Source organism: Streptomyces sp. NPDC003027 (assembly GCF_053591435.1).
The window spans coordinates 1-107,144 of record NZ_JBSFTU010000024.1 but is presented as its reverse complement, the minus strand read 5'-3'; the positions used below and the strand labels follow the sequence as shown (position 1 = coordinate 107,144).

The following is a 107,144-nucleotide window of genomic DNA, read 5'->3' as shown; positions in this document are numbered from 1 at the left end:
CCCCAGGCCCGCCAGGGCCGAGGGGACGGATCGCAAGGCGGAGGAGGGAGTCAACGCGGAGCGTTGGCGACCGACGACAACGCGGCGAGGCGCGGTGCCAGAGCCGGCGAGCCCGGCATGATCCAAACGAAAGGCCCTAGGGGACTCTAGTGGTCGCACCCGACGGCGAGACGGGACCGCAGCAGGGCCGCCAGGGACGCCGCGAACTCCACCGGCTCCACCGGGAGCGTGGCCGCGGCGTCCGCGCGGCTCCAGGTGGCCAGCCAGGCGTCCTGCGGGCGGCCGATCAGCAGCAGCACCGGCGGGCAGTCGAAGACCTCGTCCTTGATCTGGCGGCAGACGCCCATCCCGCCGGCGGGCACCGCCTCGCCGTCCAGGACGCAGACGTCCACACCGCCCTCCTCGAGGCGCGTGAGCACCGCCGGGAGTGTCGCGCATTCGATGAACTCGACTGGCGGAACGTCGGCCGCCGGCCTGCGGCCCGCGGCGAGCCGCACCTGCTCGCGGGTGTTGGCGTCGTCGCTGTAGACCAGAACCGTGGCGCTCGACCGCATCGTTCCTCCGTGAAGGTCATCAACCGATGCGGCGGATGCTACTCCGTCGCACCCCGCGTCAACACCGGTTCGACACCGGAGGGAAGGCCGGTCCGATGGGCCGTTCGGGCTGGACACACGCCCCTGACACTCCGAACGGCACCCCCCGGAGTGAGGGCGGGATAAGCGACCGACATAATGTCGGTCGTGGCGACAGTAACGACAGTAGAAACCGGGCACGCGCACCCGTCGGTCAATCGGCCGAACCTCACCAGCGTCGGAACCATCATCTGGCTGAGTTCCGAGCTGATGTTCTTCGCGGCCCTCTTCGCGATGTACTTCACCCTGCGATCGGTGACGGGAGCCGCGTACTGGACGGAAAAGGCCTCGGCCTTGAACTTCCCGTTCTCGGCGACCAACACCACGATCCTGGTGCTCTCCTCCCTCACCTGTCAGCTCGGCGTCTTCGCCGCCGAGCGGGGCGATGTGAAGAAGCTCCGGACGTGGTTCATCATCACGTTCGTGATGGGTGCGATCTTCATCGGCGGCCAGGTCTTCGAGTACACCGAGCTGGTCAAGCACGAGGGCCTCTCGCTCTCGTCGGACCCGTACGGCTCCGTGTTCTACCTGACCACCGGCTTCCACGGCCTGCACGTGACGGGCGGTCTCATCGCCTTCCTGCTGGTCCTGGGCCGGACGTACGCCGCCAAGAGATTCACTCATGAGCAGGCAACCGCCGCCATCGTCGTGTCCTACTACTGGCACTTCGTCGATGTCGTCTGGATCGGCCTCTTCGCCACGATCTACATGATCAAGTAATCGGGACGCCATCTCGGCGGACCCGAGACATCCAGCAAGCATCGACGCAGAAGATCCTGACACCGGGGTAATCCGTGAAAAAGCTCTCCGCACGACGACGCCATCCGCTGGCGGCGGTCGTCGTCCTCCTTCTCGCGCTGGCGGCCACTGGGGGGCTGTACGCCGCGTTCGCGCCCGCGGGCACGGCGAAGGCCGATGAAACCGCCCAGTCCCTCGCCATCGAGGAGGGCAAGAAGCTCTACTCCGTCGGCTGCGCCAGCTGCCACGGAACCGGCGGTCAGGGCACCTCTGACGGCCCCTCCCTGGTCGGCGTCGGCTCGGCCTCCGTGGACTTCCAGGTCGGCACGGGCCGCATGCCGGCCCAGCAGCCGGGCGCCCAGGTGCCGAAGAAGAAGGTCATCTACACGCAGGCTGAGATCGATCAGCTCGCGGCGTACGTCGCCTCTCTCGGTGCCGGCCCGATCACGCCGAAGGAAAGCCAGTACAGCCCCGAGGGCGCCGACATCGCCCGTGGTGGCGACCTGTTCCGCTCCAACTGCGCCCAGTGCCACAACTTCACCGGTGAGGGCGGCGCGCTGACGCACGGCAAGTACGCCCCCAGCCTCGAAGGCGTGAGCCCGAAGCACCTGTACGAGGCCATGCAGACCGGCCCGCAGAACATGCCCTCCTTCCCCGACACGACCATGCCGGAGAAGGAGAAGAAGGACATCATCGCGTACGTCCAGGCCGTCAACAGCGAGAAGGCCGACAACCCCGGCGGGCTCTCCCTCGGTGGTCTCGGCCCCGTCAGTGAGGGTCTGTTCGGCTGGATCTTCGGGCTGGGCGGTCTGATCGCAGTTGCCGTCTGGGTCGCGGCCCACACCGCTAAGGCCAAGAAGTCATGAGTACCCAAGAGATTCCAGAAGAGAACCTGCCCACTGAGCAGGCCACCGCGCACGGCGCGGTGAAGGTCGCCGACGACCCGTTCGCCGACCCGGGCCTCCCGCCCCACAAGCCGCGCATCCAGGACATCGACGAGCGGGCCGCCAAGCGGTCCGAGCGTGCGGTCGCCTTCATGTTCACGCTGTCGATGCTGGCCACGGTGGGCTTCATCGCCTCGTACGTGATCTTCCCGGTCGACAAGATCGTGTACATCTGGCCGTTCGGCCGGGTGAGCGCGCTCAACTTCGCGCTGGGTCTGACCCTCGGTGCGGCGCTCTTCTTCATCGGCGCGGGCGCGGTCCACTGGGCCCGCACCCTGATGTCCGACGTCGAGATCGCGGACGAGCGTCACCCGATCCAGGCCTCCCCGGAGACCCGGGCGAAGGTCATGTCCGACTTCGCGGTCGGCGCGGCCGAGTCCGGCATGGGCCGGCGCAAGCTGATCCGCAACACCATGTTCGGCGCGCTGTCGCTCGTACCGCTCTCCGGCCTGGTGCTGCTGCGTGACATGGGTCCGCTGCCCGAGAAGAAGCTCCGGACCACGCTGTGGGCCAGGGGCAAGCAGCTCATCAACATGAACACGCACGAGCCGCTGCGTCCCGAGGACGTCGCGGTCGGTTCGCTGACCTTCGCGATGCCCGAGGGCCTCTCGGAGCACGACCACAACTTCCAGACCGAGATCGCCAAGGCCGCCCTGATGATCGTCCGCATCCAGCCGGAGGACATCAAGGACAAGCGTGAGCTCGAGTGGTCGCACGAGGGCATCGTCGCCTTCTCGAAGATCTGCACCCACGTGGGTTGCCCGATCTCGCTGTACGAGCAGCAGACGCACCACGTGCTCTGCCCGTGCCACCAGTCCACCTTCGACCTGTCCGACGGCGCCCGTGTCATCTTCGGCCCGGCCGGTCACGCCCTGCCGCAGCTGCGGATCGGCGTGAACGACAAGGGCTTCCTCGAGGCGCTCGGCGACTTCGACGAGCCCGTCGGCCCTGCCTTCTGGGAGCGCGGATGAGCACTGTGACCGATAAGCAGAAGAAGGCGCCCGCCGGTGAGCGGGTGGCCGACTGGGCCGACGGCCGCCTGGGGATCTACTCCCTGGCCAAGGCCAACATGCGGAAGATCTTCCCGGACCACTGGTCCTTCATGCTCGGCGAGATCTGCCTCTACAGCTTCATCATCATCATCCTCACGGGTGTGTATCTGACGATGTTCTTCCACCCGTCGATGAACGAGGTGGAGTACCACGGCAGCTACGTCCCGCTGCAGGGTCAGCTGATGTCCGAGGCGTTCAACTCGACCATGCGCATCTCCTTCGATGTGCGCGGTGGTCTGCTCATCCGGCAGATCCACCACTGGGCGGCGCTGATCTTCATCGCCGGCATGTTCGTGCACATGATGCGCGTGTTCTTCACCGGCGCGTTCCGCAAGCCGCGTGAGATCAACTGGCTGTTCGGCTTCCTGCTGTTCTTCCTGGGCATGTTCACCGGCTTCACCGGTTACTCGCTCCCGGACGACCTGCTCTCCGGCACCGGTGTCCGCTTCATGCAGGGCGCGATCCTGTCCGTGCCGGTCGTCGGCACGTACCTGTCGATGTTCCTGTTCGGCGGCGAGTTCCCCGGCGGCGACTTCGTGGCCCGGTTCTACTCGGCCCACGTCCTGCTGCTGCCCGGCATCATGCTCGGCCTCGTGGTGGCCCACCTGATCCTGGTCTTCTACCACAAGCACACGCAGTTCGAGGGCCCCGGCCGTACGAACAACAACGTCGTGGGCATGCCGCTGCTGCCGGTCTACATGGCCAAGGCCGGAGGCTTCTTCTTCCTGGTCTTCGGTGTCATCGCGGTCATCTCGGCGATCGCCTCGATCAACCCGATCTGGGCGCTCGGCCCGTACCGTCCGGACCAGGTGTCCACCGGCGCCCAGCCCGACTGGTACATGGGCTTCGCCGAGGGTCTGATCCGTGTCATGCCGGGTTGGGAGATCAACATGTGGGGCCACACCCTGGTCCTGGGCGTGATGGTCCCGCTGGCGATCTTCCCGCTGATGCTGGCCGTGATCGCGTTCTACCCCTTCATCGAGTCGTGGATCACCGGCGACAAGCGCGAGCACCACATCGCGCAGCGCCCGCGCAACGCTCCGACGCGCACCGCCTTCGGTGTCGCCTGGATCACCGCGTACATGATCATGCTCGTGGGTGGTGGCAACGACATCTTCGCGACCCACTTCCACATGTCGATCAACTCGATCACCTGGTTCGTCCGGATCTTCTTCTTCCTCGGACCGGTCATCGCGTTCATCGTCACCAAGCGGATCTGCCTCGGCCTCCAGCGCCGCGACAAGGACAAGGTGCTGCACGGACGCGAGTCCGGCATCATCAAGCGCCTGCCGCACGGTGAGTTCGTCGAGATCCACGAGCCGCTCAGCCAGGGCGAGCTGTACCGCCTCACGGCGCACGAGCAGCACGAGCCCGCGCAGCTGCCGCCGGCCGTCGACGAGAACGGTGTGGAGCGCAAGGTGAGCCGGATGGAGAAGCTCCGGGTCAAGCTCAACCAGGGCTACTACGGCGAGGACAACCAGATCGCCAAGCCCACCGCCGAGGAGTACAAGGAGATCACCAGCGGCCACGGCCACCACTGATCACCTCTCCCCGGGGCTTCGCCCTGGGGGACCCCCGGAAGGTCGCCACAGCGGGAGCCCCGTCCATTCGATGGACGGGGCTCTTCGCCGTCCCCGGCGGTCGATAGGGTGGGCGTGTATTCGTCTCGTTACGCACATGACCAGGAGCTGCCATGAGCGCTGTGACCCCCGCTGGAGGACAGACCACGGCGGACCGCTCCTGGCCCGCCGTCCTCGACGGGCTGCTGACCGGCCGCGACCAGAGCGCGGAGGACACCGCCTGGGCGATGGACCGGATCCTGCGGGGCGAGGCCACCGACGCGCAGATCGCCGGCTTCGCGGTCGCCCTGCGCGCCAAGGGCGAGACGGTCGAGGAGATCACCGGCCTCGTCCGGACCATGTACGAGCACGCCAACGTCATCGAGGTTCCCGGCCCGTCCGTGGACATCGTCGGCACGGGCGGAGACGGTGCAAAGACCGTCAACATCTCCACCATGTCCGCGATCGTGGTGGCCGGCACCGGCGCCAAGGTCGTGAAGCACGGCAACCGGGCCGCGTCCAGCGCGAGCGGCGCCTCGGACGTCCTGGAGAAGCTCGGCGTCAATCTGGAGCTGACGCCGAAGCGGGTCGCCGAGGTCGCCGAGGAGGCCGGGATCACCTTCTGCTTCGCGGTGAAGTTCCACCCGGCGCTGCGCCATGTGGCCGCGGCCCGCAAGGAGCTCGGCATCCGGACCACCTTCAACTTCCTCGGTCCGCTCACCAACCCCGCCCGCGTCAGGGCCCAGGCGACCGGCGTGGCCGACGCCCGGATGGCCCCGATCATGGCCGGGGTGCTGGCCGAGCGCGGCTCCTCCGCGCTCGTCTTCCGCGGCGACGACGGCCTGGACGAGTTGACGACCACCGCCACCTCGCGGGTGTGGGTGGTCCGGGACGGCGCGGTGCGGGAGGAGGCGTTCGACCCGCGCGACGTCGGCATCGACCTCGTACCCGTGGAGGCGCTGCGCGGCGCCGACGCGTCGTACAACGCCGATGTGGCCCGCCGGCTGCTCGCCGGCGAGACGGGTCCGGTACGGGACGCCGTCCTGCTCAACTCGGCGGCGGCGCTCACGGCGCTCGAGCCGGGCGAGGGCAGTCTGGCGGAGCAACTGCGCGCGGGAATCGCGAAGGCGGCCGAGTCGATCGACTCGGGAGCCGCCCGCAGGGCGCTGGAGCGCTGGATCGCCGCCAGCAACGCGTGAGCGGCCGGTGACGCGTGAGCCCCTGGCATCGCGCGAGAGGACGAGAGGGCCCCGCCGTGGTGGGGCCCTTTTCCGTTCCGGGATCCGGACACGGGTTGCGCCGCGTCGATCACCTGGCATAGCTTCTCTGCCAGGTCATGAGTGACAGCTACGAAGCCCCGGCTTGCTGTCCGGCAACCCTCCGTCCGTGGCGGGGTGCCCCGGGTGAAGACCAGGCCGTAGGCAGCGAGGTCTACGGCAAGCGCGGACCCCTCGAAACCCTTGGGGTCCTGGTCCTCAGGGAGCCTCTTGTGAGCAAGCGAATGCGATAGGGCCTTCCCGCCCCTTCTTCGCGCACCCTCCTTCTTCTCTTCCCCAGCGCTGCCGCGTATCCGCCGGCGCGGGAATTCGCCTGCCTGTACGGGAGTTCGCCATGTCTGTCACCACCGCTGCCGCCGACCTGTCCGTTTGTGCCCCGCTGCCCGTTCTGGGACGGGACGTCACCGTGCCGCTCGTCACCGGGGGCGAGGTCGCCTACGCCGCACTGGACTACGCCGCCAGCGCCCCGGCCCTGCAGCGGGTCTGGGACGACGTCGCCGCCTACGCGCCGTACTACGGCAGCGTGCACCGGGGTGCCGGGTACCTCTCGCAGCTCTCCACCGACCTGTTCGAGAACAGCCGGGTCACCGTCGCCGAGTTCCTCGACTGCCGCCCCGACGACCAGGTGGTCTTCACCCGCTCCACCACCGACTCCCTCAACCTGCTGGCCGCCGCGCTCCCCGCCGGCTGCGAGGTCTTCGTCTTCGAGACCGAGCACCACGCCTCGCTGCTGCCGTGGCGGGACGCCCGGGTCACCTACCTCGACGCGCCGCGCACCCCCGCCCAGGCCGTCGAGACCCTGGAGCGCGCACTCGTCGGCCGCGAGCCTCACGGTCCCGCGCTCGTCTGCGTCACCGGAGCCTCCAACGTCACCGGTGAGCTGTGGCCGGTGCGCGAACTCGCCGCCGCCGCGCACGCCCACGGCGCCCGGATCGTCCTCGACGCCGCCCAGCTCGCTCCCCACCACCCCGTCTCCGTCCGGGAGTCGGACGTGGACTGGGTCGCCTTCTCCGGGCACAAGCTGTACGCCCCCTTCGGCTCGGGCGTCCTCGCCGGCCGCGCCGACTGGCTCCAGGACGCCGAGCCGTACCTGGCCGGCGGAGGCGCCTCCAGGAAGGTCGCCCGCCGCACCGACGGGGGAGTGGACGTCGAGTGGCACACCACCGCCGCCCGCCACGAGGCCGGCTCCCCGAACGTCATCGGCGTCTACTCCATCGCGTCCGCCTGCAAGGCGCTCACCGAGGCGGGCTTCGACTCCCTCGTGGAGCGCGAGCGGCAGCTGATCGCGAAGGTCCGGGAAGGCCTGGCCGAGGTGCCCGAGGTCAAGGTGCTCTCGCTCTTCGGCGACGACGCCCCGCGCGTCGGCGTCATCTCGTTCGTGGTCGAGGGCTGGAACAGCTCGCACTTCGCCGCCGCGCTCTCCGCGGAGTACGGCATCGGCGTCCGCGACGGCCTCTTCTGCGCCCACCCGCTGGTCCGCACGCTGCTGGGCAGCGACCCGCAGGACGTCGGCGAGTGCGGGGCACCGGAGGCGGAGCCGGGCGAGCAGTCGCTCAACGCCATCCGGGTGAGCTTCGGCGCCGGCACGCCCGACGAGCACGTGGAGCGTTTCGTACGAGCCGTCAAGGAGCTGGTCCGGCACGGCGCGCAGTGGAAGTACCGCACCGAGGACGGCCGCTGCGTGCCCGACCGCGGCTGAGCACCCACTCGTACGGGTGAAGGGGCCTCCGAGCGGGGCCCCCTTCACCGTGCCGTCAGGAAGGACGGCAGGGAGTCAGAACCCCAGGCCGGTCAGGACCCAGGCCGGTCAGGACTCCAGGCCGATGGCGAAAGCCGCTTCCAGGTCGTGCTGGGAGTACGTACGGAACGCGACGTGCGTGTCCGTGGCCTCGACGCCGGGGATCTTGCTGATCCGGCCGGGGATCACATCCGCCAGGTCGTCGTGCCGGGGCACCCGGACCATGGCGATCAGGTCGTACGTACCGGTCACCGAGAAGACCTCGCTGACGCTGTCGAGCGCGGCGATGGACTCGGCGATCTCGGGGATCCGGTCCACGCTGGTCTTGATGAGCACGATCGCGGTGATCACGGCTGGCTTTCTCCCTCGGTCGCCGCGGCTGGGCCTTCACTCTAGCCCGCCCGTCTCCCGCCACCACCCTTCCAGGGAAGCGCTGCCCGCACCCCCTTCCGGTGGTAGCGGCCCCAGGCGTAGAGGAAGCCGGCGCAGAAGCCCACCACGTGCGCGAGATAGGCGACACCGGGCCCCGGTCCGGCGGAGCGGGCCGCCAGCCACTGCAGCACGAACCAGAAGATCAGCACGATCCAGGCCGGGAAGCGCAGCGGCAGGAAGAAGAGGAACGGGAACAGGCTGGTCACCCGGGAGCGCGGAAAGAGATGGAGGAACGCCCCGAGCACCCCGGAGATCGCCCCCGAGGCCCCCACCAGCGTCTGCTCGCTGCCGGAGTGGACCATCGCGTACCCGATCAGGGCGACGTAGCCGCAGCAGAGGTAGAACAGCGCGAACGACACCGCGCCCATCCGCTCCTCGGCCATCGCGCCGAAGACGTAGAGGAACAGCATGTTCCCCAGCAGGTGCAGCCAGTTGCCGTGCACGAAGAGCGCGGTCAGCGGGGTGAGCAGCGCGCGCGGGTCGCCGCTCGTCAGCTCGGCCGGGACGACCCCCCAGCGGTGGAAGTACACGCTCTGCGCCGAGAGCAGCGCGTCCCCCGTGCCGTAGACCGGATTGAGGCCCGACACCGGACTGATCAGGAAGGTGAGGCAGCAGACGGCGATCAGGCCGTACGTCACCGCCGGTCCTTTCCGCGCGCCGTGCCACGCATCGAGGGTCGCTCGCCGCCAGTCGATCATGGACAGATCATGGCGTAACGGGGCCCATCCGGGCAGAGTGCCTCGCCGGGACACGGGGTAGCCGCGAGGCCGTAGGGTACGGGCAGTACCTCCGCAGTTCGACGGCGCACCGCGGCTCCCGCACCCCGCACATGAAAGAGGACGGCACGATGACGACGGTTCCCCTGCCGACCGCCGAGACCCGCTGGCGTTGCACACTCTGCGGCAACCTGACCCGGTTCGACGTGACCCGTTCCTCCAAGGTCGTCGAGTACGTCCATCTGGACCTCGCCGGTGAGCCGAAGGTGGAGGAGCGCGAGGTGGTCAGTGAGACCATCGAGTCGGTCCGCTGCCGGTGGTGCAACGCGGTGGACCAGATCGAACTGGTGGACAGGCCGGGCACCGCTTCCTGACGGAGCGGTGCGAACGACAGTGGGGTGACGGATCGTGGAGCAGCCCGCGCACGGTGGTGAGCCGGCCGGCGCGGCAGGTGACGCTGCCGAGACGCTCGACCGCCCGTTGCCGGAAGGCGTACGGCGGCGGGTCGTCGCGCTGGTGTCGGACGCCTTCGGCGGGCTGACCGTCGCCGAGCTGCCCGGACCCCTGCGGCAGTACGCGCGCTTCACCCCGAGCCGGCGGGCCAAGTTCGCCGGCACCGCCATGGCCGCCGCCCTGGAGAACGACCCGGTCTTCCGGCAGCGGATCGGCGAGCGCTTCAAGGAGGCCCAGCCGGAGCTGGCCGGAGCCGTCGAGTCCGGCGCCCCGCCGGCCGCCGCCGATCCCGTCGACGTCGCGGCGGCCGCCTATGTCCTGCGCCCCACGGGCTGGGTCAAGCTGGTCGCGGCCGCGGGCGAGGAGGCCCAGCGGGCGGACGCCGAGCGGGCCGACGAGGCCGGGCGGCGCGAGCTGGAGCGGCTGCGCGAGGAGGTCGCCGCGGCCAAGGAGCGCGGCCGGGGCGAGATCGAGCAGCTGCGCCATGACCTGGAGGCGGCCCGCAAGGAAGCCGAATCGCTTCATCGCAAGCTGCGCAGCGCTCAGAGCGACGTGAAGCGCGGCGAGGCCGCTCTGCGGCGCACCCGGGCGGAGATGGACACCGCCAAGGCGGAGGCCGCGGCCCGGGTCTCGGCCGCCGAGAGCGAGAGCCGCCGGCTCAAGGCCCGGCTCGGCGAGGTCGAGTCCGCTCTGGAGGCCAGCCGCCGGGCCGCCCGCGAGGGGCGCTCGGTGGAGGACATGCGGCTGCGGCTGCTGCTCGACACGGTCCTGGACGCCGCTCAGGGGCTGCGCCGCGAGCTGGCTCTGCCGCCCGCCTCCGTCCACCCCGCGGACACCGTCGACGCCGTGCAGCCCGGCCGGATGTCACCGAAGGACATCGCGGCCCGCGCCCTGTCCGAGACCGACCCGGCGCTGCTCGACCAGCTGCTCGCGCTGCCGCAGGCCCATCTGGTCGTGGACGGCTACAACGTCACCAAGACCGGCTACCCGACCATGCCGCTGGAGAAGCAGCGGCTGCGGCTGCTCGGCGGGCTCTCCGCGCTCGCGGCCCGCTCGGGCGCCGAGATCACCTGTGTCTTCGACGGGGCGGAGCTGGCGGCCCCGGTCCTGCTCGCGCCGCCTCGCGGGGTGCGGGTGCTGTTCTCCAAGCCGGGCGTCACCGCCGACGAGTTGATCCGTCAGCTGGTGCGCGCCGAGCCGCCGGGCCGCCCGGTCGTGGTGGTCTCCACCGACCGCGAGGTCGCCGACGGTGTCGCCAAGTCCGGTGCCCGGCCGGTGGCGTCCGCCTTGTTGCTGAAGCGGCTTTCGCGCACTTCGTGACATCTGTTAACTCCTGGGCTCGATGCCCGAATTCTGAGGGGCGCACGGTCAAGTCCTCATCACTGCCTGTGTGGTGCGAGTAAATAAAGTGCTTCGTGGGTGAGATTTTGCCCATGAGGATTTGAACTGATCACAAGTTGGTCACTAGGGTCAGGCCTCGAACCTTCGCGCGGTTGATCATCCATCGGGGATGACAGCGAAGGAACCGCCTGCCGAGCCCTGGTTGGGCGGCTGAGGAAGAAGGAGCTCGCCTTCGTGGCGTCCCACCGTCGTCCCAAGCAGCCGAGCCGCACCCGCGTGACCGTGCTCACCGCCACCGCCGCGGCCGCTGTCGCGCTCTCCGCCCAGACGGGCGCCCAGGCCGCTCCGAAGCCGAAGATCGACGACGTGAAGTCGAAGGTCGACAAGCTGCACCACGAGGCCGAAGAGGCCACGGAGCAGTACAACCTGGCCGAGGAGCGCCGCGGCAAGCTCCAGAAGGAGATCGGCGCGCTCCAGGACAAGGTGGCCCGAGGTCAGCAGGAGCTCAACGCCCTGCGCGACAACATCGGTTCGGTCGCCAGCGCGCAGTACCGCTCCGGCGGCATCGACCCGGCGATCCAGCTCTTCCTCTCCTCCGACCCGGACACCTACCTCGACAAGGCGTCCGCGATCGACCAGCTCGGCGCCAAGCAGGCCGACGTGCTCCAGTCGATCCAGGCCAAGCAGCGCACCCTCGCCCAGCAGCGCGCCGAGGCGACGACGAAGCTCGCCGACCTCGAGGACGTCCGCAAGACGCTGGGCGAGAAGAAGAAGAAGTTCCAGGGCAAGCTCGCCGAGGCGCAGAAGCTCCTCAACACCCTGACCGCCGCCGAGCGCGCCAAGATGCAGCAGGAGGAGCAGCGCGCCAGCCGGGCCGCGGGCGACCGCGTCGACCTCGGCAACGAGGTCCCGGCCTCGCAGCGCGGTGCCGCCGCCCTCAACGCCGCCGCCACCCAGATCGGCAAGCCGTACGTCTCCGGCGCCGAGGGCCCCAACTCGTACGACTGCTCCGGTCTGACGCAGTGGGCCTACCGCCAGGCCGGCGTCGGCATCAGCCGCACCACCTACACCCAGCAGAACGACGGCGTGAAGATCGGCCGCAGCCAGCTCAAGCCGGGCGACCTGGTCTTCTTCAACGGCCTGTCGCACGTGGGCCTGTACGCGGGCAACGGCACCATCCTGCACGCCCCCAAGCCGGGCGCCTCGGTCCGCTACGAGTCGATGAGCTACATGGGCACCTTCCAGTTCGGTGTCCGCATCTGACGCCTCGGACTCGACTCCCGCGGCCTGACGCCCGAACGGGTGGTTCGCCGCGACCCCAGCTGACGTGACGCCCCGCCGGTGACCTGTGGTCACCGGCGGGGCGTCACTTTGTATGCCCGGCATGCTCGTTGGAAGCCGTCTGATCACCGGCTACTGTCTGCCGCGCCAGTCTGCGTACAGCTGAACGGAGCGCGATACGTGGCGTCCCAACGACGACCCGTCAGGGTCACCGTCCTGACCGCCGCCGCGGCCACCGCGGCGACGGCCCTCGGCGCCGCCCCCGTGAGCGCCGACCCGAGCGGCACCCCGGAGGCCACCAGGGCCACGGTCGACCGGCTCTACGAGGAGGCCGAACGGGCCACCGAGGGCTACAACAAGGCCGACGAGCGGGCGGACACGCTGCGCAGGACGCTCTCCCAGGCGCAGGACAGCGTGGCTCGCGGCCAGGAGCGCGTCAACCGCATGCGGGACGCGCTCGGTTCGGTCGCCGGCGCCCAGTACCGCTCCGGCGGGATCGACCCGGCCCTCGCGCTGCTGCTCTCCGCCGACCCCGACTCGTACCTCGACCGGGCCTCCGTCCTCGACCGCGTCGCCTCCCGGCAGAGCGTGGCGCTGACGCAGCTCCAGGGCGAGCTGCGGAGGCTGGGACAGGAGCGGACGGAGGCGGGGCGGCTGCTCGCCCAGCTGGAGCACAGCCGGTCGCAGGTCGCCCGGCACAAGCGCACGGTCGAGCGGAAGCTCGCCGAGGCCCGGCGGCTGCTGGCCTCCCTCACCGCGGAGGAGCGCGCGTCCTTCGACCGCGCCTCACGGTCGGGCCGCGACCAGGACCTGCCGCCGCTCTCGGACCTCGGCCCGGCCTCCTCGCGGGCCGCGGCCGCCGTCGCCGCCGCCCGCGGCGCGATCGGCCGACCGTACGTCTGGGGCGCCACCGGCCCCTCCGCCTTCGACTGCTCCGGCCTGATGGTCTGGTCGTACCGGCAGGCGGGGATCAGCCTGCCGCGGACCTCCTCGGCGCAGCGGTACGCCGGACGCCAGGTGCCGCTCTCCCAGGCGCAGCCCGGCGACCTGGTGACCTACCGCGACGACGCCAGCCATGTCGGCATCTACGCCGGCGACGGCCAGGTGATCCACGCGCCGTATCCGGGGGCGCGGGTGCGCTACGACCCGGTCGGGATGATGCCGCACGCCACGGTGACCCGGGTCTGACCGTGGGAAGCCGGGTCCGGCCGTGGGGCCGGCCCTACGGCTGCCCGTACGATCGAGGGCGTGGCGGGTCAGGGGTGGGGAGCGGTGCGACGGGGAGTCGTCTGTCTAACGGCCGGCCTCCTGGCCCTCGCGGGGTGCGGCGGGCCCCCGCCCGACTCGGCGCCCCGGGAGATCCAGAGCCTGCTCGACCGCCGGGCGCGGGCGCTGCTCGCCCGCGACGAGGCGGCCTACGCCGTCGGACTCGACACGTCGCTCGCCCCGGCCGCCCTCAAGGAGTTCGACCACCTCGCCGAGGTGCCGCTCGGCTCCTGGGACTACCGGGTGAAGGACGTGGACCGGAGCGGCCGTGACCGGGCGACGGTCCACGCGGAGCTCGGCTACCGGCTCAGCGGCTACGACTCGGGTCCCGTCACGACGGAGCGCGTCCTCGACCTGATCGAGCGGGACGGGCGGTGGTACGTGACCGCGGACCGGCCCGGTGAGGACGCGGCCCAGCAGCTCTGGCAGCAGGGCGAGGTGGAAGCGGTGCGTGGAGCGCGCAGCCTCGTCCTCGGCGTCGGGCAGCCGGAGGAGCGCCTCCGGGCGATCGCGGCGGCGGCGGACCGGGCGGTGCCCGCGGTCTCGGCGGCCTGGCCCTCGCCCTGGGCGGGCCGGGTGGTCGTCCTCGTCCCCGCCTCGCTGGACGCCATGGGCGGTCTCCTCGGGGCGCCCGGGGCCTCCTACCGGGGCATCGCCGCCGTCACGACCGGCGCGATCCGCGGCGGCCCGGACGCGCCCCCCGACCGGGTGATCGTCAACCCCGAGGCGTACGGCGTGCTCGGCGGATTCGGGCAGCAGATCGTCCTCACCCACGAGACCACCCATGTCGCCACCCGCGCCGCGACCTCACCCGCCACTCCGGTCTGGCTCTCCGAGGGCTTCGCCGACTGGGCCGCCTACCGCGGCACCGGCCGTACGGCCGCCGAGGCCGCCCCGGAACTGCGCCGCGCGGTCCGGGCGGGCGACCTCCCGGCCGGGCTCCCCGACGACGAGGCCTTCGGCTTCGGCGGCGACCCGGACGCACTGGCACGGGCCTACGAGGGCGCCTGGCTGGCGTGCGAGCTGATCGCCGAGCGCTGGGGCGAGAAGAGGCTGACCGCGTTCTACCGCGCCGTCGGCGCCCACCCGTCCCGCGAGGGCGCGGTGGAGAAGGCCCTGCACGAGGTGCTCGACACGACGCCGGAGGAGTTCACCGCGGCCTGGCGCGCCCACCTCCGGGCGCGACTGGCCTGAGGCCGGCGGTCAGACGCCGTCCGGGGCCGCCGCGGCCTCCAGCTCCTCGATCGCCTCGGCCAGCCACTGCTTCTCGGCCGTGCCCGTCGCTCGGGCGATGCGGAGCATGCCGCGGCGGAAGAGGTCCGGTTCCCGCTCGGCGCGCACCGGGACGCCGTCCTCGTAGAAGAAGCTGGCCGGGGTGTTCAGGAACGCCTGGCGCCGGCGGAGGACGGCCGCCTGGTCCGCCGGGTCCGGGAGGTGGCCCAGGAAGGCGAGCAGGGTGAAGAAGCGCTGGCCGTCGGTGATCTCGGCCTCCTTGGGGGCCCGCAGCCGGGAGAGCAGTTCGGCGCGGCCTTCCGGCGTCAGTGAGAGCGTCCGCCGAGGTGCCGCGCTCGCGCCCGGTTCCATACGGCTCTCCAGCAGGCCCTGTTTCACCATGCGGGTGATCGCCGGGTAGAGCGCCCCGTCGCTGACCGGGCGGACATGCCCGCTCAGCCCCTGGATCCGGTCCTTCAGCTCGTACCCGTGCAGCGGTCTGTCGTACAGAAAGCCGAGGATCGTCAGCTCCAGCACCCGGCCGCCTCCTTCACGCTTGTCGCGGACCCGTCCGCCATGCTACCTCTTTTCGCGGCACCTCGAATCGAGGTAGCTCGTTTCGAGGAGGAGTACGGATGGGACACCGGCGGTCACTGATACAGCTCGCGTATCCGGTCTACTTCGCACTGCTGGCCTCGGTCGCCGCCGGGATCATCAACATGGTGTGGGTGGCCCGTCTCGGCGGGGCCGCCGTCGCGGCCGTCGCCGTGGCCACCAACGTCGAGAACGTCCTCCTCGGTGTCGTCCTCATGGCCGCCTCCGGCACGACCGTCCTCGTCGCCCGGGCCCGGGGCGCCGGCGACCCGGGCGCCCTGCGGTCCGCCGTCCGCGGCGGCTGGACCCTCGGTGCGCTGCTCGTCCCGCCGGTCGCGATCGGCGGGTATCTGCTGCGCGAACCGCTCGCCCGGCTCGTCCTCGGCGGCGACGACGCCCACGCGCTCGCGCTCGCCACCGCCTACTTCGCGATCTCACTTCCGGGCACGGCCGTCTTCTTCGCCACGCACGTCCTCGACGGGATCCTCAAGGGCGCGGGCGACACCCGCACCCCCATGCGCCTCGCGTTCCTCGCCAACGGGCTGATCCTGGTCCTCGATCCGCCGCTCATCCACGCGTACGGAGTGCCGGGCGCGGCCCTCGCCACCGTCATCGGCCGGAGCGCGGCCCTTGTCGCCGGGCTCGTGGCGCTGGGCCGCGACCCGCACCTTCGCGCGGCGGGCTCGGCCCGGCCCGCCGAAGGCACCGCCGCGGCCCTGCGGCGCACCGCCTCCACCGGACTGCCCATCTCCCTCGACTTCGTGGTCCGGATGGCCGGCGCCCTCGCCCTCGTCGCCGTCGTGGCACGGCTCGGGGTGACCGAGGTCGCCGCGTACGGCATCGCCACCAAGGCCATGTACGTCGCGACGATGGCGTTCTACGCCGTGCGCCAGGCCGCCGCCATCCACACCGCCCATCTGCTCGGGACGGGCCGCGACGAGCGCCGGGCCGTCGGCCGTCAGGCCCTGCTCCTCGGCTGCGTCCTCGGGGCCGCGGCCGCCGGGCTGCTGCTGCTCACCGCCGACCTCGTCATGCGCTCCTTCGGGGCCGCCGCGGACGTCGCGGCGGCCGGCGCCCTCTTCCTGCGCTGCCTGGGCCCGAGCCTCGTCCTCACGGCCGGGTTCATCGCCCTCGCGGGGGTCGTCGAGGGCAGCGGCGGCAGCCCCCGGCTCGCCAGGATCACCATCGCCGGGGTCCTGGCGCAGCTCCCGCTCGCGTACGCCCTGTCCGGCCTGGGTCTGCCCGGGATCTGCCTGGCGATGGCGCTCGCCATGGCGGGGCAGTGCGCGGCACTGGGCCTGCTGCACCGCCGTACACCGCGCCGTCAGGACGCCGACATCGACCTCTCGCGGTCGGGGTCCGCCTGAACCGGCAGCGACGGTACCGCGAGGCGCGGCTCCACCACCGTCTGGCGCCACAGGATCCGGCAGGCGCTGAGCGCCGCCGCGACCAGCAGGCCGTTCCGTACCACCAGCAGCGCGATCCCCAGCGGATCGCTCTCCGTCACGTGCGAGAACCACACGGGGAACTCGAACTGCGTCACCGCCGTGGCCCACACCACGAGATGCGCGGGCCGCCGCATCCGGCTCGCGCGGTAGGCCAGGCACACGGCGGCCAGGCCGACGAGCCAGATCATGTACTGCGGGCTGATCACCCGGCTGGTGGTGGTGAACAGCAGCACTGCCGTGAAGGCCACGTCCGCCGGAGTCGCGGTCGTGAAGGAGCGCGCCCGGATCCGCCACAGCAGCAGCCAGCCGAAAGCGGCCATGGTCAGGACCATCGCGGCCGTGGAGACGGTGGAGACGTACGGGCCGAGGAACTCGATCGAGCCGTAGTTCATCCGCGCCTCGCCCTCCCAGCCGAAGTGCCGCGCCACATGGAAGACCAGCGCGCCCAGCGACTCGACCTCCGTGCCCCGGTCGCGCTGGAAGTTCAGGAACGCCAGCGCGCCCGGCGCCGCGAGCGTGCACAGGAGCAGCAGGCCGGCCGCCGCGCCCGCCGCCGCCGACCAGGAGCGGAACGTCGCACGGCCGCGGGGGGTGCCGACGAGCAGCAGCACCGGCCACACCTTCAGCATCGCCCCGAAGCCGGCCAGCGCCCCCAGCACCCGCGGATGACGCGGGGCGGCGAGCAGGGCGGCGACGGCGACGGCGGTGACCATCAGGTCGTAGCGGGAGTACGCGGTGGGGCCGAGCAGGGGGACGCCGGCGATCCAGATCCAGGCACCGCGCAGCGCACGGCCCGGGCGCCGGCCCGTGTACAGCAGCAGGCCGAAGACGACCGCGTCGCACAGGAAGGCGAGGACGAAGAAGGCCGCGGAGTACCCCAGGAACGGCAGCAGCGCGGGGGAGAGGATCGCCAGCGCGGCACCCGGCGGGTACTGCCAGGTCACATCGGACATCGGGTACGTGCCCGTCCGGAGGACCTCGTACCAGCCCTGGTAGATCTGCTCGATGTCGCTCGTGACGTCGGGGCCGGGGACCGTGACGACCTTGAAGACGCACAGCAGCAGAACCACCCTGGTCAGAGCCCACAGCGCGAGCGGGAGCCGCAGACCGGTGCCGCGCCTCGTGCCGCCGGTCGAGCCGCCCTCGGCGCCGCCGGTCGTGCCACTCTTCCCGCCCGTGCGCGGTGCGCCCAGTACGCCCGTCATTCCTACCTCGTCCTTGTCCTGTCGGTCCGCTGTCGCGGAGGTGGTGCCGGGCGGGGGGCGCGGCCACGGTACATTCGGCCACGATGTACAAGACCTTGATCGTAACGAACGATTTCCCGCCACGACCCGGTGGAATCCAGGCGTTCTTGCACAACATGGCGTTGCGCCTGGATCCCGAGCGGATCGTGGTCTACGCCTCCACGTGGAAGCGCGGCCGTGAGGGGATCGAGGCGACCGCCGCGTTCGACGCGGAGCAGCCTTTCACGGTCGTCCGGGATCGCACCACCATGCTGCTGCCGACCCCTCGGGTCACCGCGCGGGCGACCGCGCTGCTGCGGGAGCACGGCTGCGAGTCCGTCTGGTTCGGGGCCGCGGCACCGCTCGGCCTGATGGCGCCCGCCCTGCGCAGGGCCGGGGCCCGGCGCCTGGTCGCGACGACGCACGGACACGAGGCGGGGTGGGCGCAGCTGCCCGGCTCGCGCGGGCTGCTGCGGCGGATCGGCGAGGGCACCGACACGATCACGTACCTCGGCGAGTACACGCGCTCGCGGATCGCCGCGGCGCTCACCCCCGCGGCGGCCGGGCGGATGACACAGCTCCCGCCGGGCGTGGACGAGAAGACCTTCCACCCCGGCTCGGGCGGCGACGCGGTACGCGCGCGGCTCGGGCTCAGCGACCGGCCCGTGGTCGTCTGCGTCTCCCGGCTCGTCCCCCGCAAGGGCCAGGACACGCTGATCAGGGCGCTGCCGCAGATCCTGCGCCGGGTGCCGGACGCGGTGCTCCTGATCGTCGGGGGCGGCCCGTACGAGAAGGATCTGCGGCGACTCGCGGAGCGCACCGGCGTGGCCGGATCCGTACGGTTCACGGGCGCGGTGGCGTGGGAGGAGCTGCCGGCCCACTACGGAGCCGGCGACGTCTTCGCCATGCCCTGCCGCACGCGCCGGGGCGGACTCGACGTCGAGGGCCTCGGCATCGTCTACCTGGAGGCCTCGGCCACCGGCCTCCCGGTCGTCGCCGGCGACTCCGGCGGCGCCCCGGACGCGGTCCTCGACGGCGAGACCGGCTGGGTCGTGCGCGGCGACGCCCCGCAGGAGTCCGCGGACCGGATCGCGACGCTGCTCCTCGACCCGGAACTCCGCGCCCGCATGGGCGAACGCGGCCGCGCGTGGGTCGAGGAGCGCTGGCGCTGGGACCTGCTCGCGGAGCGGCTCGAAGAGCTGCTCTGAGGCGTCCCGCGCCGAGGGCCCCCGCCGTGACACCGCCCGGCCGTCAGCCGGACTGGCCCTCACCGCCGGATACGACCTGAGCGGGCAGGTAGTCGGTCAGCGCGCAGCCGTCCACCAGGAGCTCCTCCTGCCGGTACCCCTGCGGGATCTTGAAGTCCTTCTCGCAGGTGAAGAGCAGGGTGCCGGACGCCTTGAGCTTCTCCGCGACGCCGTTGTCCGCCGCGACGATCGCGAAGTCCTGCCCGACGAGGAAACGGCCGCCGCCACCCTGGGCCGCGGCCTTCTTGTTCGCCTCCTGGAACTTCTCCATGTCGGTGACGGTCAGCAGGGTGAGGGTGTCGTCGCGGTCGTCGCCGCACACCGCGCGCTCGCCTATGCCCCAGGAGGGGTCCTTGGCCTCCTCGTTCATCGAGCCGTCCCCGGAGGCGGCGCGCAGGTCGCTGCACATCGTGTGCTTGCTGACGATCCGCTCGATCCCCGCCAGGTCACCCGCCTTCGGCAGACCGGCGTCCTCTCCCCAGCTGCTGCTGCAGCCCGAGACCGTGACCGTCGCGGTCAGTGCCGCCCCCAGCACGGCGGTGCGCTTGAGCCGCATGTGATCCCTACTCCTCTTCGTGTTCGGTGTGTTCGGTGCCTCGGGACGCCGCCGGGACCGCGCGAACGCCCCTGGCCGGCCCGTGACACGGGCCGGCCAGGGGCGTTCTGAACGGCCGTCAGGCGCGGTAGATCGCCTCGATCTCGTCGGCGAAGTCCTTCGCCACCACGTTGCGCTTCAGCTTCAGCGACGGCGTGATGTGCCCGGCCTCCTCGGTGAACTGGGAGTTCAGGATCCTGAACTTCCGCACCGACTCCGCCTTCGACACCGCCGCGTTGCCGTCGTCCACCGCCCGCTGGACCTCCGCGAGCAGCTCCGAGTCCTCGCGAAGCGTAGCCGCCGTCGAGCCCGCCGGCTTGCCGTGCTCGGCGGCCCAGCGGCCGAGGAACTCCTCGTCCAGGGTCACCAGCGCGCCCACGAACGGCCGTCCGTCGCCCACCACCATGCACTCCGCGACCAGCGCGTGCGCCCGGATCCGGTCCTCGATGACCGCCGGGGCGACGTTCTTGCCGCCCGCCGTCACCAGGATCTCCTTCTTCCGGCCGGTGATCGCGAGATAGCCGTCCTCGTCGAGCGTGCCGATGTCACCGGTGTGGAACCAGCCGTCGGCCAGCGCCTCGGCCGTCGCCGACTCGTTGTTCCAGTAGCCCGAGAAGATGTGCTCGCCGTGCAGCAGCACCTCGCCGTCGTCGGCGATCCGCACCACCGAGCCCGGCAGCGGCTGCCCGACCGTGCCGATCTTCTGCCGGTCCCACGGGTTGAACGCCGTCGCGGCGCACGACTCCGTCAGGCCGTAGCCCTCCAGGACCGTGAAGCCGATGCCGCGGAAGAAGTGGCCGAGCCGCTCGCCCAGCGGCGCGCCGCCCGAGATGGCGAACTCGCCGCGGCCGCCGAGGACCGCGCGCAGCTTGGAGAAGACCAGCTTGTCGAAGACCTTGTGCTTGATCCGCAGGCCGAGCGACGGGCCCTGCGGTGTGCCGATGGCGCGGCTGTACGCGATCGCCGTGTGCGCGGCCTTGTCGAAGATCTTGCCTTTGCCGTCCGCCTGCGCCTTGGCGCGGGCCGAGTTGTAGACCTTCTCGAAGACCCGCGGCACACCGAGGATCAGCGTCGGACGGAAGGCCGCCAGCTCGTCGGTGAGGTTCTTGATGTCCGGCACGCAGCCCAGCTTGATCGGCGCCATCACGGAGGCGACCTCGACCAGACGTCCGAAGACGTGGGCGGCGGGCAGGAAGAGCAGCACCGAGCACTCGCCCGTACGGAACAGGGGCTTGAGGCGCGCCACCACGTTGCCGCACTCGGCGAAGAACGCGCGGTGCGTCAGCACGCAGCCCTTCGGCCGGCCCGTGGTGCCCGAGGTGTAGACGATCGTCGCCGGGTCGTCCGCGTGCGCGGACGACATCCGCTCGTCGAGCAGTTCGTCGGAGACGTCCGAGCCGGCGGCCGTGAGCCGCGCCACCGCGTCCGCCTCGATCTGCCACACGCCCTTGAGGGCGGGCAGGCCCTCCCGTACCGACTCCACCGACTCCTGGTGGGCCGCGGACTCCACGAGGACCAGCGAGGCGCCCGAGTCGCCGAGGATCCATTGGATCTGCTCCGGCGAACTGGTCTCGTACACCGGCACGGTCACCGCGCCCGCGCTCCAGATCGCGAAATCCAGGAGCACCCATTCGTAACGGGTCCGGGACAGAAGGGCCACCCGGTCGCCCGGCGCGACACCCGCGGCGATCAGACCCTTCGCGGCACCGCGCACCTCGGCGAGGAACTGCCGGGCGGTGACGTCCGTCCAGACGCCGGCCACCTTGCGCCCCATCACGGCGACATCTGGGTGCTGGGACGCGTTGCGGCGGATGAGATCGGTCAGATTGCCGTCCGTGGGGACCTCGTACAGGGCCGGAAGGCTGAACTCGCGCAAGACTGCTGCTCCTCATCGGGCGCCGGCGCCACGGCTCTGTGTGATGCACCGGTGAAGTCCAAGATCGGGCAGGTGCTCAGTGGGGGTGAGCACGACTGGACTGCCCGGACGTTACCCATCAGTACTGGGTTCCCGATAGGGGGTTCAGGTCAGATGTTCCGTGCGTCACACATGCGTGGCGGTGCTTCGCGCACAGTAGTCCACACCTTCCCGGACTCGGAAGTAACCGCAGGTCCGACGCCATAAGGTGGGTCCATGCCACGCACGAGAGTCCATGTGGTCAGTGATGTGCACGGGAACGCCGGTGCCCTCGCCGAGGCGGGGGAGGGGGCGGACGCCCTGGTATGCCTCGGGGACCTGGTGCTCTTCCTCGACTACGCCGACCACAGCCGCGGGATCTTCCCCGACCTCTTCGGCGTCGACAACGCCGACCTGATCGTGGAGCTGCGCACCGCCCGCCGCTTCGACGAGGCCCGTGAACTGGGACGACGGCTCTGGTCCGAGCTGGCGGTCGACCGCGAGACGGCCATCGAGTCCGCGGTCCGCCGCCAGTACGCGGAGATGTTCGCCGCCTTCCCGACCCCGACCTACGCCACCTACGGCAACGTCGACATCCCGCGCCTGTGGCCCGAGTACGCGCGCCCGGGGACGACCGTCCTGGACGGCGAGCGGATCGAGCTCGGCGGCCTCGTCTTCGGCTTCGTGGGCGGCGGCCTGCGCACCCCGATGCGCACCCCGTACGAGATCTCCGACGAGGAGTACGCGGCGAAGGTCGAGGCCCTCGGCGACGTCGACGTGCTCTGCAGCCACATCCCGCCCGACGTGCCGGAGCTGACCTACGACACGGTGGCCCGGCGCTTCGAACGGGGCAGCCGCGCCCTCCTCGACGCCATCCGCCGCACCCGCCCGCGCTACGCCCTCTTCGGGCACGTCCACCAGCCGCTGGCCCGCCGGATGCGGGTCGGTGCGACGGAATGCGTCAACGTCGGCCACTTCGCCGCCACCGGCAGGCCATGGGCCCTGGAGTGGTGAGAGTCCGGTCCCGGGGGCGCGATAGCCTTCGGTCGGCACGTTCGTGCCCCTGACTTCCGCCGGACCGCACAGTGGAGGAGCCACCGCGATGGCCGAACACACCAGCTCGAGCATCACCATCGAGGCGGCACCGGCCGACGTCATGGGTGTGATCGCCGACTTCGCCCGCTACCCCGAGTGGACCGGCGAGGTGAAGGAGGCCGAAGTCCTGGAGAGGGACGCGGCCGGCCGCGCGGAGAAGGTCCGGCTGCTGCTCGACGCGGGCGCGATCAAGGACGACCACACCCTGGCGTACACCTGGACCGGCGACGACGAGGTCTCCTGGACGCTGGTCAAGTCCCAGATGCTGCGCGCCCTGGACGGCTCCTACCGGCTGGCGCCGGCGGCCGGCGGCAAGCACACCGAGGTGACGTACCAGCTGACGGTCGACGTCAAGATCCCGATGCTCGGCATGATCAAGCGCAAGGCGGAGAAGGTCATCATCGACCGCGCGCTGGCGGGCCTGAAGAAGCGCGTGGAATCGGGCGCGTAAGCCCCCGGCCGCCGTCGCCGGCGCCGACCGGGCAGCGCCCGCGGCGGGGGGCGGTAACGTTCCGCCGCATGAGGATCATCCTGGTCACCGGGCCCGGCGGCGCCGGACGTACCACCGTCGCCTCGGCGACCGCCCTCGCCGAGGCCAAGGCCGGACGCCGGGTCCTGCTGGTGTCCGAGCGGCCCGGCGAGGAGCTCGCCGCGGCCGCGCCAGGCACGCTCCGTATCCTCCGGCCCGACCCCGCCGCCGACTTCCGCCGTGAGTTCCTCGACCTCCAGGCCCGCTCCGCCACCGCCCTCGACCTCCTCGGCGCCGCCCCCCTGGAGGACGCCGAGCTGACCGAGCTGCCCGGCAGCCACCAGTTCGCCCTCCTGCGCGCCCTGCGCGACGCCGCCGCCGGCGACCGGGACCTGGTCGTCGTCGACATGCCGCCGCTCCTCGACGCCCTCGCCGTCCTCGCCCTGCCCGAGCAGCTCCGCCGCTATCTGCGCCGACTGCTGCCGGCCGAGCGCCAGGCCGCCCGCGCGCTGCGCCCCATGCTCGCCCAGCTCGCCGGCGTCCCCATGCCCGCCCAGTGGCTGTACGAGACCACCGCCCGCTGGGAGGCCGAGCTCGCCGCCGTCCAGGCCGTGGTCGACGCCCCGGACACCACCGTCCGCCTGGTCGTCGAACCGGGCCCCGCCGCCCTCGACGCGTTGCGCACCGCCCGGCTCGGCCTCGCGCTCCACGGCCTCGCCCTCGACACGGTCGTCGCCAACCGACTGCTCCCGGCCGCCTCCCCCGACCCCTGGTTCGCCGCGCTGACCGCCCAGCAGCACCGGCACCTGGACCGGCTGCGCACCGCGTACGACGGAGCGGTGCACGCCCTCCCGCACCTCGGCCGGGACCTCCGCGGCCCCGAGGACCTCGCCCTCCTCGCCGTCGACGAGAAACCCGCACCCCCCGCGCCCGAGTGGACCGTCGAGGACCGCCGGGACGAGGACGGCATCCTCGTCTGGCACCTTCCCCTGCCCGGCGCCGTCAAGGACGAGCTCTCCCTGGTCCGCCGCGGCGACGAACTGCTCCTCACCGTCGGACCGTTCCGCCGCAACGTCCCGCTGCCGCCCGTCCTGCGCCGGTGCGCCGTCTCCGGCGCCGGCCTCGTCGACGGCGATCTCAGGCTCCGCTTCACCCCGGACCCCGGCCTCTGGCCGAAGACGTCGTAACGGAGGCCGCGACGCCGTGTACCGTCGACGGTAGAAGCCCTAAGGAGTACGCCATGAGCGATTCGGATGCCTGGGCCAAGGCGTGCGCCGAGGACCTGGAGGCCGAGAAGGCCCGCCGCCGTGCGGCCGCCGGCGCCGAGCCCGGATCGGCCGCGGAGGAGTTCCGCAAGCTCTTCGACGCGGTCGCCGACAAGGTCTCCTCGCTGCGGGGCCCGCTGACGGGAACGGCCGCTCAGGGGGCCGTCCAGCAGACCGTGCAGCAGCTCGTCAGCCAGGCGAAGGCCGCCGTCGAGCCCGTCATCGAACGGAACCCGCAGGTCTTCGACCACCTCGCGGCGGCGGGCGGCGAACTGCTCGCCGCGTACCGCTCGGCGGTCGAGGGCCACGAGACCCGCTGGACGCGCGACGAGACCCGCCCGGAACGCGACGACCCGCGGACCGCGCCGCCTGCCGACCGCCCCGACGATCCGCGTGACGAAGGCCCCGGAACGGGACAGCACATCGACCTCGACTGACCGGGAGGGTCGCCCCCCTCGGGTACGGTTGGCCTTAGCGGGGCTCGACCGAAAACTGAGGGACACATGGGACTCACCATCGGCGTCGACATCGGCGGCACGAAGATCGCGGCCGGCGTGGTCGACGAGGAGGGCAACATCCTCGACACGCACAAGGTGCCCACCCCGCCGACCCCCGAAGGCATCGTCGACGCGATCTGCGCCGCGGTGTCCGAGGCCGGCAAGGGCCACCAGATCGAGGCCGTCGGCATCGGTGCCGCCGGCTACGTCGACGACAAGCGCGCCACCGTCCTCTTCGCGCCCAACATCGACTGGCGGCACGAGCCGCTGAAGGACAAGGTCGAGCAGCGGGTCGGCCTGCCGGTCGTCGTCGAGAACGACGCGAACGCGGCCGCCTGGGGCGAGTACCGCTTCGGCGCGGGGCAGGGCCACGAGGACGTCATCTGCATCACCCTCGGCACCGGTCTCGGCGGCGGCATCATCATCGGCAACAAGCTGCGCCGCGGACGCTTCGGCGTGGCGGCGGAGTTCGGGCACATCCGGGTCGTCCCGGACGGCCTGCTGTGCGGCTGCGGCAGCCAGGGCTGCTGGGAGCAGTACGCCTCCGGGCGCGCCCTCGTCCGGTACGCCAAGCAGCGCGCCAACGCCACCCCGGAGAACGCCGCGATCCTGCTGGGGCTCGGCGACGGCACCCCCGAGGGCATCCAGGGCAAGCACGTCAGCGCCGCCGCGCGGCAGGGCTGCCCGGTGGCCGTGGACTCCTTCCGGGAGCTGGCCCGCTGGGCGGGCGCCGGCCTCGCGGACCTGGCGTCGCTGTTCGACCCGTCGGCGTTCATCGTGGGCGGTGGCGTCTCGGACGAGGGCGAGCTGGTGCTCGACCCGATCCGCAAGTCCTTCCGGCGCTGGCTGATCGGCGGCCGGTACCGTCCGCACGCGCAGGTCCTCGCGGCCCAGCTCGGCGGCAAGGCCGGCCTGGTCGGGGCCGCCGACCTGGCCCGCCAGGGCTGACACCGGCCCGGCGCTCCAGACACAGCCTGGTTCGCCACGACTCCGCCCGCCGCGCCCTCCGGGGCACGGCGGGCGGTTGTCGTATGTTGCAGGACATGGTGTTGCAGGACATGGCGATCAGTGAGCTGCCCAACTCCCGCACCGAGGCGGACGGTTCGGCCGTCGTCCGGGTGCTGAGCTACAACGTCCGCTCCCAGCGGGACGACGAGGACGCCCTCGCCCGGGTGATCCGGGCCTGCGCCCCGGACCTCGTCTTCGTCCAGGAGGCGCCGCGGTTCTTCCGCTGGCGCAAGCACGCCGCCCGGCTCGCCGCCAAGAGCGAGCTCTATGTGCTGACCGGCGGCGCCACCGCCGCCGGACCGCTGCTGATGTGCTCGCTGCGCGCCACCGTGGAACGCACCGAGGACGTCCTGCTGCCGCTCACCCCCGGCCTGCACCGCCGCGGCTTCGCGACGGCGGTCGTACGGTTCGCGCGGGCCAGGGTCGGGCTGATCAGCTGCCACCTGAGCCTGCGGGAGTCCGAGCGGTACGCGCAGTGCGGGATGCTTCTGGAACAGGTCGCTGCCATGGGCGCCCCACACACGATCGTCGCCGGGGACCTCAACGAGCGCCCGGACGGGCGGAGTTTCACGCGCCTTGCGAAGGAGCTGCGGGACGGCTGGGCGGTCAGCCCCTGGGGCGGCGAGTACACCTCGACACCGGCCGACCCGCACCAGCGCATCGACGCGATCCTCGCGACCCCGGGCGTGGAGTTCCTCGGCTGCGGCGTCCCGACGGACCTCCCGGAGGCCGACCTCCGAGCGGCGACGGACCACCTGCCCGTCCTCGCGGCGGTCAGGATCCCGGCGAGCTGAGCCCGGCCCGCCGGACCCCGTCACACCACCGCGCCGCGCCCCGGGCGGACCCGGTCACACCACGGCGCCCCGGCCCGGGTCGTCGTGGCCGTCCTCGTCGTCGTCGTGCTCCATCCGGGCCACCAGCGTCGCGAAGCCGCCGAGGAAGCCGCCCACGCACAGCGTCGTCAGCCACCACGTCATGTCCCACCGGAACAGCACCGCCACCAGCATCAGCACCGGGCCGCCCACCACGCCCAGCCACGCGAACTTCGTCGTCGCGTCCGCCTCCGGCAGCGGAGGCGGCTCCGGGGGCACGAAGTGGCCCTCGTCGTCGTCCTCGCCGGAGCTGCCCGACCCGCCGTCGGAGCGGCCCTGCTCCGGCTTCTCGTCCGGATCGGCGAGCCGGTAGTCGCGCGGGCCACCGCCCACGCTCACACCGGGCGCGAAGACGATCGAGCTGCCGAGGGCCGGCTTCTCCGGATCCTCGTCCTCGCCGTCCTCGCCGCCGTCCCCGTCGTCCTCGTCATCGTCGCCGTCGTCGGCGTTCCCGTCCTCCACGAGCTCGGGAAGCGCCAAGTCCTCCACCGATCTGAAGGGCCTCGACCCCGGAGGGTCCGCCGGCTCCTCGCCGTACCCGGCGACGATCGCCGCCCAGGCGGCCTCCTCGTCGATGGGCTGCGGCTCGCGCTCCCCGTCCTGCTGCTCAGCCACCGCTCCTGCTCCCCTTCTCCCCGACCGCGTCCGGAGCGAGCCGGCCGATGAACGCCCAGCTCTCCTCGAAGATCCGCTCCGCGTCGTGGTCCAACGTCGCCACGTGGTAGCTCTGTTCCAGCAGGATCTCCGTCACGTCCGTCGACGAGACCCGGCTGAGGATGCGCGCCGAGTCCGCCGGCGGGACCACATGGTCCCGAGGGCTGTGCAACAGCACCAGCGGCTGGGTGACCTGCGGCAGCTCGGCGTCCACCGTGCGGAAGAACCTCCGCAGCGAGTGAGCCGCGTGCAGCGGCACCTTGTCGTACCCGATCTCGACCACGCCCTCCTTGGCGATGTCGCTGGCGATGCCGTTCGTCGTACGGACGAAGTGGCGGACCACCGGCAGCGCGTGCGCCGCCACCCCGTGCACCTTGTTGCCGGGGTTGACCAGGACGAGGCCCCGCACCGCGTCCCCGTGCCTCGCCGCGAGCCGCAGCGCCAGCGCCCCGCCCATGGACAGACCGAAGACGAAGACCCGCTCGCACCGCGCGAGCAGCTCCCGCAGCGCCCGGTCGACCTCGGCGTACCAGTCCTGCCAGGTGGTGAGCTGCATGTCCTCCCAGCGGGTGCCGTGCCCGGGCAGCAGGGGCAGCGACACCGTCAGTCCGCGCTCGGCGAGGTACTCGGCCCAGGGGCGCAGCGACTGCGGGGAGCCGGTGAAGCCGTGACAGAGAAGGACGCCGACCTCTCCGCCCTCATGGCGGTACGGCTCGGCTCCGGGAAGGACCGGCACCGGGGTCTCCTGTTCGTGGGTTCGGCTTCGGGATTCGACGAAGCGACGACAAAGAGGGAAGGACCTTCACCGTACGCGACCGGACCGACACCGACCAGGTCCGTATCCACGAAGGTGCCCCGCCGTGGGCCGCTCCGGCGCGGGAGTGCGGGACACGGCGGGATAAGGTCTTTCCGACGGCACACGGAAGGTACTCGAGTTGATCTACGGCGCAATGAAGTTCTCCATCGGAGGGTCGCTGAAGCTCGCCTTCAGGCCGTGGGTGGAGGGCCTCGAGAACATTCCCGCCGAGGGGCCGGCGATCCTCGCGAGCAACCATCTGTCGTTCTCGGACTCCTTCTTCCTGCCCGCAGTCCTCGACCGCAAGGTCACCTTCATCGCCAAGGCCGAGTACTTCACCTCGCCCGGCGTGAAGGGCAAGCTCACCGCCGCCTTCTTCAAGGGCGTCGGCCAGCTCCCGGTGGACCGCTCCGGAGCGCGCGGCGCGGGCGAGGCGGCGATCAAGGCCGGTATCGAGGTCATCGAGAAGGGCGGACTCTTCGGGATCTACCCCGAGGGCACCCGCTCCCCCGACGGCCGGCTCTACCGCGGCAAGCCGGGCGGCCTCGCGCGCGTGGCGCTCGCCACCGGCGCGCCCGTGATCCCGGTCGCCATGATCGACACCGAGAAGATCCAGCCCCCCGGCAAGGTCGTCCCCAAGCTGATGCGCCCGGGGATCCGGATCGGCAAGCCGCTGGACTTCAGCCGCTACCAGGGCATGGAGGGGGACCGCTTCATCCTCCGCTCGGTGACCGACGAGGTCATGTACGAGATCATGAAGCTCTCCGGCCAGGAGTACGTCGACATCTACGCGACGGCCGCCAAGCGCCAGATCGCCGAGGCGGAGAAGGCCGCCAAGGAGGCCGTCAGGGCCGAGATCGCGGCACGGGAAGAGTCCGGCGCCTGACCCCTGCGGGGGAGGAGCGCCCGGGGGTGGGGGAGATGGCCAAGCGCGAGCGTGTCGTGCGGATGTCGGTCGAGCAGCCGCTGTGGCGCGCGCTCACGGCGTACCGCGTCCTGACGATGATCTACGCGGTCCTGCTCTTCGTCTTCTCCCGGGACCGCTACGAACGGCCGTGGGTGGCCGTCGCCTTCCTCGCCGTCCTGTGCGTCTGGAACCTGGCCACCCTCCCCAAGGTGGCCAACGCGGCCAGCTGCACCAGGCGCTTCCTGGTCGCCGACCTCACGGTCGCACTCACCGGCATCCTGCTCACCCCGCTGGCCGACGCGCAGGCCCGGACCGTCGACGGCCCCACGCTGCCGTCGATATGGACGGCCGGAGCCGTCCTGGCGTACGCGATCAAGGGCGGCTGGCGCTGGGCCGGCTTCGCCTCCTCGCTGGTGGCCGTCGCCAACCTCGTCGAGCGCGGTCACCCGAGCCGCGACACCCTCCACAACGTGCTTCTGGTGTGGGTGGCCTCCATCGCCATCGGGTACGTCGTCGAGGTCGCCCGCGCCTCGGAGCGCACCCTCGCCCGCGCCCTGGAGATCGAGGCCGCGACCCGCGAGCGCGAGCGGCTGGCCCGGGACATCCACGACAGCGTGCTCCAGGTCCTCGCGATGGTGCAGCGGCGGGGCACGGCGCTCGGCGGCGAGGCCGCCGAGCTGGGCCGGATGGCGGGCGAACAGGAGGTCGCCCTGCGCACCCTGGTCGCCGGCGGGCTGACCCGGCCGTCCCTGGTCTCCGAGGACGAGTCCGAGGGGGCGGTGGTCCGGTTCGTCGACGAGCCGGACGACCTCGACGACGCGGCGGACTCACCGGTCGATCTGCGGACGCTCCTCGCCCCCCGCGCCGGAGCGCGGGTCACGCTCTCCGACCCGGGCGCCCCGGTCCTGCTTCCGCCGGCCGCGGCCCGCGAACTGGCCGCCGCTGTCGGTGCCGCCCTGGACAATGTCCGGGTGCACGCGGGTGCGGACGCGCGGGCGTGGATCCTGGTCGAGGACTGGCCGGACGAGGTGGTCGTGACGGTGCGGGACGACGGTCCCGGTATCCCGGAGGGGCGGCTCGCGCAGGCCGAGGGCGAGGGCCGGATGGGCGTCGCCCTGTCCATCCGGGGGAGACTGCGGGATCTGGGCGGCACGGCCGAACTGATCTCGGTCCCCGGTCAGGGCACGGAAGTCGAGTTGAAGGTCCCGCGGGAGCGCGGGACGCACGGGGGAAGGTGAACGGACCCATGAGCGAAGAGCAGGCGGCAGCGCAGGTGGAAGAGCGGCGGACGGCCGGACCGGTCAGGGTGATGGTCGTGGACGACCATCCGATGTGGCGGGACGCGGTCGCACGCGACCTCGCCGAGGCGGGCCTGGACGTGGTCGCCACGGCCGGCGACGGCGAGCAGGCGGTGCGCCGCGCCAAGGCGGTGAGCCCGGACGTCCTCGTCCTCGACCTCAACCTGCCGGCCAAGCCCGGCGTCCAGGTCTGCAAGGAGCTGGTCGGCGCCGACCCCCAGCTGCGGGTCCTGGTCCTCTCCGCGAGCGGCGAGCACGCCGACGTCCTGGAGGCGGTCAAGTCCGGTGCCACCGGCTATCTCCTCAAGTCCGCCAGCACCGCCGAGCTGATCGACGCGGTGCGCCGCACCGCCGTCGGCGACCCGGTCTTCACCCCCGGCCTCGCGGGCCTGGTCCTCGGCGAGTACCGCCGCCTCGCCTCCGAACCGGCCCCGGCCGCCGGGGCCGACGAGCCGAAGGCCCCGCAGCTGACCGAGCGCGAGACCGAGGTCCTGCGCCTCGTCGCCAAGGGGCTGAGCTACAAGCAGATCGCCGAGCGCCTGGTCATCTCGCACCGCACCGTGCAGAACCACGTGCAGAACACGCTCGGCAAGCTCCAGCTGCACAACCGGGTGGAGCTCGTCCGGTACGCCATCGAGCGCGGCCTCGACGACGCCTGACGGGGATCCACGCGCGTTTGGCCCGTCACGCCGTGTCGGAGTGACCCACGTCACCATTAGCGTGGGTCTCGCATCCCGTCCGCCACGGCGAAGGAGACCTCCATGCGCGTCGGCGTACTGACCGGGGGAGGCGACTGCCCCGGTCTCAACGCGGTCATCCGCGGCATCGTCCGCAAAGGAGTCCAGGAGTACGGCTACGACTTCACCGGCTTCCGCGACGGCTGGCGCGGACCGCTGGAGGGCCACACCGTCCCGCTCGACATCCCCGCCGTCCGCGGCATCCTGCCGCGCGGCGGGACCATCCTCGGCTCCTCGCGCACCAACCCCCTGACGGTGGAGAACGGCATCCGCCGTATCAAGGAGAACCTCGCCAAGTCCGAGGTCGACGCGTTGATCGCGATCGGCGGCGAGGACACCCTCGGCGTCGCCGCCCGACTGGTCGACGAGTACGGCGTCCCCTGCGTCGGCGTGCCCAAGACCATCGACAACGACCTCTCCGCCACCGACTACACCTTCGGCTTCGACACCGCCGTCGGTATCGCCACCGAGGCCATCGACCGTCTCCACACCACCGCCGAGTCCCATATGCGGGTCCTGGTGGTGGAGGTCATGGGCCGGCACGCCGGCTGGATCGCCCTCCACTCCGGCCTGGCCGGCGGCGCCAACGTCATCCTCATCCCCGAGCAGCGCTTCGACCTCGACCAGGTCTGCGCCTGGGTCACCTCGCGCTTCAAGGCCACGTACGCCCCGATAGTGGTCGTCGCCGAGGGGGCGATGCCCCGGGACGGGGACATGGTCCTCAAGGACGGGACGCTCGACTCGTACGGGCATGTCCGGCTCTCGGGTGTGGGGGAGTGGCTCGCCAAGGAGATCGAGCGGCGGACCGGAAAGGAGGCCAGGACCACCGTCCTCGGCCATGTGCAGCGGGGCGGCACGCCGAGCGCCTTCGACCGCTGGCTCGCCACCCGGTTCGGTCTGCACGCCATCGACGCGGTGCGCGACGGTGACTTCGGGAAGATGGTCGCCCTGCGCGGCACCGACATCGTCCGCGTCCCGATCGCGCAGGCCACGGCCCGCCTCAAGACGGTCGACCCGGCGCTCTACGCGGAGGTGGGGGTCTTCTTCGGCTGAGACGCTCCGGCCGGGACCTCCGGCCGGAAGCGGGACGGCACGCGACGCGCCTCCGGGAGTCGTATATTCGCCGGGTACGAGACAAATCCGGCAGAACCCCCGGAGGGGCTCCTTGGAGATCCTGGCGTTCGGTGTGCAGGCGGACGAGAAGCCGCTGCTCGAGAAGGCTTTCCACGGGCACCACGACATCCGCTGTCTGGACGTCTTCCTCACCGAGGACACCGCCCCCATCGCGGCCGGCCATCCGATCGTGTCCTCCAGCGTCAACGCCGACCTCGGCGCCCGTGTCCTGCGCATCCTCGCCGACGGCGGGACGAGGATGATCGCCCAGCGCTCCACCGGCTTCAACAACATCGACCTCGACGTCGCCGAGCGGCTCGGGCTCACGGTCGCCCGGGTGTCGTCCTACTCCCCGTACTCCGTCGCCGAGTTCGCCTGGACGCTGGCCATGGCGGTCAACCGGCGGATCGTCCGCGCCTCGAACCGGACCCGCGACTTCGACTTCCGGCTCGACGGCCTCATGGGGCGCGACCTGCGCGGCCGCACGGTCGGCGTCCTCGGCACCGGCAAGATCGGCCAGGCGTTCACCCGGATCGCCCACGGCTTCGGCATGAACCTGCTCGGCTGGGACGTCGCCCCCGACCCGGCCTGCGCCGAACTCGGCATGACGTACGTCGAGAAGGAGCGGCTCCTCGCCGAGTCCGACCTGATCAGCCTGCACGTACCGCTGCTCCCGGCCACCCGGCGCCTCATCGACGCCGCCGCCCTCAGGACGATGAAGGACGACGCCATCCTGGTGAACACCAGCCGCGGCGGCCTCATCGACACCGAGGCCCTGGTCGCCGAGCTCCGCGCGGGCCGCTTCACCGGTGTCGGACTCGACGTGTACGAGGCGGAGGCCGGGCTCTTCTTCCTCGACAAGTCCCTGGAGGTCGTCGAGGACGACACCCTGGCCCGCCTCGTGACCTTCCCCAACGTCGTGGTCACCTCCCACCAGGCCTACTACACGGCCGACGCGGTCGGACAGATCATCGACACCACCCTCCAGAACGTCCTCGACCACCTCGCGGGCCGACGCGGCGAGAACGTCCTGGTCCCGGCCTGATCGGCAGGACGTCAGACCAGCACGCCGGCCAGCAGTGACGCGGTCAGTGCCGCGCCCTCCATCGTCAGCACCGACTCGGGGTGGAACTGGACCCCCGCGAAGCCCGGTCCGCGCAGGGCGTGGACCTCGCCCGACTCGGCGTCCCGGCTCACCTCGATCCGGTGCAGGGCCAGTTCGGTGGCGGTCCGGTCGTCGCAGCGGGCCGTGAAGCTGTTGTAGAAGCCGACCGTCCGCTCCTGTCCGAAGAGGTCGATCCGCACCTGCGCCCCCTGGAAGGGGACCTGCTTGCGGACGATCTCCAGGCCCAGCTCGGCCGCGATCAGCTCGTGGCCGAGGCAGACCCCCAGCAGGCCCTGGCGGTGGTTCCGTACCAGTTCGGCCGTCAGCCCGCGCAGGAACCGCATCTTCGGATCGGCCGCGTCCCCCGGATCGCCCGGCCCCGGGCCGAGGATCACCGGGCCGTCGTGGGCGAGCGCCAGCTCCCGCAGCCCCGGCTCGTCGTAGCGGACCACGGAGACCTCCGGACCGGAGGAGCGCAGCAGGTGCGCGAGCATGGCGGTGAAGGTGTCCTCGGCGTCGATCACCAGCGCGTGGCCGGCCAGTTCGGCCGACCGGACCTGCATCCTCAGCCAGAACGGCGCCAGGTCGGCCCGCCGGGCGTCCAGCGCCGCCCGCACCCGCGGGTCGTCGGCCAGCCGCGCCGCCGGGGGCGACTCGTCGCGCGGCCGCCCCTCCCGTACCCCCAGGGCGGCCAGCACACCCGCCGCCTTGGCGTGGGTCTCGGCGACCTCGCCCGCCGGGTCGGAGTGCCGCACCAGCGTCGCGCCGACCGGTACGCGCAGCCGTCCGCCGGCGGAGATGTCGGCGGTACGGATGAGGATGGGGGAGTCCAGCGTCTGGGCCCCGTTCTCGTCCTGCCCGAGCAGGGCCAACGCGCCCGCGTAGTAGCCCCGGCCCCCGGCCTCGTGGCGCTCGATGACCCGGGTGGCGTTCTGCACCGGCGAGCCGGTGACGGTCGCCGCGAACATCGTCTCCCGCAGCACCTCCCGTACGTCGAGGGACGAACGGCCGCGCAGCTCGTACTCCGTATGGGCGAGATGGGCCATCTCCTTGAGCCGTGGCCCGATCACCACCCCGCCCATGTCGCCGACCGTGCACATCATCTTCAGCTCCTCGTCGACCACCATCGAGAGCTCCTCGGTCTCCTTGCGGTCGGCGAGGAAGGCCAGCAGATCCTCGGCGGTCGGCGCGGCGCCGGACGGGTAGCGGTAGGTGCCGCTGATCGGATTCATCACGACCGTCCCGCCGGACATCCGCACGTGCGCCTCCGGACTCGCCCCCACCAGCGTCCGGTCCCCGGTGTGGACGACGAAGGTCCAGTACGCGCCCCGCTCACCGGTGAGCAGCCGCCGGAAGAGGGCCAGCGCGTCGGCGCGCCCGAAGCCCGGGATCTCACCGGTGTAGGTGCGCCGGATGACGAAGTTGGCGCCCTCGCCGGAGCCGATCTCCTCGTCGATCACCCGCCGCACGGTCTCGGCGTACGCGCCGTCGGACACGTCGAAGCCGCCGTCCTCCACCCGTACCTCGTGCGCCGGAAGCTGTGCGAGCGCGTCGGCGAGCGGCAGCTCGTACGCCTCCTCGGCGACCAGTACGGAGAGCGGGGTGCCGTCGTCGCGGACCTCGAAGCCGCGCTCGCGGATCTGCCGGAACGGCACCAGGGCGAGGGTGGGCAGCGCGCCGACGGGCAGCTCGGCGAGGCGCTCGGCCTCGTGGACGGCGCCGGTCAGCACCTCGACGGTGTCGTGGTCCCGGCCCGGGGTGCGGCGGCGCAGCAGCGCGAACGGGGGGCTGGAACCGTCCAGGAGGCGGGAGAGGTCCATCGTTGCGTTCCTTCCGTGGAGCGGAGGAGGAACGGCCCGGGAAACAGAAGAAGGCCGCCCCTCGGGCGGCCTTCGCGTGTTCGGGTACGCGCAGTCAGTGGGCCGCCGGATGAGCGGTCCACCACCAGTTCTGGGTCGTCTGCGCGAACATGTCGGCGATCGTAGCCCATCGTCCCCGCCGCGTCCGTCTGTCGTGTCCGTCTCATCCGTCTCACCCAGCGGTCACTGGCTTGGACGTCGCTTTTCGCCACGTACTGTTGGTTGCGTGACCGTGAACGCCGAATCCCACGCCGTCGCCAAGGCGACCTGGCGAGACCTGCCCGCGGCGCAGCAGCCCGAGTACCCCGATGCCGAGGCTCTGCGCGATGTGATCGCGGACCTCGAGTCGTATCCCCCGCTCGTCTTCGCGGGCGAGTGCGACCAGCTGCGCGCCCGGATGGGAGCCGTCGCCCGTGGCGAGGCGTTCCTGCTCCAGGGCGGCGACTGCGCCGAGGCCTTCGACGCCGTTTCCGCCGAGCACATCAGGGCCAAGCTCAAGACGCTGCTCCAGATGAGCGCCGTCCTGACGTACGCGGCCTCCGTGCCCGTCGTCAAGGTCGGCCGCATCGCCGGGCAGTACTCCAAGCCCCGCTCGAAGGGGACCGAGACCCGCGACGGCGTGACGCTGCCGACCTACCGCGGCGACTCGGTCAACGGCTTCGACTTCAACGAGAAGGCCCGCGTCCCGGACCCCGAGCGCCTGAAGCGGATGTACAACGCGTCCGCGTCCACGCTCAACCTGGTGCGCGCCTTCACCACCGGCGGCTACGCCGACCTGCGCCAGGTGCACGCCTGGAACCAGGACTTCGTGAAGTCGTCCCCCTCGGGCCAGCGCTACGAACAGCTGGCGCGCGAGATCGACAACGCCCTGAACTTCATGAAGGCCTGCGGCACCGACCCGGCCGAGTTCCGCGCGGTCGAGTTCTACGCCTCCCACGAAGCGCTGCTCCTCGACTACGAGGGCGCCCTCACCCGTACGGACTCGCGGACCGGCAAGCTGTACGACACCTCGGGCCACATGGTCTGGATCGGTGAGCGCACCCGCCAGCTCGACCACGCCCACATCGAGTTCGCCTCGCGGATCGCGAACCCGATCGGCATCAAGCTGGGCCCGACGACCTCGGTCGACGAGGCGCTGACGTACATCGACCGCCTGGACCCGGAGCGCGAGCCGGGCCGGCTGACCTTCATCGTCCGCATGGGCGCCGACAAGGTCCGGGACAAGCTTCCGGAGCTGGTCGAGAAGGTCACCGCCTCCGGCGCGACCGTCGCCTGGGTGACGGACCCGATGCACGGCAACACCTTCGAGGCCGCCTCCGGCCACAAGACCCGCCGCTTCGACGACGTGCTCGACGAGGTCAAGGGCTTCTTCGAGGTCCACAAGGCGCTGGGCACGCACCCGGGCGGCATCCACGTCGAGCTCACCGGTGACGACGTCACCGAGTGCGTGGGCGGCGGCGACGAGATCTTCGTCGACGACCTGCACCAGCGCTACGAGACGGCCTGCGACCCCCGGCTCAACCGCAGCCAGTCGCTCGACCTGGCGTTCCTGGTGGCGGAGCTCTACCGCGACTAGCGGTCGCGATCAGTAGGTGCGTTCCTACGACGGTGGGGCGCGGATCCATGTGATCCGCGCCCCACAGTCGTTGACAGGGCTTTTACGCGCCAGAAGCGCCGGGTAAGGTTAGGTTAGCCTTATCGATCTCGGCGGGAGGTGAACCGCGTGTACGTCTGCTCATGCTTCGGTGTCACGGAGAAGCAGGTCAAGGAGCACGCGGACGCGGGTGCCTGCACGCCTCGCCAGATCGCCTCCGCCTGCAAGGCGGGAACCGACTGCGGTTCCTGCGTGCGGCGGATCCAGGCCATCCTCGGGCGCGGCAACTGCCCTCGACGGGAGCTCCTGGACCAGGGCATGCCTGCCCTGGCGACGGACCTCCCGGTTCCCGAAGGGCTCTCTGAGGCCGCCTAGGCTCCCGCTCGGACCCGTCCGGCTGACCGGACCGTCCGAGGCCGAGGGGGCCGGCTAGCTCGGCTGCTCGATCAGCGTCGAGAGGTAGAGCGCCTCGCCGAGCTTCTCGATCAGCTCCAGCTGGGTGTCGAGGTAGTCGATGTGGTGCTCCTCGTCGGCGAGGATCTCCTCGAAGAGGTTGGCCGAGGTGATGTCGCCCTTGGTGCGCATGACCTCGATCCCGCGCTTGAGGCGGTCGATCGCCTCCACCTCCACCTGTCGGTCCGCCTGGAACATCTCGGTGACCGTCTGGCCGACCCGCACATGGAAGAGCCGCTGGTAATTGGGCAGCCCGTCCAGCATCAGGATGCGTTCGGTCAGCTTGTCCGCGTGCTTCATCTCATCGATGGACTCTTCGCGGGTGTACTTGGCGAGCTTGGTCCAGCCCTTGTTGTCCTGGATGCGGTAGTGCAGCCAGTACTGGTTGATGGCCGTCAGCTCGCCGGTCAGCTGCTCGTTGAGGAACTCGAGGACCTCGGGGTCGCCCTGCATCGCAGAGGCTCCTTCCACACATGTCTACGTCTGACTGGGCAGGATGGCCGCATCCTCGCACCACGGATGGGGGTCGTCCAGTAAGTGCAGGCTTAGTGGGACTTGCCCGAATAAGGCATCCCGGGCGCGTTCACTGGTCATGACCACCCCTCGCCGTCTGTCACCATGGATGACATGGGTCAGCCGGAGAGCGGAGTACACCGGGAAGCGGGGCAGTCGGATCTTCCGCCGGGCCAGCGGCTGCAGCGCGGCTGGCCGGTCACCCACTACGGCCCCGTGCCCAGGTTCAAGCCGGACCGCTGGGAGTTCCGGGTCTTCGGCGCGACGGCCGACGGCGACAAGCGCTGCTGGAACCACGAGGAGTTCTCGGCGCTGCCGTTCTCCACGGTCGTGGCCGATCTGCACTGCGTGACGAAATTCAGCATGCTGGGGGCCGAATGGGGGGGTGTGCCCGCCCGTACGATCCTCGAACTGGCCCCGCCGGCCGCCCGTGTCACCCATGTGATGGTCTGGGCCGAGTACGGCTTCAGCGCCAACATGCGGCTCTCCGACTTCGCCGCCGAGAGCACGATCTTCGCCACGCACAAGGACGGCGAGCTGCTCACCGCCGAGCACGGCTTCCCGCTGCGGCTCGTGGTGCCGCACCTGTACGCCTGGAAGGGGCCCAAGTGGGTCCGCGGCGTGGAGTACATGACCGCCGACCGCCGTGGCTTCTGGGAGGAGCGCGGCTATCACAACATCGGTGACCCCTGGACCGAGCAGCGCTACTCCTACCAGGAGGAACCGGGAGACGGCCCGGAGCTGTAGCCGCCCCGGACCGTCCCTCCCGGCCGGTCTCAGTGGTGGTACCGGTGGACCACCGCGTGGCCCTTGCCGCGGCCGATCATCCACTTGTTGACCGGTGTGGTGACCACGAACGCGACGAGGAAGGCGAAGGCCAGCGCGCCCCAGAAGAGCCCGTCCGCGAGGTGCGCGTCCATGGCGCCCGGCACCAGCAGCAGGACGCCGTTGTCGACGACCTCCATCACGGTGATGGAGAGGGTGTCGGCGGCGAGCGCGACGCCGATGGCGGCCTTCAGGGCCAGCCCCGCGCGGACGACGGCCCAGAGGGTCAGGGAGTAGCCGAAGAAGAAGGCCAGGACGATGGCGAGCGCCATCGTCGGGGCGTTGCCCCAGCCGAGCGCGGTTCCGATGATCATGCCGAGGACCTCGCCGATGGCGCATCCGGTGAGGCAGTGCAGCGTCGCCTTCATGGCCATCGACCAGCTGACCTTGCCGCCGCCGTGGTGCTCGTGGGCGCCCTGGCCGGCGTGGTTCTGGTGACCGGCGTGGTTCTCGTGGTCGGGGTGGTGGTGGGTGTGCGCTTCGTGCTGCATGACGAGCCCCCAACACGGGTGACGGTTCCTGCCTACCCAGAAACCGTATACCCCCTAGGGGTATTCCTCAACAGGGAATCACTCCCTGAGCTTCTTCAGCAGCTCCACGTCCGCGACATGCCCTTCCTTCCCGCCCGGCGTCTCGATGACCAGCGGCACGCCCTCGGTCGCGGGGTGGCGCATCAGCGTCCGGAACGCCTCCTGGCCGATGTGGCCCGCCCCGATGTTCGCGTGCCGGTCCTTGTGCGCGCCGACGACGTCCTTGGAGTCATTGGCGTGGATCAGCTTCAGCCGGCCCTCGCCCACCGTCTCGACCAGCAGGTCGAGGGTCTGGACCATGCCGTGCGGCCCGGCGAGGTCGTGGCCGGCGGCGAAGATGTGGCAGGTGTCCAGACAGACGCCGAGCCTGGGGTGGTGGTCGAGCGCGTCGAAGTACGGTCCGAAGTCCCAGGTGCGCGAGCAGAGCGAGAAACCCTGGCCGGCCGTCGACTCCAGGAGCAGGAAGGGGTCGTCCGCATGCGTCAGCTCGTCGAGCAGCGGCAGCATCCGCTCCCGTACCTGCGCCAGCGCCTCCTCGCGGGGGCGGCCTCCGGTCGCCGAGCCGGTGTGGACGACCACGCCCTTCGCGCCGATCTCCCGGGCGCGGCGCAGCGAGTGCCGCAGCGACTCCACCGACCGCTCGGCGGTGGCCTCGGTGTGGGAGCCGAAGTTGATCAGGTACGGGGCGTGGACCCAGGCCGAGATCCCGGCGGCCTCGCACTCGGTGCGGAACCGCTCGTCCTGTGCCGGGTTGCCGACCGGGGTGGCCCAGCCACGCGGGTTGGCGACGAAGACCTGGACGGCTTCGGCTCCCAGGTCGCGTGCGTAGGCGAGACCGGTGGTGGCGAGGCCGCCGGCCACGGGGACATGGCCGCCGACGGGGTTGCGCATGAGTCTCTACAGTCCCTTGATCGTGAGGGTGATGGTGGAGCCCTCCGGGGCGGTCGAGCCGCCCTCGACGGACTGGCTCGCGACGGTGTCGCCGAGGAAGGGGAAGGTCTTCTCGATCTTCACCTCGAAGCCCGCGCCCTCCAGCCGCTCGCGGGCGGCGTCGGCCTTCTCGCCCGTGACGTCGGGGACGTCGACCGCCCGCGGGCCCTTGGAGACGGTGAGGGTGATCGTGTCGCCCTCGGCGGCGCGGCTGCCCTCGGCGAGTGACTGGGCGGCGACCGAACCGGCCACCTCGGGGGAGTGGATCCGCTCCGCCGCGATCCTCACGGTCAGACCCGCGTCCTGGAGCGTCTCGGTGGCGTCGGCCACCGACTCACCGGCGACGTCGGGTACGTCGATCGGGACGCCCTTGCTGACGACCAGCGCGACGGCGGAGTCGGGGGCGCGGTCGGTGCCGGGCTCCGGGTCGGAGCTGATCACGGCGCCCTGCGGGACGTCCTGGCTGAAGGCCTCGGTGACCACACCGGGTGCCAGACCCTCTTCGGCCAGGAGCCGCTTGGCCTCCGTGAGCGGCTTCCGCTTGAGGTTGGGGACCTTCACGACCTCGGGGCCCCGGGACAGCGTGAGGGTCACCGTGCCGTTGCCGCGTATGCGTTCGCCCGGAGCGGGATCGGTGGCCATGACCGTGCCGCGTTCGTAGACCTCGCTGAACGCGCGCCGGGTCTGCCCGACGTCCAGACCGGCGTCCCTCAGCCGCTCGCCGGCCTGCGCCTCGGTCTGGCCGAGCACGGCCGGGACGCGGGTGAACTGGCCGGAGTTGATGTACCAGACGCCGCCGCCGACCCCGAGGGCCAGCAGGACGGCGGCGAGGACGAGGAGCGGGCCGCGGCGGGCGGGACGGCCGGGCCGTCGCTCCGACCGCGCCCGCGGCGGTGGCTCCGGCGGCATCGCGAGCCGACTGGTGTGCTGCGGCACCGCGCGCGGGATGACGCTGGTCCGGTCCTCGGAGCGGTCGTGGTCCCGCACGCCCCCCTCGGTGCGCGCCTGCGGCGGTACGGCGTCGAGCTGCTCCTCGCCGAGCGCCGCGCGGGCGTCCCGGGCCAGGGCGAGCAGCGCGACGGCGTCGTGCGGACGGACATCGGGGTTGCGGGCCGTGGCGCTCGCCACCAGCTCGTCCAGTTCGAGGGCGAGCCCGGGGACCTCGGCGGAGGGGGCCGGTACGTCCGTGTTCAGGTGCCGGTAGAGGACCTGGGCGGGGGTGTCCCCGTCGTGCGGCTTGCCGCCGGTCAGCATCTCGTACAGCACGACACCGCAGGCGTACACGTCGGCGCGGGTGTCGGCGGTGCCGTGCTCGATCTGCTCGGGGGCGAGGTACGAGACGGTCCCGAGGACGGAGCCGGTGGTGTCCGTGGCCGAGCCGACGGCCCGTACGAGACCGAAGTCGGCGACCTTGACCCGGCCGTCGTCCCCTATCAGGACGTTCTCCGGCTTCATGTCCCGGTGCACGAACCCGGCCCGGTGCGCGGCGCCGAGGGCGGCGAGCACGGGCTCCAGGATGTCGAGCGCGGCCCGGGGCTGGAGGGCGCCGCGCTCCCGCAGCACGTCGCGGAGGGTGCAGCCGGCGACGTACTCCATCGCGAGGTAGACGTACGCGCCGTCGGCGCTCTGGTCGAAGACGCCGACGACATTGGGGTGGGAGAGGCGCGCGACCGACTTGGCCTCGCGGATGAACCGCTCGACGAAGACGGCGTCGGCCGCCAGCGCCGGATGCATCACCTTGAGCGCGAGCACCCGGTCGAGACGGGTGTCGACGGCCCGGTAGACCGTGGCCATGCCGCCGACGGCGACGCGTGCGTCGACGCGGTAGCGGCCGTCGAGCAGCTGCCCGACGATGGGGTCCTCCCAGCCCGAAGGGCTGGGGGTCGGGTCCTGGAGGGTCGTGTCCACGGTGCCGAGTTTACGAGCCCCCGCTGACACCCCGTCCCGGCCGCCGCCCGACTGCAGCGCGGCTGTGACAGGCCGGGCGGGCCGGGGGCGGCCCGGGACCGCCCGGGCAGGCGGCGCGAGGCGGTGAAGGTCACACGGTCAGAACGCCGGTCGTTCCGGGTCCAGGGCGGCGAGGCCCTCCGTCGGTGAGGAGGCCTCCGCGAAGTGGCGGCGCGGGATGCGGCCCGCCCGCCACGCCAGCCGGCCCCCCTCGACGGCGTGCCGCATCGCCGACGCCATGAGCACCGGCTCCTGCGCCCGCGTCACCGCCGACGCCAGCAGCACCGCCGCACACCCCAGCTCCATCGCCAGCGCCGCGTCCGACGCCGTCCCCGCCCCCGCGTCCATGATCACCGGCACTCCGGCGCGCTCGACGATCAGCTGGAAGTTGTGCGGGTTGCGGATGCCGAGCCCGGAGCCGATCGGCGACCCCAGCGGCATGATCGCCGCGCATCCCACGTCCTCCAGCTTCCGGGCGAGCACCGGGTCGTCGTTGGTGTACGGCAGGACCGTGAAGCCGTCGTCCACCAGGGTTTCCGCGGCGTCGAGCAGCTCGATCGGATCCGGCAGCAGCGTCCGCTCGTCCGCGACCACCTCCAGCTTGATCCACTTGGTGCTCAGCGCCTCCCGGGCGAGCCGGGCGGTCAGCACGGCCTCGCCCGCCGTGAAGCAGCCCGCCGTGTTGGGCAGCACCCGGATGCCGAGCCGGTCCAGAACCGACAGGATCGAGCCCTGCACGGTCGGGTCCAGGCGGCGCATCGCCACCGTGGTCAGCTCCGTACCGCTGGCGATCAGCGAGCGCTCCAGCATGTCCAGGCTGGGCGCGCCGCCCGTGCCCATGATCAGGCGCGAGGAGAACTCCGTACCGCCCAGCACGAAAACGTCGTCGGACATCGCGCTCAGCCCCCCTGCACCGCGGTGAGGACCTCGACCCGGTCGCCCTCGCCGAGGAAGGTCGCGGACCACTGGCCGCGCGGCACGACGGTCTCGTTGACGGCCGCGGCCACCCCCGAGGGGGCCGTGGTCAGGGTGGCGACCAGGGCGTCGAGCGAGACGGGGCCGGGGAGCTCGCGCGGCTCCCCGTTCACGGACACGTTCAGCACGTTCATGCGGGCTGCTCCAGACGTACGGGAGAGAAGCGGCGGGGGGTGAAGGGGCGGGCCTCGTCCGGGAGCGTGCCGGTGGTCAGCACCTCCGCCATGACGTCGCCGGTGACGGGCGTGAGCAGCACCCCGTTGCGGTAGTGGCCGGTGGCCAGCTGGAGGCCCGGCAGCGCGCTCGGGCCGAGCAGCGGCGCGTTGTCCGGGGACGCGGGCCGCAGACCCGCCCGGGTCTCGGTGAGCGGCAGCTCGGTGATGCCCGGCACCAGCTCGTGCGCGTCGCGCAGCAGCTCGTACACCCCGCCCGCCGTGACGGTGGTGTCCCAGCCGAGCTCCTCGCTGGTCGCGCCGACGACCAGCTCGCCGCTCTCGCGCGGCACCAGATAGACGTGGCTGCCGCGCACCACGGCCCGGACCGTGCGGGACAGGAACGGCGCGTACGCGGGCGGCACGGTCAGCCGCAGCACCTGCCCCTTGACGGGGCGTACGGGAGGCAGGACGTCCGGCGGCACGCCGCCGAGCCGGCCGCTGAGGCTGCCCGCGGCCAGCACGACCTGCTCGGCCGCCGGCTCCGTGCCGTCCGCGAGCACCGCACCCGCGGCCCGGTCGCGCACGACGGTCAGACGGTCGGCGACGCTCCGGTGGAAGACCACGCCGGCGCGTTCGCAGGCGACGACCAGCGCGGCGGCGAGCCGGCGCGGATCCACCTGGTGGTCGCCGTCGACCCGGAGCCCGCCGCGGACCCCCGGAGCGAGCATCGGTTCGAGGCGGCGGCAGTCGCGCCCGCTGAGCCACTCCGACTCCAGGCCGCAGCGGGTCTGCAGGGCGTGCAGCTCCCGCAGATGCGCCCGGTCGTCCGCGTCGAGCGCGACGGCGAGCGTCCCGCACGCGCGGTAGCCCACGTCGTGGCCCGTGGCCTCGCCCAGTTCGGCGACGAAGGCCGGGTAGCGGCGGGCGGAGGCGAGGTTGAGCCCGAGCAGGGTCTCCTCGCCGTAGTGGAGTTCGGTGACGGCGGCGAGCATGCCGGCCGCGACCCGCGCGGCCCCGCCGCCGGGTTCGGGGTCGGCCACGGCGGTGCGCAGCCCGCGCTGCGCCGCCCGCCAGGCCGTGACGAGGCCGATGATCCCGCCCCCGATGACGAGGACGTCGCAGGACGTACGGACGTGTGGCATACGTGATGGCATGGGCGTCCAGCCCCTCCCTTCGCCGGCATGACCCGGATCAGGTTCGTACGGTCGGAGGCCGGTCAGCCTCCCTCTCAGCCCGGTCCGTCCGGGCTCCCGTGAGTGCTCTACGTTGACGGTCAGACTATCCCCCGCCGCTCGCGCCGCGTAGGGAGCCTCCGCTGTGGGACCGACGTCACCCCACGGGCGCGTTCGGCGGGGGCCGTGCCGGGCAAGGGAGTCCCTGGAAGGTTCCGGCACCGGCGCGGTGGAGTGGCCACCTTCCTGACGTTCCGTCAGATGCGTAAGGTGATCGGGTGAGCGAGCAGAAGCAGGCACAGCAGCACGTCGTGATCGTGGGCGCCGGCATGGCGGGAGTGCAGACCGCCGTCGCCCTGCGCGAACAGGGCTTCGCGGGCCCCGTCACCCTGATCGGAGCCGAACCGCACCAGCCCTACGACCGGCCCCCGCTCTCCAAGGCGGTGCTCCTCGGCAAAGCCGAGGACTCGGCCTTCGACGTCGACTTCGAAGCACTCTCCATCGAGCTGCGCCTCGGCCTGGAAGTGACCGGCCTGCGCGCCGAAGCCCACGAGGTCGACACCGAGGCCGGACCCGTGCCGTACGACGTCCTCGTCATCGCCACCGGAGCCCAGCCGGTCACCCTGCCCGGCACCGAGGGCGTGCCCGGCGTCCACCTGCTGCGCACCCTCGACGACGCCGCCCGGCTCAAGCCCGTCCTGGAGCGGCGCCACGACATCGTGGTGGTCGGCGCGGGCTGGATCGGCGCCGAGTTCGCCACCGCCGCGCGCGAGGCCGGCTGCGCCGTCACCGTCGTCGAGGCCGCCGACCGCCCGCTCGCGGGCGCGCTGCCCGCCGACGTCGCCGCCCCGATGGCCCGGTGGTACGAGGAGAGCGGCGCCGCTCTCCTCACCCACGCGCGCGTGCGGCGGATCGAACCCGGCAGCGTCGTCCTGGCCGACGGCCGGACGCTGCCCGCCGACGCCGTCGTCGTCGGCATCGGGGCCCGGCCCGCCACCGACTGGCTCGACGGCTCCGGCATCGCCCTGGACGCGGGCGGCGCGATCACCGCCGACGACCGGCTCAGGACCTCCCTGCCCGACGTGTACGCCGTCGGCGACTGCGCCTCCTTCCCCTCCGCCCGCTACGAGGAACGGCTCCTGGTCCACCACTGGGACAACGCCCTCCAGGGACCGCGCACGGTCGCGGCCGACATCATCGGCGAGACCCCCCGGGTCTACGACCCGGTGCCCTACTTCTGGTCCGAGCAGTTCGGGCGCTTCGTCCAGTACGCCGGGCACCACACGGGCGCCGACGAGCTGGTCCGGCGCGGCGACCCGGCCGGCGCCTCCTGGTCCGTCCTCTGGCTGCGCGCAGGCGTCCTGGTCGCCCTGCTCGCCGTCGGCCGCCCCCGCGACCTGGCCCAGGGCCGCAAACTCATCGAGGCGGGTATGAGGGTCGCCCTGGAGCGGGCGACCGACCCCTCCGTACCCCTGAAGGCGGCCGTCGAATAGGGCCCGACTTCCGACTGTCGGTCCGGGATGGCAGGCTGGTGCCGTGACCGAGATTGACGCAAGAATCGATGCTCTCGTCCCCGCCTGGCTCTACCTCCCCGACATCGCCGAAATGCTCGGTGTCGAGGTGACGCGCGTCCGGCAGCTGGTCAAGGAGGGCCAGCTGATCGCCGTACGCCGTGGTGAGAACAGGGCGCTTCAGGTCCCCGCCGCCTTCATCGACGGCGACAAGGTGGTCAAGGGCCTCTCCGGGACCCTGACGCTCCTGAAGGACGACGGCTTCACCGACGAAGAGATGCTGGAGTGGCTCTTCACTCCCGACCCGACCCTGCCGGGCACGCCCGCGCAGGCCCTCAGCGAGAATCGCGGCACGGAGGTGAAGCGCCGCGCCCAGGCGCTCGCCGTCTGACGCACACCGAAGACACCACAGGAGATCCCGTGGGGCCGGCCCGCCCGGCCCCACGGGACCGCCGCAGCCAACGGGGGGAAGCACCCATGTCCACGCCACGCGAGCGGCTCGCCGACGCCCGGCTCTACCTCTGCACGGACGCCCGCAAGCGCCAGGGCGACCTGCCCGCGTTCCTCGACGCCGTGCTCTCCTCCGGCGTGGACATCGTGCAGCTCCGCGACAAGGGCATGGAGGCCGGCGAGGAGCTGGAGCATCTCGCCGTCCTCGCCGACGCCTGCCGCAGGCACGGCACACTGCTCGCCGTGAACGACCGCGCGGACGTCGCCCACGCCATCGGCTCCGACGTGCTCCACCTCGGCCAGGGCGACCTGCCCGTGCCCGCGGCCCGGGCCATCCTCGGCAACGAGGTGCTGATCGGCCGCTCCTGCCACGCCGAGTCCGAGGTGGCCGCGGCCGCCGCCGAACCGGGCGTGGACTACTTCTGCACCGGACCCTGCTGGCCCACCCCCACCAAGCCCGGGCGGTACGCCCCGGGGCTCGGGCTCGTGCGGTACGCCGCCTCCCTGGAGGCCGAAGGACAGGACCGGCCCTGGTTCGCCATCGGCGGGATCGACGAGACCACCCTCGACGAGGTCCTGGACGCGGGCGCCCGGCGCGTCGTCGTCGTCCGGGCGATCACCGAGGCCGACGACCCGGCCGCGGCGGCGGCCCGGCTGGCCAAGCGGGTCCGCGAAAGGGCCAACGGATGATGTCCATCTTTCGGACTCCGCTCCATCGGCGGGGGCACCCCGTCTAACCTGCCCGTATGGCCCTTGGTACCGCTTCCACCCGCTCGGACCGCGCACGCACGGTCCGCGACATCCTCGCGTCCGGCAAGTCCTCGTACTCCTTCGAGTTCTTCGCGCCCCGGACCGAGAAGGGCGAGCGGAGCCTGTGGAACGCCCTGCGAAGAGTCGAGGCGGTCGGACCGAGCTTCGTCTCCGTCACCTACGGCGCCGGCGGAACCACCCGTGGCGGGACGGTCAAGGCCACCCAGCAGATCGCCGCCGACACCACCCTCACGCCGGTGGCGCACCTCACCGCCGTCGACCACTCGGTCGCCGAGCTGCGCAACGTCCTCGGCCAGTACGCCGACGCCGGGATCCGCAACATGCTCGCACTGCGCGGCGACCCGCCGGGCGACCCCCTGGGGGAGTGGGTGGAGCACCCGCAGGGTGTCCAGTACGCCGCCGACCTGGTCCGGCTGATCAAGGAGTCCGGAGACTTCTGCGTCGGCGTCGCCGCCTTCCCCGAGATGCACCCGCGCTCCACCGACTGGGACACGGACATCCGGCACTTCGTGGACAAGTGCCGCGCCGGCGCCGACTACGCCATCACGCAGATGTTCTTCGACCCGGAGAACTACCTCCGGATGCGCGACAGCGTGGAGAAGGCGGGCTGCGACACGCCGATCATCCCCGAAGTCATGCCCGTGGTGAACGTCCGGACCCTCGACCGGCTGCCCCAGCTGAGCAACGCGGCCTTCCCCGCGGCCGTGAAAGAACGCATCCTCGCCGTCAAGGACGATCCGGCCGCTGTACGCTCCATTGGCATCGAGTTCGCGACGGAGTTCTGCGCGCGTCTGCTCTCCGAGGGTGTCCCCGGACTGCACTTCATCACGCTGAACAACTCCACCGCGACGCTCGAGATCCACGAAAACCTCGGACTGCACAAGCAGCCGTGACCGGCGTACCCGCCCCAGACCCGCGGCGGTGGCCGTAGGAGAGGGGCGGGCATGGGGTGGACGGTCCTCTACATCGCGTTCGGTGTCGTCGCGTTGTGGCTGCTGGGTGAGGTACTGCTGCAGTACAAGGCACGGCTGCGCTGGCGCGTGCTCGCCTTCTGCGGCTTCCTGGGCGTCGTCCTCGGCGTCCTGCTGCCCTCCGTCCCGGTGATCATCGCCGGGGCGGTGGCCTTCGCCGTCGGACAGACCTATGTGACGCTCTCCTTCCGCCGCGGCTTCTCCACCGGCTGGGCGCTCGGCGGCAGGCCCGGCGCGAGCCGCCGCCGCAGGTCCGCCGCCGCACCGGCCGGGACCGCGGGTCCCACCCTGGAGGTCACCGAGGTCTCCTACGAACCGGTGGACCCCGAGCCCGCGGCCGCCGAGACCACCGCCGTCTACGCACCCCAGCCGATGCCCGACGAGACGGGCCAGTACGGCGTCTACACCCCCGCGTACGACCACGCGGCAGCCCAACCCGAGGCGCAGGCCGCCTACGGCGCGGGCTACGACCCGTACGCGACGCCGGGCCACGAACAGCCCGCGTACGAACAGCCCGCCTACGACTACGGCAGCGCGCAGCAGCAGTACGCCGCCTACTCCGACCCGTACATCGGCCCGGGCACCGACGGCCAGCAGTACACCTCGTACGACTACGGCACGCCCGGCCGGCAGCCCTACGTCGACCCCTACGCGCCCTCCTACACCTACGACACGCCGCCCGGCGGCGTCTGGGTGCCGCAGCAGCGGGACGGCGAACAGCCCGCCGAGCCGCAGGACCAGGAGTACTACGGCAACGGCAACGACCAGCAGTACCGCTACTAGCGCCTACTGCGAGCCGCGGAAGTCCGCGCCCTCGACGATCAGTCCGGCCACGAGCGCGCCCGACATCCCGGCGTGGGGGAGCCCCCCACCGGGGTGGGCCCAGCCTCCCGCGACGTACAGACCGGGGAGCGGGAAGCGGTTGGCCGCGGGCAGGAACCGGCCGCCGCCACCGGCGAGCGCGGGGCCGGGGACCTCACGGGCTCCCGTCTCCCGCAGGGTGTCGTCCGGGGTGCGGACCTCCTGCCACAGGAGCCGCTCACGGAGCCGGGGGACGGCCGCCTCGGCCTGGGTGACCATATGCGCCGCGACCGCCCGCCAGTCCTGCTCCGGTGAGGTGGTCACCGTCGCGGTGACGGTCACCGACTCATGGCCGTCGTCGGGTCGCAGGGCCGGATCGCCGGGCCGCAGCACCGTCACGGTGGGCCGGTCCCCGGCCGCGTGAACGACGGTGCGGTGCACGGCGTCGGCCTCCCGGGACCCGCGCAGGGCCAGACAGACGGTCACCCGGCCGGTGCCGGGGAGCTGGTGGTGCGGCAGGTCGTCCTGGCGGTCCCACGCGACGATGTGGTCGCGGTGGAGAGCGGGCACGGGCGCGCCCGAGACCACATGGTCCGCCTCGACGGACTCGCCGCCCTCCAGCCGGATCCCGCTCGCCCGGCCGTCCTTCTCCAGCACCTCTTCGACGCGCGCGTCGAAGACGAACTCCACCCGGCGCTTCAGGCACCGCTCGTACACCGCGTCCGCGAGCGCCCGGATGCCGCCCCGCACGTACCAGCTGCCGAACGTCTGCTCCATGTACGGCAGGACGGCGGCCGCCGCCGGGGCGGTGGCGGGATCGAAGCCGTACGCCGTCGCGTACGAGTCGAGGAGCGCGGCGAGCCGGGGATCGCGCAGCTCCCGTGCGCCGATCCCGGCGAGCGTGGTCGTGGGGCGGCGCAGGAACCCCGTCTTCAGGGCCGGGTAGGGCTCGCGGCCCAGGGCGGCCGGTTCCCCCGGCTGAGGCTCCTCCAGGAGCGGGCGCCGGGTGCGGTCCCAGGCCTCGCGGGCCCGGACCATGAAGTCGCCCCAGCGCTCTCCCGCGCCGGAGCCCAGCGCCGCGTCGAGGGCGGAGACCGTGCCCGCGCGGGAGGCGTTCGGAAGGTCGACCCTCGTGCCGTCGGCGAAGACATGGCGGCTCGCCGGGTCGACCTGCGTCAGTTCGACGAGGTCCTCCAGCGGCTCCCTGCCGGTCTTGACGAACAGATCGCGGTAGACGGCGGGCAGATGCAGCAGCCCCGGACCCGTGTCGAAGCCGAACCCGTCGCGCTCGAGGCGGCGCACCGCGCCGCCGTAGGTCCCCGTGCGTTCGTACACCGTCACCCGGTGGCCCGCCACGGCCAGCCGGGCGGCCGCCGCCATGGCGCCCATGCCGGCGCCGATCACCACAATCCGTGCCATGCCAGGGACTTTATCCGCCGGCGCGGACAGCTGAGTATCCGTACTCAGGCGAGGAGATGAGTAGATGCACGGATGGGTTTTGACCTGCGCGGACGAGAGAGTGGGGACCACGGAAGGGGCGCGGCTCCGCAACCGCCGACACGGGGCGGCGGATCGGGGCCGTGCACCATCCGGAACGGGGGTGCACGGGGGCACGGGGGAGTGCCACGGGGGTACGGAAAGATCGCCGGTCCGGCGAGGCTCGGGGGGATCGAGCCTCGCCGGACCGGCGTCTTTCTCCGTCCGGGGAGTTGCCGACCCCGGGAGCCTGGTGGCCCCGGGGCCGGACCGGCGGGTGCTAGTGCCGCATCAGGCAACGTTCGCCCCGTTCTGAGCGACGCGTGACCGTCATTCTGTGTGGGTGGCAGAACGAGTACGTGTGCGTGAAATCGACGATGCCGAGGGCAAACGACTGCTGCGGATCATCCGCAGGGGCACCGGATCGGTGGTGACCTGGCGGCGGGCCCAGATGGTGCTGCTGTCCGCACAGGGCATGCCGGTAGCGAAGATCGCTGAGGTGTCGTTCACCAGCGCCGACCGGGTCCGGGACGTGATCCACAACTTCAATGTCGACGGCTTCGACTCGCTGTACCCGTAGTACAAGGGCGGCCGGCCAGGACTTTCACGCTACCCGAGCGCCGCGAGATCAAGAAGATAGCGAAGTCCAAGCCGACCGAGCACGACCTGCCGTTCTCCACCTGGAGCCTGACCAAGCTGGCGGACTTCCTGGTCGCCGAGGGGGTGGTCGACGACATCAGCCACGAGGGCCTGCGCATCCTGCTCCGCGAGGAGGGCGTCTCCTTTCAACGCCTGGAGATCTGGAAAACCTCCCGCGACCCCGACTACGCGGCCAAGAAGGCCGGCGTCGAGCTCCTTTACGCAATCGCCGACAGCGAGGTCATACCCGAGGAGGGCGAGCCCGAAAGGGCGACCTACCAACGATACGGCGGAGTACGGCACCTGTTCGCCGCCCTGGACCTGGCCAAGCACAAGCTCTACGGCCACATCAAACCGGTCAAGAAGCGCACTCAATTCCTGGAGTCCTGCCGCTACCTTCGCACGCTCTACCCAACGGAAGTGCGGATCGCCATCGTCTGTGACAATTTCTCCCCACACCTGACCACAAAGAAGTGCCAGCGGGTCGGCACCTGGGCGGCGGCGAACAACGTCGAAGTCGCCTACACCCCGACGAACTCCTCCTGGCTGAACCGGATCGAGGCCCAGTTCACGGCCCTGCGCTACTTCACGCTCGACGGCACGGACCACGCTGACCACAAGGAACAGGGCAGCATGATCCGCCGCTACGTCATCTGGCGAAACCGCCACGCCGACGACCGGGACCTACGCGCCGTCGCCGACCGGGCCGACACTGCCTGATCCGGAAGCGCTATACGCCAGTGGTGCCGTCGATGCGTTCCCGGAGCAGGTCGGCGTGGCCGTTGTGGCGGGCGTACTCCTCGATCATGTGGACGTAGATCCAGCGGAGGCTGACGTCCTGCTCCATGAAGCGGCCGGTGTCGGTCAGAGCGCGGTCGGCGCAGTGCTCGCGGGCGCGGGCGATCTCCGCGTGCCAGGTGGCCAGAGCGTCGCGCAGGGTGGCGCCCTCGGCCAGCTCGAAGCCGCCGTCGGGGCCATCGGGGTCAGCCTGCGGGTCGTAGATGGGCGGGGCCTGTTCTCCGGCGAACACTCGGCGGAACCAGTTCCGCTCCACCTCCGCCATGTGCTGGACGAGGCCGGTCAGTGTGAAGTCGGACGGCGGCACGGATGCGACGGCGGCCTTCTCATCGTCCAGGCCCTCGCACTTCATGGCGAGGGTGGTGCGATGGAAGTCGAGCCAGCTTTCGAGCGTGGTGCGCTCGTCGACGTTCAGGGGCGGCATAGGGCGTTCGATGATGGCCACCGGTCGATTATCGCCAGCGGCCGAATCCGTCGGCAGGCAGGACCTCACAACGGGGCCAACGTTGCCCGATGCGGCACTAGCGGCCGCTCACGCGCCCGTGCAGCAGCCGCGAGAGGGCGCTGTGGACGTCGTCGATCGAGCGCTCACGCTGGAACGCCTGCCAGTCGAGGGCGGCCACCAGGACCATCCCGACCAGCGCCGCCGCCGTCAGCGGGATGTCGATCTCCTCGCTCAGCTCACCGGCCTCGACACCCCCGCGCAGGACGTCCTCCACGACCGCGACCGCCTGCTGACGGACCACCAGGAGAGTCTCGTTCCAGGCCCGGTTCGTCCGCCAGAGCTCGGCGACGTACAGCTGGGTGAAGGCCGGATAGCGGTCGATGAAGACCAGACCGGCCCGGATCATCGCGTCCAGCGCCTCGACCCGGCTGCCGCCCCGCTCCGCCGTGCCGTCGGCCGCGTCCCGCAGGGACGCGGTGAGCAGTCCGACGCCGTGCCGCAGCAGCTCCTCGAAGAGCTCGGTCTTGCTCTTGAAGTTGTAGTAGACCGTGCCCTTCGCGACGCCCGCGCGCTCCGCGATCTCGTCCACCGTCGTCGCCGAGAAGCCCTGCTCGGCGATGAGGGTGACGGCGGCCTCGTAGAGCTTCGCGCGCGTGGCCTGGCGTCTGGTGCTGCTGCTGTCCATGGGCTCGATTCTCACAGGTCCGGCGGATGTCACAGGGACGGTCTCACAAGGACAGTTCGGGGTGGAGCCGGTCCAGCGTCCACACCTGCTTCTGCCGGGCGGAGACGGCGGTCAGCGCCAGCGCGCCCACCGTGAACGCGGTCAGCACCGCGACCGCCTGCCAGACCGGCCCGATCCCACCGCCCGTGATCAGCCGCCGCAGCGCCTCGACGACGTAGCTCATCGGCAGGAAGGGATGGATGGCGTTGAAGAAGCCCGGACTGGTCTGGACGGGATACGTGCCGCCCGCCGAGGTCAGCTGGAGCATCAGCACGGCGAGGACCAGGATCCGCCCCGCCGCCCCGAAGCGAGCGTTGAGCCACTGGATGATCGCGGCGAAGCAGCAGGTCACCAGGGCGAGGAAGCTGACCGTCCCGGCGGCCCTGGCCATCTGCAGGCCGAGCCCCCAGTGCAGCACGGACATCAGCGCCGCGACCTGGAGCAGCCCGATCGCCGCGACCGGCAGCCAGCCGGCCAGCGCGATGCGCCAGGCGGAGGCGCCGGCGGCGAGGGCGCGCCGGTTGAGCGGCTGGATCAGCATGTACGCCACCATCGCGCCGACCCAGAGGGAGAGCGGGATGAAGTAGGGGGCGAAACCGGTGCCGTAGTTGGGCGCCTTGTGCAGCGACTGGGAGGCGAGCTCGACCGGGTCGGCCATGACCTCCGTACGGCGGTCGCGGTCGTCCTTGTCGTAGTCCGGGATCTTGGTGACGCCGTCGCTGAGTCCGGTGGCCAGCTCGCCGGACCCGTCGACCAGCTTGTACAGACCGCCGTCGAGGTCGCCGGCGCCCTTCTTGAGCTTGCCGACACCCGTGTCGAGCCTGGTGGACCCGGACTTCGCGGAGGTCAGGCCGGTGTGCAGCTCGTCGGCGCCCTTGGCGACCTTCTGGGCGCCGGTGTTGAGCTTGTTGATCTTCTTGACGGCGCCTTCGAGGTCCTCCTCGAGGTTCGGCGCGGCCTTCTCGAGGTCCTCGGCCTGCTTCTGCAGGGTGGCGAGCTGCCCGTCGAGCTTCTTCAGATCCCCGGTGTTGTCCTTGGTCAGTTCGTGCAGGTCGTCCGCGATCTTCGCCACGTCGTCGGCCGTGACCTTGGCCTCCTTGAGCGTCGGGCAGGTCGTGGGGTCCGGCAGCGGGTTGTCCACGCACTCCTTGCGGTGGAGCGCTTCGAGCTTGTCGTCGGCGACGTGCGCGGCGCTGCGGGCCACGGGGGCGCGCCTGACGAGGTCGTCCAGGTCGTGGCGGACGGCCTGCGCGGAGTCGGCCACCAGGCGGGCCGTGTCACCGATCGTCTTGCCGTTGTTCTTCAGGTACGGGCGGAGCTTCGACGCCTTGCCGTTGACCTTGTCGGCCAAGGCCTGGGTGCCGTCGGCGACCTGCCGGGAACCGGTCTCCAGCTCGGCCGCGCCCTTGTCGAGCTTCTTCAGCCCGGAGGCCAGGTCGCCGCTGCCCTTCTTGGCGTTCGTCAGCCCGTCGGCCAGGTTCTTGGAGCCCTTCTTCGCCCTGTCCGCGCCGTCCTTGAGCTGTCCGGCGCCCTTGGCGGCCTTCTCGGTCGCGTCGTGGATGTCGGAGAAGGAGATGAAGATCCGGTCCAGGAAGGAGCGGGAGGACTTGGTGGAGGCCGCGGTGCGGACCTCGGAGAACACCGTTCGGGAGATCTGCCCGACGATGTAGTTGTTGGCGTCGTTCGTACGGACCTTCAGGGCACCCGTCTCGGGGGCGTCACCGGAGCTGGAGGCGATCCGGCTGCTGAAGTCGCCGGGCATGGTCAGCGAGAGGTAGTACGTGCCGTCCTCCACGCCCTCGCGGGCCTCGGCGTCGCTCACCTCGTGCCACTCGAAGACCTTGCTCTCGCGCAGTCCCTCGGTGATGTCCTCACCAGCGTTGATCTTCTTTCCGGCGGCCGTGGCGCCCCGGTCCTCGTTGACGAGCGCGACGGGTATCCGGTCGAGCCGGCTGTACGGGTCCCAGAAGGACCACAGGTACAGCGCGCCGTAGAGCAGCGGCAGCAGCAGGATCGCGACGAGCGCGGCCCGGGGCAGCTTTCCCCTGCCGAACCGCTTGAGCTCAAGCGCGGCGAGTTTCGGCGAGCGCATCGGCCGTCCCCTCCTCGTTGGTGTCTTCCTCGGCGGTGGTCTCGTCCTCGCCGGTGGTCTCTTCCCCGGCGGTGTCCGCTTCGGTTCCGTCCGCTCCCGGCCCGGCCGACCCGGACGTGTCTTCCCCGGCGGTGGGCACCGCCTCGGCCGCGCGCGGTGTCGTGGAGACCCTCAGGGCGTCGTCAGGCGCCTCGCTGCACACGGCGAGGACGGTGGTGCCCGCGTCGGCGATCGACCGCAGCAGCGCCCAGGCCTCGGCCCGGTCGGCGCCCGAGAGCTTGAGGTCCGCGTCGTCCAGGGCGAGCAGCCGGGGCCGTCCGATCAGCGCGAGGGCGAGGGAGAGGCGCAGCGCCTCCAGCCGTTCCAGATCCCGTACGGAGGTCCGCCCGGCCTTCGGCAGCGCGTCCAGGTCGAGCCCGGCGGCCGTCAGGGCCCGCTCGGTCCTGGCCCTGGAGGCGGCGGCCCGCTCGGCGGGCGGGCGGAGCAGGGCCCGGACGGAGCCGTCGTAGCGGCGCTGGAGCAGGGCACGCTCACGCAGGTGCTCGGCGACGGTGAAGGCCGGGTCGAGGTCGCTGACCCCGGGAACCGGGCCCAGGGCGCTGATCCGCCGGACGGCGGCCATCTTGCGGGGCAGCCGGAACCCGGCGACCTCGGCGTGTCCCTCGTGCGGCTTCATCCGGCCGGTGAGGGCGAGCAGCAGGCAGGTGCGGCCCGAGCCGGACGGCCCCTCGATCGCGACCAGCGAGCCAGGTCCGGCCCGGAAGCCGACGTCGCGGAAGGCCCAGCCGCGCGGTCCCTTCAGCCCGAATCCGTCCGCGACGACGGCGGCGCCGTGCGGCTCCGCGGGGTTCGCTTCCACGGATCCCACCCCCACTCTCCCCATTTGAACTGACCGGTCAGTGCAAAAACTTAGCGCTGAACCGGTAGTTCAGGCAAAAGCGCAGGTCAGAGCGATTGTCAGTGGGGGCGTCCACGATGGATACATACGGCCACAGCGCCGTCACACGACGACAGGAGGCTCGTCATGGTCAGCTCCTCCGCGGCAGCCGCGCCCCGGCGCCGCAGCGGTTCCTCCCATGCCGAAGGCCATGGGGGAGGCCGCCCCGCCCCCGCACTGGTCGGACCCCCGTCCGACGTCCATCCCGTCCTGCGCCGCACCACGGCCCCGCCCGCCGCCCTCGACCTGCTCGCCAAGGCCCACGCCGGCCTGGACGAGGCGGCCGCGTACGACGTGCCCAACGAGCGGTACGCCACCGCCCACCTCGCCGCCCTGCGCACCGCCGCGGCCGTGCTCGCCGCCCGGGGCAGGCCCGAGACCCATCCGCGCAAACGGCAGCGCATACGCAGCACCTGGGACGTGCTCCCCGAGATAGCGCCCGAGCTCACCGAGTGGAGCGCCCTGTTCGCCTCCGGCGCCGAGCGGCGGGCGCGGGCGGAGGCGGGCATCGCCGGTGCGGCGAGCCGGCGCGACGCCGACGACCTGATCAGGGCCGCCGCCATGTTCCTGCGCCTGGTCGAGCGGATGCTCGCCCTCCAGCCGGTGCTGCCCCGCCAGCCCGGTGCGGGCGACGCCGCGAAGTGATCGGCGGGCGGCGCACGAGGCCATAGGGTGGGGGGTGTTCGTACCTGTCACCGAGGAGTCAGCAGCCGTGTCGGACCCTTCCCCTGTCTTCGGTCGAGAGGCGTCGTCGCGCCCGTCGCGCGCCTCCCTTCGCACCGCCGTCGTCTGGGACGTCCTCAAGGACGCCCTCGACCGCCGGGCCAAGGCGAGCGGCAAGGACAGCCTCGACGTCCTGGACACCGGCGGCGGCTCCGGCAACTTCGCCGTGCCGGTGGCCCGCCTCGGCCACCGGGTCACGGTCGTCGACCCCAGCCCGAACGCCCTGTTCGCGCTGGAGCGCCGCGTCGCCGAGGCCGGCGTGGCCGACCGGGTGGAAGGCGTCCAGGGCGACATCCACGGCCTGTTCGACGTCGTCGGACGCGAGGGCTACGACGTGGTGCTCTGCCACGGCGTCCTGGAGTACGTCGACGACCCGGCCGAGGGCGTACGCAACGCGGTCGCCGCACTGCGCTCCGGCGGCGCCCTCAGCCTGCTCGCCGCGGGCGTCGGCGGCGCCGTCCTCGCCCGCGCCCTCGCCGGTCACTTCACCGAGGCCCGCACCGCCCTGAGCGACCCGGCGGGCCGCTGGGGCGACGGCGACCCGATGCCCCGGCGCTTCACCGCGGACCAGCTCACCGGACTGGCCGACCAGGCCGGTCTGGACGTCGGCGCCGTGCACGGCGTCCGGGTCTTCGCCGACCTGGTCCCCGGGGTCCTGGTCGACACCGAGCCCGGCGCCGCGGAGGCCCTGCTGAAGCTGGAGGCGGCCGCCGCCGAACTGCCGTCGTTCCACGCCATCGCCACCCAGCTGCACGTGCTGGGCGACAAGCGCGCCTGACGCCCGCACCGCGGTGCGGGCCCGCCGGGGGCTCCCGGTCGCGCGCACCGTGCTGATCAGCGACGCAGCCGCACATGGAGTACGCCACAGACCCCCCGGTCGAAGGCTTCGCCCCGTATGATCGGGGGACACCATCCGGCATGACAGGCAGGGCGCTGGGGAATCAACGCCTCAGCAACCGAACCGCATGGCGGCCCGGAATGGCGATTAGGCGTTGAGGGCGGGTTTCACGGGGGCGATTCCCTGCCTATCCTGAAAGGGCCGCAAACCGGTCGCCCCCGCGACCGACGACTAGGAGGACTCCGTGCCGCTCTCGGAGCACGAGCAGCGAATGCTCGAGCAGATGGAGCGAGCGCTGTACGCCGAAGATCCCAAGTTCGCGACAGCGCTCGAGGGAAGCGGACTGCGTACGTACACCCGGCGACGGGTCTACCAGGCAGTCGCCGGCTTCCTGGTGGGTATCGCGCTCCTCATGGCCGGAATGGTCGCTCAGCAGATCTGGATCAGCGTGGTGGGGTTCCTCGTCATGCTGGGCTGCGCGGTCCTGGCGGTCACCGGATGGCGTAAGGCGCCCAAGCCGGGCGAACAGCAGGCGGCGGGTGGAGCGGCCGGCGGCCGTCAGCCCCGACAAGCGCGTCAGCGTCGCTCGATGATGAACCGGATCGAAGAACGGTGGCAGCGCCGCCGCGACGAACAGGGCGGCGGCCACTGACGGCGCCCTAGCGGGGGCACGGCCCCCCACACGACCCCGAGCCCCGCGGGCCGGCACCTTCCAGGTGCCCGAGCCTCGCGGGGCTCGTCGTTGTCGTGGTGCCCCTCATGGGCCCACCCGTCCCGCTCCCTGGCCCGCCCAGAACCAACAGGGGCCCGAGAGACCGGCCGTCCGGGGGTCCTGGGGACCGGCCCCCATGACCCCCGGCAGACCGTCAGCCCCGCTGGCGCGCGACCCGCTGGAGCGTCGCCGCCGCGCGGGCGGTCACGTCGCCCCGCCACGCCGACCAGCGGTCCGTCACCACCGACCAGCGGGCCGAAGCCGCCCACAGCACGCGGACGGCCGAGCGCGGCGCGAGCAGCGCCCGCAGCCTGGACCGGCGGCCCGACACCGTGTGGAAGCCCGCCCTGACCAGCGCGACCTCCTCCGCCAGACCCGTGGCCGGGCGCGGGTGCGGGGCATAGAGCACCTGCTCCACCGCGCGCGCGACCCGGTGCACCGCGTTCGCAGGCTCGCCCTCCAACCTGCCCAGGCGGACGATCCGCGCCGCCGCCTTCCGGGGCGTCATCGACTCGTTCGGCACCACCCCGTGGTCCCAGGCCGTGTCGTTGATCTCCTGCCAGACCGCCAGGGTCCGGGCCGACGCGTGCTCGGCGGTGCGGCCCGTGGAGCCGAGCCGCAGAGTCCGTACCCGCGTACGCCACAGCAGAGGTGACAGCGGCAGCAGAAGCACCACCGCCACGCCCAGGCACCACAGGAACACCTTCAGGAGGTCCACGCCGCCACCGCCGGACGTGTCACCCCCCGCCGCCGCCTCGGGGCCGCACTCGCCGAGGCGGCGCAGCTGCGCCGGGCAGCTGTCCGAGGCGCTCGGCGTCACCGACGGCAGCGCGGAGGCGCTGACCTCCGGCCGGGCCGATCCGGTCGGCGTACCCGCCGGGGCCTGCTGCCGGGTGTACTCCGGCGTGGAGCCGCGCGTCGGCGTCGGCTCGAACCGGATCCACCCCGCTCCCTCGAAGTACAGCTCCGGCCAGGCGTGCGCGTCGCGTATGCCCACCGACATCGTGCCGTCGGACTGCGCGGAGCCCGGCATGAAACCGACCGCGACCCTGGCCGGGATGCCCAGCACCCGGGCCATCGCCGCCATGGAGAAGGAGAAGTGGACGCAGAAGCCCTCCTTCTGCTTCAGGAAGCGCGAGATCGCCTGCACGCCCGTCCCCGATTCGACCTCGACGTCGTAGCGGAAACCGCCGTCGAGGGTGAACCAGTCCTGAAGCTTGACGGCCCGCTCGTAGTCGTTGTGCGCGCCGCTGGTGACCGCCAGCGCCGTCGACCTCACATCGGCCGGCAGCGAGCTGGGGACCCGGGTGTACTCCGACAGGAGCTTGGCCGGCGCCGGCGAGGCCGCGGCCAGCTGCCCGGCCGTCGGCTGCACGTCCAGGCTCGTCACCGTGTACCGCGCGCCCCGGGTGGTCTGCCGGTCGTCGCCCACGAGCATCCGCCCGGCCGGCTCGTACCGCCAGCGGCCGTCGATGTCGACCCTGGCCGCCGGGTAGGGCATCGGCAGCCACTTCTGCTCGTACGTCGTGGAGGCCACGAAGTTGCCCGTCACCTCGGTCGAACGGACCTCCTCGCCGAGCCCGTCCGGGCGCGGCAGCCGGTCCGGCACGTCCTGGATCGGGCGGACCGAGGACTTCCAGGAGGTGCCGTCGAACTGGTCGAGCGCCACCAGGCGCAGATACATGCCGTTGACGTCGGGCGCGTTGGTCCGGTAGCGGAGCACCTCGCGGTCCTCGGGCTGGCGGAGGTTGTCCTGGAGCGAGACCAGCGGGTTGACCGCCGAGATCGTGCCGCCCTTGCCGCCCGTGCCCGAGCCATCGCCCGGACCGTCGAACAGTCCGCCGCTGAGCGCGGGCAGCGCCGCCGGCACCACCAGCGCGATGCCCATGGCGAGCACGCCGATCCGCCTGCCGGTCCGCACCGGGGCGAGGACCTGCCCGCGGTCGGCGCCGCCGGCGCCCCGGCCTCCCGTGCGCGGCACGCCGCCGAACACCCGCCCCCACTGCGAGAGCCGGTCACGGCCCTCCGCAAGAAGGAGCACCAGATAGCCGGAGGCCGCCAGCAGGAACCACAGCCGGCTCGCGCCGCCGTCGGAGAGCCCCGCGGCCACCGAGTACAGCGCGAGGAGCGGCAGACCGGAGGCGGCGGCGCTGCGGAAGGTCACCGCGAGCGCGTCCACCAGCAGACCGATCACCAGCACGCCACCGACCACCATCAGCCGGATGCCCTCGGTGTCCGGCGCCGGGATGGCGTACCGACCGATGTCGGCGGCCCCCGCCTCGAACAGCGCGGCGAAGTGCGCGAAGGCCTGCGGCCCGGGCAGGAAGCCGAGCAGCGCGTGCCCGGAGGCGAAGACCAGGGTCACCGCCAGGAGGGTCACGACGGCCTGGGCCGTGACCGTCAGGGGCCGGGCCAGCGGTACCCGCCGGGTGAACACACCGACCCCGCTCTGCACCGCGAGCAGGATCGCCGCCGTGAAGATCCATGTCGCCGGCCGCACCAGCGGAAGCAGTGCGCCCGCCGCCATCAGCGTGGCGGCGTACGAGCCGAGCGTCAGCCGCCCGCGACCGCTCATGACCGTCCTCCCAAGGTGTCACCCGCGGGGCTGTCCACCGGCAGCCCGCCGGCCTGCCGCCACAGGTCGGCGAGCCGGGCCCCCGGGGGCACGGCCAGCGCCGTCCAGCCGGCCTCACGCAACTGCCGCAGCCGCTCGTCGGTCTTGCCGCTCACCGCGCCGCCGGTCAGCCAGCTGTCGCTGTCCAGGACGAACGCGACGGCCGCGCCGCTGCGCTGCCGCATGCGGGCGGCCAGGGCGGCCTGTTCCTCGTCGATGTCGCCGAGGAACGCGATCAGCAGGCCTTCGTTGCCGCCGCGCAGCACGTCGTACGCGCGCGAGAGACCTGCCCCCTCGGAGTGGTCGACGACGGCGAGGGTGTCCATCATCAGACCGGCCGCCGCGGCCGAGTCCTGCGACGAACCGGCGAAGCCCTCGGTGCCCTCGCCCGGCACCGCGCTGCCGGTGTCGGTGAGCAGCCGCACCGCGTAGCCCCGTTCCAGCATGTGCCCCAGGGCCGAGGCGGCGCCCGAGACGGCCCACTCGAAGGCCGAGTCGGGGCCGGCGCCCTGGAAGGCGATCCCGCGGGTGTCGAGCAGCACCGTGCAGCGGGCCCGCTGCGGCTGCTCCTCCCGGCGGACCATCAGCTCGCCGTAGCGTGCGGTGGAGCGCCAGTGGACCCGGCGCAGGTCGTCGCCGTGGCGGTACGTGCGGGGGATGATGTCGTCGTCCCCGGCCAGCGCCAGCGAGCGCTGCCGCCCGTCGCCGTACCCGGCCGCCTCGCCGGCCAGTTTCACCGGCGGCAGCGGTTCGGTCCTGGGGACGACGGTGAGGGTGTCGTACGCGCTGAAGGAGCGGGTCAGCTCGCACATGCCGAAGGGGTCGCTCAGCCGGAGCTGGAGCGGCCCGAGCGGGAACCGGCCGCGCAGGTCCGAGCGGACCCGGTACGACACCTCGCGCCGTCCGCCCGCCTCGACCCGGTCCAGGACGAACCGGGGCCGCGGCCCCAGCACGTACGGAACGTGGTCCTGGAGCATCAGCAGGCCGGTGGGCAGCCGCGAGACGTTCTCCATGCGCAGATGGACGCGGGCCTCGGAACCGACGGTCACCCGGTGCGGGGCGAGCCGCCGGCTGCCGGCGACCTGGTAGCGGGTGCGGTACAGGGCGGCGGCGCAGACCAGCGGCAGCACGGCGAGCAGCAGCCCGACGCGCAGCAGATCGCCCTGTCCGAGGACGTAGGCGCAGACGGCGGCGGCGACACCGGCGGCGAGGAAGGAGCGGCCGCGGGTGGTGAGCCCGCTCAGGGCGGCCCGTGGACCGCCCCGCTCGTCGCTCGGCCGGCCGCTCCGGTCGCCACCCCGCTGCCCCTCCGGTGCGGCAGCGGTCGTCATCACAGCTGCCGGATGCCGGGCTGCTGCTGGCCGTAGAGCGGGCCGGCCGGCGGGGCTACGGCCGGCGGTGCGACGGGCGGGGCCGTGGCGGGCACGGGCGTGCGCTGGAGGATGTCCAGGACGACCTGCTCGGGCGTCCGCCGGTTGAGCTGGGCCTGCGCGGTGGGCATGAGCCGGTGGGCGAGGACGGGCACGGCCAGCGCCTGGAGGTCGTCGGGCAGGACGTACTCCCGGCCGCTGAGCGCGGCGGACGCCTTGGCGGCGCGGAGCAGGTGGAGGGTCGCGCGCGGGGACGCGCCGAGCCTCAGATCCGGATGGGTACGGGTCGCGGCGACGATGTCCACGGCGTACCGGCGGACGGCGTCGGCGACGTGGACCGAGCGCACCGCGTCGATCAGCTTCACGATGTCGTGGGCGTGCGCGACGGGCTGGAGGTCGTCCAGCGGGGAGACCGAGCCGTGCACGTCCAGCATCTGGAGCTCGGCCTCGGGGCTGGGATAGCCGATCGAGACGCGGGCCATGAAGCGGTCGCGCTGGGCCTCGGGGAGGGGGTAGGTGCCCTCCATCTCCACCGGGTTCTGGGTGGCGACCACCATGAACGGGCTCGGCAGCTCGTAGGTGTGCCCGTCGACCGTGACCTGCCGCTCCTCCATGGACTCCAGGAGGGCGGACTGGGTCTTCGGCGAGGCCCGGTTGATCTCGTCGCCGATCACTATCTGGGCGAAGATCGCGCCCGGCTTGAACTCGAAGTCACGCCGCTGCTGGTCGAAGATCGACACACCCGTGATGTCCGACGGCAGCAGGTCGGGCGTGAACTGGATACGGCGCACCGAACAGTCGATGGACCGTGCCAGCGTCTTGGCCAGCATCGTCTTGCCGACGCCGGGCACATCCTCGATCAGAAGATGTCCCTCGGCGAGCAGCACGGTCAGCGAAAGCCGTACGACCTCAGGCTTGCCCTCGATCACACCCTCCACCGACCGGCGGACACGCTCCGCTGTGGTGGTCAGATCTGCGAGGCTCGCTCGATCGTCATAGGTCGTCACCCGGCCCTCCTCGGCCCGCTCCAGGGCCGATGCGCGGCCCACCCCGAAACACGTACACCCGTCCCGGAGGGTTTCCGAAAGGTGTCACGCGAGCATTGTTGTTGCCTGTGGCGCCCGGTGTCACTTGCCTGTGGACAAGTGCGGGCGTTATGCCGGGGTTTGCCGGATTAAGCGGGGTCGATCTCGCGAAGAAGACCGGTCGTGACGTCGAAGACGAAGCCCCGGACGTCGTCGGTGTGCAGCAGGAACGGCGAGGTCCGCACCCGCTGCATCGACTGCCGGACGTCCTGCTCGACGTCACGGAACGCCTCGACCGCCCAGGCCGGCCGCTGCCCGACCTCCATCTCCAGGTCGTGCCGGAAGTCCTCCGTCAGCGACTCCAGACCGCAGCCCGTGTGGTGGATCAGGACCACGCTGCGCGTGCCGAGCGCGCGCTGGCTGATCGTGAGGGAGCGGATCACGTCGTCGGTGACCACGCCGCCGGCGTTGCGGATGGTGTGGCAGTCGCCCAGCTGGAGGCCCAGCGCGGCGTGCAGGTCGAGGCGGGCGTCCATACAGGCCACGACGGCCACGTTCAGGACGGGCCGCGCGTCCATGCCCGGGTCGGTGAACTCGGCGGCGTATCGCTCGTTGGCCTCGACGAGACGGTCCGTGACCGTGCCGGCGTTGCGAATCGCGTCGGCAGAGGTGTGCGCAGAGGTCGACATGGCATCGACGGTAACGGTCACAGGGGGTCCCGGCCCGCTGTGAGTCGGGACAAAGAACGTCAATGAACCTTGTTGTGAGGTAACCCACAGGAGTGAGAACACCAGGCCCGTACGGGTGAACCCTCCAGACCACCCCGCTCCGTCCGGTCCCGCGCGCGACGCGCCAGCCGGTTGATTGACCGGCGGGGCCCGTGGACTAAAGTGGCGCGAAGTTCACGGAGACATTGAGCGATATCAGCAGTTTCTCCCCCGCGTGTGCGGCGGTAGGGCCCGGTGACCCGGTGACACGTCCCGGCCGCGCCGGATCTGAGAGGGCGCATTGAGCAACGACCGACACGTCCCGGTGATGCTCCAGCGGTGCCTGGACATGTTGGCCCCGGCCCTGGAACGCCCCGGTGCGGTGGTCGTCGACTGCACCCTCGGCCTGGGCGGCCACAGCGAAGCCCTGCTCCAGCGCTTCCCCGAGGCGCGGCTCGTCGCCCTCGACCGGGACAAGGAGGCGCTGCGGCTCTCCGGCGAGCGCCTCGCCCCGTACGGGGAGCGCGCCACCCTCGTGCACGCCGTGTACGACGAGCTGCCCGAGGTCCTCGACCGGCTCGGCATCCCCAAGGCGGACGGCATCCTCTTCGACCTGGGCGTCTCCTCCATGCAGCTCGACGAGGCCGACCGCGGCTTCGCCTACGCGCAGGACGCCCCGCTCGACATGCGGATGGACCAGACGACCGGGGTCAGCGCCGCCGAGGTCCTCAACACCTACCCGGCGGGCGAGCTGGTCCGCATCCTGCGGGCGTACGGCGAGGAGAAGCAGGCCAAGCGGATCGTCTCCGCGATCGTGCGCGAGCGCGAGAAGGAGCCGTTCACCAACAGCGCCCGGCTGGTCGAGCTGATCCGGGACGCCCTCCCGCAGGCGGCGAAGCGCACCGGCGGCAATCCGGCCAAGCGCACCTTCCAGGCCCTGCGCATCGAGGTCAACGGCGAGCTGACGGTCCTGGAGCGGGCGATCCCGGCGGCCGTGAAGACGCTCGCGGTCGGCGGCCGGATCGCGGTCCTGTCGTACCACTCGCTGGAGGACCGGCTGGTCAAGCAGGTCTTCGCGGCGGGTGCGGCGACCACGGCACCGCCCGGCCTGCCCGTCGTCCCCGAGCGCTACCAGCCCCGCCTCAAGCTCCTCACGCGCGGTGCCGAACTCCCCACCGAGGAGGAGATCGCGGAGAACCGCCGCGCGGCCCCGGCCCGGCTCAGGGGGGCGGAGCGCATCCGGGAGGACGAGCGGTGAGCCGGGCACGCCAGGCGAACGAAGGCGAGCGGACGTGACACGGACGGGGCCGCTCAAGGGGCGGGCCGCGAGGCTCGGACGCTTCATGCCGTCGGGGCCCAGCACCGCCGCCCGTACCCCCTTCGTCCTGCTCGTCGTGCTCCTGCTCGGCGGCGGCCTCATCACGCTGCTGCTTCTGAACTCCTCCCTCAACCAGGGCTCCTTCAAGCTCAGCGAGCTGAAGAAGAAGACCACCGAGCTGACCGACGAGGAGCAGGCCCTCCAGCGGGACGTGGACGACTACTCCGCGCCCGACGCGCTGGAGCGGCGGGCCCGGGAGCTCGGCATGGTCCCGGGCGGCAGCCCCGCCTTCCTGGAACCGGACGGCACGGTCCGGGGCAAGCCCTCGAAGGCGTCCGCGCCCCAGCCCGACCCGGCCCCCACCGCGTCCGTGCCGCCCCCGGAGCCTCCGGCCGTCTTCCCTCCGGAGCTCTCGGCCGACGGGGCGGGCAGCGCCGCCGCGACCGGCGTCCCGCCGCCCGGCGCGTTCGCTCCCGCCCCCACCGGCCCCGCCCCGGTGGACCCGCCCGGAAGCACCCCGGGAACGGCCCCCGACACGCCCGAGACGACCGCGCCCGCCCCGACGACCTCCGGCAGGTGACCCAAGTGCCCTCCAAGGAGCCCCCGCGCCGCCGCGTCCCCGGCCCCGCCCGGCCCGCACGCCCCCGGCCCGCCGCGGGCCGCCCGGCCGGTCCCGCCCCGCGCCGCTCTTCCCGGCCCCCCGCCCGGCCCAAGCCGCGCACCATCCGGCTCGGCAGCCCCAAACCACGGCTGCGGCTCGTCTCCCTCGGCCTGACCCTCGTCATGCTGGCGTTCGTCGTCCGGCTGCTCCAGGTGCAGGCCGTCGACGCCAGCGCGTACGCCGCCAAGGCGGAGAAGCACCGCTATCAGGAGTACACGCTCTCGGCGGACCGGGGGGAGATCACCGACCGCGCCGGGATCGCGCTGGCGGCCAGCGTCGACGCGTACGACATCACCGCCGACCCCAAGCTCTTCACGCCCGAGGAGTCCAAGGTCCGCGACGCCCCCGAGCAGGCCGCCGCGCTCCTGGCCCCGCTCCTCGGCAAGGACGCGGCCGAGATCGCCAAGAAGCTCCGCACCCCCAAGTCCCGCTACACCCTGCTCGCCCGCAAGCAGACCCCGCAGGTCTGGAAGCAGATCAAGGACCTCAAGAAGGTCTACGAGAAGAAGGCCAAGCGGACCGAGGGCGGCAACGGCGTCAATCTGCTCGGCGGCATCCTCAGCGAGCCCAGCACCAAGCGCGTCTACCCCAACGGTGAACTCGCCGCCGGGATACTGGGCTACGTGAACGCCGAGGGCCGCGGCGCCGGCGGTCTGGAGTCCATGCTCGACAAGGAGCTGGCGGGCCAGGACGGAAAGATCAGGTTCGCCCAGTCCGGCGGGCGCCGGGTGCCCACCGCGGGCTCCCAGGGCACCCCGGCCGTACCCGGCTCCGACATCGAGCTGACCATCGACCGGGACATCCAGTGGGCCGCCCAGCGCGCCATCACCGAACAGGTGGCGAAGTCCAGCGCCGACCGCGGCTACGTCATCGTGCAGAACACCCGGACCGGCGAGGTCCTCGCGATGGCCAACGCCCCCGGATTCGACCCCAACGACCTGTCCGAGGCCAACGCCGCCGCCATGGGCAACGCGGCCCTCCAGGACGCCTTCGAACCCGGCTCCACCAGCAAGGTGATGTCGATGGCCGCCGTCCTGGAGGAGGGCGTCGCCACCCCCGGCACCCATGTCACCGTCCCCAACCGGCTGCACCGCGGCGACCGGCTCTTCAAGGACGACGTCAACCACCCGACCTGGTACCTCACGCTCAACGGCGTCCTCGCCAAGTCGAGCAACATCGGGACGATCCTCGCCACCGGCCAGCTCGGCCGCACCCAGGCCGAGGCCAACCAGGTCCTCTACTCGTACCTGCGCAAGTTCGGCGTCGGCAGCCCCACCGGGCTCGGCTACCCGGGAGAGACCCCCGGCATCCTCGCCAAACCCCAGAACTGGTCGACCTCGCAGCAGTACACGATCCCGTTCGGCCAGGGCCTGTCGATCAACGCCATGCAGGCCGCCTCGGTCTACTCGACCATCGCCAACGGAGGCGTACGGATCGAGCCGACCCTGATCCGCGGCACCAAGGGGCCGGACGGGCGGTTCACCCCGGCGCCCGCGCCGAAGCAGACCCGGGTGGTCAGCGAGAAGACCGCCAGGACGCTCGCGCAGATGCTCGAATCCGTGGTCGGTGACGAGGAGGGCACCGGCACCAAGGCCCGTATCCCCGGCTACCGCGTCGCGGGCAAGACCGGAACCGCCAACCGTGTCGACCCCGAACTCGGCCGCTACAAGGGCTACACCGCCTCCTTCGCGGGCTTCGCGCCCGCCGACGACCCGCAGATCACCGTCTACTGCGCCATCCAGAACCCCACCAAGGGCGACTACTTCGGCGGGCAGATCTGCGGTCCCATCTACAAGAAGGTCATGGAGTTCGCCCTCAAGACACTCCATGTCGCTCCGACGGGCAGCCGGCCCGCGCGGATGCCGGTGACCTTCCAGGCCAGTGAGTGACACTTCGGGAGCACCAGTGACAACGATCACCCCCGATTCCGGGAACCGGAAATCGAACTCCGACGACGCCCGGGTCTCATTTAGCCCCGCACCCGGTGCGCCCGGTACGCTCACCGCCGTGCCACACGCTGATCAGTACCGAACCGCCCCGCCCCGGCCGGAGCAGGCCCGCCCGACACCCCTGGGCGACCTGGCCGCCCGGCTCGGCATCGAGACTCCCGGTACCGGAGACGTCTCGGGGATCACCCACGACTCACGGGCGGTGCGCCCCGGGGACGTGTACGCGGCCCTGCCCGGCGCCCGGCTCCACGGCGCCGACTTCGCCGGCCAGGCCGCCGGACTCGGCGCCGCCGCGATCCTCACCGACCCGTCCGGGGCCGAACGCGCCGCCGCGACCGGCCTGCCGGTCCTGGTCGTCGACGACCCGCGCGGCCGCATGGGCGAACTCGCCGCCGAGATCTACGGCCGACCCGGCGCCGACCTGCTCCAGATCGGCATCACCGGCACCTCCGGCAAGACCACCACGGCCTACCTCGTCGAGGGCGGACTGCGCGCGGCCGGACACCGGACCGGCCTCATCGGCACGGTCGAGATGCGGATCGGCGACGAGCGCATCAAGTCGGAGCGTACGACCCCGGAAGCCACCGACCTGCAGGCCCTGTTCGCCGTCATGCGCGAGCGCGGGGTCGAGTCGGTCGCCATGGAGGTCTCCTCCCACGCCCTCGTGCTCGGCCGGGTCGACGGCTGCGTCTTCGACGTCGCCGTCTTCAACAACCTCAGCCCGGAGCACATGGAGTTCCACTCCGACATGGAGGACTACTTCGGGGCCAAGGCGAGGCTGTTCACCCCGGAGCGCAGCAGGCAGGGCGTCGTGAACTACGACGATCCGTACGGCCGCAGGCTCGCCAAGGAGGCGTCCGTCCCGGTCGTCACCTTCTCCGCCGAGGGCGACCCGGACGCCGACTGGCGCGCCGAGGGCGTCGAGATCGGCTCCCACGGCTCGACGTTCACCGTCGTGGGGCCCCAGGGCGAGCGCGTGTCCGCCACCGCCCCGCTGCCCGGCCCGTTCAACGTCGCCAACACCCTCGCCGCGATCGTCACCCTCGCCGTCGCCGGGCTCGACCCGCAGACCGTCGCCGACGGCGTCGCCGCGGTCCCCGGTGTCCCCGGCCGTCTGGAGCGCGTCGACGCCGGCCAGCCGTACCTCGCGGTCGTCGACTACGCGCACAAGACGGACGCCGTCGAATCGGTCCTGCGCTCCCTGCGCAAGGTCACCGAGGGCAGCCTCCACATCGTGATCGGCTGCGGCGGCGACCGGGACACCACCAAGCGCGGCCCGATGGGCGCCGCCGCGGCGCGCCTCGCCGACACCGCCGTACTGACCTCCGACAACCCCCGCTCCGAGGACCCCCTCGCCATCCTCGCCGCGATGCTGGCGGGCGCCGCGGAGGTGCCGGCGCACGAACGCGGCGAGGTCGCCGTCTTCGAGGACCGGGCCGCCGCCATCGCCGCGGCCGTCGCCCGCGCCCGGCCCGGCGACACCGTCCTGATCGCGGGCAAGGGCCACGAGCAGGGCCAGGACATCGCAGGAGTGGTCCGCCCGTTCGACGACCGCCAGGTCCTGCGCGAAGCGATTGAACGCAGCCTCAAGAACAGTCAGGGATAAGTTGTGATCGCCCTCTCCCTCGCCGAGATCGCAGACATCGTCGGCGGGCAGTCGTACGACATACCGGATCCGGCCGTGCTGGTCACCGGTCCCGTCGTCATCGACTCCCGCGAGGTGAAGACCGGCAGTCTCTTCGCCGCCTTCGCGGGCGAGCGCGTCGACGGCCACGACTACGCCGAGCGCGCCGTCGAGGCGGGCGCGGCAGCCGTGTTGGCCACCCGCCCCGTCGGCGTCCCGGCCATCGTGGTGGACGACGTCCAGACGGCGCTCGGCGCCCTCGCCCGTACCGTCGTCGAACGCCTCGGCACCGACGTCGTCGCGCTCACCGGCTCCGCGGGCAAGACCTCCACCAAGGACCTGATCGCCCAGGTCCTGGAGCGCCACGGCCCCACCGTGTGGACGCCCGGCTCGCTCAACAACGAGATCGGGCTGCCGCTGACCGCGTTGCGGGCGGTCGACGAGACCCAGCACCTGGTCCTCGAAATGGGCGCCCGCGGGATCGGCCACATCCGCTACCTCACCGAACTGACCCCGCCGCGCATCGGAGTCGTCCTCAACGTGGGCAGCGCCCACATCGGCGAGTTCGGCGGACGGGAGCAGATCGCCCAGGCCAAGGGCGAGCTCGTCGAGGCGCTTCCCCCCGCCGAGAAGGGGGGCGTGGCGGTCCTCAACGCCGACGACCCGCTCGTGCGGGCCATGGCCTCGCGCACCCGCGCGCGCGTGACGCTCTTCGGAGAGGCACGCGAATCCGACGTACGTGCCGAGAACGTCCGGCTCACAGAGGCCGGACGACCCTCTTTCAGTCTTCACACACCCACCGGGTGCAGTGACGTGACCTTGCGCCTGTACGGTGAGCACCACGTGTCGAACGCGCTCGCCGCGGCCGCCGTCGCCCATGAGCTGGGCATGCCCGTGGAGGAGATCGCCACCGCGCTCTCCGAGGCGGGCACCCTGTCGCGCTGGCGCATGGAGGTCACCGAGCGTCCGGACGGCGTGACGATCGTCAACGACGCCTACAACGCGAACCCCGAGTCCATGCGAGCCGCTCTGCGCGCGCTCGCGGCCATGGGCAGGGCCGCACAGGTCCAGGGGGGCCGCACGTGGGCGGTGCTCGGCAAGATGGCCGAGCTCGGTGACGCATCGCTCGCCGAGCACGACGCGGTCGGGCGGCTCGCCGTCCGGCTCAACGTCAGCAAGCTCGTCGCGGTCGGGGACAGGGAAGCGTCCTGGCTGCAACTGGGCGCATATAACGAGGGTTCGTGGGGTGAGGAGTCGGTGCACGTGTCCGACGCGCAGGCGGCGATCGACCTGTTGCGCAGTGAGCTGCGCCCGGGTGACGTCGTGCTGGTGAAGGCTTCGAGGTCGGTCGGTCTCGAACAGGTCGCCCTGGCACTGCTCGACTCCGAGGGCGAGGTTTCCGGCCGATGAGGCAGATCCTCTTCGCGGGGGCCATCGGGCTCTTCCTGACCCTGATCGGCACCCCGCTGCTCATCAAGCTGCTCGCCCGCAAGGGGTACGGCCAGTTCATCCGCGACGACGGCCCCCGCGGCCACGCGGGCAAGAAGGGCACGCCCACCATGGGCGGCATCTCCTTCATCCTGGCCACCCTCATCGCGTACGCGCTCGCCAAGGTCATCACCGGTGAGGACCCGACGTACTCGGGTGTCCTGGTGCTCTTCCTGATGGCCGGCATGGGTCTGGTCGGCTTCCTCGACGACTACATCAAGATCGTCAAGCAGCGTTCGCTGGGTCTGCGGGCCAAGGCGAAGATGGCCGGCCAGCTGATCGTCGGCATCGCCTTCGCGGTGCTCTCGCTGCAGTTCGCCGACCTGCGCGGGCTGACCCCTGCCTCCACGAAGCTCTCCTTCATCGCCGACTTCGGCTGGTCCATCGGCCCGGTGCTGTTCGTGGTGTGGGCGCTCTTCATGATCCTGGCCATGTCCAACGGCGTGAACCTGACGGACGGTCTGGACGGCCTGGCCACGGGCGCGTCGGTGATGGTCTTCGGCGCGTACACCTTCATCGGCCTGTGGCAGTTCCAGGAGTCCTGCGCCAACGCGATGGACCTGACGAACCCCAACGCATGCTTCGAGGTGCGCGATCCGCTCGACCTCGCGGTCGTCGCCTCCGCGCTGATGGGCGCCTGCTTCGGCTTCCTGTGGTGGAACACCTCGCCCGCCAAGATCTTCATGGGTGACACCGGTTCGCTGGCCCTCGGCGGCGCGCTCGCCGGTCTCGCCATCTGCTCCCGCACGGAGCTGCTCCTCGCCCTGCTCGGCGGCCTGTTCGTCCTGATCACGATGTCCGTGGTCATCCAGGTCGGTTCGTTCAAGATGACCGGCAAGCGGGTCTTCCGGATGGCACCGCTCCAGCACCACTTCGAGCTCAAGGGGTGGTCCGAAGTCCTTGTGGTGGTCCGCTTCTGGATCATCCAGGGCATGTGCGTGATCGTCGGCCTCGGCCTCTTCTACGCGGGATGGGCATCAGAGAAGTGAGCACGGATCAGCAGGCTGCCGACTGGCAGGGCAAGCACGTCACCGTCGCGGGTCTGGGCGTCAGCGGGATTCCCGCCGCCCGGGTCCTGCGGGGCCTCGGCGCGGTCGTGACCGTCGTCAACGACGGCGACGACGAGCGCTCCCGGGCGCAGGCCGCCGAACTGGAGGCCGAGGGGATCACCGTCCGCCTCGGCGACGGCGCGACCCTGCCCGAAGGCACCGAGCTGATCGTCACCACCCCCGGCTGGCGGCCCGACAAGCCCCTCTTCGCGGCCGCCGCCGAGGCGGGCGTGGAGGTCTGGGGCGACGTCGAGCTGGCCTGGCGGCTCCGCGGCCCGCAGGCGGCCCCCTGGCTCGCGGTCACCGGCACCAACGGCAAGACCACGACCGTACGGATGCTCGCCTCGATCCTGGAGGCGGCCGGTCTGCGGACCGCCGCCGTCGGCAACATCGGCGTCTCGCTCCTCGACGCCGTCCTCGGCGAGGAGGAGTACGACGTGCTGGCCGTCGAACTCTCCAGCTACCAGCTGCACTGGGCGCCCTCGCTGCGCGCCCACTCGGCGGCGGTGCTCAACCTGGCGCCCGACCACCTCGACTGGCACGGCTCCATGGAGGCGTACGCCGCCGACAAGGGCCGGATCTACGAGGGCAACACCGTCGCCTGCGTCTACAACGCCGATGCCACCGACAAACCGTCCACCGAGGACCTGGTGCGCGAGGCCGACGTCGAGGAGGGCTGCCGGGCGATCGGCTTCACCCTCTCCACCCCCGGCCCCTCCCAGCTCGGTGTCGTCGACGGCATCCTGGTCGACCGCGCCTTCGTCGAGAACCGGCAGAAGCAGGCCCAGGAGCTGGCGGAGGTCTCCGACGTCCAGCCGCCGGCGCCCCACAACGTCGCCAACGCGCTCGCCGCGGCAGCCCTGGCCCGCGCCTTCGGCGTCGAGCCCAAGGCCGTACGGGACGGACTGCGGGCCTTCCGGCCCGACCCGCACCGCATCGAACTGGTCGAGGACGTCGACGGCGTCGTGTACGTCGACGACTCCAAGGCCACCAACACCCACGCGGCGGAAGCCTCCTTGGCCGCCTACGACCCGATCGTCTGGATCGCCGGCGGACTCGCCAAGGGCGCGACCTTCGACGAACTGGTCCAGAAGTCGGCCGAGCGCCTGCGCGGGGTCGTGCTCATCGGCGCCGACCGCGCACTGATCCGCGAAGCCCTGGCGCGACACGCCCCCGAGGTCCCGGTGGTGGAGCTCGACCGGACCGACACTGGGGCGATGTCCGCGGCGGTCCAGGAGGCGGCTCGGCTCGCCCGGCCGGGTGACACGGTTCTGCTGGCCCCGGCCTGCGCCTCGATGGACATGTTCGCCAATTACAACAAGCGGGGCGAGGCGTTCGCGGACGCGGTCCGCGCCCTCGCCGCCACCGGGCGCGCCTGACCTGACCAGCCAACAGGTCCGGCCCCGCCGGGCACGACTGGAGGGCACAGCGACCATGCCGAGCCGAACCGCCGGGCCGCGCCGGCCGTCCGCCGTACGCGGCGGAGGCCGCACGCCCGCGCCGCCCCGGAAACCCGGCGGCGGCGGGGTACGGCAGCTCTACGAGCGGGCGCGCCGCGCCTGGGACCGGCCGCTGACCGCGTACTACGTGATCCTCGGCGCCGGGCTGCTCATCACCACGCTCGGCCTGGTGATGGTCTACTCCGCGTCGATGATCACCGCCCTGCGCTACGAACTGGCTCCCTCGTACTTCTTCGGCAAGCAGTTCCTCGCCGCGCTCATCGGCGCGGGGCTGCTGTTCCTGGCCTCCCGGATGCCGGTCAAGCTGCACCGCGCGCTCGCCTACCCGCTGATCGTCGGCACCGTCTTCCTGATGGTGCTCGTCCAGATCCCCGGGATAGGGCACGCGGTCAACGGCAACCAGAACTGGATCTATCTGGGCGGACCGTTTCAGCTCCAGCCCAGCGAGTTCGGCAAGCTGGCGCTGATCCTCTGGGGGGCGGATCTCCTCGCCCGCAAGCAGGACATGCGGTTGCTGGCCCAGTGGAAGCACATGCTCGTGCCGCTGGTCCCCGGCGCCTTCCTGCTGCTCGGACTGATCATGCTCGGCGGTGACATGGGCACCGCGATCATTCTCACGGCGATCCTCTTCGGGCTGCTGTGGACGGCCGGCGCACCCACCCGGCTCTTCGCCGGCGTCCTCGCCGTCGCGGCCACCATAGGGATCGTGCTCATCAAGACGAGCCCCAACCGGATGCGGCGGTTCGCCTGCATCGGGGCGAGCGAGCCCGGCGGGGAGGGGGACCCCTGCTGGCAGGCCGCGCACGGCATCTATGCTCTGGCGTCGGGCGGATGGTTCGGTTCCGGGCTGGGCGCCAGTGTGGAAAAATGGGGTCAACTACCCGAAGCGCACACCGACTTCATCTTCGCCGTCACCGGTGAGGAACTGGGTCTGGCGGGGACGCTGTCGGTACTCGCCCTGTTCGCGGCTCTAGGCTATGCGGGTATCCGCGTGGCCGGACGCACGGAGGACCCCTTCGTGAGGTACGCCGCGGGAGGCGTGACCACCTGGATCACGGCGCAGGCCGTGATCAACATCGGTGCGGTGCTCGGCTTGCTGCCGATCGCCGGAGTCCCGCTCCCGCTGTTCTCCTACGGAGGGTCGGCCCTGCTGCCGACCATGTTCGCCGTCGGGCTGCTGATCGCCTTCGCGCGACAGGAACCCGCGGCGAAAGCGGCCCTGGCCATGCGGCGCCCCGGCTGGGGCAAGCGGGCCGGGGTGAGATGGAAGTCGATGCGACGGCGCGTCAAGAAGCGTCCGTCCGGAGAGCGGTGAATTTCGGTGCATGTCGTACTCGCCGGTGGGGGGACCGCCGGCCACATCGAGCCAGCGCTCGCCCTCGCGGACGCCCTGCGGAGGCAGGACCCGAGCGTGGGAATCACGGCGCTCGGCACGGAGAAGGGTCTGGAGACCCGGCTCGTGCCCGAGCGGGGCTATGAGTTGGCGCTCATCCCCGCCGTGCCGCTGCCCCGCAAGCCCACCCCGGAGCTGATCACCGTCCCCGGACGGCTGCGCGGCACGATCAAGGCGGCCGAGCAGATCCTGGAGCGGACCAAGGCGGACTGCGTGGTCGGCTTCGGCGGCTATGTGGCGCTGCCGGGCTATCTGGCCGCCAAGCGGCTCGGGGTGCCGATCGTCGTCCACGAGGCCAACGCCCGGCCCGGCCTCGCCAACAAGATCGGTTCGCGGTACGCGGCCGGGGTCGCCGTCGCCACCCCGGACTCCAAGCTGCGTAACGCCCGCTACATCGGGATCCCGCTGCGGCACACGATCGCCACGCTCGACCGGGCCCGGGTCCGGCCGGAGGCGCGCGCCGCGTTCGGTCTCGACCCCAACCTGCCGACACTGCTGGTCTCCGGCGGCTCGCAGGGCGCACGCCGGCTCAACGAGGTCGTCCAGCAGATCGCCCCGGTGCTCCAGCGCTCGGGCATCCAGATCCTGCACGCGGTCGGCCCCAAGAACGAACTGCCGCGCGTCGACAACATGCCGGGAATGCCGCCGTACGTGCCGGTACCGTACGTGGACCGGATGGATCTCGCGTACGCCGCGGCCGACATGATGCTCTGCCGCGCGGGCGCGATGACCGTCGCGGAGCTCTCCGCCGTCGGGCTGCCCGCCGCCTATGTCCCGCTGCCCATCGGCAACGGCGAACAGCGGCTCAACGCCCAGCCGGTGGTCAAGGCCGGCGGTGGACTCCTCGTCGACGACGCGGAGCTGTCGCCGCAGTGGGTGCAGGCGAACGTCCTGCCCGTACTGGCCGATCCGCACCGGCTGTACGAGATGTCCCGGGCCGCCGCCGAGTTCGGCCGCCGGGACGCCGACGACCTGCTCGTCGGCATGGTCTACGAGGCGATCGCCGCCCGCGGAAAGGCGTAGCGCGCGCGGCGACCGCCGGGGCGAGCGGCCGAGCACGGTCGACCGTCGGCAGACGCACAAGGCGCCCCGGAGGCGAGCCGAGCCCCGAAAGAGACGGAAGGCAGGAGAACGCGAGGTGGCAGCCGGACCGACGACCGCCGAGAAGAGCGGTACGAGCGAACCGAAGGGGTCGTCGGAGCGGCCGTCCGGTCCGGGTGCCCGGGAGCGCCGGTTCCTGGCAGCCGGCCCGCGTGGGCTGATGATCACACTGGCGCTGATCGCGCTTGTGGCGGGCGGAATCTGGGTGCTCTACGGATCGAGCTGGCTGCGGGTGGAGCGGGTATCGACCTCCGGTACCGAGGTTCTGACGCCGCGTGAGGTGGAGTCGGTCGCCGCCGTACCCATCGGAGCTCCGCTGGTCTCCGTGGACACGGGGGCGATCGAGGCACGCCTTCGGGAGAAATTGCCCCGTATCGACACGGTGGAGGTCGTGCGCTCCTGGCCGCAGGAAATCGGTCTGAAAGTGACGGAACGGAAGCCGGTTCTGCTGGTGGAAAAGGGCGGAAAGTTCACCGAAGTGGACTCCTCCGGAACCCGTTTCGCCACCGTCGACAAGGCGCCCGCCGGCGTACCCGAAGTCGTTCTGGACATCACCTCGTCGCCGAGTCTGCGACGCTTCGACCGGGACCGTCTGCTCCTCGAAGCCGTAGGCGCGACGGGCGAACTCCCCGGAAAAGTCCGCGCGGACACGCGTGTCGTCCGGGTCGCCTCGTACGACTCCATCACCCTGGAGCTCAGCGGCGGCCGCACGGTCTTCTGGGGCAGTGCCGAGGACGGCGCGGTCAAGGCCCGCGTACTCACCGCCCTGATGAAAGCAACACCCAAAGCGGGGCACTTCGATGTGAGTGCCCCCACCGCCCCCGCTTCGTCAGGGAGTTGACGCCCATCACCGCTGGCCAGCACCCTGGTTGGCCAGCGCTACGGGTGATCACATAGGGTGAAAAGAAAAACGGGAGGTTCGGCGTGTTCGTTGAACGTGCGCCACTTGTCGACTTAGTGTCCTGTTCGGAAGAGTCCAGCGAACAGAGACACTGGTAACCCTAAACTTCAACGTTAGGGTTTGGGTCGGCGTTTCGGACCGTCCCATCGGCATCCGTCGTCGCAGCGCGACTACCACCGCGAAGCGGCGACACGTAACTCGAGGCGAGAGGCCTTCGACGTGGCAGCACCGCAGAACTACCTCGCAGTCATCAAGGTCATCGGTGTCGGCGGCGGTGGTGTCAATGCCATCAACCGAATGATCGAGGTCGGTCTCAAGGGCGTCGAGTTCATCGCGATCAACACGGACGCACAAGCCCTGTTGATGAGCGACGCCGACGTCAAACTCGACGTCGGTCGTGAACTCACCCGCGGCCTCGGGGCCGGGGCCAACCCGGCAGTCGGTCGCAAGGCGGCAGAGGACCACCGTGAGGAGATCGAGGAGGTCCTCAAGGGGGCCGACATGGTCTTCGTCACCGCCGGCGAAGGTGGCGGCACCGGCACCGGCGGCGCACCCGTCGTCGCCAACATCGCGCGCTCGCTCGGCGCCCTGACGATCGGTGTGGTCACCCGGCCGTTCACCTTCGAGGGTCGCCGCCGGGCCAACCAGGCGGAGGACGGCATCGCCGAACTCCGGGAAGAGGTCGACACCCTCATCGTCATCCCGAACGACCGGCTGCTCTCGATCTCGGACCGCCAGGTCTCCGTGCTCGACGCCTTCAAGTCGGCCGACCAGGTGCTGCTGAGCGGTGTGCAGGGCATCACCGACCTCATCACCACCCCGGGTCTGATCAACCTCGACTTCGCCGACGTCAAGTCGGTCATGTCCGAGGCCGGATCGGCCCTCATGGGGATCGGTTCCGCCCGCGGCGACGACCGCGCGGTGGCCGCGGCGGAGATGGCGATCTCCTCGCCGCTCCTCGAGGCGTCCATTGACGGCGCCCGCGGCGTGCTGCTCTCCATCTCCGGCGGCTCGGACCTCGGTCTCTTCGAGATCAACGAGGCCGCGCAGCTGGTGAGCGAGGCCGCCCACCCGGAGGCCAACATCATCTTCGGTGCCGTCATCGACGACGCCCTGGGCGACGAGGTACGGGTCACCGTCATCGCGGCCGGATTCGACGGCGGCCAGCCGCCCACCCGCCGGGACAACGTCCTCAGCTCGGCCTCGGCCAAGCGCGAGGAGCCGGCCCCCGCGCCGCGCGCCACCGAGCGCCCGCTCGGCGGCCTCGGCACCGTCGCCCCCCGGGACGAGCCGGCCGCCCCGGCCGAGCCGGCCCCGTCGGCCTCCAGCGAGAGCCCGCTGCCGCCGGTCACCCCACCGGTGGTCCCGCCGGCCCGCCCGTACCCGGACACCTCGGCCGAAGAGCTGGATGTTCCGGACTTCCTGAAGTGATAGAGCGGCTCGAACCCGTGAGCGGCGCGCACTTCGCCTTCACCGACAGGTGGGGCGGGGTGAGCGCCGTTCCGTACGAGGAGCTCAACCTCGGCGGCGCGGTGGGGGACGACCCGAAGGCCGTCGCGGCCAACCGGGCCGAGGCGGCCGCGGCCCTGGGACTCGACCCCGAGCGGGTCGTCTGGATGAACCAGGTGCACGGCCGCGAGGTGGCGGTGGTCGACGGACCGTGGGGCGAGCGCCCCGCTCCGGAGGTCGACGCGATCGTCACCGCCCGCCGCGGTCTCGCCCTCGCGGTCCTCACCGCCGACTGCACGCCCGTCCTGCTCGCCGACCCGGTGGCCGGAGTGGCGGCCGCCGCCCACGCCGGGCGGCCCGGGATGGTGACGGGGGTCGTCCCGGCCGCCGTGCGGGCCATGATCGAACTCGGTGCCGAGCCGTCCCGCATCACCGCCCGCACCGGACCCGCCGTCTGTGGACGCTGTTACGAAGTGCCCGCGCGGATGCGGGCGGAGGTCGCCGCGGTCGAGCCGGCCGCCTTCGCGGAGACGAGCTGGGGAACCCCGGCCGTCGACGTCACGGCCGGGGTGCATGCCCAGCTGGAGCGGCTCGGTGTCACCGACCGGCGGGCAAGCGACGTCTGCACCCGGGAGTCGGGCGACCACTTCTCGTACCGCCGCGATCGCACCACGGGGCGACTCGCGGGATATGTCTGGTTGGACGGAAATGACGGATCGTAAGACGGAACTCGCCGAGAACCTGGCGCGGGTGGAGGAACGTATCTCCGCCGCCTGCGCCGCGGCCGGGCGCAAGCGGGAGGACGTGACCCTGATCGTGGTCACCAAGACCTACCCCGCGAGCGACGTCCGGCTGCTGCACGAGCTCGGGGTGCGCGACGTCGCCGAGAACCGGGACCAGGACGCGGCTCCGAAGGCCGCCGCCTGTGCGGATCTCGACCTTCGCTGGCATTTCGTCGGTCAGTTGCAGACCAATAAGGTCCGTTCTGTGACGAGTTATGCGGATGTCGTGCAGTCCGTCGACCGTCCGAAGCTCGTCACCGCCCTTTCGGCGGCGGCGGAGAAGGCCGGGCGCGAGCTCGGCTGTCTCATCCAGGTCGCCCTCGACGCCGAGTCGGGCGAACGGGGCGAGCGCGGCGGGGTGGCGCCGGACGGCATCGAGGAGTTGGCGGCCGCGGTGGACGCCGCTCCGGGGCTCAGGCTCGACGGCCTGATGACCGTCGCACCGCTCGCCGGTCCCTACGCGGGGCGGCAGCGTGCGGCGTTCGAGCGGTTGATGGATTTGTCGACTGCCCTGCGCGCGACCCGCCCGGCTGCGAACATGGTGTCAGCGGGGATGAGTGCGGACCTCGAAGAGGCCGTGGCGGCCGGAGCGACACATGTGCGCATCGGTACGGCGGTACTGGGTGTCCGCCCCAGGCTCGGGTAACGTCGCGAAGCAAGTCGGACCACAGCAGAAAATATGGTCATTCCCGCCGATGGCGGGCAGACCTCGTGGATCGCGGGCACTTGGTGACGAGGCCGATCCACCACAGAGCGGAGGACTCAGAGAATGGCCGGCGCGATGCGCAAGATGGCGGTCTACCTCGGCCTCGTGGAGGACGATGGGTACGACGGCCGGGGCTTCGACCCCGACGACGACTTCGAACCCGAACTGGAGCCGGAGCCCGAGCGTGACCGGCGCCACCACCAGCCCCCGCGCCAGGTGGAGCGGGAGGAGCCGGTGCGTGTGGTGCAGCAGCCCGCGCCGCGCGAGCCGGTCGCGCACTCCGTCCCACTTTCCGCCGAAAGCGGACGTCCGGCACGTATCGCTCCCGTGGCATCCATCACACCCGAACGTCCGAGCCTGGAGAAGAACGCACCGGTGATCATGCCCAAGGTCGTGTCCGAGCGGGAGCCCTACCGCATCACCACGCTGCACCCGCGGACCTACAACGAGGCCCGTACCATCGGGGAACACTTCCGCGAGGGCACCCCGGTGATCATGAATCTCACGGAGATGGACGACACGGACGCGAAGCGACTTGTCGACTTTGCCGCCGGACTCGTCTTCGGGCTCCATGGCAGCATTGAGCGCGTGACGCAGAAGGTGTTCCTGTTGTCGCCTGCTAACGTCGATGTCACGGCGGAGGACAAGGCCCGCATCGCAGAGGGCGGATTCTTCAACCAGAGCTGAGAACACGACACCGGTACGGCCCGGCCGAGAGGCCGGTCAAGCGAGAGTACGAGAGCCAGGGGAGAGGGAAGCGCGGGATGGGCGTCGCACTACAGGTGGTCTACATCGCGCTGATGTGCTTCCTCATCGTGCTGATCTTCCGGTTGGTCATGGACTACGTCTTCCAGTTCGCCCGTTCATGGCAACCCGGAAAGGCGATGGTGGTCGTTCTGGAGGCCACCTACACTGTCACCGATCCACCGCTCAAGCTTCTGCGGCGGTTCATTCCGCCGCTGCGTCTCGGGGGCGTGGCACTCGACCTGTCCTTCTTCGTTCTGATGATCATCGTCTACATCCTGATCTCCATCGTGAGCAGCTTCGCGAGGTGAATGTGGACGATACGGTCTTGCCGACTGCCGACGACTACGTAGAGGTGAAGAAGAGATGCCGCTGACCCCCGAGGACGTGCGGAACAAGCAGTTCACGACCGTCCGCCTTCGAGAAGGCTATGACGAGGACGAGGTCGATGCCTTCCTCGATGAGGTCGAAGCCGAACTGACCCGCCTGCTCCGCGAGAACGAGGACCTGCGCGCCAAGCTGGCCGCCGCGACGCGTGCCGCCGCGCAGAACCAGCAGCAGGGCATGCGCAAGCCCCCGGAGCAGCAGGATCGTCCCGTCGGTCCCGGCGCACCCGTGCCCGCCGCCATATCCGGACCGCCGGTCCAGCAGCAGCCCCCGCAGATGGGCCCGCCGCAGCTGCCGTCCGGTGCCCCCCAGCTCCCCGCCGGTCCCGGTGGCCACGGCCCGGGCCCGATGCAGGGTGGCCCCATGGGCGGCCCCGGCCAGATGCAGGGCGGCCCGATGGGTCAGCCGATGGGCGGCCCCATGGGTCACCCGCAGCAGCAGCAGATGCAGCAGCCGATGCAGCAGCAGGGCCCGGGTGGGGACAGCGCCGCGCGCGTGCTCTCGCTGGCTCAGCAGACGGCCGACCAGGCGATCGCGGAGGCCCGTTCCGAGGCCAACAAGATCGTCGGCGAGGCGCGTTCACGCGCCGAGGGCCTGGAGCGCGACGCCCGCGCCAAGGCCGACGCGCTGGAGCGGGACGCGCAGGAGAAGCACCGCGTCGCGATGGGCTCGCTGGAGTCCGCGCGCGCGACGCTGGAGCGCAAGGTCGAGGACCTGCGCGGCTTCGAGCGCGAGTACCGCACGCGTCTGAAGTCCTACCTCGAGTCGCAGCTGCGCCAGCTGGAGACCCAGGCCGACGACTCGCTGGCTCCGCCGCGGACGCCGGCGACGGCCTCCCTGCCGCCGGCGCCGTCGATGGCCTCGGCGGGCGCGAGCGCCCCGTCGTACGGTGGCAACGGCACGATGGGCGGCGGCCCGTCGATGGGTGGAGCCCCGTCCTACGGCGGTCAGCAGCAGATGTCCCCGGCGATGACCCAGCCGATGGCACCGGTCCGCCCGCAGGCGCCGCAGCCGATGCAGCAGGCGCCGGCGCCGATGCGCGGCTTCCTGATCGACGAGGACGACAACTGACGGCGGCGGGCCGCGCGATGAGCGCGTAGCCGTCGGCAGGCTGAGGGCCGGGCCCCTGGGAAACCAGGGGCCCGGCCCTTTGCCGTGGGCGGGGACGGAGAAGGCCCGCCTCCCTGGGGGGCGGGCCTTCTCCGGCGTGGGGCGTTACGCCTTGCGGAGGCGGAACGTCAGGGACAGGCTCTCGTCCGTGAAGGGGGCGCCGTAGCTGGCGTCCGCTTCCGTCGAGGCGAAGTCCGTCGCCAGGACCTCGTCCGCGATCAGGGACGCGTGGTCCGTGAGCGCCGAGGCGACCTCCTCGTCCGTGGACGTCCAGCGCAGCGCGATCCGGTCCGCCACGTCCAGGCCGCTGTTCTTGCGGGCCTCCTGGATCAGGCGGATCGCGTCACGGGCCAGGCCCGCCCGCCGCAGCTCCGGGGTGATCTCCAGGTCCAGGGCGACCGTCGCGCCCGAGTCCGAGGCGACCGACCAGCCCTCCCGGGGGGTCTCCGTGATGATGACCTCCTCCGGGGAGAGCGTGATGTCCTCGCCGTTCACCGAGAGGACCGCCTCGCCGGAGCGCAGCGCCAGGGACAGCGCCGCCGCGTCCGCCGCCGCGACCGCCTTCGCCACGTCCTGGACGCCCTTGCCGAAGCGCTTCCCGAGCGCCCGGAAGTTCGCCTTCGCCGTCGTGTCGACGAGCGAGCCGCCGACCTCGCTCAGCGAGGCCAGCGAGGAGACGTTCAGCTCCTCCGTGATCTGGGCCCGCAGCTCCGGCGAGAGGGCGGAGAAGCCCGTCGCCGCGACCAGCGCCCGGGAGAGCGGCTGGCGGGTCTTCACACCCGACTCGGCGCGCGTCGCACGGCCGAGCTCGACCAGGCGGCGGACCAGCAGCATCTGCTGGGACAGCTCCGGGTCGATCGCGGAGGCGTCGACCTCCGGCCAGGTGGCGAGGTGCACCGACTCCGGCGCCTCCGGCGTGACCGGAACCACGAGGTCCTGCCAGACCCGCTCCGTGATGAAGGGGGTGAGCGGGGCCATGAGACGGGTCACCGTCTCCACGACGTCGTGGAGGGTGCGCAGGGCCGCCTTGTCACCCTGCCAGAACCGCCGCCGCGAACGGCGTACGTACCAGTTCGACAGGTCGTCGACGAAGCCCGAGACGAGCTTGCCGGCCCGCTGCGTGTCGTACGCCTCCAGCGCCTGCGTCACCTGGTCCACGAGCGCGTTGAGCTCGCTGAGCAGCCAGCGGTCCAGGACCGTGCGGTCGGCCGGCGCCGGGTCGGCCGCGGACGGCGCCCAGTTCGCCGTACGGGCGTACAGCGCCTGGAAGGCGACCGTGTTCCAGTACGTCAGCAGCGTCTTGCGCACGACCTCCTGGATCGTGCCGTGGCCGACCCGGCGGGCCGCCCACGGCGAGCCGCCGGCCGCCATGAACCAGCGCACCGCGTCCGCGCCGTGCTGGTCCATCAGCGGGATCGGCTGGAGGATGTTGCCCAGGTGCTTGGACATCTTGCGGCCGTCCTCGGCGAGGATGTGGCCGAGGCAGACCACGTTCTCGTACGAGGACTTGTCGAAGACGAGCGTGCCGACCGCCATCAGCGTGTAGAACCAGCCGCGCGTCTGGTCGATGGCCTCGGAGATGAACTGCGCCGGGTAGCGGCTCTCGAACAGTTCCTTGTTCTTGTACGGGTAGCCCCACTGCGCGAACGGCATCGAACCCGAGTCGTACCAGGCGTCGATGACCTCCGGCACGCGCGTGGCCGTCTTCGCGCAGCCCTCCGCCGTGCAGGTGAAGGTGATGTCGTCGATGTACGGGCGGTGCGGGTCGAGCTCCGACTGGTCCGTGCCGGTCAGCTCGGTCAGCTCGGCGCGCGAGCCCACGCAGGTCAGGTGGTCGTCCTCGCAGCGCCAGATCGGCAGCGGGGTGCCCCAGTAGCGGTTGCGGGAGAGCGCCCAGTCGATGTTGTTGTTCAGCCAGTCGCCGAAGCGGCCGTGCTTGACCGAGTCCGGGAACCAGTTCGTCTTCTCGTTCTCCTGGAGGAGACGGTCCTTGACGGCGGTCGTACGGATGTACCAGGACGGCTGCGCGTAGTAGAGCAGCGCCGTGTGGCAGCGCCAGCAGTGCGGGTAGCTGTGCTCGTACGGGATGTGCTTGAAGAGCAGGCCGCGCGCGCCCAGGTCGGCCGTGAGCTGCTCGTCGGCCTTCTTGAAGAAGACGCCGCCGACCAGCGGCACGTCGTCCTCGAAGGTGCCGTCGGGGCGGACCGGGTTCACGACCGGCAGGCCGTAGGAGCGGCAGACCTTGAGGTCGTCCTCACCGAACGCGGGGGACTGGTGGACCAGACCCGTACCGTCCTCGGTCGTGACGTACTCGGCGTTGACGACGTAGTGCGCCTCGTCGGGGAACTCCACCAGCTCGAAGGGGCGCTGGTACGTCCAGCGCTCCATCTCGGCGCCCGTGAAGGACTCGCCGGTGGTCACCCAGCCCTCGCCGAGCGCCTTCTCCAGGAGCGGCTGGGCGACGACCAGCTTCTCCTCGCCGTTCGACGCGACGACGTAGCTGACCTCGGGGTGGGCCGCGACGGCCGTGTTGGAGACCAGGGTCCAGGGGGTCGTCGTCCAGACGAGGAGCGCGGCCTGGCCGGCGAGCGGGCCGGAGGTCAGCGGGAAGCGGACGAAGACGGACGGGTCGACGACCGTCTCGTACCCCTGCGCCAGCTCGTGGTCCGACAGGCCGGTGCCGCAGCGCGGGCACCAGGGGGCGACGCGGTGGTCCTGGACCAGCAGGCCCTTCTTGAAGATCTCCTTCAGCGACCACCAGACGGACTCGATGTACTCGGGGTTCATCGTGACGTACGCGTCGTCGAGGTCGACCCAGTAGCCCATGCGGGTCGTCAGCTCGGCGAAGGCGTCGGTGTGCCGGAGCACGGACTCGCGGCACTTGTCGTTGAACGCGGCGATGCCGTACGCCTCGATGTCCTTCTTGCCGGAGAAGCCGAGCTCCTTCTCGACGGCGAGTTCGACCGGCAGGCCGTGGCAGTCCCAGCCGGCCTTGCGGGCCACGTGGTAGCCGCGCATGGTCCGGAAGCGGGGGAAGACGTCCTTGAAGACGCGGGCCTCGATGTGGTGGGCGCCGGGCATCCCGTTGGCGGTGGGCGGGCCTTCGTAGAACACCCACTCGGGGCGGCCCTCGGACTGCTCCAGGGTCTTGGCGAAGACCTTGCTCTCGCGCCAGAAATCGAGCACGGCATGCTCGAGCGCGGGCAGGTCGACCTGAGCGGGCACCTGGCGGTACTGCGGCGGTTTCATCGGCGAGCTTCCTCCGGCGGACTGCTTCGTTTCCGTCCGGAGGGACGAGAGCGCCGTGCTGCGCGGCTCCCGCGGTACCACCCTCCTTGGCCCCGGGCGTATGCCCGTGACCCCCTCATTGGGGTCGCGATGCCGGTTCTACTGGCCGAGGGCTGCCCCACGGCGTTCTTCCGGCGGCTCCGGGGTGATGCTTCACATCGGGCTCGCCCCCGGGCTCTCACCGTCCCCGGGTCGCTCATGGCTGCGTACGACGCTACTCGTCCCCATCCAAGCCTTTCGCTGCGCCCAGTGTACGGGCCCCGGGACGGCGCGGCAGACCGGTTTTCCGGTGACCCGAATGGCCACATGGGGTGCCGTGGAGTTCGGCCGGGGCCATCCGGGGGAGCGCGGAGGGTGATTACCGGGCGGGGAGCTGGGCACAACGGATGCAGGCTCGCCGTGCCAGGGGCATGGGCGGGTCCGAAAACGGCGGCGTGCCCCGTTGCCGCGGGCCTTGGGCCGATTTATCGTCCCAGCACGATTCGCGAGCAAGATCACAAAATGTGAAGGGGCCGCGACATGGTGGCGAAGAAGACCGCCGCGAAGAAGACCTCGGCCACCGGTCCCACCGGTGCGGGCGGGTCGGCCAAGGACGTGACCGGCAAGAAGTCGACGGTCGCGAAGAAGGCGGACGCGGCGGCCCCGGCACGCAAGAGCACGGCCCGGAGCCCGGCCAAGGCCGCCGCCTCGGACAAGGCCGCGAAGAAGGTGGCCGCGACCCCGGCGAAGAAGGCGGTGGCCAAGAAGGCGATCCCGGCGAAGAAGGCGGCGGCGAAGAAGGCGGTTCCCAAGGAGGTGGCCAAGAAGGCGGTGGCGAAGAAGGCGGTGGCGAAGAAGACCGCCGCCAGGGAGGCCCCGGCCAAGAAGGAGGCGCTCACGAAGAAGGCGGTCAGCAAGACGGCGGTCAAGAAGGCCCCGGCCGAGAAGGCGGTCGCCGAGAAGACCGCCGCCAGGAAGGCGGCTGCCAAGGAGGTGCCCGCCAAGAAGGCCGCGGTCAAGGAGGCCCCCGCCAAGAAGGCCCCCGCCACAAAAACCGCCGCCAAGAAGACCCCGGCGAAGAAGACCGCCGCCAAGAAGGCGCCGGCCGAGAAGGCGGACGCCCGGAGAGTTCGGAAAGTCACGGCGAAGAAGATCGCCGCCCAGGAAGCCCCGGCCGAGAAGACGGTCGCCGAGAAGAACCCGGCCGGTAAGGCCGGGAGCACGAAGAAGGCCGCTACCGCGGCGCAGGTGGAGCAGACAGGAGCCATGACGGTGGCAGCGAAGAAGACCGCGGGTGGCGTCACGACGGCCGAGGACGAGGCCGCGGTGCCCCAGGCCCGGGCCGGTGACCTCGCCGTGCGCCCCGGGGAGGACCCCTGGACGCCCGAGGAGGTCGAGGAGGCCCGCTCCGGGCTCGAGAGCGAGGTGCTCAGGCTCCGTACCGAGCTGCTCCACTCCGAGCAGGAGCTGACGGGTCTCATGCGGGACCCCGGGGACGGCGCCGGGCACGACGAGGCCGACACCGGCACGAAGAACATCACCCGCGAGCACGAGCTGGCGCTGGCCGCCAACGCCCGCGAGATGCTCCAGCAGACCGAGCACGCCCTGGAGCGGCTCGACGCGGGCACGTACGGCCTCTGCGAGGTCTGCGGCAAGCCCATCGGCAAGGCCCGCATGCAGGCCTTCCCACGGGCCACGCTGTGCGTCGAGGACAAGCAGAAGCAGGAGCGCCGCGGCTGACGTCCCCGTACCCCGGTGTCGTACCCTCGTGGCAGTCAGGCACCTAGGTTGAGGGACTCACGTGGCAGAGGCGGAGCGCATCATCGGTACGCCGGATCCGGCAGGGGCCGAGGAGGCCGAGGCACCGGGCGAGCGGCCCAAGGGCCGGCGCAGGATCGTCGCGCTGTTCGTCGTGGCGTTGGTCGCGTACCTCCTCGACCTCGGCAGCAAGCTGCTCGTGGTCGCCAAGCTGGAGGGCCACGAGCCGATCCGCGTCGTCGGGGACCTGCTGACGTTCCACGCGATCCGCAACCCCGGTGCCGCCTTCGGTATGGGTGAGGCCTTCACGGTCATCTTCACCTGTATCGCGGCGGCGGTGATCGTCGTGATCGTCCGGCTGGCGCGCAAGCTCTACAGCCTGCCCTGGGCGATCGCGCTCGGCCTGCTCCTGGGCGGTGCGCTCGGCAATCTCACCGACCGGATCTTCCGCTCGCCCGGCGTCTTCGAGGGCGCGGTCGTCGACTTCATCGCGCCCGCGCACTTCGCCGTCTTCAACCTCGCCGACTCCGCGATCGTGTGCGGCGGCTTCCTGATCGTGATCCTGTCGTTCCGCGGGCTGGACCCGGACGGGACCGTCCACAAGGACTGACCGCAGGACAGGGCGGTGCCGGCACAGGGCATACTCGACGGGTGAGTACAAGTCCCGAGATCCGCACGCTGCCCGTTCCCGACGGCCTGGAGGGCGAGCGCGTCGACGCCGCCATCGCCCGTATGTTCGGGTTTTCCCGTACGAAGGCGGCCGAACTGGCCGCCTCCGGGAAGGTCCAGGTCGACGGCTCCGTCGTCGGCAAGTCCGAGCGGGTCAGCGGTGGCGCGTGGCTCGAGGTCGAGATGCCCGGCGCCGCGGCGCCGGTGCGGATCGTGGCCGAGCCCGTCGAGGGCATGGAGATCGTCCACGACGACGACGACATCGTCGTGATCATGAAGCCGGTCGGTGTGGCCGCGCACCCCAGCCCCGGCTGGACCGGCACCACCGTCATCGGCGGCCTCGCCGCCGCCGGATACCGCATCTCCACCTCCGGCGCCGCCGAGCGCCAGGGGATCGTGCACCGCCTCGACGTCGGCACCTCCGGGCTGATGGTGGTCGCCAAGTCGGAGCGGGCGTACACGCTGCTCAAGGCGCAGTTCAAGGAGCGCGTCGTCGAGAAGCGCTACCACGCGCTGGTGCAGGGGCACCCGGATCCGATGAGCGGCACGATCGACGCGCCGATCGGCCGGCACCCGAACCACGACTACAAGTGGGCCGTGACCGCCGAGGGCAAGCCCTCGGTGACCCACTACGACCTCATCGAGGCCTTCCGGGCGGCCTCGCTGCTCGACATCAAGCTGGAGACCGGCCGTACGCACCAGATCCGGGTGCACATGTCGGCCCACCGCCACCCGTGCGTCGGCGACGTCACGTACGGCGCCGACCCCACCATGGCCAAGCGTCTCGGCCTCACCCGGCAGTGGCTGCACGCGGTGCGGCTCGGCTTCGAGCACCCGTCGGACGGGGAGTGGGTCGAGTTCGAGAGCACGTACCCGGCGGACCTGCGGAACGCCCTCGACAAGATCGCCGCGGAGAGCGAGTGAGCACCGGTTTCTCCGTACGGGAGGCGCTCGGGCAGGACGACCGGGACGCCTGTTTCGCCGTGCGCAGGGACGTCTTCGTCGTCGAGCAGAACGTGCCGCAGGAGATCGAGTACGACGTGTACGACGCGACGGCGGTGCACGTCCTCGCCGTCCGCGAGGACGGGCTGCCGCTGGGCACGGGCCGGCTCCTGTACGGCGCGGACGCGGCCGGCAAGACCGGCGGCGACGCGTCCGTGGGCTCCCTGGGCCGGCTCGCCGTCTCCCGGGCGGCGCGCGGCCTCGGTGTCGGCGCGGCGCTGGTCCGCGCCATCGAGGACGCCGCGCGCGAGCGCGGTCTGAAGGCCGTGGACCTCCATGCCCAGACGCAGGCGCTCGGCTTCTACGAGCGGCTCGGCTACGAGGCGTACGGACCGGAGTTCCCGGACGCGGGCATCCCGCACCGCGCGATGCGCCGAGCGCTCTAACGGTCTTTCATTCGGGTCCGGTCGGCTCGCGGCGGGCCGTGTGAGCGGCGTCGCACGTCGGTTTGTCCGGATCCGAACCGGTGCGTGGCAGGGTGGAGACCCTCGTCGTCGACGCGCCGCAAGGCGGAGGGCACACCGTGGATCAACTGGCCCTGCTGTTCCTGTTGTTGCTCGGGGCGCTCCTCACGGTGCCGCTCGGTGACCGGCTCGGGCTGCCGGCCCCGGTCCTGATGACCCTCATCGGGATCGTGCTCGCCTTCCTGCCGTTCGTGCCGAACGTCGAGATCCCGCCCGAGTACATCCTTCCGCTCGTCCTGCCGCCCCTCCTCTACGCCTCCGTACAGCGCACCTCCTGGCGGCAGTTCGCCGCCAACAGACGGCCCATCTTCCTGCTCGCCGTCGCCCTGGTCTTCGTCACCACCGCCGCCGTCGCCGCCACGGCGAACGCGCTCGTCCCCGGGCTCCCCATCGCGGCCGCCGTCGCGCTCGGCGCACTCGTCGCCCCGCCCGACCCGGTCGCCGCGACCGCCGTCGCCGGATCGCTCGGGCTGCCGCGCCGGCTCGTCTCGATCCTGGAGGGGGAGGGCCTCTTCAACGACGTCACGGCGATCGTGCTCTACCACGTGGCCATCGGGGCGGCCGTCGGCGGGACGTTCTCCTGGGCGGGCGCCGGCGGCGAGCTGGTGCTCTCCGCCCTCGTCGCCGTCGCCGTCGGCCTCGGGCTCGGCTGGCTCTCCAACAAGCTCATCGGGATCCTCGGCGAGGCCACCCTGCAGACCGGGCTCACGCTGCTCGTCCCCTTCGTCGCCTACGTCCTCGCCGAGGAGCTGCACGGCTCCGGCGTCCTGGCCGTCCTCGTCGTCGCCCTCTACCTCGCCGAACACGCCGTCGACGCCGACGACGTGATGGGCCGGCTCGCCGGGCAGACGTTCTGGCAGATCGTCGACACCCTCGTCACCGGGATCGCCTTCGGGCTGATCGGCCTCGAACTCCACCACGTCTTCGGCACGGCGGAGGACCGCGTCGGCGAGATGCTCGGCTGGGGCGCCGCCGTGGTCGGCGTCGTCGTGGGCGTACGGCTGGTGTGGCTGCTGCCCGCGACCTGGCTGGCGAAGCGGCTGCACACGCGCCGGGACTACGACGAGGAGATTCCGGTGAGCTGGCGGGAGACCGTCGTCATGTGGTGGTCCGGGATGCGGGGGGTGGCCTCGGTGGCGCTGGCGCTCGCCATCCCGCTGCGTACGGAGGACGGTGCGCCGTTCCCCGGCCGCGACCAGATCGTTTTCATCGCCTTCTGCGTGATCATCGCCACGCTCGTCTTCCAGGGCCTCACCCTGCCCTGGCTGGTCAAGCGGCTCGGCGTGCGGGCCGACGCGGACGCCGAACGGGCGCTGGAGCGCGAGCTCGCCCTCCGGGCGGCGAAGGCGGCCAAGCGCCGGCTGAAGGAGATCGAGAGCGTCGAGGAGCTGCCGGAGGAGGTCCAGGAGCGGCTGCTGCGCGGGGCGTTCGACATCGGGGCGCGGATCAGCCCGGACGTCCTGGACGAGGAACGGCGGGCGGCCTTCGCCGAGCGGGCGGACCGGGTCAAGGCGGTGCAGCGCATCCAGCGGGAGATGATGTCGGCCGCCCGGCACGAGGTCCTCGCGGCGCGCAGCGAGCCGGGTGCCGACCCGGAGGTGGTCGACCGGGTGCTGCGCCAGCTCGACGTACGCAGCATGCGGTGACCCCCACCCGGGCCCGCGGATCAGGCCCCGGCATGATCCGAACGAAAGACCCTAGCCCCGGCCGGTGCGCGGCGGTTGGTCGCCGGCGACGTCCTTCCGGTACGCGTCGGCGTTGTTGCTGTGGATCTCGGAGGGGAGCGGCGGCGGTGCGTCCGGGCCCCGTCCGGCGTCCCGCGGCGACGGTACGGCGTCCGACACGGCGATCCGCGGCAGGGCGTGCGGGTACTCCTCCGCCAGCCAGGCGATCATCTGCTCCCGTACGGTGCACCGCACGGTCCACACGTCGTCCGCGTCCTTGGCCGTCACCACGGCGCGCACCTGGATCGTGCTGGGCGTGGTGTCCGTGACGGCCAGACTCCAGTCGCGGCCGTCCCAGGAGGGGCAGTCCGCCAGGATCTCCTTGAGCTTGTCGCGCATCTCGGCGACCGGGGCCGAGTGGTCCAGGTGGAAGAAGACCGTGCCGGTCATCTGCGCGCCGCCGCGCGACCAGTTCTCGAACGGCTTGCTGGTGAAGTACGACACCGGCATCGTGATGCGGCGCTCGTCCCAGGTCCGTACGGCGAGGAAGGTCAGCGTGACCTCCTCCACCACGCCCCACTCACCGTCCACCACCACGGTGTCCCCTATGCGGACCATGTCGCCGAAGGCGATCTGGAAGCCGGCGAAGAGGTTGCCGAGGGTGGACTGGGCGGCGATGCCCGCCACGATGCCGATGATGCCGGCGGAGGCCAGCATCGAGGTGCCGATGGTGCGCAGGGCCGGGAACGTCAGCAGCATGGCCGCCACGGCGACCACGGCGACGACCGCCGTCACGATCCTCATGATCAGCGTGACCTGGGTCCGTACGCGCCGGACGCGGGCCGGGTCGCGGCTGACGGAGGCGTACCGGGCGAAGGACGACTCGACGACGGCCGCGGCGATCCTGGTGACCAGCCAGGCGCTGGAGCCGATCAGCACCAGCGACAGGCTCTGGCCGATACCGGCCTCGTGCTCCTCGACGAGCGGCCAGCGGGTCTCCCGGTAGGTGCCGCGCAGCACGGCCGTGAGCAGGACCGCCTGGAGCGGTATCCGGCAGCGGCGGAGCAGCCCCCACAGGGGGGTGTCGGGGTGCCGGGCGTCGGTTCGGCGCAGCAGCAGGTCGGCGAGCCAGCCCGCCAGCAGGGTCAGCAGGACCGATCCTCCGAGGACCAGCATGAGGCGCACGAGGTCTTCCTCTCCTCCGTGATCGGGGTGCGGGGACCCGGCTGGCAGGATGAATCGCATGGACATCATGCTTTTCCACTCGACCTACGGTCCGCGTCCCGCCGTGGAGGCCGCGGCCGAGCGGTTGAGGGCCGCCGGGCACCAGGTTCGCGTGCCCGACCTCTTCGAGGGGCAAACCGCGGAGACGGTCGAGGAGGGGATGGAGCTCCAGAAGGCGATCGGCAAGGAGGAGCTGCTGAAGCGGGCGGTCCTCGCCTCCGCGCCCTACTCCGACCGCGGGCTCCTCTACGCCGGTTTCTCGTTCGGTGCCTCGGTCGCGCAGACCCTGGCCCTGGGGGACGAGAAGGCGCGGGGGCTGCTGCTGCTCCACGGCACCTCGGACATCGCCGAGAGCGCGTCGGTCGACGACCTTCCCGTGCAGCTGCACATCGCGGACCCCGACCCCTTCGAGTCGCACGACTGGCTGACGTCCTGGTACCTGCGGATGGGGAAGGCGGGGGCCGATGTGGAGGTCTACCGCTACCCCGGCGCCGGGCACCTGTACACGGACCCGGACCTGCCCGACTACGACGAGGCGGCGGCCGAGGAGACCTGGTCCATCGCCCTCGCCTTCATCGAGAGCCTTGAGGACGGGTGAGGGACGCATCCGGGAGAGCGTCCGAAAAACACATCCGAGGACGCGTCAGGAGAATCATCCGAGAAACGCGTGAGACGGCGCGGCGGGGGCTCTCCCGCCGCGCCCTCCCTCAGGCGATCCGGTCTCAGCCGGCGCGGTACGCGGTCCAGGCGTCGGTCATCCGCGTGACCTGGCCCACGGTGAACTGGGTCATGCACGCGTCGTAGGTGTAGTCCATGAAGTTCTTGATCGGGTCCACACCGGGCTTGGACGCGCAGCTGTCACGTCCGACCGGGCACTCGTACGCGGGGCTCTTCTCGGCCGGGGTGTCGCTGACGTAGTCGCCGTTGCCGTTGCAGCCGCCCTGGAACGTGTGGTACAGCCCCAGCCAGTGGCCGACCTCGTGGGTGGCGGTGTCGCCCTCGTCGTAGTTGGTCGCCGAACCGCCCGGCAGCGAGGCGTCGAGGACGACGACACCGTCCATGGACGGGTTGGAATTGTACGAGGACGGGAAGGTCGCCCAGCCGAGCAGGCCGCCGCTGAGGTTGGCGGTGTAGAAGTTCAGCGCGCCGGCACCGCCCCGGCGGAGCGTCGACTTCATCTCCTTCTCGGCGGTGGAGCCGGAGGAGAGGTTGTACCAGGACGCGTTGTCCGTGTAGGTGGTCGCGGCGAGGGTGAACTGGAAGTTGGTGTTCACGTTGCCGGTGCCCTGGCCGCCGAAGGCCGAGTTGAGGACCGCCATCTGGTTGTTGATGTCGGTGGCGGTGAGCTTGCCCGTCGTACCGCTGTGGATGACGTGGAAGTAGACCGGGATGTTCACGACGCCGGCGGTGGCGTTCATGCCGCCGGCGCGGGACGACTCCAGTCTCTTCTTCAGGTCCGCGTCCATGGCCTTGGCCTGGGCGGCGGTGACCTCGTTGGGCTCGTGGCCGTGGGCGTCGGCGCCACGGGACTTACGGGCGCTGGAGTGGGCGTCCGTACCGTCCTCGCACTCCTCGGCGGAGAGGGCGGCGGCGGAGGTGTTCACGGCCGGGGCAGCCGAGGGGGCGGAGAGGGGGGCCAGGGCCAGGGTTCCGGCCATGACGGCGGTGCCGAGCATACGACGTGACATACGCGGCGATATACGGGCAAGAGCACGCACGGTGACTCCTCGCGGGGGGTTGTGGAGAGGGACTTCCTCGCCACCGCGGGGAGATTACGGGTCCATGTCAGACGCTGATGAGGACCGATCAAGCCCAATCATTCCTAGGGCATTTCGGGTCATCGAAAAGAAAAATTTGCGCCTGTTCCGGAGTTTGAGATGTCGACGTAACGAACAAGGGTACGGACGCGGGTGGTGTGTCCGGATTCGATCGCCCGAACGCCACCCCCCGCCGTACCGATGTGATCTCGCGTTAACAGACGGGATCATGGCCGAAAATCGACCATGCTGTCATCTCAGAGCACCGGCTGGTACACCCGCTCGACACGCTGGGTTCCGCTGAGCGTCCGATAGGAACGCGCCCAGGCGGTCGTCGCGTCCGCCCTCGCCTTGTCGGAGACCGTGTAGTAGTCCATCTGCGAGCGCTCGGGCGTCACGTCGAGCACGCCGTAGCCGTGGTGGTCCATGTCCACCCACTTCACATGGCGGTTGGCGGCCTTGACCGCCCCCGCCGCGACCACCGAGACCGTGCCGGGCGCCACCCGGAGGATGTCGTCGAGGTTGTCCGAGGTCACCGAGGTGACCACGAACTCGGTCGCCGCCGACCGCGACAGCGGATACGTCGCCGCCTTCACCGGTACGTCGTTGGCCCAGGCCATATGGATGTCACCGGTCAGGAAGACGGTGTTCCGGATGGACCGCTGGGTCAGATGCGCGAGCAGCTCCTTGCGGTCGTCGGTGTAGCCGTCCCACTGGTCGACGTTGACCGCCAGGCCCTCCTTCGGCAGCCCGAGCAACTCCGCGAGTGGCCCGAGCAGATGGGCCGGCAGCGAGCCGAAGGCGACCGGCGAGATCATCACCGACGTGCCGACCAGCTTCCAGGTGGCGTCCGAGCCGGCGAGGCCCGACTTCAGCCAGTCCAGCTGGGCGCGCCCGGTGAGCGTGCGCTCCGGGTCGTCCACCGCCCCGTTCCCCACACTCGACTGCCGGGAGCGGAAGGAGCGCAGGTCGAGCAGGTGCAGATCGGCCAGCCGGCCGAAGCGCAGCCGCCGGTAGACCGTGCCCTCCGTGGAGGCGCGGACCGGCATCCACTCGAAGTACGCCTGCTTGGCGACGGCCACCCGGGCCGCCCAGGCGCCCTCGGCGCCCTCCGTGTGGTTCTCCGCCCCGTCCGACCAGGCGTCGTTGGCGAACTCGTGGTCGTCCCAGATCGCGATCACGGGGTGGGCCGCGTGCAGCGCCTGGAGATCGGGGTCGGTCTTGTACGTCGCGTGCCGGACGCGGTAGTCGGCCAGTGAGACGATCTCGTGCTTCGGCTCGTGCGGCCGGACCGTGGCCCCCTCCGCCGGGTAGCCGCCGCTGGCGTACTCGTAGAGGTAGTCCCCGAGGTGGAGGACCGCGTCCAGGTCCGCGCGGGCGGCGAGATGGCGGTACGCGGAGAAGTAGCCGGCCTCCCAGTTGGCGCAGGAGACCACCCCGAAGCGCACACCGGCGGCGGTGGCGTCGTGGGCCGGAGTGGTGCGCGTACGGCCGACCGGGGAGACGGTCCCGCCGGCGGTGAAGCGGAACCAGTAGGTGGTCGCCGGGCGCAGGCCCCGGACGTCCGCCTTCACGGTGTGGTCGGAGAGGGCCGTGGCGGTGGTGGTGCCACGGGCCGCGATCGTGCCGAAGGCGCGGTCCTCGGCGACCTCCCACCCGACCGTGACGTCGGGTCCTTCGAGGGAGCCGGGCACGGCGTCGCGGGTGGGGGTGACGCGCGTCCAGAGCAGGACGCCGTCGGGAAGCGGGTCGCCGGAGGCGACGCCGTGGAGGAAGAGGGGTGCCTCGGAGTCCGCGGTGGCGGGGGAGGCGGCGCCCACCAGGGCCGGGGTGGCGACGGCCGTGACGGCGGCGGCTTTCACGACCGTACGGCGGGTGGGTGCTGAGGATATGAAACGACTGGTCACGGGCAGTCAGATTACTGACCGGTACGACGAACAGGCAGGCGAAATCCGGAAAGTTCGCCTGCCTGTCGGCCGGTTGTCGCTGATCGGGGGTCAGCCCCGCACCGTGATCGGCCCGCCGGCGCCCTCAGCCCTTCAGGACCCTCAGCCCTTCAGCGCCGGGGTCAGCGCCGCGTTGAACTCGTCCACCGTCAGCGGGGGGTTCTTGCTGCCCTCGGCGGTCAGCGTCTTGCCGTCCATCTTCAGCGTCGGGGTGCCCGTCACGCCGCTCGCGTCGAACGCGGCGGACATCTTCATCGCCCAGGCGTCGAAGGTGCCGTTCTCCACGTTCTTCTTGAACTGCTCGTTGCCCTTCAGGAGGGGGACCGAGTCGGCGATCTCCAGGATGTACGAGTCCTTGGCGAACTTGTCCTGCGTCTCCTCCGGGTGGAACCGGGTGGAGTAGAGAGCCGCCTTGAACTTCAGGAACGCCTCCGGGCTCACGTCGAGCGCCGCGCCGAGGGCCGACAGGGCGTTCTTGGAGCCCTCGCCCCGGGCGGCGTTGTCGATGAAGGTGGCACCGATGTACTTGATCTTGTACTTGCCGTCCGCGACGTCCTTGTCGACCGTCGGGCCGACCTGCTGCTCGAACGTGGCGCAGACCGGGCAGCGCGAGTCCTCGTAGAGCTCCAGCGTCTTCTTGGCCTCCGGCTTGCCGATGACGACGGTCGTGCCGTTCTTGCCCTCGGTGTTCTTGGGCGCCGTGATGCTCGTCGCCTTCGCCGCCGCTTCCCACTGGGAGGGCTTGTTGGCCTGGACGACGATGTAGCCGATACCGCCCGCGACGGCCAGCGTGGCGACCGCCGAGACGCCGACGATCACCTGACGGCGCATCTTGTCCTTCTTCGCCTGGCGTTCGCGCTCGATGCGCAGCCGCTCGCGGGCGGCCGCCTTGTTGGCCTGGCTGTTGCGTGCACTCATGATCGTGATCTCCGTGGAGTGAAAAGGAAGAAGTCAGGGACTGCGGTGCTCAGGCGAGGGCGAGGCCCGAGCACGGAGGTCCCCGCCGTCCGACGGAGTGCACGAGGAGCCGGGTGCCCGACCGGCGCGGCCGGTCCGACGGGCGCCCGCGGCGCACCGGAACCGGGCGCGTCACTCCGCGCAGCGCCGTCACCAGCAGCAGCGGCCGGAACGCGCAGGCCGCCACCGCGTCGGCCAGCCGGGCCAGCGCCCGCTCCCCGTGGCTCAGCCAGGCGGCGGCGAACAGCCCCACCGACACATGGGCGGCGAGCAGCAGCCACGGCAGAGCCGGGTTCGGCGTGTGCAGCACGGCGGCCAGACTCCCGCTCTCGGGCGCGGCCACGCCCGGCAGCGGGACGCCCACGGCGCCGCCGCACAGCAGGTCCACGCCGACCGCGCGCAGGGAACCCGCGACCGGGCCGCCCGCGGGGCCGTAACAGACCGTCTGCCCGGTGGTGAAGACCGTGTCGGCCGCCAGCTCCAGCGGTATCAGCAGCCCGGCGATCGGCCCGAAGCCGCGCTCGCGGCCGGCCAGCGCGTAGGCCAGGGCGAAGACGGCGGCCGCGAGCACGCCGACGGTCGGCAGTGGCAGCGGGACCCGGGACAGCAGCACGTGCGAGCCGGCGGACAGCGTCACGACCAGTGCCGTGAAGAGCGCCGCCCGCAGCCCCCTGAGCCGCGTCCCTGATATGTCCATAGCGCTGGAGAGTGTGCCATGCCTTCCTGTAAGACCCTCTTAAGGGCTCCCTGTGACGGGATCAGAGGCCCGGGATCCGGCCGTTGCGGAACAGGTCCACGAAGATCTGGTGGTCGGCACGCGCGCGTGCGCCGTAGCTGTGGGCGAAGTCCACCAGGAGGTCCGCGAAACCGTCCTCGTCGGCGGCGATCGCCGCGTCGATGGCGCGCTCGGTCGAGAACGGCACCAGCGAGTGGCCGCTGGAGTCGTCCGCCGCCGCGTGCATCGTCGCCGTCGCCCGGCCCAGGTCGGCGACGGTCGCCGCGATCTCCTCCAGGTCGTCGATGTCCGACCAGTCCAGGTCCACCGCGTACGGCGAGATCTCCGCGACGAGCTGCCCGGAGCCGTCCAGCTCCGTCCAGCCCAGCCAGGGGTCCGCGTGCGCCTGGAGCGCCCGCTGGGAGATGACCGTGCGGTGCCCCTCGTGCTGGAAGTACTGCCGTACGGCGGCGTCCGTCACATGGCGCGAGACCGCCGGCGTCTGCGCCTGCTTCATATAGATCACGACGTCGTTCTCCAGGGCGTCGCTGTTGCCCTCCAGCAGGATGTTGTACGACGGCAGGCCTGCCGAGCCGATACCGATCCCGCGCCGGCCGACGACGTCCTTGACCCGGTACGAGTCGGGCCGGGCCAGGCTGGACTCCGGAAGCGTCTCCAGATAGCCGTCGAAGGCGGCCAGCACCTTGTAGCGGGTGGCCGCGTCCAGCTCGACGGAGCCGGCGCCCGAGGTGAAGCGGCGCTCGAAGTCCCGGATCTCCGTCATCGAGGCCAGCAGCCCGAACCGGGTCTTGGCCCGGGCGTCGCGCAGGGCGGCCAGGAGCGCGCCGTCGGCCGTGTCCAGCGTGAAGGGCGGGAGATCGTCGTTCTTCACGCCCGTCGCCAGGGCGTGGACCCGCTCCCGGTAGGCGGCGGCGTAGATCCGTACCAGCTCGGTGATCTGCAGGTCACTGAGCGCCTTGGCGTAGCCGATCAGCGCCAGGGAGGCCGAGAGCCGCTTCAGGTCCCAGGTGAAGGGGCCGACGTACGCCTCGTCGAAGTCGTTGACGTTGAACACCAGCCGGCCGTTGGCGTCCATGTACGTGCCGAAGTTCTCCGCGTGCAGATCGCCGTGGATCCAGACCCGGCCGGTCCGCTCGTCCAGATACGGACCGCCGCGGCGCTCCCGCTCCAGGTCGGCGTAGAACAGGCACGCCGTGCCCCGGTAGAAGGCGAAGGCGGAGCCGGCCATCTTCCGGAACTTGACCCGGAAGGCCGCCGGGTCGGCGGCGAGGAGATCACCGAAGGCGGTGTCGAAGACGGCGAGGATCTGCTCACCGCGCTCCACGGCGGTGGGCTGGGGGACCGACATCGAGGGTGCCTCCTGGTACGGGCTCTGGCGCAAAATGGTGCATGACAAGACGGACGCGTGTTCCGCGTCTCTCAACGCGCGACGGTACCGCCGAGTGCCCACCGGCCGCCCGGCCCCCACCCCTCGTCGAGGGGTCTCGCCCCGCGGTGTTCGCCCTCGGTTGTCAGTGGAGAGTCGTAGACTTCCACGCTGTCCCCCCAGACTGTTTTGGAGGCCTTCCGCCGTGACCAAGCCGCCCTTCACGCACCTTCACGTCCACACCCAGTACTCCCTGCTGGACGGTGCCGCGCGGCTCAAGGACATGTTCGACGCGTGCAACGAGATGGGCATGTCCCACATCGCGATGTCGGACCACGGCAACCTCCACGGGGCCTACGACTTCTTCCACTCCGCGAAGAAGGCCGGGGTGACGCCGATCATCGGCATCGAGGCGTACGTCGCCCCCGAGTCCCGCCGCAACAAGCGCAAGGTCCTCTGGGGCCAGCCGCACCAGAAGCGCGACGACGTCTCCGGTTCCGGCGGCTACACCCACAAGACGATCTGGGCGGCGAACGCCACCGGACTGCACAACCTCTTCCGGCTCTCCTCCGACGCCTACGCCGAGGGCTGGCTGCAGAAGTGGCCGCGCATGGACAAGGAGACCATCGCGCAGTGGTCGGAGGGCCTGATCGCCTCCACCGGCTGCCCCTCCGGCGAGCTGCAGACTCGGCTGCGCCTCGGCCAGTTCGACGAGGCCCTGAAGGCCGCCTCCGAGTACCAGGACATCTTCGGCAAGGACCGGTACTTCCTGGAGCTGATGGACCACGGCATCGAGATCGAGCGCCGTGTCCGCGACGGTCTCCTGGAGATCGGCAAGAAGCTCGGCATCCCGCCGCTGGTCACCAACGACTCGCACTACACGTACGCGCACGAGGCCGGCGCCCATGACGCGCTGCTGTGCATCCAGACCGGCAAGAACCTCTCCGATCCGGACCGCTTCAAGTTCGACGGCACCGGCTACTACCTCAAGTCCACGGACGAGATGTACGCCATCGACTCCTCGGACGCCTGGCAGGAGGGCTGCGCCAACACGCGGCTGGTCGCCGAGCAGGTCGACACCACCGGCATGTTCGAGGCCAAGAACCTCATGCCGAAGTTCGACATCCCCGAGGGCTACACCGAGGTCACCTGGTTCCGCGAGGAGACCATGCGGGGCATGCACCGCCGCTTCCCCGGCGGCATCCCCGAGGACCGCCTCAAGCAGGCCGAGTACGAGATGGACACCATCATCTCGATGGGCTTCCCCGGCTACTTCCTCGTCGTCGCCGACTTCATCATGTGGGCGAAGAAGCAGGGCATCGCCGTCGGCCCCGGCCGAGGCTCGGCGGCCGGTTCGATCGTCGCGTACGCCCTGGGCATCACCGACCTCGACCCGATCCCGCACGGTCTGATCTTCGAGCGCTTCCTCAACCCCGAGCGCATCTCGATGCCCGATGTCGACATCGACTTCGACGAGCGCAGGCGCGTCGAGGTGATCCGGTACGTGACCGAGAAGTACGGCTCCGACAAGGTCGCCATGATCGGCACGTACGGCAAGATCAAGGCGAAGAACGCGATCAAGGACTCCGCCCGCGTCCTCGGCTACCCGTACGCGATGGGCGACCGGCTCACCAAGGCCATGCCCGCCGACGTCCTCGGCAAGGGCATCGACCTCAACGGCATCACCGACCCCTCCCACCCCCGCTACAGCGAGGCGGGCGAGATCCGGGCGATGTACGAGAACGAGCCGGACGTGAAGAAGGTCATCGACACCGCGAAGGGTGTGGAGGGCCTGGTCCGGCAGATGGGTGTGCACGCCGCCGGCGTGATCATGTCCAGCGAGCCGATCGTCGACCACGCGCCGCTCTGGGTGCGGCACACCGACGGCGTCACCATCACGCAGTGGGACTACCCGAGCTGTGAGTCGCTCGGCCTGCTGAAGATGGACTTCCTCGGCCTGCGCAACCTGACGATCATGGACGACGCCGTCAAGATGGTGAAGTCCAACAAGGGGATCGACATCGATCTCCTGTCGCTGCCGCTGGACGACCCCAAGACCTTCGAGCTGCTCCAGCGCGGTGACACGCTCGGCGTCTTCCAGTTCGACGGCGGACCCATGCGGTCGCTGCTGCGGCTGATGAAGCCCGACAACTTCGAAGACATCTCCGCCGTGTCCGCCCTGTACCGGCCGGGCCCGATGGGCATGAACTCGCACACCAACTACGCCCTGCGCAAGAACGGCCAGCAGGAGATCACCCCGATCCACCCCGAGCTGGAAGAGCCGCTCCGGGAGGTCCTCGGCGTCACCTACGGCCTGATCGTGTACCAGGAGCAGGTGCAGAAGGCCGCCCAGATCATCGCCGGGTACTCCCTCGGTGAGGCCGACATCCTCCGCCGCGTGATGGGCAAGAAGAAGCCCGAGGAGCTGGCGAAGAACTTCACCATCTTCCAGGCCGGTGCCAAGAAGAACGGCTACAGCGACGAGGCCATCCAGGCCCTCTGGGACGTGCTGGTCCCCTTCGCCGGCTACGCCTTCAACAAGGCGCACTCCGCCGCGTACGGCCTGGTCTCCTACTGGACCGCCTACCTCAAGGCCAACCACCCCGCCGAGTACATGGCGGGACTGCTGACCTCGGTCAAGGACGACAAGGACAAGTCCGCGGTCTACCTCAACGAGTGCCGCCGCATGGGCATCAAGGTGCTGCCGCCCAATGTGAACGAGTCGGAGTCGAACTTCGCCGCCCAGGGCGACGACGTGATCCTCTTCGGCCTCTCCGCCGTCCGCAACGTCGGCACCAACGTCGTCGAGTCGATCATCAGGACGCGCAAGGCGAAGGGGAAGTACAGCTCCTTCCCCGACTTCCTCGACAAGGTCGAGGCGGTCGTCTGCAACAAGCGGACCGTCGAATCGCTGATCAAGGCCGGCGCCTTCGACGAGATGGGCCACACCCGCAAGGGCCTGGTCGCCCACCACGAGCCCATGATCGACAACGTGGTGGCGGTCAAGCGCAAGGAGGCCGAGGGCCAGTTCGACCTCTTCGGCGGGATGGGCGACGAGGCCGGCGACGAGCCCGGCTTCGGCCTGGACGTCGAGTTCTCCGACGTCGAGTGGGAGAAGTCGTACCTCCTGGCCCAGGAGCGCGAGATGCTCGGCCTCTACGTCTCCGACCACCCGCTCTTCGGCCTGGAGCACGTCCTGTCCGACAAGACGGACGCCGGGATCTCCCAGCTGACCGGCGGCGAGCACGCCGACGGCGCGGTCGTCACCATCGGCGGCATCATCTCCGGCCTCCAGCGCAAGATGACCAAGCAGGGCAACGCCTGGGCCATCGCCACCGTGGAGGACCTGGCCGGCTCCATCGAGTGCATGTTCTTCCCGGCCACGTACCAGCTGGTCTCCACCCAGCTCGTCGAGGACACGGTCGTCTTCGTCAAGGGCCGCCTCGACAAGCGCGAGGACGTCCCCCGGCTGGTCGCGATGGAGCTGATGGTCCCCGACCTGTCGAACTCCGGCACCAACGCGCCCGTCGTGCTCACCATCCCGACGGTGAAGGTCACCCCGCCGATGATCAGCCGGCTCGGCGAGATCCTCGGGCACCACAAGGGCAACACCGAGGTACGGATCAAGCTCCAGGGCCCGCGGAAGACGACCGTGCTCCGGCTCGACCGGCACCGCGTCCAGCCCGACCCGGCGCTCTTCGGCGACCTGAAGGTGCTGCTCGGCCCGTCCTGCCTGGCCGGATAGCCGCGCCCGCCCGGCCGGAAAGGCCGGACGGTATGCGGAAGGGGCGCGCCCGTCGTCACGGGCGCGCCCCTTCCGCATACCTGCGGGCGGATCGGTCGTGGGGTCAGTTGTGGCCGAAGCGCTTCTGCCGGCCCTTGCGGGCCATGTCGCCCGGAGTCACCTGCGCGGCGCGCTGCTCGGTCTGCGACTCCATCGCCGACTGCTGCGCCTGCTGGGTGCCGCGCTCGGCCGGAGACTGCTTCTGCGGACGGTTCTGGTTCTTGTTCTTGGCCATGGTGATGCCTCCTCGGGGGGATCTCGGGGCCAGGGCCGCTGTCAGACTCACATACGGTATGAACCGCCGCATTTTGGATCATTACCGACCGTGAGCGTGCCCGGAAGCGCGCCCGGGGCGTGACATCCGCCACGCCGATGATCCAGTTCCGGCCGTCAACCTCCCGGCCGTCGGGCAGACTCGAAGGATTCCGAAGCAACTCCCGATCCCGAGGTTCCCGAAAGAGGGTGGAACACGTGGACCGCTGCGTCGTTCTCGTGGACGCCGGCTATCTGCTGGGCGCCGCCGCGAGCCTCCTCGCCGGGGAACCGGCCCGCTCCCGGATCACCGTCGACCACGCCGCCCTCATCCAGGGCCTGCGCGAACGCGCCGAGGCCGACACCGAGCAGCCCCTGCTGCGCATCTACTGGTTCGACGGCGCACCCGACCGCGTACCCCAGCCCGAACACCGCCGGCTGCGCGTGATGCCCCGCGTCACCGTCCGGCTGGGCGCCCTGACCCGCAGCGACGGCCGCTGGGCGCAGAAGGGCGTCGACGCCGCCATGCACGCCGAACTCACCGAACTGGCCAGAAACCGCGCCTGCTCCGACGTCGTCCTCGTGACCGGCGACGGCGACCTCCTGCCCGGCCTGATGTCCGCCAAGGAACACGGCGTCGCCGTCCACCTCTGGGCCGTCCAGGCCGCCGACGGCGACTACAACCAGTCCGAGGACCTCGTCGCCGAGGCCGACGAGCGCCGGGTCCTCGACCGCGCCTGGATCACCCGCGCCGTCCGCGCCAAGGACCTCGCCGGCCTCTGCGCGCCCGCGCCCGCCCCGCGCCCCGAGATCGCCGCGATCCTCTCCGCCCCGCTGCCCGAATCGGCGCTCGCCGCCTCCGCCGAACGGGCCGCCGAGGCCGCCGCCTCGGCCGCCGGACAGAACGGAACCCCGGCCCCCGCCCCCTCCGCGCCCTCCCCGAACGGATCGGCGCCGGCCGTCCCCGCACCCGGCGCGGGCAAGGGCGTCCCCACCCCCAAGGACCTCGCCGGACTGCGCGGCCCCGGCGCGCCGGCCGCCCCCCAGCCGGCCAACGCGACCCTGCGCTGGTCCTCCGACAAGGGCTGGATCGAACGCCCCGGCAGCTCCCTCGGCGAACCCGCGGAGACGGCCTCGCTGCCCACCCTCGCCCAGCTCACCAGCGCCGAGCAGCGCTGGGCCGACCGCGAGGAGGACATCACCACCGTCGGCGGCGACCCCTTCGAAGTGGGACAGGTGTTCGCCCGCCGCTGGATGGAACGGCTCCCGGAGCAGGGTCATGTCCAGCGGCTCTCCACGATGTACCCGCGCATCCCGCACCGCATCGACGGCGAACTCCTCCGGTACGCGGCACGGTTCGGCCTGCTGGCCCACAAGGACGACCAGATCGACGAGCACGACCGGTATGCCATCCGGGCCGGGTTCTGGCGCGAGATCGACGTCCGGGCCGCCGCGGAACACGCCCCCGCGGGGGAGTAGGCCCGGCGACCCCGTAGGCTCATCCCTCGTGAGTACGGTGTGCGTGGTGCGGGATCTGGTCAAGACGTACCCCGCCGCGCGCGGCAGGCGAGGGGCGCCCGCGACGCCCGAGGTGCGAGCCACCGACGGCATCAGCCTGGACGTCCGCGGCGGCGAGATCTTCGGCCTGCTCGGCCCCAACGGCGCCGGCAAGTCCACCCTCGTCCGCCAGCTGACCGGCCTCATGCGCCCCGACTCCGGCACCGTCGAGATGCTCGGCCACGACCTCGTACGCCACCCTGAGCGCGCCGCGCGGCTGCTCGCCTACCTCGGCCAGGAGTCCACCGCGCTCGACGAGCTGACGGTCGCGCTCGCCGCCGAGACCACCGGACGGCTGCGCGGTCTGACCGCCCGGGACGCGCGTGCCGCGCGCGACGCCGTCCTGGAGGAGCTGGGCCTGACCGAGCTCGCCGGGCGCCCCCTGAAGAAGCTCTCCGGCGGCCAGCGGCGGCTCGCCTGCGTCGCGGCCGCCCTGATCGGGCAGCGCCCGGTCCTCGTCCTCGACGAACCCACCACCGGCATGGACCCGATCGCCCGGCGGGCCGTCTGGGCCGCCGTCGACCGGCGGCGCGCCGAACACGGCACGACCGTGCTGCTCGTCACCCACAACGTGATCGAGGCCGAGACCGTACTGGACCGGGTGGCCGTCCTCGAACGCGGCCGGGTCATCGCCTGCGACACCCCCGGCGGGCTCAAGGAACGCGTCGCGGGCGAGGTCCGGGTCGACCTCGTCTGGCGCGACCGCGCCCCCCTCGACATCCCCGAGGTCGCCGCGCTGCGGACCTCCGCGCAGGAGTCCGGCCGGCGCTGGACCCTCCGGCTCGCCCCCGACGAGGCCCGGGCGGCGGTCGCCGCCGTCACCGGAGGCGCCGCGTTCGCGGCCCTGGACGACTTCACACTGGCGACGCCGAGCCTGGAGGACGTGTACCTGGCGCTGGGCGGCGAGACCGAGGGACTGGTGAAGGCGTGACACATCGCCCGAGTGACGGGAGCAGTACGCAGTGAGCATCGTGCCCGCCGAGGTCCTGTCGGCCGGTGCGCCGGTCGCCCAGGCCCCTGACGGCGACAGGGAGGACGCCGCGCCCCTCGCGCCGCGGGCCAGGCTGCTGCCCGCCCTCGCCGCCGTGTACCGCGCGCAGCTCTCGCGCGCCCGGGTCTCGCGTATCCCGCTGCTCTTCGTGGCGACGTTCCAGTCCGTCGGGATCATGGTGCTGATGCGGGGTGTCGTCGACGGCGGGGCGGAGGCGCGCGCCGTGGTCGCCGGTTCGTCCGTCCTCGTCGTCGCCTTCGTCGCGCTCAATCTGCTCGCCCAGTACTTCGGGCACCTGCGGGCCGGCGGCGGACTCGACCACTACGCGACGCTGCCGGTGCCGCCCGCGGCCGTGGTCCTGGGCGCGGCCGGCGCGTACGCCTCCTTCACCGTGCCCGGTACGGCGGTGACCGCCGTCATCGGGTCCGTGCTCTTCGGGCTTCCGCTCGCTCACCTGTGGATCCTCGCCGCCGTCGTGCCGCTGGCCGGGGCGGCGCTCGCGGGGCTCGGAGCGGCGCTCGGGCTCCTCGCGCCGCGTCAGGAACTCGCCACGCTCCTCGGTCAGCTGGGCATGTCGGCGGCGCTGCTGCTCGGCGTCCTGCCGGCGGACCGGCTGCCGGCGCCGATCGGCTGGGCACGGGACCTGCTGCCGTCGACGTACGGGGTGGAGGCGCTGGCCCGGACGTTCGATCCGCGGCCGGACTGGGCGGCGGTCGGTCTCGACCTCGCGGTGTGCGGGGCGGTCGGTGTGGTGTCGCTGGCGGTGGCCACGTGGGCGTACCGGCGGGCGGCGGTCCGCTGAGGCGGCGCGCGGGGGGACCTGGCACGATGGCGGTGTGACCGCACCTCTGACACCGCCTCACCAGCCGCAGCCGCACGACGCCCATGCGTGGCCCTCGCCGTACCCTCCGCTGTCCGAGGAGGACGGCGTGCCGAGCACGGCGACGGAGCTGCGGCAGGCCGCCGTGGTGACCGCCGTCTCGACGGTGGCCGGGACGGCGCTGGGGCTGCTCTGGCTGTGGCTGGCGCCGAGGGTGCCGCTGATCTCGGACGGCAAGGCGGTGTTCCTGCGGCACAGCGAGGGTGAGGCGGCGATCGGCGCGGACGGCACGTTCGTGCTGCTGGCGCTGGGGTTCGGGGCGGTCGCGGCGCTGGTCGTCTTCCTGTTCCACCGGCACGGCGGGGTCGGTCTCGTCCTCGGGCTGGCGGCGGGGGGCGTGCTGGGATCGCTGCTCGCGTGGGGCGTGGGGACGTATCTGGGGCCGACGCACGATGTGGTGGGCCATGCGAAGGCGGTCGGTCCGAACGTGGTGTTCGACGCGCCGCTGAAGCTGGAGATGTGGCAGGGGGCGATCCTGGCGTGGCCCCTGGCGGCGATGATCGTCCACCTGGGCGTGACGGCGGTGTTCGGCCCCAGGGACCCGGAACCGGAATGGCCCCCGACCCCGCCGGATCAGCTCTGAGGGCTTTCCCCAGCCCGGCCTGAGCCGAAGGAGAAGACCCTAGGGTCTTTCGTTTGGATCATGCCGGGCTCGCGTGCCCTGGCACCGCGCCTCGCCGCGTTGTCGTCGGTCGCCAACGCTCCGCGTTGGCTCCCTCCTCCGCCTTGCGAT

General features: G+C 71.5%; 97 protein-coding genes, 1 pseudogene and 2 riboswitches. Of the genes and pseudogenes, 63 read left to right on the top strand and 35 right to left on the bottom strand.

Translation table 11 applies throughout. From position 1 onward, the window contains the following. Positions 1-146: 146 nt before the first annotated feature. The gene (locus tag ACWDX6_RS19060; RefSeq protein WP_451486053.1) at positions 147-554 is read right to left on the bottom strand and encodes a hypothetical protein; all 408 of its coding nucleotides are present in this window, start codon (positions 552-554) and stop codon (positions 147-149) included. Between the two features lie 177 nt (positions 555-731). Here ACWDX6_RS19060 and ctaE point away from each other — a divergent pair, with 177 nt between their 5' ends. From ctaE to ACWDX6_RS19030, 6 genes are all read left to right on the top strand, one after another. Further along, positions 732-1,352 carry an aa3-type cytochrome oxidase subunit III gene (gene ctaE, locus ACWDX6_RS19055; RefSeq protein WP_356888971.1) on the top strand — a complete coding sequence of 207 codons (621 nt, stop codon included), beginning with the start codon at positions 732-734 and terminating at the stop codon, positions 1,350-1,352. A 74-nt stretch (positions 1,353-1,426) separates the two neighbouring features. Continuing rightward, entirely contained in the window at positions 1,427-2,236 is an 810-nt protein-coding gene (qcrC, locus tag ACWDX6_RS19050) for a cytochrome bc1 complex diheme cytochrome c subunit (protein ID WP_451486052.1), read from the top strand. Next, on the top strand, positions 2,233-3,285 hold the full coding sequence (gene qcrA / locus ACWDX6_RS19045; protein WP_451486051.1) for a cytochrome bc1 complex Rieske iron-sulfur subunit: 1,053 nt from the start codon (positions 2,233-2,235) through the stop codon (positions 3,283-3,285). The genes qcrC and qcrA overlap by 4 nt, the downstream gene beginning before the upstream one ends. Then, the gene (gene qcrB / locus ACWDX6_RS19040) at positions 3,282-4,907 is read left to right on the top strand and encodes a cytochrome bc1 complex cytochrome b subunit (protein ID WP_451486050.1); all 1,626 of its coding nucleotides are present in this window, start codon (positions 3,282-3,284) and stop codon (positions 4,905-4,907) included. Before qcrA ends, qcrB begins: the two co-directional genes overlap by 4 nt. Before the next feature lie 152 nt (positions 4,908-5,059). Then, positions 5,060-6,124, top strand: a complete 1,065-nt coding sequence (gene trpD / locus ACWDX6_RS19035) for an anthranilate phosphoribosyltransferase (RefSeq protein ID WP_451486049.1) — start codon at positions 5,060-5,062, stop codon at positions 6,122-6,124. Between the two features lie 133 nt (positions 6,125-6,257). Then, a riboswitch (SAM riboswitch) is annotated at positions 6,258-6,374 on the top strand. Between the two features lie 162 nt (positions 6,375-6,536). Beyond that, complete coding sequence (locus tag ACWDX6_RS19030; RefSeq protein WP_451486048.1) at positions 6,537-7,901, top strand: aminotransferase class V-fold PLP-dependent enzyme; 1,365 nt, start codon at positions 6,537-6,539, stop codon at positions 7,899-7,901. 108 nt (positions 7,902-8,009) lie between these two features. Here the strand turns inward: ACWDX6_RS19030 and ACWDX6_RS19025 are convergent, their stop codons facing one another. Next, on the bottom strand, positions 8,010-8,291 hold the full coding sequence (locus ACWDX6_RS19025; protein WP_017238849.1) for an Lrp/AsnC family transcriptional regulator: 282 nt from the start codon (positions 8,289-8,291) through the stop codon (positions 8,010-8,012). Between the two features lie 41 nt (positions 8,292-8,332). Next, positions 8,333-9,070, bottom strand: a complete 738-nt coding sequence (locus ACWDX6_RS19020; RefSeq protein ID WP_451486047.1) for a rhomboid family intramembrane serine protease — start codon at positions 9,068-9,070, stop codon at positions 8,333-8,335. Between the two features lie 149 nt (positions 9,071-9,219). Here ACWDX6_RS19020 and ACWDX6_RS19015 point away from each other — a divergent pair, with 149 nt between their 5' ends. The 5 genes from ACWDX6_RS19015 to ACWDX6_RS18995 all read left to right on the top strand — a co-directional run bounded on the left by ACWDX6_RS19015 (position 9,220) and on the right by ACWDX6_RS18995 (position 14,623). Further along, the gene (locus ACWDX6_RS19015) at positions 9,220-9,462 is read left to right on the top strand and encodes a hypothetical protein (RefSeq protein WP_260228851.1); all 243 of its coding nucleotides are present in this window, start codon (positions 9,220-9,222) and stop codon (positions 9,460-9,462) included. A 34-nt stretch (positions 9,463-9,496) separates the two neighbouring features. Continuing rightward, on the top strand, positions 9,497-10,861 hold the full coding sequence (locus ACWDX6_RS19010; protein WP_451486046.1) for an NYN domain-containing protein: 1,365 nt from the start codon (positions 9,497-9,499) through the stop codon (positions 10,859-10,861). A 255-nt stretch (positions 10,862-11,116) separates the two neighbouring features. Beyond that, positions 11,117-12,145 (top strand): NlpC/P60 family protein, encoded by a 1,029-nt coding sequence (locus ACWDX6_RS19005; RefSeq protein WP_451486045.1) that lies wholly within the window; start codon positions 11,117-11,119, stop codon positions 12,143-12,145. Positions 12,146-12,343: 198 nt separating this feature from the next. Further along, the gene (locus ACWDX6_RS19000) at positions 12,344-13,351 is read left to right on the top strand and encodes an NlpC/P60 family protein (RefSeq protein ID WP_451486044.1); all 1,008 of its coding nucleotides are present in this window, start codon (positions 12,344-12,346) and stop codon (positions 13,349-13,351) included. 60 nt (positions 13,352-13,411) lie between these two features. After that, the gene (locus tag ACWDX6_RS18995; protein ID WP_451486043.1) at positions 13,412-14,623 is read left to right on the top strand and encodes a hypothetical protein; all 1,212 of its coding nucleotides are present in this window, start codon (positions 13,412-13,414) and stop codon (positions 14,621-14,623) included. 9 nt (positions 14,624-14,632) lie between these two features. Here ACWDX6_RS18995 and ACWDX6_RS18990 read toward each other — a convergent pair whose 3' ends face one another. Further along, on the bottom strand, positions 14,633-15,178 hold the full coding sequence (locus ACWDX6_RS18990) for a PadR family transcriptional regulator (RefSeq protein ID WP_451486042.1): 546 nt from the start codon (positions 15,176-15,178) through the stop codon (positions 14,633-14,635). A gap of 98 nt (positions 15,179-15,276) precedes the next feature. On the opposite strand from ACWDX6_RS18990, the gene ACWDX6_RS18985 reads away from it, so the two are divergent. Next, positions 15,277-16,602, top strand: a complete 1,326-nt coding sequence (locus ACWDX6_RS18985) for an MATE family efflux transporter (RefSeq protein ID WP_451486041.1) — start codon at positions 15,277-15,279, stop codon at positions 16,600-16,602. Here ACWDX6_RS18985 and ACWDX6_RS18980 read toward each other — a convergent pair. Next, a complete protein-coding gene (locus ACWDX6_RS18980) occupies positions 16,560-17,888 on the bottom strand; it encodes a glycosyltransferase 87 family protein (RefSeq protein WP_451486040.1) in 1,329 nt (442 codons plus the stop codon). The genes ACWDX6_RS18985 and ACWDX6_RS18980 overlap by 43 nt on opposite strands. A gap of 83 nt (positions 17,889-17,971) precedes the next feature. Between ACWDX6_RS18980 and ACWDX6_RS18975 the strand changes: the two genes are divergently transcribed. Next, positions 17,972-19,114, top strand: coding sequence for a glycosyltransferase family 4 protein (locus ACWDX6_RS18975; protein WP_451486039.1), 1,143 nt, complete (start codon positions 17,972-17,974; stop codon positions 19,112-19,114). A gap of 43 nt (positions 19,115-19,157) precedes the next feature. Here ACWDX6_RS18975 and ACWDX6_RS18970 read toward each other — a convergent pair whose 3' ends face one another. Both ACWDX6_RS18970 and ACWDX6_RS18965 read right to left on the bottom strand, forming a co-directional pair. Then, the gene (locus ACWDX6_RS18970) at positions 19,158-19,709 is read right to left on the bottom strand and encodes a hypothetical protein (RefSeq protein ID WP_451486038.1); all 552 of its coding nucleotides are present in this window, start codon (positions 19,707-19,709) and stop codon (positions 19,158-19,160) included. A 118-nt stretch (positions 19,710-19,827) separates the two neighbouring features. Continuing rightward, positions 19,828-21,624 (bottom strand): AMP-dependent synthetase/ligase, encoded by a 1,797-nt coding sequence (locus tag ACWDX6_RS18965; RefSeq protein ID WP_451486037.1) that lies wholly within the window; start codon positions 21,622-21,624, stop codon positions 19,828-19,830. Positions 21,625-21,879: 255 nt separating this feature from the next. Here ACWDX6_RS18965 and ACWDX6_RS18960 point away from each other — a divergent pair, with 255 nt between their 5' ends. The 6 genes from ACWDX6_RS18960 to ACWDX6_RS18935 all read left to right on the top strand — a co-directional run bounded on the left by ACWDX6_RS18960 (position 21,880) and on the right by ACWDX6_RS18935 (position 26,770). Next, complete coding sequence (locus tag ACWDX6_RS18960; protein WP_451486036.1) at positions 21,880-22,656, top strand: metallophosphoesterase family protein; 777 nt, start codon at positions 21,880-21,882, stop codon at positions 22,654-22,656. An 88-nt stretch (positions 22,657-22,744) separates the two neighbouring features. After that, positions 22,745-23,188: an SRPBCC family protein gene (locus ACWDX6_RS18955; RefSeq protein ID WP_403289265.1), complete on the top strand. Its 444-nt coding sequence runs from the start codon at positions 22,745-22,747 to the stop codon at positions 23,186-23,188. Positions 23,189-23,256: 68 nt separating this feature from the next. Beyond that, positions 23,257-24,393 (top strand): ArsA family ATPase, encoded by a 1,137-nt coding sequence (locus ACWDX6_RS18950; RefSeq protein ID WP_451486035.1) that lies wholly within the window; start codon positions 23,257-23,259, stop codon positions 24,391-24,393. 53 nt (positions 24,394-24,446) lie between these two features. Continuing rightward, positions 24,447-24,908 (top strand): DUF5304 domain-containing protein, encoded by a 462-nt coding sequence (locus ACWDX6_RS18945; RefSeq protein ID WP_451486034.1) that lies wholly within the window; start codon positions 24,447-24,449, stop codon positions 24,906-24,908. 66 nt (positions 24,909-24,974) lie between these two features. Continuing rightward, positions 24,975-25,916: an ROK family glucokinase gene (locus tag ACWDX6_RS18940; protein WP_403289268.1), complete on the top strand. Its 942-nt coding sequence runs from the start codon at positions 24,975-24,977 to the stop codon at positions 25,914-25,916. A 110-nt stretch (positions 25,917-26,026) separates the two neighbouring features. Further along, the gene (locus ACWDX6_RS18935) at positions 26,027-26,770 is read left to right on the top strand and encodes an endonuclease/exonuclease/phosphatase family protein (RefSeq protein ID WP_451486059.1); all 744 of its coding nucleotides are present in this window, start codon (positions 26,027-26,029) and stop codon (positions 26,768-26,770) included. A 54-nt stretch (positions 26,771-26,824) separates the two neighbouring features. Here the strand turns inward: ACWDX6_RS18935 and ACWDX6_RS18930 are convergent, their stop codons facing one another. Both ACWDX6_RS18930 and ACWDX6_RS18925 read right to left on the bottom strand, forming a co-directional pair. Continuing rightward, positions 26,825-27,463 carry a hypothetical protein gene (locus ACWDX6_RS18930; protein ID WP_451486033.1) on the bottom strand — a complete coding sequence of 213 codons (639 nt, stop codon included), beginning with the start codon at positions 27,461-27,463 and terminating at the stop codon, positions 26,825-26,827. Further along, a complete protein-coding gene (locus ACWDX6_RS18925; protein WP_451486032.1) occupies positions 27,456-28,238 on the bottom strand; it encodes an alpha/beta hydrolase in 783 nt (260 codons plus the stop codon). The genes ACWDX6_RS18930 and ACWDX6_RS18925 overlap by 8 nt, the downstream gene beginning before the upstream one ends. 199 nt (positions 28,239-28,437) lie before the next feature. On the opposite strand from ACWDX6_RS18925, the gene ACWDX6_RS18920 reads away from it, so the two are divergent. From ACWDX6_RS18920 to ACWDX6_RS18900, 5 genes are all read left to right on the top strand, one after another. Then, entirely contained in the window at positions 28,438-29,184 is a 747-nt protein-coding gene (locus ACWDX6_RS18920) for a lysophospholipid acyltransferase family protein (RefSeq protein WP_451486031.1), read from the top strand. 35 nt (positions 29,185-29,219) lie between these two features. Then, positions 29,220-30,443 carry a MacS family sensor histidine kinase gene (gene macS, locus ACWDX6_RS18915; protein ID WP_451486030.1) on the top strand — a complete coding sequence of 408 codons (1,224 nt, stop codon included), beginning with the start codon at positions 29,220-29,222 and terminating at the stop codon, positions 30,441-30,443. Between the two features lie 8 nt (positions 30,444-30,451). Continuing rightward, positions 30,452-31,162 (top strand): response regulator, encoded by a 711-nt coding sequence (locus ACWDX6_RS18910; protein ID WP_451486029.1) that lies wholly within the window; start codon positions 30,452-30,454, stop codon positions 31,160-31,162. Between the two features lie 102 nt (positions 31,163-31,264). Beyond that, the gene (locus ACWDX6_RS18905; RefSeq protein WP_451486028.1) at positions 31,265-32,293 is read left to right on the top strand and encodes a 6-phosphofructokinase; all 1,029 of its coding nucleotides are present in this window, start codon (positions 31,265-31,267) and stop codon (positions 32,291-32,293) included. 112 nt (positions 32,294-32,405) lie between these two features. After that, positions 32,406-33,398, top strand: coding sequence for a 2-hydroxyacid dehydrogenase (locus ACWDX6_RS18900; protein WP_451486027.1), 993 nt, complete (start codon positions 32,406-32,408; stop codon positions 33,396-33,398). A gap of 11 nt (positions 33,399-33,409) precedes the next feature. On the opposite strand, the gene ACWDX6_RS18895 is transcribed toward ACWDX6_RS18900, so the two are convergent. Continuing rightward, complete coding sequence (locus ACWDX6_RS18895; RefSeq protein WP_451486026.1) at positions 33,410-35,278, bottom strand: anthranilate synthase family protein; 1,869 nt, start codon at positions 35,276-35,278, stop codon at positions 33,410-33,412. A 94-nt stretch (positions 35,279-35,372) separates the two neighbouring features. Beyond that, entirely contained in the window at positions 35,373-35,429 is a 57-nt protein-coding gene (locus tag ACWDX6_RS18890) for a trp operon leader peptide (RefSeq protein ID WP_078513512.1), read from the bottom strand. Between the two features lie 114 nt (positions 35,430-35,543). Between ACWDX6_RS18890 and ACWDX6_RS18885 the strand changes: the two genes are divergently transcribed. Together ACWDX6_RS18885 and ACWDX6_RS18880 are read left to right on the top strand one after the other, a co-directional pair. Continuing rightward, complete coding sequence (locus ACWDX6_RS18885; RefSeq protein WP_451486025.1) at positions 35,544-36,893, top strand: class II 3-deoxy-7-phosphoheptulonate synthase; 1,350 nt, start codon at positions 35,544-35,546, stop codon at positions 36,891-36,893. Positions 36,894-37,031: 138 nt separating this feature from the next. Next, entirely contained in the window at positions 37,032-37,286 is a 255-nt protein-coding gene (locus ACWDX6_RS18880) for a (2Fe-2S)-binding protein (protein ID WP_451486024.1), read from the top strand. Positions 37,287-37,340: 54 nt separating this feature from the next. Here ACWDX6_RS18880 and bfr read toward each other — a convergent pair whose 3' ends face one another. Then, positions 37,341-37,817 (bottom strand): bacterioferritin, encoded by a 477-nt coding sequence (bfr, locus tag ACWDX6_RS18875; protein ID WP_403289281.1) that lies wholly within the window; start codon positions 37,815-37,817, stop codon positions 37,341-37,343. Positions 37,818-37,991: 174 nt separating this feature from the next. On the opposite strand from bfr, the gene ACWDX6_RS18870 reads away from it, so the two are divergent. Beyond that, on the top strand, positions 37,992-38,624 hold the full coding sequence (locus ACWDX6_RS18870) for a sulfite oxidase-like oxidoreductase (RefSeq protein ID WP_451486023.1): 633 nt from the start codon (positions 37,992-37,994) through the stop codon (positions 38,622-38,624). Positions 38,625-38,653: 29 nt separating this feature from the next. On the opposite strand, the gene ACWDX6_RS18865 is transcribed toward ACWDX6_RS18870, so the two are convergent. From ACWDX6_RS18865 to thiO, 6 genes are all read right to left on the bottom strand, one after another. Next, positions 38,654-39,193 (bottom strand): DUF4396 domain-containing protein, encoded by a 540-nt coding sequence (locus ACWDX6_RS18865; RefSeq protein ID WP_451486022.1) that lies wholly within the window; start codon positions 39,191-39,193, stop codon positions 38,654-38,656. A gap of 78 nt (positions 39,194-39,271) precedes the next feature. Beyond that, on the bottom strand, positions 39,272-40,123 hold the full coding sequence (locus ACWDX6_RS18860) for a deoxyribonuclease IV (RefSeq protein WP_451486021.1): 852 nt from the start codon (positions 40,121-40,123) through the stop codon (positions 39,272-39,274). 6 nt (positions 40,124-40,129) lie between these two features. Beyond that, the gene (gene pknB, locus ACWDX6_RS18855) at positions 40,130-42,070 is read right to left on the bottom strand and encodes a Stk1 family PASTA domain-containing Ser/Thr kinase (protein WP_451486020.1); all 1,941 of its coding nucleotides are present in this window, start codon (positions 42,068-42,070) and stop codon (positions 40,130-40,132) included. Between the two features lie 138 nt (positions 42,071-42,208). Next, entirely contained in the window at positions 42,209-43,003 is a 795-nt protein-coding gene (locus ACWDX6_RS18850; protein ID WP_451486019.1) for a thiazole synthase, read from the bottom strand. 5 nt (positions 43,004-43,008) lie between these two features. Next, positions 43,009-43,209 (bottom strand): sulfur carrier protein ThiS, encoded by a 201-nt coding sequence (gene thiS / locus ACWDX6_RS18845; protein WP_451486058.1) that lies wholly within the window; start codon positions 43,207-43,209, stop codon positions 43,009-43,011. Between the two features lie 5 nt (positions 43,210-43,214). Continuing rightward, on the bottom strand, positions 43,215-44,381 hold the full coding sequence (thiO, locus tag ACWDX6_RS18840; protein ID WP_451486057.1) for a glycine oxidase ThiO: 1,167 nt from the start codon (positions 44,379-44,381) through the stop codon (positions 43,215-43,217). Between the two features lie 9 nt (positions 44,382-44,390). After that, positions 44,391-44,503: riboswitch (TPP riboswitch) on the bottom strand. Positions 44,504-44,689: 186 nt separating this feature from the next. Here thiO and ACWDX6_RS18835 point away from each other — a divergent pair. The 5 genes from ACWDX6_RS18835 (at position 44,690) to ACWDX6_RS18815 (ending at position 48,897) form a co-directional block, all read left to right on the top strand. Beyond that, on the top strand, positions 44,690-45,904 hold the full coding sequence (locus ACWDX6_RS18835; protein WP_451486018.1) for an NAD(P)/FAD-dependent oxidoreductase: 1,215 nt from the start codon (positions 44,690-44,692) through the stop codon (positions 45,902-45,904). Between the two features lie 43 nt (positions 45,905-45,947). Continuing rightward, entirely contained in the window at positions 45,948-46,313 is a 366-nt protein-coding gene (locus tag ACWDX6_RS18830; RefSeq protein WP_451486017.1) for an Rv2175c family DNA-binding protein, read from the top strand. An 86-nt stretch (positions 46,314-46,399) separates the two neighbouring features. Then, positions 46,400-47,062, top strand: coding sequence for a thiamine phosphate synthase (thiE, locus tag ACWDX6_RS18825; protein ID WP_451486016.1), 663 nt, complete (start codon positions 46,400-46,402; stop codon positions 47,060-47,062). 56 nt (positions 47,063-47,118) lie between these two features. Continuing rightward, positions 47,119-48,036, top strand: coding sequence for a methylenetetrahydrofolate reductase [NAD(P)H] (metF, locus tag ACWDX6_RS18820; protein WP_451486015.1), 918 nt, complete (start codon positions 47,119-47,121; stop codon positions 48,034-48,036). A gap of 51 nt (positions 48,037-48,087) precedes the next feature. Beyond that, positions 48,088-48,897, top strand: a complete 810-nt coding sequence (locus ACWDX6_RS18815; RefSeq protein WP_451486014.1) for a hypothetical protein — start codon at positions 48,088-48,090, stop codon at positions 48,895-48,897. 3 nt (positions 48,898-48,900) lie between these two features. Here ACWDX6_RS18815 and ACWDX6_RS18810 read toward each other — a convergent pair whose 3' ends face one another. Next, positions 48,901-50,334 carry a phytoene desaturase family protein gene (locus tag ACWDX6_RS18810; RefSeq protein WP_451486013.1) on the bottom strand — a complete coding sequence of 478 codons (1,434 nt, stop codon included), beginning with the start codon at positions 50,332-50,334 and terminating at the stop codon, positions 48,901-48,903. A 400-nt stretch (positions 50,335-50,734) separates the two neighbouring features. Here ACWDX6_RS18810 and ACWDX6_RS18805 point away from each other — a divergent pair. Then, positions 50,735-51,750 (top strand): annotated as a pseudogene (locus ACWDX6_RS18805) (helix-turn-helix domain-containing protein). A gap of 10 nt (positions 51,751-51,760) precedes the next feature. On the opposite strand, the gene ACWDX6_RS18800 reads toward ACWDX6_RS18805, so the two are convergent. The 4 genes from ACWDX6_RS18800 to ACWDX6_RS18785 form a co-directional block, all read right to left on the bottom strand. Further along, positions 51,761-52,273, bottom strand: a complete 513-nt coding sequence (locus ACWDX6_RS18800; RefSeq protein ID WP_451486012.1) for a DinB family protein — start codon at positions 52,271-52,273, stop codon at positions 51,761-51,763. A 76-nt stretch (positions 52,274-52,349) separates the two neighbouring features. Beyond that, positions 52,350-52,958 (bottom strand): TetR/AcrR family transcriptional regulator, encoded by a 609-nt coding sequence (locus ACWDX6_RS18795; protein WP_356888929.1) that lies wholly within the window; start codon positions 52,956-52,958, stop codon positions 52,350-52,352. 43 nt (positions 52,959-53,001) lie between these two features. After that, complete coding sequence (locus tag ACWDX6_RS18790; protein WP_451486011.1) at positions 53,002-55,089, bottom strand: YhgE/Pip family protein; 2,088 nt, start codon at positions 55,087-55,089, stop codon at positions 53,002-53,004. Next, the gene (locus ACWDX6_RS18785; RefSeq protein ID WP_451486010.1) at positions 55,061-55,948 is read right to left on the bottom strand and encodes an ATP-binding cassette domain-containing protein; all 888 of its coding nucleotides are present in this window, start codon (positions 55,946-55,948) and stop codon (positions 55,061-55,063) included. The genes ACWDX6_RS18790 and ACWDX6_RS18785 overlap by 29 nt, the downstream gene beginning before the upstream one ends. 165 nt (positions 55,949-56,113) lie before the next feature. Here ACWDX6_RS18785 and ACWDX6_RS18780 point away from each other — a divergent pair, with 165 nt between their 5' ends. The 3 genes from ACWDX6_RS18780 to ACWDX6_RS18770 all read left to right on the top strand — a co-directional run bounded on the left by ACWDX6_RS18780 (position 56,114) and on the right by ACWDX6_RS18770 (position 58,239). Continuing rightward, positions 56,114-56,671: an SAV_6107 family HEPN domain-containing protein gene (locus tag ACWDX6_RS18780; protein WP_451486009.1), complete on the top strand. Its 558-nt coding sequence runs from the start codon at positions 56,114-56,116 to the stop codon at positions 56,669-56,671. Positions 56,672-56,738: 67 nt separating this feature from the next. Then, a complete protein-coding gene (locus tag ACWDX6_RS18775; protein WP_451486008.1) occupies positions 56,739-57,527 on the top strand; it encodes a methyltransferase in 789 nt (262 codons plus the stop codon). A gap of 304 nt (positions 57,528-57,831) precedes the next feature. Beyond that, the gene (locus ACWDX6_RS18770; protein ID WP_451486007.1) at positions 57,832-58,239 is read left to right on the top strand and encodes a DUF3040 domain-containing protein; all 408 of its coding nucleotides are present in this window, start codon (positions 57,832-57,834) and stop codon (positions 58,237-58,239) included. 214 nt (positions 58,240-58,453) lie between these two features. On the opposite strand, the gene ACWDX6_RS18765 is transcribed toward ACWDX6_RS18770, so the two are convergent. From ACWDX6_RS18765 to ACWDX6_RS18750, 4 genes are all read right to left on the bottom strand, one after another. Continuing rightward, positions 58,454-60,874, bottom strand: a complete 2,421-nt coding sequence (locus tag ACWDX6_RS18765) for a transglutaminase TgpA family protein (protein ID WP_451486006.1) — start codon at positions 60,872-60,874, stop codon at positions 58,454-58,456. Further along, entirely contained in the window at positions 60,871-62,244 is a 1,374-nt protein-coding gene (locus ACWDX6_RS18760; protein ID WP_451486005.1) for a DUF58 domain-containing protein, read from the bottom strand. The genes ACWDX6_RS18765 and ACWDX6_RS18760 overlap by 4 nt, the downstream gene beginning before the upstream one ends. After that, positions 62,244-63,290 carry an AAA family ATPase gene (locus ACWDX6_RS18755; protein WP_451486004.1) on the bottom strand — a complete coding sequence of 349 codons (1,047 nt, stop codon included), beginning with the start codon at positions 63,288-63,290 and terminating at the stop codon, positions 62,244-62,246. Before ACWDX6_RS18755 ends, ACWDX6_RS18760 begins: the two co-directional genes overlap by 1 nt. 167 nt (positions 63,291-63,457) lie before the next feature. Further along, positions 63,458-63,997, bottom strand: a complete 540-nt coding sequence (locus tag ACWDX6_RS18750; RefSeq protein ID WP_451486003.1) for a beta-class carbonic anhydrase — start codon at positions 63,995-63,997, stop codon at positions 63,458-63,460. 319 nt (positions 63,998-64,316) lie between these two features. Between ACWDX6_RS18750 and rsmH the strand changes: the two genes are divergently transcribed. The 16 genes from rsmH to ACWDX6_RS18670 all read left to right on the top strand — a co-directional run bounded on the left by rsmH (position 64,317) and on the right by ACWDX6_RS18670 (position 82,098). Further along, positions 64,317-65,273 (top strand): 16S rRNA (cytosine(1402)-N(4))-methyltransferase RsmH, encoded by a 957-nt coding sequence (gene rsmH, locus ACWDX6_RS18745; protein ID WP_451486002.1) that lies wholly within the window; start codon positions 64,317-64,319, stop codon positions 65,271-65,273. An 85-nt stretch (positions 65,274-65,358) separates the two neighbouring features. Then, positions 65,359-65,913, top strand: a complete 555-nt coding sequence (locus ACWDX6_RS18740) for an FtsB family cell division protein (RefSeq protein WP_451486056.1) — start codon at positions 65,359-65,361, stop codon at positions 65,911-65,913. 5 nt (positions 65,914-65,918) lie between these two features. After that, entirely contained in the window at positions 65,919-67,883 is a 1,965-nt protein-coding gene (locus tag ACWDX6_RS18735) for a peptidoglycan D,D-transpeptidase FtsI family protein (protein WP_451486001.1), read from the top strand. 16 nt (positions 67,884-67,899) lie between these two features. Continuing rightward, positions 67,900-69,549: a UDP-N-acetylmuramoyl-L-alanyl-D-glutamate--2,6-diaminopimelate ligase gene (locus tag ACWDX6_RS18730; RefSeq protein WP_451486000.1), complete on the top strand. Its 1,650-nt coding sequence runs from the start codon at positions 67,900-67,902 to the stop codon at positions 69,547-69,549. 3 nt (positions 69,550-69,552) lie between these two features. Beyond that, positions 69,553-70,977, top strand: a complete 1,425-nt coding sequence (locus ACWDX6_RS18725; protein ID WP_451485999.1) for a UDP-N-acetylmuramoyl-tripeptide--D-alanyl-D-alanine ligase — start codon at positions 69,553-69,555, stop codon at positions 70,975-70,977. After that, the gene (mraY, locus tag ACWDX6_RS18720; RefSeq protein WP_403289311.1) at positions 70,974-72,044 is read left to right on the top strand and encodes a phospho-N-acetylmuramoyl-pentapeptide-transferase; all 1,071 of its coding nucleotides are present in this window, start codon (positions 70,974-70,976) and stop codon (positions 72,042-72,044) included. The genes ACWDX6_RS18725 and mraY overlap by 4 nt, the downstream gene beginning before the upstream one ends. Continuing rightward, complete coding sequence (gene murD / locus ACWDX6_RS18715) at positions 72,026-73,483, top strand: UDP-N-acetylmuramoyl-L-alanine--D-glutamate ligase (protein WP_451485998.1); 1,458 nt, start codon at positions 72,026-72,028, stop codon at positions 73,481-73,483. Before mraY ends, murD begins: the two co-directional genes overlap by 19 nt. Before the next feature lie 55 nt (positions 73,484-73,538). Continuing rightward, complete coding sequence (ftsW, locus tag ACWDX6_RS18710) at positions 73,539-74,879, top strand: putative lipid II flippase FtsW (RefSeq protein WP_451485997.1); 1,341 nt, start codon at positions 73,539-73,541, stop codon at positions 74,877-74,879. 6 nt (positions 74,880-74,885) lie between these two features. Then, positions 74,886-75,980, top strand: a complete 1,095-nt coding sequence (murG, locus tag ACWDX6_RS18705; RefSeq protein ID WP_451485996.1) for an undecaprenyldiphospho-muramoylpentapeptide beta-N-acetylglucosaminyltransferase — start codon at positions 74,886-74,888, stop codon at positions 75,978-75,980. 115 nt (positions 75,981-76,095) lie between these two features. Further along, complete coding sequence (locus ACWDX6_RS18700; RefSeq protein ID WP_451485995.1) at positions 76,096-76,899, top strand: cell division protein FtsQ/DivIB; 804 nt, start codon at positions 76,096-76,098, stop codon at positions 76,897-76,899. Positions 76,900-77,178: 279 nt separating this feature from the next. Then, positions 77,179-78,390, top strand: coding sequence for a cell division protein FtsZ (gene ftsZ / locus ACWDX6_RS18695; protein WP_451485994.1), 1,212 nt, complete (start codon positions 77,179-77,181; stop codon positions 78,388-78,390). After that, on the top strand, positions 78,387-79,130 hold the full coding sequence (gene pgeF / locus ACWDX6_RS18690; protein ID WP_451485993.1) for a peptidoglycan editing factor PgeF: 744 nt from the start codon (positions 78,387-78,389) through the stop codon (positions 79,128-79,130). Before ftsZ ends, pgeF begins: the two co-directional genes overlap by 4 nt. After that, positions 79,117-79,836 (top strand): YggS family pyridoxal phosphate-dependent enzyme, encoded by a 720-nt coding sequence (locus tag ACWDX6_RS18685; RefSeq protein ID WP_451485992.1) that lies wholly within the window; start codon positions 79,117-79,119, stop codon positions 79,834-79,836. The genes pgeF and ACWDX6_RS18685 overlap by 14 nt, the downstream gene beginning before the upstream one ends. Positions 79,837-79,959: 123 nt before the next feature. Next, positions 79,960-80,583, top strand: coding sequence for a cell division protein SepF (locus tag ACWDX6_RS18680; RefSeq protein ID WP_356888908.1), 624 nt, complete (start codon positions 79,960-79,962; stop codon positions 80,581-80,583). Positions 80,584-80,660: 77 nt separating this feature from the next. Further along, a complete protein-coding gene (locus ACWDX6_RS18675; protein ID WP_019885526.1) occupies positions 80,661-80,951 on the top strand; it encodes a YggT family protein in 291 nt (96 codons plus the stop codon). A gap of 55 nt (positions 80,952-81,006) precedes the next feature. Beyond that, positions 81,007-82,098, top strand: a complete 1,092-nt coding sequence (locus ACWDX6_RS18670; protein WP_451485991.1) for a DivIVA domain-containing protein — start codon at positions 81,007-81,009, stop codon at positions 82,096-82,098. Positions 82,099-82,242: 144 nt separating this feature from the next. Here the strand turns inward: ACWDX6_RS18670 and ileS are convergent, their stop codons facing one another. Continuing rightward, positions 82,243-85,386, bottom strand: coding sequence for an isoleucine--tRNA ligase (gene ileS / locus ACWDX6_RS18665; protein WP_451485990.1), 3,144 nt, complete (start codon positions 85,384-85,386; stop codon positions 82,243-82,245). A gap of 558 nt (positions 85,387-85,944) precedes the next feature. On the opposite strand from ileS, the gene ACWDX6_RS18660 reads away from it, so the two are divergent. From ACWDX6_RS18660 to ACWDX6_RS18640, 5 genes are all read left to right on the top strand, one after another. Next, entirely contained in the window at positions 85,945-87,144 is a 1,200-nt protein-coding gene (locus tag ACWDX6_RS18660) for a TraR/DksA family transcriptional regulator (protein ID WP_451485989.1), read from the top strand. Between the two features lie 61 nt (positions 87,145-87,205). After that, positions 87,206-87,772 carry a signal peptidase II gene (lspA, locus tag ACWDX6_RS18655; RefSeq protein ID WP_451485988.1) on the top strand — a complete coding sequence of 189 codons (567 nt, stop codon included), beginning with the start codon at positions 87,206-87,208 and terminating at the stop codon, positions 87,770-87,772. A 41-nt stretch (positions 87,773-87,813) separates the two neighbouring features. Next, positions 87,814-88,755 (top strand): RluA family pseudouridine synthase, encoded by a 942-nt coding sequence (locus ACWDX6_RS18650; protein WP_451485987.1) that lies wholly within the window; start codon positions 87,814-87,816, stop codon positions 88,753-88,755. After that, a complete protein-coding gene (locus ACWDX6_RS18645; protein WP_451485986.1) occupies positions 88,752-89,219 on the top strand; it encodes a GNAT family N-acetyltransferase in 468 nt (155 codons plus the stop codon). The genes ACWDX6_RS18650 and ACWDX6_RS18645 overlap by 4 nt, the downstream gene beginning before the upstream one ends. Positions 89,220-89,356: 137 nt before the next feature. After that, a complete protein-coding gene (locus tag ACWDX6_RS18640) occupies positions 89,357-90,943 on the top strand; it encodes a Na+/H+ antiporter (protein WP_451485985.1) in 1,587 nt (528 codons plus the stop codon). Between the two features lie 51 nt (positions 90,944-90,994). Here the strand turns inward: ACWDX6_RS18640 and ACWDX6_RS18635 are convergent, their stop codons facing one another. Beyond that, on the bottom strand, positions 90,995-92,137 hold the full coding sequence (locus ACWDX6_RS18635; protein ID WP_451486055.1) for a mechanosensitive ion channel family protein: 1,143 nt from the start codon (positions 92,135-92,137) through the stop codon (positions 90,995-90,997). Positions 92,138-92,195: 58 nt separating this feature from the next. Between ACWDX6_RS18635 and ACWDX6_RS18630 the strand changes: the two genes are divergently transcribed. After that, a complete protein-coding gene (locus ACWDX6_RS18630) occupies positions 92,196-92,783 on the top strand; it encodes a dienelactone hydrolase family protein (RefSeq protein ID WP_451485984.1) in 588 nt (195 codons plus the stop codon). Positions 92,784-92,907: 124 nt separating this feature from the next. On the opposite strand, the gene ACWDX6_RS18625 is transcribed toward ACWDX6_RS18630, so the two are convergent. The 5 genes from ACWDX6_RS18625 to ACWDX6_RS18605 all read right to left on the bottom strand — a co-directional run bounded on the left by ACWDX6_RS18625 (position 92,908) and on the right by ACWDX6_RS18605 (position 98,929). Continuing rightward, positions 92,908-93,873: a zinc metalloprotease gene (locus ACWDX6_RS18625; protein ID WP_451485983.1), complete on the bottom strand. Its 966-nt coding sequence runs from the start codon at positions 93,871-93,873 to the stop codon at positions 92,908-92,910. A gap of 326 nt (positions 93,874-94,199) precedes the next feature. Further along, on the bottom strand, positions 94,200-95,849 hold the full coding sequence (locus tag ACWDX6_RS18620; protein ID WP_451485982.1) for an alkaline phosphatase D family protein: 1,650 nt from the start codon (positions 95,847-95,849) through the stop codon (positions 94,200-94,202). Positions 95,850-95,990: 141 nt separating this feature from the next. Continuing rightward, on the bottom strand, positions 95,991-96,806 hold the full coding sequence (locus tag ACWDX6_RS18615) for a DsbA family protein (RefSeq protein WP_451485981.1): 816 nt from the start codon (positions 96,804-96,806) through the stop codon (positions 95,991-95,993). A gap of 49 nt (positions 96,807-96,855) precedes the next feature. Then, positions 96,856-97,542: a hypothetical protein gene (locus ACWDX6_RS18610; protein ID WP_451485980.1), complete on the bottom strand. Its 687-nt coding sequence runs from the start codon at positions 97,540-97,542 to the stop codon at positions 96,856-96,858. 61 nt (positions 97,543-97,603) lie between these two features. Beyond that, positions 97,604-98,929, bottom strand: coding sequence for a DUF2252 domain-containing protein (locus tag ACWDX6_RS18605; RefSeq protein WP_451485979.1), 1,326 nt, complete (start codon positions 98,927-98,929; stop codon positions 97,604-97,606). A 223-nt stretch (positions 98,930-99,152) separates the two neighbouring features. On the opposite strand from ACWDX6_RS18605, the gene dnaE reads away from it, so the two are divergent. Then, on the top strand, positions 99,153-102,692 hold the full coding sequence (gene dnaE, locus ACWDX6_RS18600) for a DNA polymerase III subunit alpha (protein ID WP_451485978.1): 3,540 nt from the start codon (positions 99,153-99,155) through the stop codon (positions 102,690-102,692). Positions 102,693-102,795: 103 nt separating this feature from the next. Here the strand turns inward: dnaE and ACWDX6_RS18595 are convergent, their stop codons facing one another. Then, positions 102,796-102,966 (bottom strand): hypothetical protein, encoded by a 171-nt coding sequence (locus tag ACWDX6_RS18595; RefSeq protein ID WP_403289334.1) that lies wholly within the window; start codon positions 102,964-102,966, stop codon positions 102,796-102,798. Between the two features lie 236 nt (positions 102,967-103,202). Between ACWDX6_RS18595 and ACWDX6_RS18590 the strand changes: the two genes are divergently transcribed. From ACWDX6_RS18590 to ACWDX6_RS18575, 4 genes are read left to right on the top strand one after another with little or no spacing between them, the layout of a single operon-like run. Continuing rightward, a complete protein-coding gene (locus ACWDX6_RS18590; RefSeq protein WP_451485977.1) occupies positions 103,203-104,462 on the top strand; it encodes an NYN domain-containing protein in 1,260 nt (419 codons plus the stop codon). Between the two features lie 37 nt (positions 104,463-104,499). After that, the gene (locus ACWDX6_RS18585; protein WP_451486054.1) at positions 104,500-105,471 is read left to right on the top strand and encodes an ABC transporter ATP-binding protein; all 972 of its coding nucleotides are present in this window, start codon (positions 104,500-104,502) and stop codon (positions 105,469-105,471) included. Positions 105,472-105,502: 31 nt separating this feature from the next. Next, positions 105,503-106,333: an ABC transporter permease gene (locus ACWDX6_RS18580; protein WP_451485976.1), complete on the top strand. Its 831-nt coding sequence runs from the start codon at positions 105,503-105,505 to the stop codon at positions 106,331-106,333. A gap of 34 nt (positions 106,334-106,367) precedes the next feature. Then, positions 106,368-106,994 (top strand): DUF2567 domain-containing protein, encoded by a 627-nt coding sequence (locus tag ACWDX6_RS18575; protein ID WP_451485975.1) that lies wholly within the window; start codon positions 106,368-106,370, stop codon positions 106,992-106,994. Positions 106,995-107,144 lie beyond the last annotated feature (150 nt).

Excerpts from the sequence above, each read along its gene's own strand:
- ACWDX6_RS19060 (WP_451486053.1), bottom strand. The coding sequence starts at position 554 with ATGCGGTCGAGCGCCACGGTTCTGGTCTACAGCGACGACGCCAACACC.
- ctaE (WP_356888971.1), top strand. The coding sequence starts at position 732 with ATGTCGGTCGTGGCGACAGTAACGACAGTAGAAACCGGGCACGCGCAC.
- qcrA (WP_451486051.1), top strand. The coding sequence starts at position 2,233 with ATGAGTACCCAAGAGATTCCAGAAGAGAACCTGCCCACTGAGCAGGCC.
- qcrB (WP_451486050.1), top strand. The coding sequence starts at position 3,282 with ATGAGCACTGTGACCGATAAGCAGAAGAAGGCGCCCGCCGGTGAGCGG.
- trpD (WP_451486049.1), top strand. The coding sequence starts at position 5,060 with ATGAGCGCTGTGACCCCCGCTGGAGGACAGACCACGGCGGACCGCTCC.
- ACWDX6_RS19030 (WP_451486048.1), top strand. The coding sequence starts at position 6,537 with ATGTCTGTCACCACCGCTGCCGCCGACCTGTCCGTTTGTGCCCCGCTG.
- ACWDX6_RS19020 (WP_451486047.1), bottom strand. The coding sequence starts at position 9,070 with ATGATCGACTGGCGGCGAGCGACCCTCGATGCGTGGCACGGCGCGCGG.
- ACWDX6_RS19015 (WP_260228851.1), top strand. The coding sequence starts at position 9,220 with ATGACGACGGTTCCCCTGCCGACCGCCGAGACCCGCTGGCGTTGCACA.
- ACWDX6_RS18985 (WP_451486041.1), top strand. The coding sequence starts at position 15,277 with ATGGGACACCGGCGGTCACTGATACAGCTCGCGTATCCGGTCTACTTC.
- ACWDX6_RS18980 (WP_451486040.1), bottom strand. The coding sequence starts at position 17,888 with ATGACGGGCGTACTGGGCGCACCGCGCACGGGCGGGAAGAGTGGCACG.
- ACWDX6_RS18975 (WP_451486039.1), top strand. The coding sequence starts at position 17,972 with ATGTACAAGACCTTGATCGTAACGAACGATTTCCCGCCACGACCCGGT.
- ACWDX6_RS18970 (WP_451486038.1), bottom strand. The coding sequence starts at position 19,709 with ATGCGGCTCAAGCGCACCGCCGTGCTGGGGGCGGCACTGACCGCGACG.
- ACWDX6_RS18960 (WP_451486036.1), top strand. The coding sequence starts at position 21,880 with ATGCCACGCACGAGAGTCCATGTGGTCAGTGATGTGCACGGGAACGCC.
- ACWDX6_RS18955 (WP_403289265.1), top strand. The coding sequence starts at position 22,745 with ATGGCCGAACACACCAGCTCGAGCATCACCATCGAGGCGGCACCGGCC.
- ACWDX6_RS18950 (WP_451486035.1), top strand. The coding sequence starts at position 23,257 with ATGAGGATCATCCTGGTCACCGGGCCCGGCGGCGCCGGACGTACCACC.
- ACWDX6_RS18945 (WP_451486034.1), top strand. The coding sequence starts at position 24,447 with ATGAGCGATTCGGATGCCTGGGCCAAGGCGTGCGCCGAGGACCTGGAG.
- ACWDX6_RS18940 (WP_403289268.1), top strand. The coding sequence starts at position 24,975 with ATGGGACTCACCATCGGCGTCGACATCGGCGGCACGAAGATCGCGGCC.
- ACWDX6_RS18935 (WP_451486059.1), top strand. The coding sequence starts at position 26,027 with ATGGCGATCAGTGAGCTGCCCAACTCCCGCACCGAGGCGGACGGTTCG.
- macS (WP_451486030.1), top strand. The coding sequence starts at position 29,220 with ATGGCCAAGCGCGAGCGTGTCGTGCGGATGTCGGTCGAGCAGCCGCTG.
- ACWDX6_RS18910 (WP_451486029.1), top strand. The coding sequence starts at position 30,452 with ATGAGCGAAGAGCAGGCGGCAGCGCAGGTGGAAGAGCGGCGGACGGCC.
- ACWDX6_RS18905 (WP_451486028.1), top strand. The coding sequence starts at position 31,265 with ATGCGCGTCGGCGTACTGACCGGGGGAGGCGACTGCCCCGGTCTCAAC.
- ACWDX6_RS18895 (WP_451486026.1), bottom strand. The coding sequence starts at position 35,278 with ATGGACCTCTCCCGCCTCCTGGACGGTTCCAGCCCCCCGTTCGCGCTG.
- bfr (WP_403289281.1), bottom strand. The coding sequence starts at position 37,817 with ATGCAGGGCGACCCCGAGGTCCTCGAGTTCCTCAACGAGCAGCTGACC.
- ACWDX6_RS18870 (WP_451486023.1), top strand. The coding sequence starts at position 37,992 with ATGGGTCAGCCGGAGAGCGGAGTACACCGGGAAGCGGGGCAGTCGGAT.
- ACWDX6_RS18865 (WP_451486022.1), bottom strand. The coding sequence starts at position 39,193 with ATGCAGCACGAAGCGCACACCCACCACCACCCCGACCACGAGAACCAC.
- ACWDX6_RS18860 (WP_451486021.1), bottom strand. The coding sequence starts at position 40,123 with ATGCGCAACCCCGTCGGCGGCCATGTCCCCGTGGCCGGCGGCCTCGCC.
- ACWDX6_RS18850 (WP_451486019.1), bottom strand. The coding sequence starts at position 43,003 with ATGTCCGACGACGTTTTCGTGCTGGGCGGTACGGAGTTCTCCTCGCGC.
- thiO (WP_451486057.1), bottom strand. The coding sequence starts at position 44,381 with ATGCCACACGTCCGTACGTCCTGCGACGTCCTCGTCATCGGGGGCGGG.
- thiE (WP_451486016.1), top strand. The coding sequence starts at position 46,400 with ATGTCCACGCCACGCGAGCGGCTCGCCGACGCCCGGCTCTACCTCTGC.
- metF (WP_451486015.1), top strand. The coding sequence starts at position 47,119 with ATGGCCCTTGGTACCGCTTCCACCCGCTCGGACCGCGCACGCACGGTC.
- ACWDX6_RS18815 (WP_451486014.1), top strand. The coding sequence starts at position 48,088 with ATGGGGTGGACGGTCCTCTACATCGCGTTCGGTGTCGTCGCGTTGTGG.
- ACWDX6_RS18810 (WP_451486013.1), bottom strand. The coding sequence starts at position 50,334 with ATGGCACGGATTGTGGTGATCGGCGCCGGCATGGGCGCCATGGCGGCG.
- ACWDX6_RS18795 (WP_356888929.1), bottom strand. The coding sequence starts at position 52,958 with ATGGACAGCAGCAGCACCAGACGCCAGGCCACGCGCGCGAAGCTCTAC.
- ACWDX6_RS18790 (WP_451486011.1), bottom strand. The coding sequence starts at position 55,089 with ATGCGCTCGCCGAAACTCGCCGCGCTTGAGCTCAAGCGGTTCGGCAGG.
- ACWDX6_RS18780 (WP_451486009.1), top strand. The coding sequence starts at position 56,114 with ATGGTCAGCTCCTCCGCGGCAGCCGCGCCCCGGCGCCGCAGCGGTTCC.
- ACWDX6_RS18765 (WP_451486006.1), bottom strand. The coding sequence starts at position 60,874 with ATGAGCGGTCGCGGGCGGCTGACGCTCGGCTCGTACGCCGCCACGCTG.
- ACWDX6_RS18760 (WP_451486005.1), bottom strand. The coding sequence starts at position 62,244 with ATGACGACCGCTGCCGCACCGGAGGGGCAGCGGGGTGGCGACCGGAGC.
- ACWDX6_RS18750 (WP_451486003.1), bottom strand. The coding sequence starts at position 63,997 with ATGTCGACCTCTGCGCACACCTCTGCCGACGCGATTCGCAACGCCGGC.
- ACWDX6_RS18740 (WP_451486056.1), top strand. The coding sequence starts at position 65,359 with ATGCCGTCGGGGCCCAGCACCGCCGCCCGTACCCCCTTCGTCCTGCTC.
- mraY (WP_403289311.1), top strand. The coding sequence starts at position 70,974 with ATGAGGCAGATCCTCTTCGCGGGGGCCATCGGGCTCTTCCTGACCCTG.
- murD (WP_451485998.1), top strand. The coding sequence starts at position 72,026 with ATGGGCATCAGAGAAGTGAGCACGGATCAGCAGGCTGCCGACTGGCAG.
- ftsW (WP_451485997.1), top strand. The coding sequence starts at position 73,539 with ATGCCGAGCCGAACCGCCGGGCCGCGCCGGCCGTCCGCCGTACGCGGC.
- ACWDX6_RS18685 (WP_451485992.1), top strand. The coding sequence starts at position 79,117 with ATGACGGATCGTAAGACGGAACTCGCCGAGAACCTGGCGCGGGTGGAG.
- ACWDX6_RS18680 (WP_356888908.1), top strand. The coding sequence starts at position 79,960 with ATGGCCGGCGCGATGCGCAAGATGGCGGTCTACCTCGGCCTCGTGGAG.
- ACWDX6_RS18675 (WP_019885526.1), top strand. The coding sequence starts at position 80,661 with ATGGGCGTCGCACTACAGGTGGTCTACATCGCGCTGATGTGCTTCCTC.
- ACWDX6_RS18670 (WP_451485991.1), top strand. The coding sequence starts at position 81,007 with ATGCCGCTGACCCCCGAGGACGTGCGGAACAAGCAGTTCACGACCGTC.
- ileS (WP_451485990.1), bottom strand. The coding sequence starts at position 85,386 with ATGAAACCGCCGCAGTACCGCCAGGTGCCCGCTCAGGTCGACCTGCCC.
- ACWDX6_RS18660 (WP_451485989.1), top strand. The coding sequence starts at position 85,945 with ATGGTGGCGAAGAAGACCGCCGCGAAGAAGACCTCGGCCACCGGTCCC.
- ACWDX6_RS18635 (WP_451486055.1), bottom strand. The coding sequence starts at position 92,137 with ATGCTGGTCCTCGGAGGATCGGTCCTGCTGACCCTGCTGGCGGGCTGG.
- ACWDX6_RS18630 (WP_451485984.1), top strand. The coding sequence starts at position 92,196 with ATGAATCGCATGGACATCATGCTTTTCCACTCGACCTACGGTCCGCGT.
- ACWDX6_RS18625 (WP_451485983.1), bottom strand. The coding sequence starts at position 93,873 with ATGTCACGTCGTATGCTCGGCACCGCCGTCATGGCCGGAACCCTGGCC.
- ACWDX6_RS18615 (WP_451485981.1), bottom strand. The coding sequence starts at position 96,806 with ATGAGTGCACGCAACAGCCAGGCCAACAAGGCGGCCGCCCGCGAGCGG.
- ACWDX6_RS18610 (WP_451485980.1), bottom strand. The coding sequence starts at position 97,542 with ATGGACATATCAGGGACGCGGCTCAGGGGGCTGCGGGCGGCGCTCTTC.
- ACWDX6_RS18605 (WP_451485979.1), bottom strand. The coding sequence starts at position 98,929 with ATGTCGGTCCCCCAGCCCACCGCCGTGGAGCGCGGTGAGCAGATCCTC.
- ACWDX6_RS18595 (WP_403289334.1), bottom strand. The coding sequence starts at position 102,966 with ATGGCCAAGAACAAGAACCAGAACCGTCCGCAGAAGCAGTCTCCGGCC.